We start from the raw sequence: 113,676 nt of genomic DNA, 5'->3' as shown, positions 1-113,676 counted from the left end.
TATTGAATCGATTGCGATCCCCTGCGGATCACGGTTGGTCACAACCACACCTGCAATGTCAGCGCCATTGCCTGACCGAAGAAAGCCAACAGAGCTTTCCCCGATTGGCTGAACAGGGATGTGTTCCAGCGCCACACCATCACGGCGCAGAAAGAGAATATCGGCCCGCCCGCGTTCGCCGCCGCGAAAATCGATGCTTATGGCTGCTTGGTCTTGGTCAAACAAGATTGCTATGGCGCCTTCGCCTTGGGCGTCGCGCTTTGGGAACCCTTTGGGGCCATAGCCGTTTAGGACTTTGACACCCCTAAAGCTGACGACAGATAGGTTCTGGCCTTTTTCTCCGGCAAGGATTGTCAGGGGCGAAAGCGCCGCGCCCGTCACCACATCATGAGCCCCAGCCGCATTCACTGTCTGCCCAGCAAATCGTTCGCCAAAACGGGCGCCCCTTAAAACCAGAACGTCGTCCACCACAAACCCAGGACCAGCGCCCGCGCGTGTTTCTTGGAAAGTGATATGTTCGGGCAGGCTAAGGCCATCAGGGTTCACGATGCAAACGGCGTCACCGCAGGCAAAAGCGTCAACAGGCAGGATCATAAACAAAAGGGCGGCCAGATGTTTCATCCCGCCACCCTAGCATATTTTAGCCGTCATAGCCTTCAATAATTATCAGGTTGCCGTCCGACACCGTCATTCGGATGTCTTTGGCCGCCTGATAGGCTGGGCTTTCATAACAGGCGACTGCATCTGCATAGCTTGGAAATTCGATGACAACAGTGCGGCTATGGGCGTTGCCCTCGCGGATTTGCTGTGTCCCGCCGCGCGCAAGGAATTTCGCGTTATAATCGGCAAAGGGTTTGGCATTTGCTGCGCGGTACTTGTCATAAACTTCGGCGTCTCGGACATCTACATTCCCGATCCAGTACCCTTTTTTTGGCATCGCTATCGTCTCCCGATTGTTTGAGGGCTGCTTAACGCAGTTTTGCAAATTTGGCGGCGAGGGTTTTCGCTTCTTCCGCTAACCCATAGGGCGGGTTTAGCACAAACATGCCAGAGCCGACCATCCCGTGACCAGGGCGCGCGGGCGGGAAGCGCACCTCATGGCGCAGCGCGTCTTTGTGTTGGCTGCTGAGGGCGTTCAACATCGGCTCATGCGCTTTGTTGGTTAGGATCGGATACCAAAGCGCGATGATCCCAACATTCCATGCTTTGTGCAACTTTGCGATATGGCGAAAAATCGTTTCGTAGTCGGTTTTGATCTCGTAACTGGGATCGATCAGCAACATACCGCGGCGCGGTGTCGGCGGACACAGGGCAAAAGCGGTTTCGAACCCATCGCGCAAATGACATTTCGCATTGGTTGGTGACATGGCCAGCTCTAGGGCGGCGTGTTCTCTGGGGTGTAGTTCGGCCAGATGGATTTTATCCTCGGGGCGCAACAAATGGGCCGCGATCATGGGAGATCCAGGATAGGCGCGCGGGCCGTCTTCGGCGGCTATTTTATCCAGTACCTTTGAATAGGGGTGATCAACATCGAACCATCCGCGCGCTTGCTCGATCCCTGCTTTGGCCTCGCCCGTTTTCAGGGCTTCTTCCGCGCCCAGATCATATAATGCGCGCCCCGCGTGGGTTTCCACATAGGTGAGCGGCTTTTCCTTGCGGGTAAGATAGGCCAGCATCCATGAGAGAAGGCTGTGTTTGTGGACATCCGCAAGATTTCCGGCGTGATAGATATGTTGATAACTAAGCATACACGCGGTTTAGAGCATCAAAGCCCATGTGCAACTCAAATCCGTATCTTGAAAAGCGCCCTGTAGAGGCCCAAATCACCCAAAACGCAGTGAGGTCTGAGTGATTGCCCGAGGTGCCAAAACTGGCAGAATTTGAACTTTGTTAGCAAATGCGTCATACTGCGTTGGATAAGAACAAAAAAACTCGAGTGGTTGTCGAAAATGAATGCCTCCCTTCACAGGGTCTGGGACATGTTCCTTGGCCCGATGTTGCAACGCCCCAAAAAGCTGCAGGTTGCGGCGCTTTGCCATCGTGGCGATGAACAGGACCGTGAATACCTGCTGATCACCAGCCGCGATACGGGGCGTTGGATCATCCCGAAAGGCTGGCCCATTCGGGGATTGAAGTCGTGGGAAACAGCCTTGCAAGAAGCATGGGAAGAAGCAGGGGTGCAAAACAGCCCCGCTTCCAAGGCGCCAGTCGGGCGGTATACCTACAAAAAACGCGCGGCCTCTGGTCTGGAGGTGCCGGTCGAAACTTTGGTGTATTCGGTTGATGTGCAAGCTTTGGCAAAGACCTTTCCCGAAGCCCATGAAAGAACCCTAAAATGGGTCAAGGCAGAGGAAGCGGCCGAAATGGTCAACGAACCAGAGCTGCAATCGCTTTTCAGGGACCGGCAATAGCGATCTGTTAAAGAATGGCTTCCTTGCCCTTTAGGGCATTTTAACGATAAGCCCTCTTTAATTAGGGGACATATTCACATGGCACATAAAAACCAAGACGGGCGCCACCTTGAGACGCTCGACCGCGATCTGGCACGGTTTTCCACGTTAGAACTGGCGGCAACCTATGTTGCGCGCCCGATGGTGGGGCCAGGTATTGCGTTGGTCTTTATTCTGTTGGCTGGCATCGCGGCGATGGTGTTTTTTGGGCAAACGTCCAATTCGATGATTGTCGTCATTGCTGCGTGTTTGGGTGCTTATATGGCGCTGAACATCGGGGCAAACGATGTGGCGAATAATATGGGGCCAGCCGTTGGGGCCAATGCGTTGTCTATGGGCGGCGCGATCGCCATTGCTGTTGTGTTTGAAAGCGCGGGTGCGCTGATTGCGGGCGGTGATGTGGTTTCAACCATCGCCAAGGGGATCATCGCCCCCGAAAGCATGGGAACAGCATCGACGTTTATTTGGGCGATGATGGCAGCCCTTTTGTCTGCTGCCCTATGGGTGAACCTTGCTACTTGGGTTGGCGCGCCTGTGTCCACAACCCATTCGGTTGTTGGCGGTGTCATGGGGGCGGGGATCGCGGCGGCGGGGTTTGCTGCGGTGAACTGGCCCACAATGGCGGGCATTGCTGCCAGCTGGGTGATTTCGCCGATGCTGGGCGGTTTGATCGCGGCCATGTTCCTGTGGTTGATCAAATCCCGCATCGTTTATCGTGATGACAAAATCGCAGCGGCCCGCACATGGGTCCCCGTTTTGGTTGGCATTATGGGCGGGGCGTTTTCGGCCTATCTGGCGTTGAAAGGCCTCAAAAAGATCATCAAGATTGATATGCCAACGGCTTTGCTAATCGGTGCCATCGTTGGCGTGGTCATCTGGGTTCTGATGATCCCCGTGATCCGCAAACAATCCCAAGGATTGGAGAACCGAAACAAATCGCTGAAGGTATTGTTCGGCATTCCTCTGGTTGTCTCGGCTGCTTTGCTTAGCTTTGCGCATGGGGCAAATGACGTAGCGAATGCGGTGGCGCCTTTGGCGGCGATCGTTCAGGCCTCGCAATCCGAAAACTTTACCGATGCGGTGAGCATCCCGTTTTGGGTGATGATTATTGGCGCATTTGGGATTTCCTTTGGCTTGTTTCTGTTCGGGCCGAAACTGATCCGTATGGTTGGGGGGCAAATCACCAAACTAAACCCGATGCGCGCCTATTGCGTGGCCTTGTCTGCGGCGTTGACGGTGATCATCGCAAGCTGGCTGGGCCTGCCTGTTAGCTCGACCCATATCGCCGTTGGCGGGGTGTTTGGTGTTGGGTTCTTCCGCGAATGGGATGCCGAGCGCCGTTTGCGCCAGCAACGCCTTGCCGTGCCAGAGCGCGCCGCATTTGCACCCGAAGAACGCCGCCGCCGCAAGCTGGTGCGCCGCTCTCACTTTCTGACAATCCTTGCGGCTTGGGTCATCACAGTGCCCGCAGCGGCGATGCTATCTGGTTTGATCTTTGTGCTGATCAATTTGGCTGTTTCGGCATAGAAAAACGCGGCACCCGTAAGGCGTGCCGCGTTAAAAACCTTCAAACGTCATCTGGGTTATTAGACGAGGCGCGAGTTATCCTTGGCCGCTTTCACAAACCCCGAGAAAAGCGGGTGGGGCTGGAAAGGTTTCGATTTCAGCTCAGGGTGGAACTGAACGCCGATAAACCACGGATGATCCGACCATTCCACAATCTCTGGCAGTTTCCCATCGGGTGACATCCCCGAGAAGGTAAGCCCAGCTTTTTCCAGCTGCTCGCGGTATGCGATATCAACCTCATAGCGGTGGCGGTGGCGTTCATCGATAGATGTAGCGCCATAGACCTCGGCGACCTTTGACCCCTCTTTGAGGGTCGCGTCATAGGCGCCCAGACGCATTGTGCCGCCTTTGTCATCACCAACTTTGCGTTCGACCTTGTGGTTGCCCTGCACCCATTCTTTGAGGTGATAAACAACGGGCTCAAAACGCTTTCTGCCCGCTTCATGGTCAAACTCTTCCGAGCCGGCTGTTTTTAGGCCAGCCACATTGCGCGCCGCCTCGATCACGGCCATTTGCATGCCCAAACAGATGCCTAGGTAGGGAACGTTATGTTCGCGCGCATATTGCGCTGCTTTGATTTTACCTTCGGTGCCGCGTTCGCCAAACCCGCCTGGAACGAGGATCGCGTGATACCCCTCTAGGTGAGGCGCGACATCATCGGATTTATCAAAGACCTCGGCATCGACCCATTCCACATTGACGCGCACACGGTTGGCCATGCCCCCATGGGTCAGCGCCTCGGCGATGGATTTATAGGCGTCACCCAGTTGGGTGTATTTGCCGACAATGGCGACTTTTACTTCGCCATCCGTGTTGTGGATGCGATCGTAAACATCATGCCAAACCGCCAAATCAGGGCGCGGAGCAGGGGAGATGTCAAAGGCGTCCAGCACAGCCTGATCAAGACCTTGGTCGTGATAGGCCAGCGGCGCCTCGTAAATGGATTTCAGATCATAGGCCGCGACAACAGATTCTTTGCGCACGTTACAGAACAGGGCGATCTTTTCGCGCTCTTTCTCTGGGATCGGCTGTTCGGAGCGGCAGACAAGGATGTCAGGCGCGATGCCGATGCTTTGCAACTCTTTGACCGAGTGTTGTGTCGGTTTTGTTTTCAGCTCGCCCGAGGCCGCCAGATAGGGCAGCAGCGTGAGGTGCATGAAAATACACTGGCCGCGCGGCTTGTCGTGGCTGAACTGGCGGATCGCCTCGAAAAAGGGCAGGCCTTCGATGTCGCCGACCGTGCCGCCGATTTCACACAGCATAAAATCGACTTCGTCTTCGCCGACGGCGAGGAAATCTTTGATCTCGTTGGTGACGTGGGGGATGACCTGAATGGTTTTGCCCAAATAATCGCCACGGCGCTCTTTTTCCAGAACGGTGGAATAGACGCGGCCTGATGATACGGAATCAGTTTTGCGCGCGGCAACGCCTGTGAAACGCTCATAATGGCCCAGATCCAGATCGGTCTCGGCGCCATCATCGGTGACAAAAACCTCACCGTGTTCAAACGGGCTCATCGTGCCGGGATCGACGTTGAGGTAGGGGTCAAGCTTGCGCAGGCGAACCGAAAAGCCACGCGCCTGCAACAAAGCACCCAAAGCAGCCGAGGCAAGACCCTTGCCAAGAGAAGAAACAACACCGCCGGTGATGAAAATATAGCGTGCCATGTAAAAATACTCTCCCGTGAGCGACTGGTAAATATGTCTGTTGAGCCTGCTGAACAGTGCCCAAAAGGGTGCGAAAACCGCACCACCACGGGACCTCAGTCTAACAGGATTCGGAGCAGTAAGGCAAGGCGATGGACGCAACATAGTGTTGCGTTTTGGCGCTTTGCCTCAACTTATTGAGTTTAGTGTGTTAGTCTAGCGTTGGAACCAGCGGCGCGTTATCGCCCTCTGCTGGGGGCAGCAGATTGTCTAATGCAGGTGCAGTAAGATCTTCACCTTGGTTCAAAGCCGGGGGTGATGCGCTGAGACGGTCCAGAACCGAAACGCCAGCGGATTTTTGTGCAGAAACAATGGTCAGTGTGATCGAGGTCACAACAAATGCAGCGCCCAAGATCCAAGTTACCTTGCTCATCGGGGTTGCTGGTGGGCGACCAGAGTTTGCGCCACCGCCGCCGCCGATCCCAAGGCCTCCGCCTTCGGAACGTTGCAGCAGCACCACGCCAATCAGGCCAAGCGCAAGAATGAGGTGGATGATCAGGACGACATTTTCCATGGGGTGCAGGCTGCTCTTTTCTGGGTCGGTTTGGGGGTATCTAGGCACATTTGCATTGAGGGGCAAGGGAGGATGCGCCCAAGTGGGCGGCATTTGTCATAGACAAGGCGTTTTACGCGGGGCAGTCTGCCAATATGCCCCATGATAGTCACGACCATGATCACCCGCACGCCCTTTTGCCGCCTGACCCTGCTTTGCGGGTTAAAGCACTGGAAACGATCCTAACGCAAAAGGGTTTGATTGATCCGGCCGCGCTGGATGAGATTATCGATACTTATGAAAACAAGGTCGGGCCGCGAAACGGGGCGCGTGTTGTTGCCAAAGCGTGGCGGGAGCCAGAGTTTTTAGAGGAATTGCGAAAGGATGCGACCTCTGTGCTGGCTGATCTGGGGTATTACGGACGGCAGGGCGAACATATGGTTGTCGTCGAAAATACACCCGAGGTGCATAACATCGTCGTTTGTACGCTTTGCAGTTGCTACCCTTGGCCGTTACTGGGGATTCCGCCTGCTTGGTATAAATCGGACGCCTATCGCGCGCGTGTTGTACGCGAACCGCGCAAGGTGTTGGCCGATTTCGGCGTGGCATTGGAAGATGAGACAGCGGTTCGGGTTTGGGATTCGACGGCTGAGGTTCGCTATTTAGTGATTCCCATGCGGCCTGAAGGGACTGAGGGCTGGAGCGAAGAGGCGTTGGCAGACATCGTATCTCGCGACAGCATGGTAGGCACGGCTTTGGCGGCGGTGCAGCCGTGAGCCGCGTTCACGATATGGGTGGCAGATTTGGGGATGGCGCCGTTGTGCCAGAGCCAGAGGGCGAGGTATTTCACACCGACTGGCATGGACGCGCTTTGGCGCTGACCTTGGCTGCGGGAAGTTTGGGTAAGTGGAACATTGATGTATCCCGCCATGCGCGGGAATGTTTAGCCCCCAAGGATTACACAGCCTTCAGTTACTATGAGAAATGGATCGGTGGGCTGGCGGCACTGCTTGTCGATACGGGCGTTTTGGATCGGGATGAATTGGCAGGCCAAACGCAGGCGCAGATCAGCGCGCTGGCGGTAAAGAAATTGTCGGCGGATCAAGTCGCAGCTGTATTGGCGCGTGGCGGGCCTGCGGATCGCCAAAGTGACATTGCGCAAGCCTTTCAGGTCGGTGATGCGGTCGTTACGCGGCGGATTGCCGAGAACGCTTTGGTGTCAGGAGGGCACACACGTCTGCCAACATATGCGGCAGGCGCGCGGGGAACGATCCTGAGATATCATGGCACTCATATTCTGCCCGATAGCAACGCGCACGGATTGGGCGAGGCACCAGAACCCCTGTATGCGGTTGTTTTCCCAGCATCAGAGCTGTGGCAACATCCTGAGCACCCAAAAGATGAGGTCGTGCTGGACCTATGGCAAAGCTATCTGGCGCCAGTATGACAAACGCTCCCGATCCTGTCTTTGAGGCGCCATGGCATGCGCAAGTGTTTGCTTTAACTGTTCACCTGAATGAGGAAGGCCATTTTGTTTGGGCAGATTGGGCGCAAAGGTTTGGCGCAACGCTGAAAAAACACGGGGTGGAAAAAGAGTTGAACGGTGGCGAGGATTATTTTGTCGCGTGGTTGGAGACCTTGGAAGGGGTTTTGGCCGATAGCAGCCTTGCCGATCCTGCGAAGGTAGACGCCACGAAAGCGGCATGGGAGCGGGCCTATTTAACCACGGCGCATGGGGATCCTGTCACGTTGGATGGCGCTGTTAAGCCCTGACGGGCTAAAGGCGCCCCACCCACCGTCCCGTTTCAGGCATCGACATCATCAACATCGGCCTGTCCTGACAGGGAGCGGCGCACGATGCTCCAACTTAGGCCGATCGCCAGAACAAAGCTGAGCGCGCCGAGGCCGATCCAGACATTCATGCTAGGGTCTTGGAGGCGCAGAACGCCGAGATCGTAAAGCACCCAAAGGCCAGCGCCAACAAGGGCCAGAACCAGCACCATACCAAAGCCACCAATGCTGCGCAGGGTTGCGCGAAGGTAAATGATGTAACCGATCAGTAGAACCAGACCAGCAAGCACGGAAATGGAGACATTCATGCCGCCGTAGCTGCGCACCCATTGAATATAGTTATACTCGGTTGGGTTAAACGTTGCTGCCAGCAAGAGAAACGCGAAGACCCAGCGCAGTAGAAAGCCCATGTTTGATTGTCCTTTGACCTGTAATTCGCGCCAATATCAAAGGCTCGGATACAAAAGTCTATGGCCAAGGGGCAGTTTGCGGTTCCCTGTGCCTGCACAGACCGCTATACGGACGCGGGTTTGGATTCTGCATGTGGCGGATCCACCGCTGCTTTGAGAGGAATATCATGGCCAATGTTGTTGTCGTAGGCGCCCAATGGGGTGACGAAGGTAAAGGCAAGATTGTGGACTGGTTGTCCGAACGCGCTGATGTGATCGCGCGTTTTCAGGGCGGTCATAACGCCGGCCACACGCTGGTTATCGACGGAGAAGTGTTCAAGCTAAGCTTGCTTCCCTCTGGCATTGTGCGGGGTGGAAAACTGTCGGTGATCGGGAATGGTGTGGTTCTTGACCCGTGGCATCTGGAAAAAGAAATCGCTCAGCTGCGTGGGCAGGGCGTAACGATTACGCCTGAAACCTTGATGATCGCCGAGAACACCCCGCTGATCCTGCCGATCCACGGCGAGCTGGATCGCGCACGTGAAGAGCAAACAGCAGTTGCCAAAATTGGTACAACAGGCCGCGGCATTGGCCCTGCTTATGAAGATAAGGTTGGCCGTCGCTCGGTTCGTGTGGCGGATTTGGCTGATGACGCGACGCTAGAGCTGCGCGTGGATCGCGCCTTAGTGCACCATGATGCGCTGCGCCGTGGTTTGGGGCTTGAGCCCGTTGACCGTGAAAAGCTGCTGGCCGACCTGCGCGCGATTGCGCCATCTGTGCTGGAATATGCGGCACCAGTTTGGAAAATTCTGAATGAAAAACGCCGCGCGGGTAAGCGCATCTTGTTTGAAGGGGCGCAAGGCGCGCTTTTGGATATTGATTTCGGAACCTACCCGTTTGTGACCTCTTCCAACGTGATTGCGGGGCAGGCGGCAACGGGTACAGGCATTGGCCCTGGATCAATTGATTTCGTTCTGGGCATCGTAAAAGCCTATACAACGCGCGTGGGCGAAGGCCCGTTTCCAGCAGAGCTCGACGATGCGGATGGTCAGCGTTTGGGTGAGCGGGGCCATGAATTTGGCACGGTTACGGGGCGCAAACGCCGCTGTGGATGGTTTGATGCGGTGCTGGTGCGCCAGACCTGCGCCACATCAGGGGTGAGCGGTATTTCCTTCACCAAGCTTGACGTGTTGGACGGCTTTGAAACGCTGAAAATCTGCGTTGCCTATGAGCTGGATGGTAAACGACTGGATTACCTTCCAACGGCTGCGGACCAACAGGCGCGTTGCAAACCCATCTACGAAGAAATGCCAGGGTGGTCTCAATCCACTGAGGGCGCACGTTCGTGGGCGGATCTGCCTGCAGAGGCGATCAAATACGTTCGCCGCGTTGAAGAGCTGATCGAATGCCCTGTTGCGCTTCTTTCCACGTCACCTGAGCGTGAAGACACGATTCTGGTAACCGACCCCTTCGCGGATTGATGTGACGCAGTGAAATTGCAGCGGGCAGCCCCCGCTGCAAACCAAAGGAAACCACATGGCTCTTAGCTATAAATCCCGCCGTCGGTTATCGCTATTTGTACTGCTGGTGGCGTTGCCAGTGTATATTGTGGCTTTGGTCTATGTCATTTCTTTGTTTGAGCGCCCGCCTTTCTGGGTCGAGCTGTTGTTTTACGTCGGATCAGGCGTGATTTGGGCTTTCCCCTTAAAGGCTGTCTTTAAAGGCGTTGGTCAGGCGGATCCGGATGGGCCTGAAGACCCCTTAAATTAAAGCGCCCCTAAAACGAAAAAAGGCGGACCGTTTGGCCCGCCTTTTCTTTGTCTTTGCTTTCAAACTTAGCTCGCGGCGCGTGCTTCGGGTTGGAAGGCGATCTGGTCAGAGGCCTGAAAACGGCCACCTTTCAGCTTTTCAATCTTACCTTCGCGCAGCAACTTTCCAAAGGAACGCAGGCTGTCTTCGCGTGTGAAGTCTTCTTTCTCTACCTGACGGACCTTTGTCATCAGTTGTGGGCGCGAGAATTGATCAAGGCCTTCCACAAAGGATAGGTAAGCCGCCGCCGCTTCCAAAATGTCAGGCAGTTTGGTTGCCCCGACTTCAGCAGCAAAATCGACAAAGCTGGTCGCACCAGGTGCCGTTTCCGCGGCCTGCGTTTTGACAACTTTGGCAACTCGGCGCGGGCGAACGGGTTTTACGATGATCTTTTCTTTAACATCGATGCGCTGCTCTGCGACCAGCTTTAAAGGCGCGGGGCGTTTTTCGCTAGGACGTTCCGTCCGTACACGCGAACCCGATCCCGAAGCCGGACGGCGTGGGCGAACAACGCTTGCCAAATCATCGCGATAGGCTTCGTCTGTTCCTTGCTCATCCAATGAGCCACCTACCGCTTCGTCCGCTTTTTTGGCGGCAACGGCTGCACGTAGATGTGCAAAAGCATCCCGACGGTTTGCGCCTTCAGGTTCGTCCATCTGGCTGTCTGTTTCCGCCATCAAGCGCGACAGATCGTCGTCTGCATCGCCGTGGATATCTGACATGATGTCGATTTGGTCATCAACAGGTTTTGCAACGTCTTCAGGGGCTTCTGGCTCAACCTCTTGAACAGCTTCCGAGATTTCCTCGGCCTTCATATCCGCTTCGAGTTCAGCAAGCTCGCGGGCCAGCTCTTCTTCGGCTTGATCGCTCAAAGTCGACTTTTTCGCCAGAGGTGCCTTGCGAATAGGTTCGGCCTCTACATTGCCTTCTTCGTCATCATATTCCTCAAGTTGACCCGCACGAATGGCCGCTTCCAAGGTTGCGCGTTTCACTTTCAAAACACGGGCGCGAGGGGCAACAGGGGCGGCTTCTTCAACTTCTTCGATGTCGGCAATGTCTTCGATGTCATCGCCACCGTCAAACAGGCTGCCGTCATCCAAATCATCCAGATCTTCGCCCTCTGGCGCTGCAACAAGGCTATCCATCGCGGCAAGGATGTCGTCATCCATATCCGCATCGTCCACTTCTACGGGCGCTTCGCTGGTGTGGTCTGCTTCTTGTTCAAGGCGGTTCAGAATTGCGGTGATGTCGTCATCTTCGCTTTCCAAATCCTCAGCGGGCGTATTTTGTGCCTCAGCAGCGTCATCCGCGTCCAAAGCATCTTCCAGATCGCGCAGCGTATCTGCGATTACATCGCTTTCCTCGTCCGCGCCCAGCTCAGCCGCTTCTTCCTCTAGTGTCGCGAGCGGCGTCATCGCAGCGGCGGCTTTCAAAGCGGTCGCGTCAGCATGCTGGTCTTCGGAATAGGCGGGATCTGCGTCAGCTTCGGACTGCTGCGAGACGACCGCGCGAATACGCTTGAGTTTGTCTGCGATGCTGTCTGCTTTGGCTTTTTCTTGTGCTGGTTCTGCCGCAGCAATAACCGCTGGCTGCTCTTCTTCCTGCTCGGCGTCATCAGCATCAAGGCTTGCTGCAAAGAAGGCTTCAACATCAGCGTCAGGCAGGCTTGGAACGATGTCAGGTTCATCCACCTCGATCAGCTCTTCAACCTCTTCGGCAACGACTGCTTCGGCTTCGATCTCAACGGGTGTGTCGTCCAGCGCGGTTTCGCGTTCGGCTTCGGCTGCTACAACCTCTTCGATCTGCGGCTCTGATTCGGCAAGGGCTGCGGCCTTTGCCTTTGGTGCCGTTGTTTCGATCTCGACTTCCTCAGCGGCGTCGCCCAGCAGTTTTTCTGCTTGTTGCGCTTCCTGAGCAGAAAGAACGATGCGGCCTTCATCCTCGCGCGCTTCAACATGGCGTGAAATTTCGCGCTGGGCGATGCGCGCCAACATTTGTGCGTCAGGTTGGGCCGGTTCGGCACCAAAATACCTGTCATCGGCGGATAGATCGCGAAAATATTCCGCAATAGCCTTCATCGTGCCAAAGGAATCATCGAATCCTTCGAGCGTGCACGAGAATGTGCCATAGGAAACAGTAAGAATCTTGTTGTTGTTAATCATCGGATGCTCGTCCTCTGCGTCTTTGTGATGATTTGTTTACCATGATACCCAAGGCTAAAGCGGCCCGAAACTGTGCCGGCCTCGGTGCCATTGTGTGACGAATTTGTGGCCCATTCACTATTTAGACGCGAAAGAAGTATGTCCAAACCCATTATCATCAGTACCGATCCCGTTACATTAGTTGGTGGGGGGGATGTTAAATCACAAGACCTTGCTGAGGCATTAACCATAGCCCCCCGCCTGATTGCGGTCGATGGCGGCTTGGTTGCGGCGCAAGCGGCGGGCGCGGCGGTTGAGGCCGTTATCGGAGATCTGGACAGCGCCCCCCCAGAGGCATTGGCCCAGCTCGCCAAAGAACGCCAGCATCGCATAAGTGAACAACAATCCACTGATTTCGACAAGGCACTTCGCCATGTCGAGGCCCCGCTGGTGATTGGCATTGGCTTTGGCGGTAAACGGATCGACCACCAATTGGCGGCTTTTCACACGTTATTGGTGCGGGCAGAACGCCCCTGCATTCTTGTTGGGGAAGAGGAAGTCATTGTGATGGCGCCGCCTAGCCTGTCATTGGATATGGAGGCAGGGGAGGTGGTGTCTCTTTACCCGATCATGCGCACAACAGGCCGCAGTACAGGCCTGAAATGGCCAATCGACGGTTTGGTATTTGGGCCAATGCAAACCATTGGCACGTCGAATATGGCAACCGGCAAGATCAGTATTGAAATAGACGAGGCGGGGATGTTGTTGTTCCTGCCGCGCAAATATCTCAGGCCGCTGGTGGCGCAATTTTTGCAAGGCGGCGCGCGTTGGCCTGTTCGCGAAAGATAACATAAACGCCTGCCATAACAGTGATGACAATGCCGATCGCGGCCATCCTGTTTGGTAATTCGCTAAACAGCCAAAACCCGACAACGGTCGCCATTGGAATTTCCAGATACTGCATCGGCGCCAGTGTCGCACTCGGCGCAAAGCGCAAAGACCACGTCATCACCAGATGGGCCAATGTGCCCAAAATGCCAATCGCGGCCAGCAGCAGCCATTCGGTTGGGTTCGGGGTGACCACGCTCAGCGGTGCAAAATCTATCGCGCAGCCAATCGCGAGGAATGGTAACAATATGACGGTTGCGATGCACCCGCTGACCCCTTGAAGGGCGATGGGGTCAACCTTTTTTGCGATTTGACGGGTGGTCAGCATAAACAGGGCAAAGATCACCGCAACAGCAACAGGCAGCAGCGCAACCCACCCCACCGCCAGAAAGTTGGGTTGGATCACCAAAAGCGTGCCGATAAACCCAACAGCGCAAGCGATGAGCCGATGCATGCCGACTTCCTCGTTCAAAACGAACCGCCCCAGCAAAAGCATAATAAACGGCATCACAAACGCGATTGCGACCGCATCTGCCAAGGGCAGGTATAAGAGAGAGGTGAACATGAAGCCAATCCCGAGGATGTGCAGCACAGTCCGCAAGGTTGCCAATGCCAGAACATCAGGGGGCAGGCGCCATTTCAGACCTGCAAACATAATAACAGGGATAAGCAAGGCAGCCTGAACCGCAAATCGCGTCAGCACCAATTGCCCCAGCGGGATGGTCGCGCCCAGTATTTTTGCAATTGAATCGCCAAGAGGTGCAAGGATGCAAAATCCCAACATCAACAGAATACCCAGAACTGGCCGATCATCATTCATGGTTCAGCCGTAGGGGGTAGGGGCACACCTTGCAAGCTCATTGGCGATTGACTGGTCTGAAAAATCTTCAGCAGTTCGGGATGTTAACGGCCAGACCGCCCAGCGACGTCTCTTTGTATTTTTCGCTCATATCCGCGCCCGTCTGGCGCATGGTTTCGATACATGCATCCAGTGGAACCAAATGGGTGCCATCGCCGCGCAGGGCCAATGACGCGGCAGAGACGGCTTTGATCGCGCCCAATCCGTTACGTTCGATACAAGGAACCTGAACAAGGCCGCGCACGGGATCGCATGTCATGCCTAGATGATGCTCTAGTGCGATTTCCGCAGCGTTTTCGACCTGTTCCGGCGTGCCGCCCATCACGGCGCATAGCCCCGCCGCTGACATCGCCGCGGCCGAGCCGACCTCGGCCTGACAGCCTGCCTCGGCTCCCGAGATAGAGGCGTTGAATTTGACCAGTCCGCCAATCGCAGCAGCGGTGAGCAAGAAATCCTCGATATGGCTTTCCGAAGCGCCGGGCACATGGTCAAGGTAATAGCGTAGCGTAGCAGGCATGACCCCCGCCGCACCGTTTGTCGGCGCGGTGACAACTTGGCCGCCAGCCGCGTTTTCTTCGTTCACGGCCATGGCATAGACGCTCATCCAGTCGTTGATCGTATGGGGGGCAGATAGGTTCATGCCGCGCTCAGCCATCAGCGCGTCGTGAATGCCTTTGGCGCGGCGTTTTACATTCAGGCCACCGGGTAGGGTGCCTTCGGTTTCCAGCCCGCGATCAATGCAATCGCTCATCACTTGCCAAAGCCGCTTTGTTCCCCGCACCAGATGATCCGCGCCGCCACGGGATTCCTCATTGGCGCGTTTCATCCCAGCAATCGTTTTGCCCGAGGTCTTTGCCATCTCCAACATCTCGGCCGCTGATTTGAACGGATAGGGGACAGCCGCACCTTCCTCGGTGTCCTTGCCCGCCGAAAGCTCCTCTTCGGTCATGACAAAGCCACCGCCAATCGAATAGTAAACCTGCCGCATGGTTACATCGCCTTGGGCGTCTGTTGCCATCAGGATCATGCCATTTGCATGCCCCTCAAGCTGTGTGTCGTAATCAAAGACCAGATCCGTTTTGGGCGCAAATTTGAGGGGGGGCAGATCGGGCACGTGGATCATACGGGTTTGCGCAATCTCCTTTAGCACCTTTTCGGCCTGCTCGGCGTCATAGGTTTCGGGGGTGAACCCCGCAAGGCCAAGGATCGTGGCGCGGTCAGTTGCGTGCCCCACACCTGTAAAGGCCAAACTGCCGTGCAGCGATGCGCGCAGCCCTGCAAAATGAAACGGAGAGGCGCGCATTTGCTCTAGAAACCGTGCCGCAGCCACCATCGGCCCCATCGTATGCGAAGAAGAGGGGCCAATGCCGACTTTGAACATTTCGAAAACAGATAGGAACATCAGGTTGCACTCCCTTGGGGCGGGTTCGCATAGGACGGCGCGGTGAAAGGGGTTTCGCCCAACCCTTCGGCCTTTTGTAACGCAATCGTACAGGGCAGTGTTTCAAGATTGGAACACATCCGCGCGAGGGCGGGTGTCTGATTAAGGTCAAACCAGTCCCGCGAGACATCCTGCGGGTACAATGCGCACCACCGCAGACAGCAGGCAATATAGAAATCCAATGCCCCCGGGTTTGCCCCCCCCAGCCAGCTGGGTTCTGAGGCGGCAATTTGGTCCAGTTTTTCCAGCGCGGCCTTCAGTTGCCCCTGCAGACCCAGCCGCAGAGCATCTTGATGGGCGGTGTCTTCTCCGATGTATTTGTCAGCGTAAAAAATCATCCGCAGGGCGGGGTGCAGGGTGTTTGCGGTGTAAAACAGCCATTTGAGGTAATCGGCGCGCGCGTCGTCTTCGGGCATTGGCGCAAGGCCTTTATGTGTATCCCCCAGCCATAGCAAAATAGCCCCTGTTTCAAACAAAACCCCTGCAGGCGTTTGCAACGACGGGATCAACCCGTTTGGATTGATGGCAAGATAATCCGGCGCATTTTGCGCATTAACCGAGCGGTCAACAAGCTGCGCGCGGTAGGGCAGGCCCAGATGTTCGAGGGCAAGCCGTATAATCATCGACGCGTTATCTGGGGCATAATGTAGCACATAAGTCATGGATTATTCCTGTGCCAGCGCGCGCCTTCCCACTTGTCTGAAAGCGACCGGATGGGGCCTGTTTCGGGCAGAGATGTTTTGCAACAAAAGAAAATCGCATGCGGCTGCTGTTTTGCGCTGTCTAGGTGGTCCGTTGCAATTTCAGGTTTATTTGGCGGGTATCATAGGGGAATGTATCAAAAACCCTGTTTTGGCCCCTCGCACACGGGCGCGTTTCGGCCTATAGGTTTGCATAGTTATTATTCCCGTGGAGCTGCCCCCATGTCCGGCGAACTTTCCCCAATTGATAAAGCCAAGTTTGTTTCGGCTAAGCGCGCGGTAGAATTTGTGGAAAATGGCATGCGGGTCGGGTTGGGGTCGGGCTCGACCGCGGCATGGCTGGTGCGCTGTCTGGGTGAGATGGTGCGCGATGAGGGGCTAAAGATCAAAGGCGTGCCAACATCGTCGCGCACAGCGCAATTGGCGCGTGAAGTCGGGATTGATGTGATCAGTCTGGATGAGGCCAAATGGCTGGACTTGACGATTGATGGCGCAGATGAATTCGACGGTGACCTGAACCTGATCAAAGGCGGCGGCGGTTCGCTGTTGCAAGAGAAAATCGTGGCGACAGCCAGCGACCAGATGGTGGTGATTGCCGATATCGGCAAAGAGGTTGAACACCTCGGGTCCTTTCCCCTGCCGATCGAAGTGATCCCCTTTGGCTGGCAGACCACTCAGGCATTGGTTGAAGAAACGCTGATCTCGATGGATGTGCTGGGGCGCACGAGCACGTTGCGCATGAATGGGGACCGCCCCTTTGTGACAGATGAGGGCAACCACATCCTTGACCTGCATCTGGGGCGTATTGGCAACCCGCGTCAGCTGGCGCTGGTGGTGAACCAAATGCCCGGCGTTGTTGAAAACGGCCTGTTCATTGATATCTGTGACACAGTTGTGATCGGCTATGGGGATGGCAAGGTTGAAGTGCGCGACATAAATGAAGGCACAGTCGCCACCGAGCGGCTGGATTTTGTAGAGAGCGATAACCTCTTTTCCGACCTGAACGATTGAAAGGCTCCGATATGAGCGATTTTGACTATGATCTTTTTGTAATTGGTGGCGGTTCGGGCGGCGTACGTGCTGCGCGTGTCGCCGCAGGTGAATATGGCGCCAAGGTCGGCCTCGCCGAAGAAGACCGTTATGGCGGTACCTGCGTTATTCGCGGATGTGTTCCGAAAAAGCTGATGGTTTTTGCTTCGGGCTATGGTGACGCGATGCAAGATGCCCGCGACTATGGCTGGGACGTCAAAGACGGCACGTTTGATTGGCACAATTTCGGCGGCAAAATGCGCGCCGAGCTGGATCGCCTCGAAGGGGTGTACCGCAATCTGTTGGACGGTTCGGGCGTAGAGAAATTCGATGCGCGCGCAACCTTGAAGGATGCACATACCGTCACGCTTTCAACGGGCGAAGAAAAGACAGCCAAACATATCCTCATTGCTACGGGGGGGCGCCCTGTGCGCCTGAACGTGCCAAACGCCGAATTGGGGATCGTTTCGGATGACATTTTCCACATGGACGAACTGCCCCGTTCGATGCTGATCATCGGCGGCGGATATATCGCCTGTGAATTTGCCTGCATTTTGCATGGGCTGGGCGTGGACGTGACGCTATATTATCGCGGCGCGCAAATTCTGAACGGTTTTGATGATGAGGCACGCGGATTGGTCGCAGACCAGATGCGCGCGCGCGGGATCGAGATGCACTCGGGTGCAAGCGTTCTGGAGATGGAAGAGCGCGAAGGCGGCGTGTTTGTAAAATCCTCCACCGGTCAGGAAAAGATTTTCGAAAAAGTATTCTGGGGCACAGGCCGCAGACCAAACTCGGATGAGATGGGCCTCGAGGCGCTGGGCATCGGTATGGCGCGCAATGGCGCGATCGAGGTGAACGAATACAGCCAGACGGCCGTGCCTTCGGTCTATGCGATTGGCGATGTCACCGACCGTGTGAACCTGACTCCTGTTGCGATCCGCGAAGGGATGGCGTTCGTCAAAACCGTCTTTGGTGGCGAGCCAACCCCCGTCGACCATGAATTGATCGCTTCGGCAGTGTTTACCCAGCCCGAAATGGGCACCGTGGGCCTGTCCGAAGAAGAGGCAGCGGCGCAAGAGCCGATCGAAGTCTATTCGACCTCCTTCAAACCCATGCAGACTGCGTTTGCGGGGCGTGATGACAGGGTGATGATGAAGCTGGTGGTCTCTCAGGCGACCCGCGTTGTTTTGGGCTGCCATATCGTCGCACCAAATGCGGGTGAAATGATCCAGCTGGCGGGTATCGCGATCAAAATGGGCGCCACAAAAGAGCAGTTTGACCAAACCTGCGCTGTGCACCCAACCATGTCCGAAGAACTGGTAACCATGCGAAACCCAGTGCGGACATCTTGAATTCATGGTGTAAACGCACAGTTTACACTACACATACGACAAGCCTGCCTCCGAGCGGGGCGACTTTTAGAGGGAAACAAATATGGCTGGCAACACGGGCGGTCCTTGGGGCGGCGGCGGCAATTCAGGCGGCGGCAATCAGGGTGGCAACAATGGCGGCGGCAACCGTGGAAACAACGGCGGCGGCAATCAGGGCGGAGGGGACGGTGATCGTCCACCGATCCCCGAAATCGACGAGCTGGTGAAAAAAGGCCAAGAGCAACTGCGCGTCCTGATGGGCGGCGGTGGTCGCACCAATGGCGGTAGCGGTGGTTCGCGTAATGGCGGCGGTGGTCCTGCGCTCACGCGTGGTACGGTTGGCCTTGGCGTTTTGGCTGCTGCGGCGGCTTGGCTGTTTGCCTCAACCTATACGGTGCGTCCTGAACAGCAGTCGATCGAGCTGTTCTTGGGTGAATTCTCGGGCATTGGTACCGAGGGTCTGAACTTTGCGCCATGGCCGCTGGTCACTGCCGAAGTATTTGACGTTACAACCAACCGCACCGAAACGCTGGGCGTGAGCCGCGGCGGCAACGGTGACGAAGGCCTGATGCTGACGACCGATGAAAACATCGTCGACATTGATTTTCAGGTTGTTTGGAACATCAAAGACGCGGAGCAATTCAAATTCTCGCTGCGCGATCCTGACGCGTCGGTTCGGGCGATTTCTGAATCCGCGATGCGCGAGGTTATCGCACAATCCGAGCTTGCTCCGATCCTGAACCGTGACCGTGGTCTGGTTGAAGAAACCGTAAAAAGCCTGATCCAAGGAACATTGGATAACCGTGAAACGGGGATCAGAGTGTTGCGTGTCAACGTAAACAAGGTCGACCCACCACAAGAAACGGTTATGGTCACTGATGCGCAGGGCAACACGGAAAACGTATCCGTTGTGGATGCCTTCCGCGATGTTCAGGCCGCAGAACAGGAACGCGACCGCCTAGAACGTCAGGCGGACGCTTATGCCAACCAGAAAACAGCCGAAGCACGTGGTGAAAGCGCCAAGCTGCTGGAAGCTGCCGAAGGCTACCGCGCGCGCGAAGTAAACGGCGCCATCGGTGAAGCGAGCCGTTTCGAAGCCGTTTTGACCGAATACAAAGCAGCGCCAGACGTAACACGCAAACGTCTGTATCTGGAAATGATGGAAAAAGTTCTGGGTGACGTCGACAAGATCATCCTTGAAAACAAAGGTGAGGGAGGCGGACAAGGCATTGTTCCGTATCTGCCACTCAACGAGCTGCGCCGCAGCGGAGGGAATAACTGATGAATAAGTCCAGCTTTTTGCTTCCGATTATTGCAATCGTCGCGGCCGTCATCCTGTCATCTGTCTTTGTCGTAGATGAGCGTGAAAAGGCGCTGGTTCTGCGTTTTGGTCAGATCAAACAGGTTCGCACCGAACCTGGTCTGGGTTTCAAAGTACCTTTGGTTGACGAGATCGCCCGCTTTGAAGACCGTATCCTGTCTTTGGAAACGCCTGTTATCGAAGTGACCCCTGCGGATGATCGTCGTCTGCGTGTGGATGCTTTTGTTTTGTACCGCATTGATGACGTTGTTCAGTACCGCCAAGCGGTTGGTTCCGGCGGTGAATCCCGCGCTGCAAACGACCTGAGCGGTATTCTCGAATCCCAGATCCGCGCGGTTCTGGGTTCGCAGGGTGTGACATCGAACACGATCTTGTCGCCAGAGCGTTCCGCGCTGATGGACCAGATCAAAACCCGTTCTGACGTGCGTGCAAATGCCTTGGGCCTTGAGGTTGTGGATGTGCGCCTGCGCCAGACAAACCTGCCCGAGCAGAACTTTGACGCGACCCTGCGCCGCATGATCGCGGAACGTGATCGCGAAGCAACGGACGAACGCGCGCGTGGTCGCGAGGCTGCGGCGCGTGTGACCGCTCTGGCGGATCGTACCTACGAAGAGATCCTTTCCGAAGCCAACCGTGATGCGCGTATCATTGAAGGTGAAGCAGATGCTGAACGGAACCGTATCTTTGCTGAATCCTATTCCAAGGATGCAGAGTTCTTTGAATTCTACCGTTCATTGGCAGCCTATGAGGCGGCGCTAAAGGGGGAAAATTCGACGATGGTTCTTTCCCCGGAAAGCGAATTCTTTAACTACCTGCGTTCAGACAAAGGCGAAGCCGCAGCTGAGTAAGCTGGGCATCACAGAAATATAGAAAAGGGGCCGCACATCAGTGTCGGCCCCTTTTTGTTACTGCGCTAGCTTGCTGTATCGGCTCTGGTTAGGTGGTTGCCTGATCAATCGCATTGGCTAAGGCGTCGACAATGATGTCGATCTCTTCCGGCGATGAGGTAAAGCAGGGCGCGAGCAGAATATGATCCCCCGCCGTGCCATCCGCACATCCCTGCGCAGGGTAACAGATCATACCTGCTGACAGGGCAGCCTGCTGAACCTTGCCAGCGATGTTGCGCGATACATCAAAGGGTTCTTTGGTGGCGCGGTCTGCCACGATCTCGGCTGTCCAAAACAGGCCGCGGCCCCGAATGTCACCCACATGGGCATGCTGTCCCAAACGCGCGCGCAACCCTTCTTCTAGCTGGGTTCCCAGCGTTTTGACGGCTGAAAGCAGATCGTTGCTTTGGATTTCTTTCATCACCGCCAGCGCGCCAGCGGTTGCTACGGCGTGGCTCATATAAGTGTGGCCATTCCACAGCTTGCCAGAGCCAGCCGTGATTGCATCACAAACCTTTTGCGAGGCCATAACAGCCGCGATGGGCTGGTACCCAGCACCCAACCCTTTGGCCATGGTGGTAATATCCGCGCAAATACCTTCTTGTTCGAGGGCAAACAGGGACCCCGTGCGGCCCATGCCACACATCACCTCATCCGCAATATAAAGCACGCCGTAGCTGTCACAGATTTCGCGGATGCGTGTGAAATACCCCTTTGGCGCTGGCTGCGTTCCCAAAGAGGCACCTACAACTGGTTCAGCCACAAAGGCACAGACGCTATCCTTGCCCAGATCAAGGATCTTTTGTTCCAATTGGTTGGCCATACGCAGGCCGAATGCTTCTTCGGTTTCGCCATCTTCGCGCAGGCGGTAGCCATAGGTGGCATCGATATGGTGCGTCTGGATCAGCAGCGGATCAAAGGGCGCGCGTCTGCCTGCATGTCCGCTAACGGCCAAGGCGCCAAGTGTATTCCCGTGATAAGAGGGCGCACGCGCGATGATATGGGCGCGCTGGGGTTCGCCGCGCTCGACATGGTATTGGCGCGCCAGTTTCAGGGCGGCCTCCATCGCCTCTGACCCACTGCCCAGATACATCACCCGACCTTCACCCGTGCCCTTGGGGGCATGAGCCACAAGGAAGTCCGACAATTCTTCGGCCCATTGGTTCGTGAAAAGCCCAGTATGGGCAAAGGCAAGCGTGTTGACCTGATCGCAAATCGCTTTGCGCACGGCCGGATTGTCATGCCCCAGCGAGGAAACCGCCGCGCCGCCACAGGCATCAAGGTAACGGTTTCCCGCGTCATCAATCAGATATGCACCTTCGCCGCCCACGATACTGGGTTGGCTGGCCATCAAATTTCGGTGAAGGACATGGCTCATGATCTGCTCCTGAAATGATCGTGATCTGTTTCCCGTAGCATGTGACAGCCAGAAACGTAGTTCAATTAATAGTTTGCGCGAAATCATTTCACAGCTTTGTCATGCTAGGTTGAAAACAATAGCTAAAGGCCCATGTTTCATATTGCGATCCAGCCAAGCAGCATGCAGTCTGGTCGCCAAGAATACGCCCGTCCTTGGGCAATATTTCGATCAGGAGACGATTTATGCAGCCCAAAGCGGTCGCCAAAGTACAAACTAATTCCTTTTCAACGGCCACAAAGGCCGCTCTTGTCGGGCTCATGGCGCTGACATTGGTCGTTTTGCAGACGGTCATGGCCTATGCCAAACCTGAGAGCCTTGCGCCGCTGGCTGAAAAAATCAGCCCCTCAGTTGTGAACATCACCACCTCGACTTTGGTCGAAGGGCGCACAGGCCCCCGCGGGATTGTGCCCGAAGGGTCTCCTTTTGAGGATTTTTTCCGCGAGTTCCAAGATCGCAACCGTGAGAATGACGATTCCCAAACGCCCCGCCGCTCTTCGGCGTTGGGATCGGGGTTTGTGATTTCCGAGGATGGTTTTGTGGTGACAAATAACCACGTGATCGAAGGCGCTGATGAAATCACGATCGAATTCTTCTCAGGAGAAGAGCTGGTTGCAAAGGTTATCGGCACCGATCCGAACACCGACATCGCCTTGCTGAAAGTCGAAGCAGATGGTCCGCTGCCTTTTGTGAGCTTTGGGGATAGCGATATGTCGCGTGTTGGCGATTGGGTGATCGCCATGGGTAACCCGCTAGGGCAGGGATTTTCGGTTTCTGCAGGCATCGTGAGCGCGCGTAACCGTGCGCTGTCAGGTACCTATGACGACTACATCCAGACGGATGCCGCGATTAACCGTGGTAACTCTGGCGGGCCGCTGTTCAACATGGACGGTGATGTGATCGGCGTGAACACGGCAATCCTGTCGCCCAATGGTGGGTCCATCGGGATCGGTTTTTCAATGGCGGCAAATGTTGTCACCCGCGTTGTGGATCAGTTGAAAGAGTTTGGCGAAACCCGCCGCGGTTGGTTGGGTGTTCGCATTCAGGACGTGACCGAGGATGTGGCCGATGCCATGGGGCTGGAAAACGCAACTGGCGCCTTGATTACTGATGTGCCAGACGGTCCGGCAAAAGACGCGGGTCTGGAAACAGGCGATGTGATCCTGTCCTTTGACGGTGCCGAGGTTGAAGACACCCGAGGTCTGGTGCGTCAGGTTGGCAACAGCCCCGTTGGTGCAACGGTCCGTGTGACGGTTCTGCGTGAAGGTAAAAGCCAGACAATCGCCGTGGTTCTAGGCCGCCGCGAAGACGCCAATGGTGAAGCCCAGCCAGCCCAAGAAGAGGAACCAGAAACCAGCGAAGCCCCTGAGGTTTCTTCGTTGCTGGGCCTCACCGTGACGCCTTTGACGGATGAAATGCGCGAAGAGCTGGGCGCATCTGCTCAGATGGAAGGTCTGGCGGTTACAAATGTCGAAGAGGGATCGGAAGCCTTTGAAAAAGGTCTTCGGGCTGGTGACATCGTGACCGAAGCTGGACAGCAAAAGGTCAAAACAATCGCTGATCTGAACAGCCGTGTGGATGCCGCACGCGAAGCAGGGCGTAAATCCTTGTTGCTGTTGGTGCGCCGTGCAGGTGACCCGCGCTTTGTGGCGCTGACCCTCGAAGAGCAGTAAGCCTGCCCAGATAAATTGAAAAAGGCGCCTTTGATAAAGGGCGCCTTTTTTGTTGCGGTAACCAGAGTTTTAGTCGGCCGACTATTGAGAGCGCGGAACCGCAACAAGGCCAAGCTCACGTGCCGTTTCGATGGATAAAACATCACTGGGCAAACCATCGGCGCTTTGAACGGCTAGAACAGCGCGGCGTGTGGCCGCATCCATGTTTCCGGTGATCTGGCCAGCGTAAAGGCCCCGCGCAAGCAATGCGCGTTGAAGGGTTGAAACGAACTCAACCGTAAAGGCCGGAGGGCAGGGGATTTCAAACCACCGATCTGTGCGGGGCGTGACAATCTGTTGCCGGCTTTCTTCGCGGTAAACTGGCAAAGACGCGACTGTTCCATCCGCGTTGATCTTGGCTGGTGTGACAAGCACCTGTTCCGTCACCGTCTCAATAACGGCTGGCGTTGGTATTTTACCCCAACAGGTGCCAGAAGGCGCCCCGGGAGGGGCCAATCCATTTCCCTGAATAACGCCGCTTTCCGAGGTGGTTTCGGATTGCAGGCAAGCGGCCAAAACCGCCATGCCCAAAAGGGCCGCGACCGTCCGCGCCTTGCGCTGAATGTTTGTTGCCTGTGCCATGGCCCAATGCCTTTGGGTCTGTTTGTATTGGCGCACCCTAGCCGCTTTTTTATGCGCTGCCTAGAACCCAGAATACTCTTAGCAGAATGCAGCGCAAAAGAGGGCTGGCGTAGGGGCATGAGCTTGCGTAGAAAAGGAAGAAATCATCTGCAAGAGGGCACCTTTGATGGCCAAGATTACCTATGTTGAACACAACGGCACCGAGCATGTTGTAGAAGTAGCCAATGGCATGACTGTCATGGAAGGTGCGCGCGACAACAATATTCCTGGAATTGAGGCCGATTGCGGCGGCGCTTGCGCCTGTTCAACCTGCCATGTCTATGTTGATCCTGCTTGGGTAGAAAAAGTGCCTGCAAAGGACGACATGGAAGAAGACATGCTTGATTTCGCTTATGAGCCAGACGCGGCGACCTCGCGACTGACGTGCCAAATTAAAGTGACCGATGATCTGGACGGTTTGCGCGTAAAAATGCCAGAGAAGCAAATCTGATGGTTTCGGGGGCGCGGCGTCTGTTGTTGCGCTGCCAGCTCGGGCATGTGCGCCGCGGGCTGAAAGCTGCTTGCGCGGGGCTGGCGTTGCTGGCGCCTGTGGCAACCGATGCGCAAACGGCGCAACCTTTGGTCTCGGCCACATACGCGGAACCAACGACGCGGTATCCGCATGGTGTTTTGGGCGATACGATCGAACATGGGGCGCTGGAACTACGTTTTAGAGGTAGTAACAAACGCCATGTTATCCGACTGCCTGAAAGCCGTGTTTTCGAAGATACCGCGCCGCGCCTTGTAGATGTCGATGGTGACGGCTTGCCAGAAGTTGTTGTTGTGGAAAGCCATCAAGACAAAGGCGCACGCCTTGCGGTTTACACAAGCGAAGGCCTTTTGGCCGCGACCCCCTATATCGGCACACGAAACCGTTGGCTGGCCCCGATCGCCATTGCCGACATGGATGGGGATGGCGCAGTAGAGCTTGCCTATATCGACCGCCCCCACCTTGCCAAGACCTTGCGCATTTGGCGCTATGTCGATGGGGCGCTGGTTTCTCTGGATTCGCTGGGAGGTTTAACAAATCACCGGATTGGCGAGACAGATATCGCTGGTGGCCTCAGAGAGTGTGGCAATGGCCCCGAGATGATCGTCGCAAGCGCGAATTGGGCGCGCCTGATCGCGGTGACATTTGATGGATCGACTTTGACTGCCAAAGATATTGGCCCCCACAAAGGACGGGCCAGCTTTGCAAAAGCGCTTTCATGCGATTGAAGGCGCTTTTCATAGCGGTTTTGCTTTCCACACTGGCGGTGCCTGCGCAGGCACAGGATCAACTCACCCCCGACGGGTTTTTAGATATTGCGGTCAACCGGACGCTTAGCTTTTCCAGCGTGCTGTCAGGGCAGTTGATCGGCGAGGAGCAGTTCCTGCGCCGTGATCTATCTGTCTGGGCGGATAAAACGGGCCGCTGCACCTATGGGCGGATCGAAATCCGCGGGCCGCTTTTGTGCTTTTTATACGAAGACGCGCCAGACCCTGAAAACTGTTGGATCCCGTTTATAGATGAGGGCACGCTTTTGGTGCTGGCCACGGATTCAGGGGAAACCCAGCGTATCACTGATATCAGTGATACGCCGATCACCTGCGAAGGGGCGCCGACCTCGTAAGAGGAAAGCGGGGGGCTTAGCCCAAGGCGCGCCAGCCGATATCGCGGCGGCAGAACCCTTCAGGCCAATCAATCGCATCAACCATTGCATAGGCTTTCTGCTGCGCCTGTTCCAACGTGTCACCGCGCGCAGTGACGTTCAAAACACGCCCCCCAACAGCGAGGATATCCCCATCAGGGTTTGCTGTGCCCGCGTGGAACACCATGTTGCTGCTGTCTTCGGGCAGCTTATCCAATCCGTTGATCTTGGAGCCTTTTTCATAAGCGCCTGGATAGCCTTTTGCCGCCAGAACAACGGTGAGGGCGTGGTCATCCGCCCAGTGGACCTCGGTCTCGGCCAAACGGCCTTCGGCGGCGGCATGCATTAGATCAAAGGCTTGCGCGCCGAGGCGCATCATCAAAACCTGACACTCAGGATCGCCAAAGCGCACGTTGTATTCAACAAGACGTGGTGCGCCGTTTTCGATCATCAGACCCGCATAAAGAACACCCTGATAAGGCATCCCGCGTTTTGCCATTTCCGCCATGGTAGGGCGAATGATCTCGGCCAAGGCGCGTTCGGCAATTTCATCGGTCAAAACCGGAGCAGGGGAGTAGGCGCCCATGCCGCCCGTGTTTGGCCCTGTGTCGCCATCGCCGACGCGCTTGTGGTCTTGGGCGGTGCCAATGGGCAGCACGTTTTCACCATCGCAAAGGATAAAGAACGAGGCTTCCTCGCCTTGCATAAATTCTTCGATGACCACTTCTGCGCCCGCTTCGCCGAACTCGCCGCCGAACATGTCGTCTAGGGCGGCTTCGGCTTGGGCTACGGTTTCGGCGATGATCACACCTTTGCCAGCGGCCAATCCGTCAGCTTTTACAACGATGGGTGCGCCTTGTGCCTGAACATAGGCTTTTGCCGCTTCAACATCGGTGAAATGGCCATAGGCAGCCGTTGGCGCGTCGCAGGCATCGCAGATTTCTTTGGTAAAGGCTTTGGACGCCTCAAGGGCGGCTGCCGCTTTGGAGGGGCCAAAGACCAGAATGCCAGCTTCGCGCAAGCGATCAGCTACACCAGCGGCCAGAGGGGCCTCGGGGCCAATGATGACAAAATCAACGTTGTTGCGGGCTACAAATTCGACAACCGTGCCACCATCATTAATATCAATGCTGGCGCAATCGGCGATCTGGGCGATCCCTGCATTGCCAGGGGCTACAATCAGTTTGTCGCATTTCGGGTTCTGCATCACAGCCCAAGCAAGGCTATGTTCGCGTCCGCCGCTGCCCAAGATTAGAATATTCATCACGTGCGCTCCCTTGGCCTTCGTTGCTGGGCGTTTTATGCTGCACGCGACCCATACACAAGGACGCAGAGATGGATCTGTTCGACGATCGCCCTGATGACGGCCCAGAACGCAGCAATAGCCCTGAATACACGGTTGGCGAGCTGTCAGGCGCGATCAAAAAGGTCATAGAAAACGAATTTGGCCATGTGTGTGTCCGCGCTGAGGTGGGGCGCGTTAGCCTGCCGCGTTCAGGGCACATGTATCTCGACCTGAAAGACGACAAAGCCGTCATGGCGGGAATCATCTGGAAAGGTGTCGCCGCAAAGCTGACGACACTGCCAGAGGAGGGGATGGAGGTGATCGCTACAGGCCGCATCACCACATTCCCCGGTCAGTCGAAATACCAAATCATCATCGAAGATATCAAACCCGCCGGCATGGGCGCGCTGATGGCGGTGTTGGAGAAACGCAAAGCCGCCCTAGCGGCCGAGGGCCTGTTTGACGCCTCGCGGAAAAAGCCGCTGCCCTATCTGCCCGAAATCATCGGGGTTGTGACTTCGCCCTCTGGCGCGGTCATCCGTGATATCCTCCACCGTTTGCGCGATCGTTTCCCGCGCAAGGTGCTGATCTGGCCTGTTGCCGTGCAAGGGGCGCGAAGCGCGCCAGAGGTTGCGCGCGGGATTGAGGGGTTTAACCGCCTCACACCAGGGGGGGCGCTGCCGCGGCCTGATCTGTTGATTGTCGCGCGGGGTGGTGGCTCGGTCGAGGATCTGTGGGGGTTTAACGAAGAAGCGGTTGTGCGCGCGGCTGCGGCCTCTGACATCCCGCTCATCTCGGCCGTGGGGCACGAGACGGATACAACGCTGATCGACTTTGTCTCGGACAAACGTGCGCCAACGCCAACAGCGGCTGCTGAACTGGCGGTTCCTGTGCGCGTTGAACTCATGGCCTATCTGGATCAGCAACACGCGCGGATGAGCCGCGCCTTGAGCCAAGGTTTGGTGCAACGCGGCCAGCGCCTGCGCGATATGGCCCGCGCACTACCGCGCGCCGATAGCCTGCTGGACAACCCGCGCCAAAGGCTGGATCGCGCCAGCGACCGTCTGGCGCGCGCAAAGACATTGACCGAGGCCCCAAAGCTGCGCCTTGAACGCGCTGCCGCGCGGCTTGACCCTGCATTGATGGCGGGTGTTCAGCAGCGCAAAATCCGCTTGTCAGATCTGAGTGGTGGATTACGCCCTGCAACGCTGCACCGCAGGTTACAGCAAGATAAACAGCGCGCCGCGAGCCTGTCCAAGCGCCTTGCGCCTGCGTTAGAACGCGAACGTCTGCTGCAATCGGCGCGATATGCAAGGGCGGCGCGGGGGTTGTCTGATGTGGGGCAGCGCCAGCTTGTCAATTGGCGCAACCAGATCACGGCCGCAGAACGCCTGCGCAAAACGCTAGGCTATGAGGCGACGCTAGAGCGTGGATTTGCCGTTGTCCGAAACGGCGCAGAGATCGTGACGTCAGGTGCTGAGGCACAGCAAAAGCCAAGGCTGGAAATTCAATTCGCTGACGGTAAGGTCGCGGTTAAGCCTGAATAGCTCTAAACGCCGATTTTTGGCCCGAGGCATAACAGCTCTTCGGTGCTTTCATTGGCTTCATACAGCGGCGTCACGGCGGGATCGTTTTCGAACCGTGCGATCAGGCCTTTTGGGCCTTTCTCAAAGCTCCAGCATTGTGGTTCTGGGCGATCATCATAGGTGAAACAGATCAGGCCGTCTGCTTCGTACCATTGGCCGTCCTTGCATTCCCCATCCAGAAACGACCATTTCACACGGCGGTTGGGCAGGTAAATCTCGGCGCCATAGGGTTGCGTGCCGTTGCCATAATAGAGGGTTTTCCCCTTGGTATAGGCGTCAAACTCCTCTGCGCTCATCAAGGATTGAGCGGCAGCAGGCAGGGTGGTGAACATCAAAAGGATCAGCAGAATATATCTCATCCTTGCAAGATGGCAGATGTCCACAGCAGGTTCTAGGGCGTAGCTGTGTTTCCGATCCGCGTCAGCGCCAGACCGCCACCGCGCAAAGGGGGGCTGAATTGTCGTTTTTCGCCTCAATGCGCTGGCTGGCCTTTGCTAAACCAGCCGAAAGAACAAGGGGATTGTGGCGATGGCGCTGGATACAAAAGACAACGGACCAGACAAAGGCGTTTGGAAATCGGGTAAGGGCAAGGGCCGCCGCCATACCAAGGGCCGTCAATTGGAAGACACGGCATGGGCCGAGATTCGCACCCTGCTAGAGTCCGAACCCCGTGACCGTGATCTGTTGATCGAATATCTGCACCTTATTCAGGATAAATACGGCTGCCTTTCTGCGGCGCACCTGCGCGCCTTGGCCGAGGAAATGCGGATCAGCATGGCAGAGGTCTATGAGGTCGCCACCTTCTATGCGCATTTTGATGTGGTGAAAGAGGGCGAGACACCGCCGCCTTCGCTGACCATCCGCGTTTGCGACTCGCTCAGCTGCGAATTGGCAGGGGCCGAGGCGCTAAAGGCGGCATTGGAAGACGGGCTAGACCCCGCCGAGGTCCGCGTGTTGCGCGCGCCTTGCATGGGGCGCTGTGATACCGCGCCTGTTCTAGAGCTGGGTCATAACCACATCGACCACGCGACACCTGAAAAAGTACTAGTCGCGATCAAGGCGGGGGATACCCACGCCAAGATCCCAGAGTATGAGACCTATGAAGACTACGTCGCAAAGGGCGGTTATGCCAAGCTGGCTGAGCTGCGCGAAAAAGGCGATTGGGAGGCGGTTCAAACCGAGGTTCGTTCGTCAGGGCTGCGCGGTCTTGGTGGGGCTGGGTTCCCTTCGGGTACGAAATGGGGCTTTGTGCGCGCCAATGAAGGGCCGCGCTATCTGGCCGTGAACGGTGATGAAGGCGAGCCAGGGACGTTCAAAGACCGCTTTCACCTAGAGCGTGAGCCGCATTACTTCCTTGAAGGGATGCTGATCGCTGCGTGGGCTGTCGAAGCCGAGCGTGCCTTTATCTACATGCGGGATGAATACCCAGCAGTGCTGGAAATTCTGGCGCGCGAGATTGCAGCGTTGGAAGACGCCGGCGTTGTCGAGGCTGGCTATATCGATCTGCGCCGCGGGGCTGGCGCCTATATCTGCGGGGAAGAATCCGCAATGATCGAAAGCATCGAGGGCAAACGCGGCATGCCCCGCCACCGCCCGCCATTTGTGGCGCAGGTTGGCATTTTTGGCCGCCCAACCTTGGTTCATAACGTCGAAACATTGCACTGGGTGGCGCGTATTTGCCGCGAGGGCCACCAAGTCATGTCAGCCCATGAACATAACGGGCGCAACGGGCTGCGGAACTATTCGGTCTCGGGGCGTGTGAAAAACGCTGGTGTCTATCTGCTGCCAGCAGGGTCTACGATCACCGATGTCATTGCAGCCGCTGGCGGCATGGCTGAGGGTCACAAGCTGAAAGCCTATCAACCGGGTGGCCCGTCTTCTGGCCTGTTGCCTGCGTCGATGGACGATATCCCGCTGGATTTCGACACGCTGCAACCGCACGGCACCTTTATCGGATCGGCTGCTGTGGTGGTCCTGTCTGACCAAGATAGCGCACGCGATGCGGCGCTGAACATGCTGCGCTTCTTTGAGGATGAAAGCTGTGGGCAGTGCACGCCGTGCCGTGTTGGCTGTGGCAAAGCGGTCAAGCTGATGCAGCAGGGCAAGTGGGATCAGGGCCTGTTGGAAGAGCTGTCATCGGCCATGGTCGATGCCTCGATCTGCGGTTTAGGGCAGGCCGCGCCAAACCCGATCCGCATGGTGATGAAGCACTTCCCTGACGAGATTTAAGGGGTGGGCCGCGCTTTATTCTTTTGATGAGACGTGGCCTGCAACCAGCTGAAATTACTTCTTATTGTTCACAGTGAGGCAGCGGCATCCCTGCCGCTTTAGGCTGTTGCACAGCTTTTGCGCGCCCTCTCTGGTGTTGCGGCCAATACGGCCAAAGTAATAGCCCTTTTTGCCCGACACGCGGTTCTTTACAAACACCAGATCCAGCTTTTCACGTTTGACTTGTGCACGGCAGCTACGGGTTAGGGTCTGCACCTTGGCGCGTGCGCTTTTCTTGGACGTCCCGAAACCCAGCTGAACCCCCCAAGGTTTGAGCGGCGGCACAGGCGGCTTGGCCCGTTTCAGGGGCGATAGCTTGCGCTTTCGGGCCATTTCGGAACAGGCGGCATAAAACGGTTTGTCTTTGGCCAATCTGAAATCGTGGTTCTTGGGCGGGGCATCGCGCCATTGCTCGGCTGTTAGGCCGGTGATGATCGGCACATAGTTGATCGTTTCAGAGGCAAGGCCCTTACCCGCCAGAAACCCTTCGGCGCGGCGTTCACCACCGTTATAACCGATCGCGGCCATGCCTTCGTTGCCGTAACGGCGCGCCATTTCAGCAAGGTATTGTGCAGAATGTTCCAGCGCATCGGCGGGGTTGTACGGGTCTTTGAGGCCGCGCAAACGGGCGGTAGAGGGGATGAATTGCGCAATGCCACGGGCGTTGGCGTGGCTTAACGCGTTGGGGTCAAAGCGGCTCTCCTGCCAGATCAGACGCGCAAAGAACCCAGAATCGAGCCCGTGGCGTTTGGAGAATAATTCGATGGCATTGCAAGTATCATAGACGAAATGTTCGTTTCGAATGCAGTGCACATGCCCCCATTTTCCCGTGCTACATTGCGGCGCACGCGGATCGGCATGGGCCGAACCCGCCAAAAACAGCCAGAAAGTGATGATTAACATGCGCATAGGCTGTTGGTGACCCGCTTGTCGGGGCTTGTCAATCGCACACCCTTCCATCCAGTGCCTCGAGGGGTTAGATCAGTATGACATTCCAAACCGGAGACCTGCCGCGTGGCGTTTTTCAAAAAGCTAAAAGACCGCATGTTCAAATCCTCGTCCAAGATCGACGAGGGGCTAGAGGCTATTGTCAGCGATGGCGGTGAGGTCGAAGACGCAGCAGTGGCAGAACAAGAGGCGCTAGAGGCGCAAGCGAAGGCGAAAGCCGCAGAAGAGGCGCGTGAAGCCGAACGTGCCCAAGCCGAACGTGCCCAAGCCGAGCAAGAGCGACTGGACGCCGAAGCAAAAGAACGCGCGGCTGCTGACGAGGCGGCCAAGCGAGAGGCCGCCGCCCAAGAAGAAGCGCGCCGCGTAGAGGCCGAGGCCGCAGCCCTAGCCGCAGAAAAAGCCGAGGCGGCAGCGCGTGCCGCAAAAGAAGACGAAAAGCGCCAAGCAGAACAGGCCGCCGCAGAGGCGAAAGCCGCAGCTCTTGCTGCAAAGCAAGCGCAAGAAAAGCAGGCTGAGGAAGCCGCTGAAGCTGAGCGCCAGCGCGTAGAAGTGGCGGCCCGCGCCGAAGAGCAAGCGAAGAAGGAGGCAGAGGAACGCAAGGCCGCAGAACAGGCCACCGCGACCGAGCCCTTGCGCACAACGCTAACGCCTGTCGCGCCAATGTTGGATGCAGAACCAGATGAGCCAGCGCCCAAGCGTGGCATTCTGGGCCGTTTGATGGGGCGGGGCGGGGCGGCTCCGGTGGCGCGCCGCGTGCTGGATGACGCCATGCTGGAGCAGCTCGAAGAGCTGCTGATCACCGCGGATATGGGCGTAGATACCGCCCTGCGGGTGACGGCCAATATGGCCGAAGGGCGTCTGGGCAAGAAACTGTCGGTCACCGAAATCAAAACTCTGATGAGCGACGAAATCGCGCGCATCATGGAACCCGTTGCCAAACCATTGCCGATCTATGCCAAGAAACCTCAGGTGGTTTTGGTGGTCGGGGTGAATGGTTCGGGTAAGACGACAACAATTGGGAAACTGGCCAGCCAGTTCTGCGCCGCTGGCAAAAAGGTTGTGATTGCGGCGGGCGATACGTTCCGCGCTGCGGCTGTTGAGCAATTGCAGGTCTGGGGCGAACGTGCTGGCGTGCCTGTTCTGACGGCTGCGCATGGCAGCGACCCTGCAAGCCTTGCCTTTGATGCGATGGTAAAGGCCGAAGAAGATGGCGCAGACCTGTTGATGATCGACACGGCAGGGCGTTTGCAAAACCGTGGGGACCTGATGGAGGAACTGGCCAAAATCGTGCGCGTCATTCGCAAGAAAGACCCCGATGCGCCGCATAACACGTTGTTGGTTCTGGATGCGACCACTGGCCAGAACGCGGTGAACCAAGTGAAGGTTTTTCAGGATATCTCGGATGTATCTGGCCTTGTGATGACCAAACTGGACGGCACCGCCAAAGGTGGTGTGCTGGTGGCGCTGGCGGATAAATTCGGCCTTCCGATCCACGCAATTGGCGTGGGCGAGCAGATCGACGATCTGCAGGCCTTTGACCCGCAGGACTTTGCTGATGCGTTGACGGGGCTGGACCGCTAGGGGCGGTATCATGACCAACTGGCTCATCTCGATTGAGGGCACCGCAACAGGGCATAGTGTTGCGCTTGCTCTGGCTCTGCTGGCGGCTTTCCTTCATGCGGTGTTCGGCGCATTGCAAAAGGGCCGCCATGATCCGTGGCTAACCCGTGGGGCGATTGACGCGGCCTATTGCCTGATGGCCGCGCCCTTTGCCTTGTTTGTTGTGCCATGGCCCGAACCGCATATGTGGGCGATCTTTGCGCTCGTCTGGGTGATCCATATTTTTTACAAGGTCTTGCAGGCGGCGGCCTATACCAAAGGGGCCTATACGGTGGTCTATCCCGTTGTGCGCGGGACGGGACCATTGTTCACGGTCATCGGGGCTTATCTGATCTTTGATGAGAGCTTTAGCGGGATGCAGTGGTTTGGCGTGGCTGTTCTGCTGGCGGGTATCTTTGGCTTGGCGCTGTACAACCTGATCTTTTTACAGGCCGAGCGGGACACATTACATGTTGCGCTGGGGCTGGCCTTTGTGACGGGGCTGTTTGTGGCGCTATACACCACCTTGGATGCCTACGGCATTCGCGCCACGGCCGATCCGTTTACCTTTTTGGCGTGGTTTTTCATGATCGACGGGTTCTTCTTTCCGATCCTCGCCTATCGCCGCTGGAACGCGATGGAAAATCCGCCACAGGTGGGGCCGCTGCTCAGGCGTGGCTTTTTCGGCGGCATCGTCGCTTTCCTTAGCTTTGGTTCAATAATGTTGGCCACACGCCTTGATAAGGTCGGCGAAGCGGCAATATTGAGAGAGACTTCAACGGTGTTTGCTGCCCTGATCGGCTGGCTGGTGCTCAAAGAAACGGTCGGCCCGCGCCGGATCATGCTGATGGCATTGATCGCAGCAGGGGCGGTTATTGTAGAATTCGGAGGCTAGCCCCAAGAATGGCTGAAACACGCGAAATCAACCCGATCCTGAAACAGGTTCTTGAGCTGGGGCCAACGCTGGCGTTCTTTGTCCTCTATGTGCGGATCAAAGACCAGATGTTCACATTTGGCGGCACGGAATACACTGGGTTTATCGTTGCTGCAGTTGTCTTTGTGCCGATCCTGCTGATCGCGATGGGCATCCTTTGGGCACTGACAGGGCAGCTGAGCCGGATGCAGGTGTTCACGGCCTTTATGGTGATCTTTTTCGGCGGTCTCACCGCATGGTTCAATGATGAGCGGTTTTTCAAGATGAAAACCACCATCGTCTACGGCTTCCTTGCGCTGATCCTGACCATCGGCCTACTGCGTGGCCGTTCGTGGCTGGAATATGTGATGTCGGATATGATGCCGATGCGTCACGACGGCTGGATCATCCTGACCAAACGCCTGACCATGGCCTTTGTTACCTTAGCTGTTGTGAATGAGATCGTCTGGCGCACCATGTCCACGGACGCGTGGGTAAAGATCGAAACCTTCGGCTTTCCCATCGCCCTCATGGTTTTCCTGTTCTGGCAATTTGCGCGGCTACAGCCCTATTTGATCGAAGAAGATGAGGGGGCCGAATGAAGGCGCAGACATAGTGCAGAATGGTTTTTACTAAGGATGCAGAACTTTTTTGCACTTAGTTAGTATCAGCTATGCGGACAAAGCTGCCGTTCCTCGCAGTTGCATGAATGTCTCCTGTGTCGGGTCTCAGGACTCCCGCAGATGGAACAACGTCTCGCCAAGCAGTTCGCCAATGCCTCCCCTGCATGCAGCTTTGCGGCTTCCTTATTGTTTCACTCAATCACTGCCTTTACCCGTGTTTGCTTTTCGTTGAATATCCCTAAACAATTGACAGATTTAGGATATCTGAGATGGCACCGGCATTGAGGCTTCTACGCATTCTAGCGACCACTGCTTTTTGCATCATTCTGTTCGCAGTATTCACCGAATATGCCATTGGATTGAGGCATCGAATGCCTTCCGATCCGGTTGGCCCATGGCTATATTTTGGCTGGGCCATTGTGTTTCGAGCGCCAGCTTATGTGTTTCTTGGCACACTTCCGATCGCGGCAATCCTTTTTGCTTTGGATCGGTTTCGTGTCCAGTCGTGGTGGTCGGCTTTTTTACCGTGGATTTTAGCCGGATTGCTGACCAGCGGAGTATTGGGTCTTCTTTTTGTCGGCCCAATAACAGGCGGGATTTATTGGTTGATTAACGGACGCGTGAGCGGAAGAGCGGACCCAAAATTTGCCCTGTTGAACGACGAGCTAATGACCGATGGTGCAGAACCAAAACCTGAGCCATCAATTGACGAAAGTACGATCAAGAGCACTGGCCTGAAAAGTTTTCTACCGAGAAGCAATGCGCGGTGGGCCCTGAATTTCGCAGGCTATGCCGTGGTGGCCTATTTCCTTTTTATCATAGCAGGGGGGCTCTTCTACGGCGCAAGACTGGCTTGGGTCTCAGTTTTTGAGCCCTCGAGGGGCACACCAGAATTCACTACGCAATTTGAACGTGAGATGACGGCTCGAGTGAAAGTTGCGATGTTGGATTTTCCAAACCCTGATACCTGCCTGAAAAAAGAGGCGTTCAGCGACGTAGGAATTGATCTCACGCAAATGGATTGGGATCGAATCGACAATTCCGAGGAAGCCGAAGTTTGTATGTTCCGGCTGCTCGCAAGTCTGGGTGGTATGGACAATTCAGAGGACTGGCTTGAAGCGCAAGGGTTCAGAGTGTCTCCAAATAGTTCCAATGCCCGAAACCCGTATGAGGAGCGCGATGGAACACTTCGAGTAGTGGCATATTGGTCAATCCGGGACAACGGACCAAAATTCCCGACACGCAAGTCGATGAGACGACTAATTTCATCGATATCATATGTAATGTCGATCAATACTGCGTGGAGCTCGGACCGTTCGAAATTGCTGTATGTCGGGTTGGGCTTTATCACACTGTGATTAAAGCGTATCGCGCTATCAGATTTGACGCATTTGCTCTGGGCCCAAATAGAAAATCATACCAACCTCACTCCAGGGAATTTTCGCAGAGAACGCCTGAATGATTTTTGACTATCGACCTCTGCTGTAGAGGAGCGGACATACGTGCAGCCCGCAGCATTCGTCAAAATGGGCTCTTTGCCGCCATTCGCGGCCAATGCCCCAAATCACAGTACCCGCCCAACCACAGAACTTAGCCTCTTAAATCAGCATGCAGCGCGCGGCCCGCTTGGACGCCTTTGCGCGCGCCCATCAAGTCTAGCCAGCGGGCCATATGGGGTTTGTCCTCCAGCGTTTGTTGCTGGCCTTCCCACAGGCTGGCCCATCCCCAGATTGAAAAATCGGCGATGGAGAGGAAATCACCGGCTACAAATTCGTTTTTGGCCAGCTGACGGTCAAGCACGCCATAAAGGCGTCCGGTTTCAGCGCGGTAGCGGTCTTTGGCATAGGGGATGTCCTGTGGCGGGGTTGCCTTGGGCGCGTATTTTAGAAAGTGGTGCGCTTGGCCAGCCATAGGGCCAAGGCCACCCATTTGCCACATCAGCCATTGATCAACGCTTACGCGGTCGCGGTCGGTGTTTCCATAAAACTGCCCCGTCTTGCGGGCCAGATATTGCAGGATTGCGCCGCTTTCAAAGATCGAAATGGCCTCACCATCGGGGCCGTTGTGATCCACAATCGCGGGCATCCGGTTGTTGGGGGCGATTTTCAGGAACTCGGGGGCAAATTGATCGCCTTTGCCGATGTTGATGAGGTGGGTTTCATAAGGAAGGCCCATTTCCTCAAGGCAAATCGAAATTTTCCAACCATTTGGCGTGGGCCAGAAATATAGATCAATAGGCGTGTTCATGGGGCTGTTCCTTGGCTTTTCTATACCACGCTATGATGCGACTATTTTGAAGAGAGACAAGCGAATTTGCGCGATCTCCAAGGCAGGGCCTAGGCGGGACTGCTTCCTTGAGGAAGTGAAGAGGCAAAGCGCCGCTAAGCAGGGCCGCATTCAAAGCCATCACACCGGGGCGGGTGTAGCTGGACCAATGGCAGATGCGCCGCTGAGGTGGGGCCAGTTGATAGCCAAGCGTTTCCAACATCCCAAGGGTTCTTGGGCAATCAATCCGAACGCTAATTGCTTGGGGTAAATCAAGGCCGCGCCCGATTGCGCCAGTATCGGGGATCATGTGCTCAAATGCATGATCGAATAGGGCGTTCTCTCGGCTGGTGACATGGAATAGCTCGCATGTTTTCCCTGCGGGAGTTCGAAGCGCGTGATGGGCCAAGCCAAGGTGGGCCGCCCCACTAAGCAAGACAATCCGCCCAACATCCCCGTCATGTAAATAGGGAAGGGCAGCAAGGACCAGCGTTGCGCCCAAGGAATGAGCGATCAGATGAACGGGACGATTGCCTGTGAAGGTTTTGATCAGTTGGGCCAGCTGCCCCGCCTGTTCATGCGCTGTGCAATAGGCGTGCCGCAAACCGCCGCGCCCGTTCCAGCCAAAGGCAATCCCCAGCGTGTTCTCCTGCGCCAGATCTAGGGCATGTGGCCAATGGTCGGCATGAAATATCCGCTCATGCGGGCAGTGGTTTTCATCAAAGGGTGAGTATTTGAAACCGTGGACCATAATCACCACTGGCCCTTGCCCATTTGCGGCTCTTGATAATACCGCCTTTGCTGATTGGACAGAGCCATGCAGGGCAAGCCCTTGGGCGGTTGCGTTGATGCGCAAAAGCGGCATGGCTGATCCTTCTGATCATGCGCGAGGATTTGCGCGCTCATTGTTTTGGGTATGGGATGAGCGTGTTACAGCGGTATGAATATCGTGTTACAGCTTCGCACGGTCGGTTGACCAAGCAGGCTGGCTGGCTTAAATGATCGGCGTGGCGATTTGTTACCGGATTGCGGGCCACGTAAAATATGCCGCTAAAAGGTCAGGATGAAAGCCCCCTTTCGCTTGGCCGCGTTTGGGGTTTTTTTGTGCCCGTCCCCTTATTACGGGTGTGCAGAGGAATAGAGAATGAGCGACAATTGGAAGTCAGGCACCAAAGCGGTGCACACAGGTACAAGACGCAGCCAATATGGCGAAGTTTCCGAGGCCATTTTTATGACCCAAGGCTTCGTTTACGAAAGCGCTGAACATGCAGAACAGCGGTTTATTTCTACGGGCGATGATGAATTCATTTACGCGCGTTATGGCAATCCTACTGTCAAAATGTTCGAAGAACGTATTGCCGCGCTGGAAGGGGCCGAAGATGCCTTTGCCACGGCCTCTGGTATGGCGGCGGTATCTGGTGCGCTGACATCAATGCTAAAGGCAGGCGATCACGTGGTATCGTCGCGCGCGCTGTTTGGGTCCTGTTTGTATATCCTCGAAGAGGTCCTTGCGCGCTTTGGCGTTGAGGTGACTTTTGTAGATGGAACCGATCTGTCGCAGTGGCAGGCAGCCATTCGCGAGGGCACAAAGGCGGTGTTCTTTGAATCCGTCTCAAACCCGACTTTGGAAGCGATTGATATCAAAGCGGTTGCCGATTTGGCCCATGCTAAAGGCGCGCTGGTTCTGATCGATAACGTTTTTGCCACGCCTGTCTTCTCCCGCGCGTTTGAGCTGGGCGCGGATGTGGTGATCTATTCCACGACCAAACACATTGATGGGCAGGGCCGTGCGCTGGGCGGTGTGATCCTTGGCAGCCGTGATTTCATCCGTGGCACGGTTGAACCCTATATGAAGCATACGGGCGGTTCGATGTCGCCGTTCACGGCGTGGATTATGCTCAAAGGTCTGGAAACGATGCGTTTGCGTGTGCGTGCGCAGGCAAGCGCCGCGTTGGAGGTGGCCAAAGCGTTGCAAGGTCACGCTGCAATTGATCAGGTGATCTACCCCGGCTTGGAGCAGCACCCGCAATATGATCTGGTCCAGCGCCAGATGGGGGCAGGGGGCACTGTGGTGTCTTTGATTGTGAAGGGCGGCAAGGAAGGGGCGTTCAAATTCCTGAATGCGGTCCAGATCGGCGTGATCTCAAACAACCTTGGTGATGCGAAAACCATCATGACCCATCCCGCAACCACAACCCACCAAAGGCTGCCCGAAGACCAAAAAGCCAGCCTTGGCATTGCTGATGGGTTGGTCCGTGTCAGCATCGGTTTGGAAGATGAAACCGATTTGATCGCAGACTTCCTTCAAGCGCTGGATGGCGTAAACTAAACCAAAACTGGCGTTATTCCCCCGCCATATCCAATTAATTTTTGGTAATATGGCGGGGAACACCTACATATGGTCCTGACAGACAAGGGGCTGCCAATGAATATCTCCACTCCGATCTCGCCAAAACCAAACCGCACCGAGGCCGAACAGGCGCTTGAGACGCTGCGCGCATGGGCTGCGGATGTTGATGCCTCCGAGCTGGCCGCGTTGGACCCTGCCATTGCGCAGGTTTTGACAGGGGGCAAAGCCTATCCACTGTTTGATCGCGAATACCCCGCCGATTTTGAGATCGAGGCAGAGTATAAGGCAAGCCTGCCTGACCTTCAAAATGGCCCCTCCAGCCTGATCAAAGGTGCAAACCAGCAAATCCAGCATGTAGGCATTTCCAATTTTCGCCTACCAGTGCAGTTTGAAACCCGTTCGGGTGGGCCAATTACGCTTGAAACATCGGTGACAGGCTCGGTCAGCCTTGAGGCGGATAAAAAGGGCATCAACATGTCCCGTATCATGCGCAGTTTCTACAAACATGCTGAGCAGACGTTTAGTTTCAAGGTCATTGAGGCGGCGCTAGACGACTATATCACGGATTTAGAAAGCTTTGATGCGCGCATCCAGATGCGGTTTTCCTTTCCGATGAAAATCACCAGCCTGCGTTCTGGGCTGGAGGGGTACCAGTATTACGATGTCGCGCTAGAGCTGGTCGAACAAGACGGTGTGCGCCAACAGATCATCCACCTTGATTATGTCTACTCCAGCACGTGCCCTTGCTCGCTAGAGCTGAGCGAACATGCGCGCGCCACCCGCAACCAATTGGCCACACCGCATTCGCAACGATCTGTCGCGCGGATTTCGGTGCTGGTGAAAGACGGGGCAGAGTGCCTGTGGTTCGAAAACCTGATCGAGGCCTGCCGCCGCGCCGTGCCAACAGAAACACAAGTGATGGTAAAGCGCGAAGACGAACAAGCCTTTGCCGAGCTGAATGCGGCCAATCCGATTTTTGTGGAAGACGCGGCGCGGCTGTTTTGTGAACAGCTGTTGGAAGATGAACGCGTTTCAGACTTCAGGATCATTGCCAGCCATCAAGAAAGCCTGCACAGCCATGATGCGGTCAGCGTACTGACCGAAGGACCAACCTTTGCTCAGGCCAGCTTTGATCCCAAGCTGTTCAACACGTTGTTCCACGTCGGGTAACAGCGGCTTAGCTGCTAAATCCACGCGATAGCGCGCGCCAGCCTGCTATGCCCAAAACAGCGGCCCCTATTGCCGAGGCCCAGAATGGCACGCCAAGGGCCAGCTGCCGCCCCAAAAACGCTTCGGTGTTTTGCACCAACAGGCCTGACAGGATCAGGCCCACGGGCATCATCCCCCATGCCATCATGCGATAGATGCTGTTGACCCGCCCCAGCAGGGCATCAGGGATCATGCGCTGGCGATAGGAAACAGAAACCGTGTTCCAAACCAGCCCCGTAAAGCTGAAGGCGGCCAAAACCAAGGCCAACCCGATCGGCCCTTTGGCCAGCACCATTCCGGCAAAGGCTGGCGCAGACAGCGCCAGCATGACTTGGGCGGTGCGTTTCTGCCCCATCCGCCCGATGATCCATGGTCCGCACCACCCACCAAGAATGCCGCCCAAAGCTCCCGCCGCAAGGATCAGCCCATAGCTGCGCGCGCCAAGGTTCAGGTTCTCTTGGACGTGTAGAACCAATGCGATGGCAGACATTTCATAGAGCAGGTTCCAAAATCCAGTGATCCATGCAAGTTGGCGCAGCAATTTGTGCTGACCTAGAAAGGCAAAGCCTTCTTTTAGTTCCGCTTTCCAATTCCGCTCGCGGCGGGCAGGGGGCGCGCTATTGGGGAGCGCGCGCAGCAACCACATGGCCGCCAAACAAGCCAGTGCATTGACGGCAAAAGGCGTGAACAACATCGCGGCGATCAAAAACGCCCCCAAAGCAGGCCCCAGCAAAGCATTCCCAACCAGCTCAACACTCCAAAGGCGCCCATTTGCCTGCTCTAAGCGATCTGAGGGGACCAAAGCGGGAAGCATGGTTTGGGCGGCATTATCGCGAAAGACCTCGGCAACGCCGACGCAGGCAGCCGCCAACAAAAGGGTGGCGTACAAGAAGGGATGTGCCAGACCCGTCTGGGGCGTTTGATCCAATGGGCCATTGAGCAGCAAAGCGACAGTCAGCCCAAAATAAGACGCCGCGCGAAGGCCATCCATCGCACGGATCAGCCCAAGGCGCGAGACGCGGTCAGTAACAACCCCAGCGGGCAATGCGCATAAAAACCACGGCGCGCGCAAAACAACCGGCACCAAAGCAACCAGCAACGCATCCCGTGTGAGCAACGAGGCCAGCCACGCCCAAGCAACCGCAGAAATTCCGTCAGCCAGATTGCTAAGGCCTGCTGAGGCAGCAAATTTGGTGAAGTTATTCATGAACGAAATCTATCCTTTGCCTGCATGGAGTGCTCTGGGTGGGATGCTGCTATGCAGAATGAATGGTGGTGCTGCAGTGCAGCGATGGCTAGGCTGGATGAAATAGGGCGGATCGCCGCCCCTCACAATGCAACCGATGTTAGAAGGAAAATGCAATGGCCGATCTAAACACTTACGCGCATAACAACGCTGTTTCGACAACGCTTGGCGGTTTTAGCAATCCGTTTGCAAAAATCGGGAATTTCTTTTCGTCTTTTGGCAAAATGGTGCTTCAAGCTACCCAAGTTCAAGTATCTGCGCGCATTGAGAAAATGGAAGCCCTGAACGCAAAAACGGACGCTGAATTGGCTGAAATGGGCATTCAGCGCGAGGCTATCGCCTACCATGTTTTTAAAGATCTCCAGCACTGCTAGATTTTTAATCCGTCAAAACCAGCCCGCTGCGGGTGTCGAAAACGGCACCGCTGCGGGTTTTTTACATTTTAACGGTGTGAGCAGGCTGCGGTCTGCTTGACACTGGCGCGCGAGAGCGCCAACCCTTTGCCCATGGACCTGCGCCCTGTTGGATATGTAATTGGCCTTTTGGTGGCTGTGCTGGGGGTAGCCATGCTGGTTCCCCTGTTGGTCGATCTTGCCGAAGGCAAGGGGCAATGGCCGGTCTTTCTTCAAAGTGCGATCATCACGCTGATGGGCGGTATCGCTATCGCTTTGGCTTGTGCCAGTGGCGTGAAGGAAGGGCTGACAATCCAGCAGACCTTTTTGTTGACCTCTTCGGTGTGGCTGGCGCTGCCGCTATTCGGCGCGATCCCTTTTGTGCTGGGACAGACAGACGCCAGCATTGTGGATGCGGTATTTGAGGCGATGTCTGGTCTGACAACGACGGGTGCAACCGTCTTTTCTGGGCTGGATGACCTGCCCAAAGGTCTGCTGATCTGGCGGTCGATCCTGCAATGGTTGGGCGGGATTGGTATCATTGTTGTTGCGATGGTGTTCCTGCCAGAACTTCGCGTTGGTGGGATGCAGATCTTTAAATCCGAAGGGTTTGATACCTTTGGTAAAATCCTACCACGAGCTGGTCAGATCGCAACCCAGATATCGGGCCTATACGTGGCCTTCACGCTGATCTGCGCGATGGTCTATCTGTATTTCGGAATGGATATCTTTGACGCAACAGCCCATGCAATGACGACAATTTCGACGGGCGGTTTTTCGAATTACGATGCCTCATTCGGAACGTTCTCTGGGCCGCTCGAATATGTTGCGACGGTGTTTATGATCCTCGCGGCCTTGCCGTTTGTTCGATACGTGCAGCTGATCAATGGTAACCCAACCGCCCTGCACCGCGACCCGCAGGTGCGTGGCTTTGTGATGACGATCATTGTGTTGATCGTTTTGCTGGTTCTGTTTCTGGAAGAGGGCATTCACCTCGGGAATGAGCAAGCCTTCCGTGAGACCTTGTTTAACGTGACCTCGATCATTTCGGGGACGGGGTATGCCTCGGTTGATTATATGCTTTGGGGTGGTTTCGCCGTTGCTCTGTTCTTTTTCATGGGGCTAATCGGGGGCTGTGCGGGATCAACGGCCTGTTCGGTCAAGATTTTCCGCTATCAGCTGCTCTTTGCCTCGATCCGTGCCCAGCTACAGCGTATCCGCTCGCCTCATGGTGTTTTCACGCCGCGTTATGATGGCCGCCTTGTCAGCGAAGAAGTCCTCGCCTCTGTGATGTCATTCTTCATGTTTTTTATTGTGACCTTGGGAGTGGTGGCGGTTGCGCTCTCTATGACGGGGCTCGATTTTGTGACCTCGGTCTCAGGGGCGGCGGCTGCGCTTGCCAATATCGGGCCGGGGTTGGGTGATATCATTGGCCCTGCGGGCAATTTCGCAAGCCTGAACGACACCGCCAAATGGATTCTCACAATTGCAATGTTGCTAGGGCGGCTAGAGCTGATGGTCGTCTACGTTATCTTTACTGTCAAATTCTGGAGGGCATAATGTCCCAACCTGTTACCCGCCCTTTGGGTGCACAAATTTCGCATATGCTAAAAGCACGTGGCGTCGATGTGATTTTTGGCATTCCAGGTGTTCATAACCAAGAGATGTATCGTGGCATCGAAGAAGCAGGGATCACCCATGTTTTGGCCCGTCACGAACAAGGGGCCGGATTTATGGCCGATGGCTATGCCCGTGCCTCTGGCAAACCGGGGGTGGCCTATGTGATTACGGGGCCGGGCCTGTGTAATGTCATGACGCCAATGGGGCAGGCCTATAGCGATAGTGTGCCGATTTTGGTGATTTCTTCCTGTCTGGATGAAACGGCGGCACGCCGTGGGCAGCTGCATCAAATGAACGATCAGGAAATCGCAGCGGGAACGGTTACGGATTGGTCGCACACGGCGCTGTCCGCGGATGCGGCCTATGGTCTGGTGGATCGCGCGATGCAAGAGTTCGAAACAGCGCGCCCGCGCAGCAAGCACATTCAGGTTCCCATTTCTCAGCTCGAGGCGCATGCCGCGCCAGCACCAGCGCCCGTTACAACTGCAAAAATCGGGCAGGGGCTAAACGGGGATGTATCCGCCTTGGCTGATCAGATCAAAGCGGCAAAGAAACCTTTGTTTATCTTTGGTGGTGGTGCGTCTGCTGCCAGTGCGCAGGCCCGTCAGGTCGTCGCCGCCTTAAACGCGGCCAGCTTTGTATCCTACGCCGGACGCGGGATCATGGCGCCGGATGATCCGCTGTTTTTTGGCGCGGCGCTGGCTCGTCCCGATAGCGCAAATGTTGTCGCGCAGGCTGATTTGGTCATCGCTGTGGGGACCGAATTTGCCGAAGTTGATATCTGGCGGCCGCATTTGGGCCATAAGGCCCCGATGATCCGCGTGGACATTGATGACGAAAGCCTCAGCGACCCACAGCGCGCGGAAATGCCAGTGAAAATGGATGCAGGCGTGTTTCTGGATGCATTGGGGGATGCGCTGGGTGGACATGTTGCGGCGACCGATTGGTCAGCAGAGGAAGTCGCCAAGTTGCGGGCCCATTGGCGCGCAGAGGTTGATCTGGAACGCCCCGGCATTGTGCCAGTGGTCGAAGCATTACGCACCAGCCTTCCTGACGATACGATGATCTATTCCGATATGACCCAATTTGCCTATGTCGCAAAAGAGGTCTGGGACATGGAGCAACCTAGCCATTGGCACCACCCCTATGGCTTTGGCACGCTGGGCTATGCCACGCCGGCTGCCATTGGCGGGGCCATTGCGCGCCAAGGAAAACCAACGCTGGCGGTTATCGGTGACTACGGGTTCCACTACACCTGCCAAGAACTCGGTGTTGCGGTTGAGCTGGGTCTGACCCTACCCATTATTCTGTGGGACAATGCCAAGCTGGGCGAGATCGAAGACAGCATGGTACGTGCGCAGATCGCGCCAAACGCCGTCATCGCGCGCAACCCTGATTTCTGCAAACTGGCCGAGGCTTTTGGCGCGCGCTCAGCGCATCCAAAGACGCTGGATGAGTTTCAAACCGCTGTGCGCGAGGCCTTTTCAGCAGACGGACCAACGCTCATCTACGCGACGCCTGAACTGACGGCCTAATCGAAAAACGGGGGCTGGAATGAACCAGCCCCCGTTTTCAATTGTCACTCAAAGGGCGTAACGCCCAAGAGTTATTCCCAGCACCCGACCAATACGGTCATGCCGCTGGCTTTTTGCGAAAGCTGATAGGCGGTAAGGCTAGGCGCGCCATCGGCTGCGGCAGGGATCAAGGAAACACCCGCATCGCTGGCCGCTGTTGCGATTGTGACAGTATCAATAGCAAAGCTGACATCATCGGGCAGCTGTGGCCCATCAGCGGGAGCTGCTGTGAGCATGCCAATAACCGCGCCTGTGCGATCCAGAACCGGACCACCAGAATCCCCCGCACGGGATTTCAACGCCAAGCGGTTGATGTTTTCTTCGCCCTGTAGGCCGCGCACATCTGCCAAGGCTCCAAAGCTCATGGAAGGCGCGCTCAGCACGCCCTCGAACGAATACCCAGCCGAGGCAACTTCGCTATGCAGGCGCGGTGTTTGCGTCACAAAGCTGGCAACCGCCTGCGGTGAAAGCGACGCTTTTGGCTTGAGGAAGGCAACGCCGTTTTCAGCATCATCACGGATGATCTCGGCATCGGTATCACCATCCAATGTGATCCGTGTGCAGCTTTGAACAGCGGCGGAAGCCGTGGCAACCACACCTGCGTTTGTCACAAAGAAACCGGAGCGTGCGGTTTTTGGTTTGCGAATTTGCAGCCCAGAAATCAGGTCGATAGATTGCTGCGACGCATCCCCCGCTGACGCGCTAAGCGCACCAGGCATACGGGTAAAGCTGCTGCGCATTTCTGACAATAAACGGCGGCGGCGTTCTTCGTCACCTGCTGGCCAGATCAGGGTAAAGCCTTTGATCTCGCCATTTTCCAATTTCGCCTCGGTATAGCTGATGGTGCGCGCGTTTTCACCAACCAGTGTGAAGCTAGATTTGCCGCGCTCACGCGGACCGTCCAAGGGCACGATTTCGAGCGTCTGCATGATTTCGTAGAGGCCAAACAATGTATCCTGATCACCTGGCTGGCTGATCAGCAGAACGCGGGCATCAACATCGCCGCTTGGGGAGTATTGTGCAAAAGGCGGCTCATAACGGTCAAAAGAAACAACACCCATCGGCAGAGTCATTTCGATACCCGCTTGTGTATCGCGAACGGTCTCTAGGCCTAGCCCCTCTAGAACGGCGTTATACTGTTTTTTCAGTTCCCCGCGTTGCAGGGTGGTCAGGATACCGGTTTTGTCAAAGTTGTTCGCCTCTTGCCATGCAGCCATGGAATTGCGGGTGCCACGCCCGAACGAGCCATCAATGGCAGCCGAGTAGAAGCCCGCCCATTGCAGCATAACCTGCAGGTGTTTCTTTTCATCGCGGCTTAGCTGGCGCTCTGAACGCTGTGCCTCGGCAGGTGTTTCATCTGCGGGCTCGGGTTCTGGCTCGGGCTCCGGTGTCACTTCGGCAACTTCTGGCTCTTGCGTCTCTTCGGCTTCTGGCGCTGGGGCCTCGGGGGTTGGAGTTGGGGTTGTGCCATCTGGCGCGTCAACGGCGCCATCACCCAAGATATTTGCCCCCACTGGCCAGAACTGCTGGCGCAGGCGGTTTGAGGTTTGAATAAAGCTGTCACGCGGGATCAGACCATCGCGGCGGTACTGACGTAAAACCAGTTCCGCATCAGCGCGGCGGTAGGGGCCAACAACAATCGCATACCACGATCCGCCAACCGAAAACCCGTTCACGTCTTCTAGCAGAGTTGTATAGGCCGTTGCGCGATCGGTCGCGCGCGCAAGGGATTGTTGCGCTTCGATCTGGACCCAGACGACCTCGTCGGGGTTGTTTGACTGTGCTTGCGCAGAGCTGGCGATGCCAAAAGAAAGGGCAGTCAGACAGATAAGTAAAATTCGCAACATTGGCGTAAAAACTCTCAAATATTAACTTTCGGGCACATAATCAGTATTTTCGACTGATTCCCATATGTGAACTATTTGTTGCATAAAGAATTTATTAACATTGCGCTGCAGTTGCACCACTGATTGACCCTTGCGCCAACGCGCCCTAGTAAGAGCGCCAACTGGCAAAGGACTTTTGACATGGCCGACACGCCCCGATCGTTTCAAGAAATTATTCTGCGTTTGCAGAGCTACTGGGCACGCCACGGCTGTGCCATTTTGCAACCCTATGACATGGAGGTTGGGGCAGGGACGTTTCACCCCGCAACAACCCTTCGCAGCCTTGGCAATCAGCCATGGGCCGCGGCCTATGTTCAGCCATCGCGCCGTCCAACTGATGGCCGCTATGGTGAAAACCCCAACCGTTTGCAGCACTACTACCAGTTCCAAGCGCTGATCAAACCCAGCCCGCCCAACCTGCAAGAGCTGTATCTGGGATCGCTTGAGGCGATTGGCGTGGATATGGCCCTGCATGATATCCGTTTTGTTGAGGATGACTGGGAAAGCCCGACCTTGGGCGCGTGGGGCCTTGGCTGGGAGGTCTGGTGTGACGGTATGGAAGTCAGCCAGTTCACCTATTTCCAACAGGTCGGCGGCCATGACTGTCACCCTGTCTCGGGTGAGTTGACCTATGGTTTGGAACGTCTGGCGATGTATATCCTTGGCGTGGATCACGTGATGGACATGCCGTTTAACGATCCAGACGCGCCAATTCCGCTTAGCTATGGCGACGTGTTCAAACAGACCGAAGAAGAATATGCGCGCTGGAACTTTGATGTGGCTAATACCGACGTCTTGCTGCGCCACTTTGAAGAGGCCGAGGCCGAGTGCAAGAACATCATTGCACAAGAGCATGTCGACCCAAAGACAGGCAAGCGCATCGTCATGGCGCACCCCGCCTATGATCAGGCGATCAAGGCGAGCCATATGTTCAACCTGCTGGATGCACGCGGCGTTATCTCGGTCACCGAACGTCAGGCCTATATCGGGCGTGTGCGCGCGCTGACTAAAATTTGCGCTGATGCTTTTGTTCAAACCCGCGCAGGCGGCTGGTCTGAGGACGCAGTATGATCTGTGTCACAGGAGCCTGTTCATGAACGGCAAAATAATAGGGATCGTTATTGTGGTTTCTTCTCTGATCGCCGGTGCGGCGCTGTATTACCTTCAGATCTACGGCTTTTACCAAGAGGTGGATGCCCCTGCCGAAGGGATCGAACTGATGGCGCTCTCCAGTGGTGAAGGCGAAGTGATCCCGCTGGAAGGGTTCCGCGCCATTGATGCTGAAAGCTCGCCCATCCGTTACCGCGCCTGTTTCACAACGCCCTATAGCCTTGCACTGCTGACCGAGACATTTCAGATGGTCGAAGGCGTTGAGCCGCGCAATGCGCCGGGTTGGTTTGATTGTTTCGATGCAGCCGCAATCGCGGATGAACTAAAGGCAGGCACCGCCCTGACATTCCTCAGCGAAAAGAACGTGCACTACGGCGTCGACCGCATTGTCGCCATCACCGACGATGGCCGCGGCTATGTCTGGCACGAGCTGAACGATTGCGGTGAAAAAGCATATGACGGCACGGTTGTGGGCGAAGAATGCCCTGCGCTGCCAACGGCGCCTGCGCCAACAGAATAACGCCTGACATAGGCAAACACGAGGTATCCCAGTGGCTGATCTGCTGATTGAACTGTTCTCCGAAGAAATCCCAGCGCGCATGCAAACGCGCGCCGCGGATGATTTGAAAAAGCTGATGACCAACGCTTTGGTTGACGCAGGGCTCACCTATGCCTCTGCCGCCGCCTTTGCGACACCGCGCCGCTTGTGTCTGACCATCGAGGGTCTGCTAGACGCCAGCCCGCGCACCGTAGAAGAACGCAAAGGCCCCAAAGCCGACGCCCCTGAAAAAGCCATCGAAGGCTTTCTGCGTGGCGCTGGCCTCACCCGCGATGATCTGGAAGAGCGCGATACGCCCAAGGGCAAAATCCTGTTCGCCAAGATCACCAAAGAGGGACGCCCCGCCGCCGAGATCATTTCCGAGACACTGGAACAAACCATCCGCAACTTCCCATGGCCCAAATCCATGCGCTGGGGGGCAGGGACGCTGAAATGGGTCCGCCCGTTGCATTCCATCCTGTGCCTTCTTAGCCGTGAAGACGGTTCTGAGGTGGTGCCGCTGGAGGTTGACGGGATCACGTCTGGCAACACCACACGCGGGCACCGCTTCCTTGCGCCTGATGAAATCACAGTGACTGGGTTTGAGGATTACACAACCAAACTCAAACGCGCCTTTGTCGTTCTGGACAGCGCCGAGCGGCGCGATGCGATCTGGCATGATGCCACCAACACCGCCTTTGCCAGCGGTCTGGAGGTTGTCGAAGACGCAGGCCTGCTGGCCGAAGTCGCGGGATTGGTCGAATGGCCTGTCGTCCTGATGGGGCGCATCGGCGATGACTTCCTCGACCTGCCGCCAGAGGTTTTGCAAACCTCGATGAAAGAGCACCAAAAGTTCTTTTCCGTGCGCAACCCCAAGACAGGCCGCATCGAGAAATTCATCACCGTGGCCAACCGCACCACTGCGGATAATGGCGCGACGATCCTTGCAGGCAACGAAAAGGTTTTGAGCGCGCGTTTGGCCGATGCCAAATTCTTCTGGGACAATGATCTGCGCATTGCCAAATCTGATGTGGGCATGGCCGCATGGGTTGAGAACCTCAAAAACGTGACCTTCCACAATAAACTCGGCACACAGGCCGAGCTGATCGAGCGTATGGCCGTTTTGGCCCGCGAACTGGCCCCGATGGTTGGTGCGGATGCAGACGCGGCCGAGAAAGCCGCCCGCATTGCCAAGGCTGATCTCTCCTCCGAAATGGTCTATGAGTTCCCCGAACTCCAAGGTCTGATGGGCCGTTACTATGCCGCCGCCGCTGGCATGAGCGCCGAAATCGCCGCCGCCGCCGAAGAACACTATGCGCCGCTGGGGCCATCAGATGATGTGCCAACCGCGCCAGTGTCCATCGCCGTGTCCTTGGCCGAAAAGATCGACAAGCTGACAGGGTTCTGGGCGATTGATGAAAAGCCTACAGGTAGCAAAGATCCCTTTGCCCTGCGCCGCGCGGCGCTGGGGGTTATTCGGATTTTGGTCGAGAATGATCTGAGTTTGCAGTTGTTGCCGCCGCTTAGCAAGCAGGCAGCGACCTTAGCTGCAAGTCAAAATTGGAAAAGTTATATTTCCGATCAGGAAAGTGTTGAGGAGATCGGGGAAAAGCTAGGTGTTGGCGAGGAGAGTATGGCTGCTTTGCAAAATGATGTCGTCTCACGGGCCGCCGAAGATGGTAGAATTGTTACAAGGGAAAGCCACCCAGAAGAGACTGAAAATTGGCCTGATTTTCTTTTAGCAATTCCTAATGCTAGAGCAGATGTAGATAACCTCATCTCCTTCTTCCACGATCGCCTCAAAGTCTACCTCAAAGACCAAGGCATTCGTCACGACATCATCGACGCCTGCATAGCCATGGACGGTAATGACGACCTCGCCCTGCTGGTCAAACGGGCCCGCGCCCTGAATGAGACGTTGAAAACCGATGACGGTGTGAACCTGATCCAAGCCTTCAAACGCGCCAATAACATCCTGTCCCAAGCGGAAGAAGCTGACGGCGTTGAATACTCCTACGGCGCAGAAGTGAAATACGCCGAGACGGATGAGGAAACGGCCGTGTTTGCCGCGCTGGATGCAGCAGAGGCGAAAATCGCTCCAGCGATGGCGGCCCAAGATTTCACTGCAGCGATGTCAGCCATGGCTGCGCTGCGGGGGCCGCTGGATGCGTTTTTTGAGACGGTTCAGATCAACACGGACAACGCCACTGTGCGCCGCAACCGTCTAAACCTGCTCAGCCGCATTCGCAGCTTGGGCACGTCAGTTGCGGATCTAACCCGCGTTGAAGGGTAATTAACGCAACGGCGCGTAGGGTGAGCAAAGGCTTGCTCTGCGCGCTGTTCTGCCTATGCTGCGTCGGAACATAAAGGATGCTGCAGTGCAGAGTGACCCCAACACAACCTATGTGACACAAACCGCGCCGATCGCCACGGAAACACATGGCGGGCGCGCGAAATGCTTGCAGCGCCTTGTGCGCCTTGATCTGCCTGTGCCGGCCACGGTCGCCTTATCCTTCACCACCGTTGGAAACATCGCGAACGGTGAGCTTCCCGATGTCGATGCGGTTGTCGATCAGTTCCCCAAAGACGCGCTGCTATGTGTGCGCCCCTCCAGCCAAGACCCCGATTGGGGCGGACCGGGTGCTGTGCTGAACATTGGTATGAACGACGCGCGGTTCGAAAATTTTAGCAAGGTGATGGGCGAAGACGCCGCCGCCGCGCTTTATACCCGTTTCATCCAATCCTACGCGATCAACGTGGCGCGTTTGGACCCTGACATGTTTGACGACGTGCAGGGCGAAGGCCGCCGTGCATTGGAAGAAACGATTTCTGCCTATGAGCATGAAACAGAAGAGAAATTCCCCCAATCCCGCCGCACCCAATTGGCTGCAGTCCTGCGGTCTATGGCGCGGGCGTGGAACGGAACCTCTGCGCGCCTGCTGCGGCAGGCCAAAGGCGCGCCAGCGGATGCGGGGCTGGGCCTAGTTGTGCAACAGATGATCTTTGGTCTGGGGGCAGGGCAATGTGGCTCGGGCGTTTTGCAGCTGGTCAACAGCGAAACAGGCGCGCCTCAGGTCACGGGCCGCTATCTGAGCCAGAGCCAAGGCCGTGATGCGCTGGGCGGAAATGCCGAGGCGCTGTATCTGACCCGCGATCCACGGGGTCCCTCGCTGGAAGAAAAGATGCCCGAGGCGTTTGAGACGCTCAAAACCTATGCCAGCCTGATGCGCAAACGTCTGCGTGCCGAGATGCACGTTGAATTTGCGATTGAAGATGGCGTTGTGCACATCCTTGACGGTGTGCGTGTATCGCGCTCGTCCCGTGCGGCGGTTCGGATCGCGGTGACATTGGCCGAAGACGGGATCATCAGCCGCGAAGAGGCCCTGATGCGGGTGCAACCACGGCTGTTGACCGAATTGTTGCACCGCCAGATCGACCCTGCTGCACAACGCGATATCATCGGAACGGGTATTGCCGCCAGCCCCGGCGCGGCCACGGGCCGTCTGGTTTTTGATTCCGCCGAGGCACAGGCCAGTGCAGCGCGGGATGAGCCCTGTATTCTGGTGCGCCGCGAAACCACTTCCGAAGACGTGCGCGGGATGCATGCGGCAAACGCTATCCTGACGGAAAAGGGCGGCATCACCAGCCACGCCGCAGTGATTGGCCGCGGGATCGGCCTGCCTTGTGTGGTCGGCGCGTCGAGTATCGAGTTCAACCCAAGAGATAAAACCATTACCTCCGAGGACGGTAGGGTGTTTCGTGAGGGGGATCAGATTACGGTCGATGGGTCGACGGGGCAGATCCTTGTGGGCGCTGCAAAGATGCAAGAAGCCGCATTAGATGAATACTTCCAAAAGCTTATGCTTTGGGCGACAGATAGCGCCGACATCAAGGTGCGCGCAAATGCGGATACCCCTGCGGATGCGCAAACGGCGCGCAACTTTAACGCCGAGGGCATCGGCCTGTGCCGGACCGAGCATATGTTTTTTGATGCGGGTCGCCTGACCGTGATGCGCGAGATGATCTTTGCCGATACTTCGGATGGGCGCCGTGCGGTTTTGGAACGCCTATTGCCGATGCAACGCGAAGATTTCACGCAGCTGTTCGGTATTATGCGTGGCCAACCAGTGTGCATTCGCCTGTTTGACCCGCCTTTGCACGAATTCCTGCCCATGGACGCCAGTGGCCAACGGGAACTGGCCGAGGCATTGGGCCTGCCGCGTTCGGATGTGACCCGCCGTATTGAGGCGATGCGCGAATATAACCCTATGCTGGGGCTACGGGGTGTTCGACTAGGGATTACTGTGCCTGAGATTTACGAAATGCAGGCGCGGGCGATCTTTGAGGCAATTGTAGATGCCAGTGAGGATGGCGATGCGGTGATTGCCGAGATCATGATCCCGCTTGTCTCGGCGCGCCGCGAGGTCGAACTGGTTCGTTCCGCGATCGACGCAGTTGCCCATGCGGTTAGCCAAGAACGCGGTGTCGAATTTGAATACCGTCTGGGGGTTATGGTTGAAACGCCACGCGCTGCCTTGCGCACCAGTGAAATCGCGCCCAATTGCGCCTTCCTCAGCTTTGGCACAAACGATCTGACGCAGATGACCTATGGTTTGTCCCGCGACGATGCGGGGCGGTTTATGTCAGATTATGTGCAGCAAGGTGTCTTTGACGAAGATCCGTTTCACACGCTGGATTATGATGGCGTAGGGGAGTTGCTGACGCTGGGTGCCCAGCGTGGTCGCGCCTCTCAACCAGACATCACTTTGTCGGTTTGCGGAGAGCATGGCGGCAACCCCGAATCGATAGCATTTTGCCGCGAAGCGGGTTTTGACTATGTTTCTTGCTCTCCTTTTCGCGTTCCGGTTGCGCGATTGGCGGCGGCACAACTGGCAATTGCGGACAAGATCGGGTGATTTTTCCTAATCTTACCCACTAGATGCGGTAGGTTCGTGCCTTGAAACGCTGGCATTTGTTGCTCTGGGTTGTTGTGAAGCCTCTTTCAGGCTAGGCCAACTCCCTGTGAAACAACGCCGGAGAGATGAATGATACGGTTTGGAACCAGTTTTAGCGGAATGCGGCTTGCCTTGGTGGCGGCTGTTGCATTGGCTTTGCCGACTGGTGCCATGGCAAATTCCGTTGCAAAAAAATTGGCGAAAATCGAGGCTCAAGGGCTCGCGAACCTTTCCCAAGACCGTATCAATTTGCTTGTAAAGCCAGCGCCAATTGCGGCAGCGGCGGCTTCGTCTAGTGGTAACGCAACAAATGCTGTGTTTTCGCGTGAATGGTTGGCAAGCCAGCCAAAACCCAAAAGCTCGGCCGAGTTCAAATGCCTCGCCGAGGCGCTTTACTTTGAGGCGCGGGGCGAAACCGTCAAAGGCCAGTTTGCTGTGGCCGAGGTGATCCGCAACCGCGTTAAATCCAGCCGCTTTCCGAACACATATTGTGGTGTGATCAATCAGGGCACAGGCAAAAAGTACCAGTGCCAGTTTACCTACACTTGTGATGGCCGCCCCGAAGTTGTTTCGGAACATGCGGCCTATGCGCAGGTTTCCAAAGTTGCCCGCGCAACGATTGACGGAAAATCACCCGACATCACAAAAGGCGCGACCTTTTACCATACCACCGCCGTTAGCCCCAGCTGGTCCCGTAAATTCACCAGAACGGCCCGTTTTGGCGTCCATCTGTTTTACCGCCGCGGTTCCTGAACTTTATCTCCCTGACGCAAAGCGCCCCTTTGAGGCCGTTTGTCGCCCTCGACCTCTGCGGTGGTGCAGTATAAACGCGCCATGACCAGACCAGTTGGGAGTCTTCCATGTCCTCTGAAACGCGCCTTGCTTTTGCCCACCCGTCCGAACGGGCGGCGGCAACCTCTACCATCGACGCGTTAGATCGCATTTCGGTCCGCGATCACACTGTCGAGGTTGAGATCGGCGCATTTCAGGCTGAACGCGGTGTTCAGCAACGGATATGTTTTAACATCGTTGTCGAGGTTCAGCCGCTTACGGGGCCGATTGATGACGATGTAGATCGCATCCTGTCCTATGATCGCGTTACCGAAGCGATTTCTGCGGAGCTTGCCGTGGAACGTCTGGCGCTGCTGGAAACATTGGCTGAACGCGTGGCCGAACGCATTCTGCTAGAGCCTCAGGCCATGCGGGTTTTTGTACGCATAGAAAAGCTGGACCGCGGTCCGGGGGCATTGGGCGTTGAAATTGTTCGGGCACGTGATGGTGCCCCGCCCGCCGAAATCGCAGCCGAGCCAGCACCGCATCCCGAATTGGTATTTCTGAGCAACGAGGCGATTGAATCAGATTTTCTAAAGGCGTGGTTGGATCAGTTGCATGAACAGGGCCGCCCGCTGATCTTATGCGTTGGGGCTGCGGATATTGCGGCGCCACAGGTTGCCCATAAGATGGCCCAGCGGCGCATTGACCTTTTGGCGATTGAGCAAAACGCATGGGTCTTGGCCTCGAAAGACGACCGTTGCGTGGTTGTTCAAACGCGAACAGAACTGGATTGGGCCATGAAGAACGGCCAGACCAGCGTTTGGGCGCCCTCCAAGATTGTGTTGGATAGCGTGGATACCCCCTCGGCCCAGACGGCGGATGCTGTTGCGCTGGCAGCTTGGTTCGCCTCAACCTTTGAGGCGCGCGAAATGCTGGTGATTGGCGCGGACCTGCCAGAAGGGGCATCTGTGCCATTGCGTAAGGTGTCAGCAAAACAAGAGACGCTGTAAGATGTCGCGCGCTTATTACCGCCCGATTGTTCAATGCGATGTTGCCCGCCCACGGCAGGCAATAACCCTTGCGCAGGGGTGGGGGTGGTTCACCCATGTCGAGGTGTTGCACCGTGGCGCACCGCCAAAGATCGCGGAAATTGACCAGATCCCGCCAGAGGCGTTGCCCCCCCTCAGGGGACGACCTGCGCAATTTGGGGAGCGCCCCCATATCATGGGGATTTTAAACGCCACACCAGACAGCTTTTCTGACGGAGGTCTGCACGCTGCGGCTCAGGATGCTGTGTCAGCGGGCCTTGCGATGGCGGCGGCTGGGGCTGATATCTTGGATGTCGGTGGTGAGTCCACGCGCCCTGGCGCCGAGACAGTCGCAATAGACACGGAAATCCGCCGTATTGTTCCCGTGGTTTCGGGCCTGCGCGCGAGAGGATATGATGGGGTTATCTCGCTGGATACGCGCAAGGCGGAAGTGGCCCGTGCGGGGATCGCCGCTGGCGCTGACCTGATCAACGATGTGTCAGGTTTTACCTATGACCCCGCTTTGGCAGGCGTCGCAGCGCAGGCGGCTCTTCCTGTTTGCGTCATGCATGGGCCATTGGACCCTGCAATAATGCAGAATGACCCCCGATATGATGATGTCATCCTTGATGTGTATGATTTTCTGGAAGACCGCATTGCCGCGCTAGAGGCGCAAGGGATCGCACGCGAAAAGATCATTGCCGACCCCGGGATCGGGTTTGGAAAGACGCAAGAGCATAACCTGCAACTGCTTGCGCGGCTGAGCCTGTTTCACAGCCTTGGAGTGCCGATCCTTTTAGGTGCTTCGCGCAAGCGGTTTATTGGCACAATAGGGGGGGCTGAGGGTGCCGCTGATCGGGCGCCGGGGTCTATTGCTGTTGGTCTGGCGGGGCTCGCACAAGGTGTGCAAATTTTACGTGTGCATGATGTCGCCGAAACCGCGCAAGCCATTGCACTTTGGCGGGCCTGCGTGGCACAATAGCGGTATGACAAAACTATTTGGTACCGACGGCGTGCGCGGCACGGCAAACATTCACCCTATGACCGCTGAAATGGCGCTGCGTATTGGCGCGGCGGTTGGTCGCTACTTCCGCAGGGAGAGCGCAAATTCGGCCCACCGCGTGGTGATTGGCAAGGATACGCGCCTATCTGGCTATATGTTTGAGAACGCTCTCACGGCGGGGTTGACCTCAACTGGGATGAACGTGCTGCTGCTGGGGCCAGTGCCAACACCAGCTGTCGGGCTTTTGACGCGGTCGATGCGGGCTGATTTGGGGGTTATGATCTCGGCCAGCCACAACCCTGCGCAGGACAATGGGATCAAGTTTTTTGGCCCAGACGGTTTCAAACTGTCTGACAAGGTTGAAGCAGAGATTGAAGCGCTTGTCGCGGAAGGGGTGGAGCCAACCACCGCGCCGGAGATCGGGCGTGCGAAACGTATCGATGACAGCCGTTTCCGCTATATCGAGCGGGTGAAATCCAGCTTTCCACGGCAGATGCGTTTGGATGGCCTAAAGGTGGTCATTGATTGCGCAAATGGCGCGGCGCACCACGTGGCGCCGATGGCCTTGTGGGAGCTAGGCGCAACGGTCATTCCCGTTGGCGTTTCGCCCAACGGTCACAACATCAACGCCAGCTGTGGCTCAACCCACCCGCAAGTAGCGGCGGAAACGGTTGTGGCGCATGGGGCAGATGTGGGGATTTGTCTGGATGGTGACGCGGATCGCGTGATCCTGTTGGATGAAAAGGGCCGCGTTGGGGATGGGGATCAGTTCATGGCGCTGATGGCCGCGCGCTGGAAGGCCGAGGAGCGCCTGAAGGGGGACGCGCTGGTCGCGACGGTGATGAGCAACCTCGGGCTTGAACACTTCCTGTCGGATCGCGGCGTGAAATTGGAACGAACCAGCGTCGGCGATCGCTATGTTGTTGAGCGGATGCGCCAAGGGGGCTTTAACCTTGGTGGTGAGCAATCAGGTCATATCGTCATGACAGATTATGCCACCACGGGCGATGGCCTGATGGCTGGGATGCAATTTCTGGCAGAAATGCTGCGCGCAGAAAAACCAGCCTCCGAGCTGATGCACCAGTTTGATCCCGTTCCCCAACTTCTTGAGAACGTGCGTTTTGAAGCTGGGCAGACACCACTGGAAGATCAGCACGTGAAAGCAGCAATTGCGCAGGCCGAGGCTGATCTGGCGGGCGGTGGACGTCTGTTGATCCGCAAATCGGGCACCGAACCTTTGGTGCGGGTCATGGCAGAGCATGAAGATGCCAAGCTGATGTCGCAAGCCGTTATGAGCGTTGTTGCGGCTGTTGAGGACGCCGTAAAGGCCTGATCCCGATGAGCAGGCAAAGCCTGCACAATATGCTTTTGGTAGCGCGTGCCTTGATGGTGCGCGCCGGACGGGTCCTTAGCCTGCAAAGAGGCGCCGAAGGGCTCCGTATTGGCTGAGGGCGACACCGATGAGGATCAGGGCCAGAGCGTAGAGCAGCGAGCTGGGGAGCGCTTCTTCCAAGATCAAGGCGCCTAACACCACCGACCAAACCGGCACTTGATAATTCACAAGTGACATAAAGACAGGGCCTGCGCTGCGGACCACTAAAACCCTCAGCAGATTTGCAGCGGCAGTTGGAATAAGCCCTAGAAAGGCAAGTACCGCCAGCAGTTTTGGCGTTGGCACGGGCGGTAGCCCAAGCAAGAGGGATAATCATCACAGCCCCGATGATCAGCAAAACTGTTGCAAGGCCGATGGGGTGGACTGGTGGTAGGCGTCGCATGATGATCGAGCCGATTGCATAGCAGCTAGCGGCAAGAACACAGGCGATGCGCCCAGGTGTTTCGTAGGTATTACCAGAACTTTCAAAGGCTTGGCTGCCGATCAGAATGACCACTCCGCCGAAACCAATGAGGAACCCCAACGCCCTGCGCGGGGTCATGCGTTCCCCAGGGATAAAGACATGCGCAAGCGGCAACACGATAAGGGCAATGGAGGCCATGGAGACGCCAGCAAACCCTGCGGTTACAAATTGCTGCCCCCATGCAATCAAAGCAAAGGGGATTGTCGAGCTGATCCCACCCAAAATAAAAACATCGCGTTTTACCGCCGCTGATGGTCGCCCTTCAAACAACGGCAAGCCAAGGAATAACCAAACCACCCCCATCAAAATGGCGGCAAATGAAATACGTGAGGCCGCCAGCCAAAAGGGGGGCATCCCCTCTGCCAGTGCGATTTCGGTCACCAAAAAGGTGCCGCCCCACGTAAAGCCAAGGGTCGCAATGGCAAGCCAGTTCAAAGGTGAGATTTGGGGGGTGTTTTCCATTGCAACACTTAGGGCGAGTTTGCCGTGCTGGGCAAGGCGGGAACGCAAAAAGGGCCCGAGATTTCTCTCGGGCCCTTTTCGGGAATATTCAGAACTGGCTAGGCCTTAGTTCTTGGATTTGTCGACCATTTTGCCAGCAGAGATCCAAGGCATCATGCCGCGCAGTTTTGCGCCTGTTTCTTCGATCATGTGCTCGTCGTTTGCGCGACGTGCCGCTTTGATTGTTGGCTGGCCAACGGCGTTTTCAAGCATGAAGTCACGTACGAATTTACCTTGCTGGATGTCAGACAGAACGTCTTTCATGCGGGCTTTGGTTTCGTCGTAGTTCAGGATGCGTGGACCGGTGACGTACTGGCCGTACTCAGCTGTGTTGGAGATCGAGTAATCCATGTTGGCGATACCACCTTCATAGATCAGGTCAACGATCAGCTTCACTTCGTGCAAGCACTCGAAATAGGCCATTTCTGGTGCGTAACCAGCTTCGACCAATGTTTCAAAGCCACAGCGGATCAGCTCAACCAAGCCGCCACACAGAACAGCCTGCTCGCCGAACAGGTCGGTTTCACACTCTTCGCGGAAGTTGGTTTCGATAATGCCCGAGCGGCCGCCACCGATGGCGGAGCAATAGGACAGGCCGATTTCCAGCGCTTTGCCAGAAGCGTTTTGGTCAACAGCAACAAGGCAAGGCACGCCGCCGCCTTTGGTGTATTCGCCGCGTACGGTGTGACCTGGGCCTTTTGGCGCCATCATGATCACGTCAACGCCTTCTTTAGGCTCAATCAGGCCAAAGTGTACGTTCAGGCCGTGGGCGAATGCGATGGCAGCGCCTTCACGGATGTTGTCGTGAACGTATTTTTTGTAGGTTTCGGCCTGCAATTCGTCGGGCATGGTGAACATGATCACGTCAGCCCATGCTGCGGCTTCTGCGATGCCCATAACTTTCAGGCCTTCGCCTTCGGCTTTTGCGATGGATGCGGAACCTTCGCGAAGAGCAACAACGAGGTTTTTCGCGCCTGAGTCACGTAGGTTCAACGCGTGGGCGTGGCCCTGTGAGCCATAGCCGAGGATCGCCACTTTGGCATCTTTGATGAGGTTAACGTCGCAATCACGGTCATAATAAACGCGCATGTTCTTTTCCTTCCGAGGGTTGATTTGGCCGCACATTATCTGATGTTGATCTTGATTTAAGTGTTGAATGGCGGGTTTTTTCGTGAAAAATAAATGAAGTTATTCGCCCATTTCTAAATTTGTGGAAAAATCATGCTTGATGATGAGGATCGACGCCTATTACGCTATTGGCAGGCCGAGCCGAGCCTCTCTCAGGGGGAGCTTGCAGAGCGTGCGGGCATGACCACAGGCCGTGTCACGCGGCGCATCGCGCGCTTGCAAGAGCTGGGTATCGTGAACGGTATCGGCGCGGTGATCGATTGGGCGGCGCTGGGATATGCGGTAGAGGTCTCTTTGCGCATTACCTTGGACAAAACCCAAGGCAACGCATTTGATGCCTTTATGGCCGAGGCGCGTCTGGTTCCCGAGGTCATCGAATTGCAGACCTTCCTAGGGCGCGTTGACGTTCGCCTTTCCATCATCGCCCGCGATATGGCGCATTATCAGGAAATCTATCGCAGCCGCATTCTAACGCTGCCTCATATCTCTGAGATCGAAGCCCTAATGCATGTGGCGCGGATCAAAAGCAGTGAGGGCCTGCCGTTATGATCGAGCTTGACGAGATTGACGCAAAGATTTTGCGTGCTTTGGCCCGTGATGCCACGCAATCGGCGGGGGCGATGGGGCGGCGGCTGGGGCTAAGCCAACCCGCCACATGGCGGCGCATTCGCCGTTTGGAAGAGGCGGGGGTGATCCGTGGGCGTCATCTAAAGTTGAATGCGGAAAAGCTGGGCTTTGGTGTGACGGTTTTTCTGGGGGTCAAACTGGCCCTGCGTGGCCGCGTCAGTCTAGAGGATTTTGAACGCGCGGTTACCGCCATTCCAGAGGTGCAAAGCGTCGAGCATGTGCTGGGGTTGTATGATTACCGTCTGCGGGTTGTTGCCCGTGACCTACCAGATTTTGAACGGGTTTTGCGCCGCCGTATCATGACCCTGCCAGGCGCAGGGGAGGTCGAGGCAAATGTTTTGTTGAGCGAAGAGCGCCTCGCGGGGCCTTTATAAGGGGGCACAGGGGCGGCTTTGGTCGGCTTAAGATAGACTTTGCCAAGAGGCGCTGCACTGCGTAAGCAGAGTGTAACATTGGGATAGGAGAAAACAGATGGCGTTACTTGATACCGTAGATCCACACGGTCTAGAGGAATTTTCGGTTGTATTCACGGACCGGTCGCTCAATTCCATGAGCGCGGCCTTTCAGGAGGTCATGCGTGATATCCACACGATGCTGTGTGACGTGTACAATGCGCAATCTGCCGTGGTTATTCCTGGTGGTGGGTCATACGCGATGGAGGCGGTTGCGCGTCAGTTTGCTCGTGACCGTGATGTGTTGGTTGTGCGCAATGGCTGGTTTTCCTACCGCTGGAGTCAGATCATCGAAACAGGCGGCCTAACCGCAAACGCCACCGTGATGAAAGCCCGCGCGCAGGGTAACGAAGCACCAGCGCCCTTTGCACCCGCCCCGATAGAAGATGTCATCGAGGCAATCAAAACTCAAAAGCCGCAGGTTGTGTTTGCCCCTCATGTGGAAACCTCGGCGGGGGTGATCCTGCCAGATGCTTATATCGCCGCAATGGCACAGGCTGCCCATGATGTCGGCGCGTTGATGGTGCTGGATTGTATCGCCTCTGGCTGTGCTTGGGTGGATATGGAGGCGCTTGGCGTCGATGTTCTGATTTCGGCACCGCAAAAAGGGTGGAGCGCGCAGCCCTGTGCGGGGCTTGTAATGTTGTCTGATCGCGGCATTGCGCAGCTGGGGGAAACCCAATCAGACAGCTTTGCGATTGATCTGGGGAAATGGCACGCGATCATGCAGGCCTATCTAGACGGCGGACACGCCTATCACGCGACAATGCCAACGGATGCGTTGCGGGTATTTCGCGACACAATGCAAGAAACCAAAGACTACGGGTTTGACCGCCTGAAAGAGGCCCAGTGGCGTCTGGGCGACGGTGTGCGTGCGATGATGGCTGCTAAAGGTATCCAATCCGTTGCCGCCGATGGTTTCGGCGCCCCCGGTGTGGTCGTGAGCTATACAGATGACCCAGACATTAAATCGGGCAAGGCATTCGCTGCCGAAGGCATGCAGATCGCGGCAGGGGTCCCGTTGCAGGTGGGAGAGCCTGACGGCTTTAGCACCTTCCGATTGGGGCTGTTCGGGTTGGATAAACTCTATGATGTCGATGCCACATTGGGCCGTTTGAAGGCCGTGGTTGATAAGGTTCTGTAACCTTAGATATTTAGCGTAAAAAGGGGCGCGGCAGATGATTTGCCGCGCCCCTTTTTCAATTTGTTTCGCAAATTACCGCCAGCAGGCAGTCGCATCTTCCCAGCTGACTTCTTGTTTGGAGCGGGCATAGATTTTCATCGCCTTCGCTTCGTTGTTCTTTGCCTTGATCATCGCCAATGCCGACAGGCCAGCGGGGCTTTCGTTTACGTCTGATCCGCGCTTTGAATAGCCTTCGGTAATATCCTTCTTCGCTTGGGAAATCGCGGCGGCGCGCGAGTATTCCTTGCCGCTTATTTGCGCCTTTTGGCCCTTTGGTGGGATGGATTTAACCCAATTTCCCAACCACTTATCTCGATCAGGGATCGAGTTGTAACAAGTGCCCGCATGCACAGGTGCAGCAAGGGCGATTGCGGCAATTGCAACGGCTGCGACAGAGGGTAGCTTTGAAAAAATAGACATAGAAACTCCGGTTTTGAATTGAAAAAAGGGGCGCTCAACGCGCCCCCAAAAGCTGTTTACGTGACCGCGTCCAATATGCGGGCCCATGATCGCATCCCTTTGTGAAAACTCTCCATGTCGTATTTTTCATTGGGAGAGTGGATTTGATCGTCGTCCTTACCAAAACCGATCAGCATCGGCGTGGTGTCCAGAATGTTCTGGAAGTGCCCCGCAATCGGGATCGACCCGCCACAGCCGATATAGGCGGCGGGGACGTTCCATTCGTCGGTGAGCGCCTTTAACGCCTGTCCAAATGCGGGGGCGTCTGTTGCGGTCCCCGAGGCGCGGCTGGCGCCGTGGTCTGCCCACTCGGCCGAGCAATCCGCAGGCAGCATGTCTTCAACCATCTTGCGGAAATTCTCGCGGATGGCGAGGGGGTCCTGATCGCCGACAAGGCGGAATGAAATCTTGGCGCTGGCTTGGGAGGGGAGCACGGTTTTGAAGCCGTCACCTTGATAACCGCCCCCAATACCGTTCACTTCGCAGGTCGGGCGCGACCAGATCATCTCAAGCGGGGTGCGGTCCTGTTCACCCGCTGGGTCGGATAGGCCCACATCCCCCAAAAAGGCCGAATGATCAAAGGCAAGGCCCTGCCACTGGGCTTCCAATTCATCGCTCAGCTCTGGAACACCATCGTAAAAGCCAGGAACTGTAATGCGGCCCTGATCATCGTGAAGGGAGGCAATGATTTTAGACAACACGCGCACGGGGTTCATGGCGATGCCGCCAAACATACCCGAGTGGAGGTCCTTGTCAGGGGCGGTGATGGTCAGCTCTTCGCCCAGTAACCCCCGCAGCATGGTCACAATCGAGGGCGTTTTGCTTTCGAACATGCCAGTGTCGCAGATCATGGCGTAATCGGCGCGCAACTCATCCGCATTTTCCTCCATAAAGGGCACCAGCGAAGGCGAACCTGATTCCTCTTCGCCCTCAAAAAAGAAGGTGATCCGGCAAGGCCAGTCGCCCTTTACCTCTTTCCACGCGCGAAAAGCTTCGACAAATGTCATCAACTGGCCTTTGTCATCCGCCGCGCCGCGCCCGCGGATTACGGGGCCTGCATCGGTTTCTTCTACGGCGGGATCAAACGGGTCACGATCCCACAGGTTTAGCGGATCAACCGGTTGCACATCATAGTGACCGTAGAACAGCAAATGCGGCTTGCCCGTCTCTGGCCCAATATGGCCGACAACCATCGGATGCCCTGGTGTTTCACGCTTTTCCGCTGGGATACCAATGCTTTGCAGGTCTTTCACCAGCCAGTCGGCGGCCTCTTGGCAGTCCTCTTTAAAGGCAGGGTCCGTTGAGATGGATTTGATGCGCAGCAGCTCTAATAAACGTTCGGTAGCGGCAGGTAGGTCTTTGTCGATTTGGGCGAGGACAGCGTCGAGCGACATGAAGGTAAGCTCCTGATAAGGGGGATTTTGTCCGACCCTAACAGGCGCTAATGTGATGTCCAGTGGTTGAATTTTCCGATGGGAAACAACCCTGCGACACTAAGCGCCTGATTGTGTATTGATGCACTTGGAACCATTCTATATCTGATCGACAAGCATCACGAGGCCTATGTGTATCGTGTGACGATTTTGGAGAGACTTCATGAGCTATTCGGAACAGCTTGATAATGCGCTAAACCGTCTTCACGAAGAAGGCCGTTACCGCACGTTTATCGACATCGAACGCCGCAACGGGAACTTTCCACATGCAGTCTGGAACAAGCCAGATGGTACGTCGCAGGATATCACTGTTTGGTGCGGAAATGACTATTTAGGCATGGGGCAAAACCCCGTTGTTCTAGAGGCGATGCACGAAGCGATCAACGCAACCGGAGCGGGATCAGGCGGCACACGCAACATTTCCGGCACAACCGTCTATCACAAGCGCCTCGAGGAAGAGCTGTCCGATTTGCACGGAAAAGAGGCAGCTTTGCTGTTCACCTCGGCCTATATCGCAAATGATGCGACGCTCAGCACGCTGCCAAAGCTGTTTCCGGGGCTGATCATTTATTCGGATGCGCTGAACCACGCCTCCATGATCGAAGGGGTGCGCCGCAACGGCGGTGCCAAACGTATTTTCCGCCACAACGACGTGGCCCACCTGCGTGAGCTGCTTGAGGCTGATGACAGCGACGCCCCAAAGTTGATCGCCTTTGAATCCATCTATTCGATGGATGGTGATTTTGGCCCGATCGAAGAAATCTGTGACCTAGCCGATGAATTCGGCGCGTTGACCTATATCGACGAGGTGCACGCGGTGGGCATGTACGGCCCGCGCGGGGCAGGGGTGGCCGAACGGGATCGCCTGATGCATCGCCTTGATATCATTAACGGAACCCTTGCCAAAGCCTATGGCGTGATGGGCGGTTATATCGCGGCATCAGCCAAGATGTGCGATGCGATCCGCTCATATGCGCCCGGTTTCATTTTCACCACGTCACTGCCGCCAGCGGTAGCGGCAGGTGCGGCGGCATCGGTTGCCTTTCTAAAGCGCTCTCCTGAATTGCGTGAAAAGCACCAGCAACAGGCAAAAGCGCTCAAGCTGCGTCTCAAAGGATTGGGGCTGCCGATCATCGATCACGGAAGCCATATCGTTCCTGTGATGGTTGGCAATCCAGTCCATACCAAACTGCTGTCGGACATGTTGTTGGATGAACATGGCATTTACGTGCAGCCGATCAATTTCCCAACGGTCCCGCGCGGGACCGAAAGGCTGCGATTCACACCCTCGCCAGTACACGGTCCGCGGGAAATGGATGCGCTTGTGAGTGCAATGGACGGGCTTTGGGCCCATTGTGCGCTGAATCGTGCCGAACAAGCTGGTTAACAAGCCAATTACTCGCTAATATCTTTGCACTATGCTAACATTAGCCTAACAAGACGCGTGACGAATCAAGATATTTGGTTGTCAAAGGCGCGGCAGGCACAAAAACTAGACTAGGGCATTTGTATGATAGGGCGTTGGGCCTCCAAGAAAGTAGAAGCCGAGGATGTCAAACCATCAGGTTTTGACGCCTTTGAATTACGTCTTGGTGATCTAATGCGCGGCGAGCGTGCAACGCTTGGGAAATCTCTGTTGGATGTCCAACGCGAGTTGCGGATCAAAGCTTCCTATATCGCGGCGATCGAAAATGCCGATCCAGATGCCTTTGACACACCTGGGTTTATTGCTGGCTACGTGCGATCATATGCGCGCTATCTTGATATGGACCCTGACAAGGCGTTCGATGCGTTTTGTAACGAAAGCGGGTTTAGCGTTGCCCATGGTATGTCTGCCGAAGCCTCTGTGGTTAACAAACCCACACGCGAAGAGCGGCTGAGCAAAACAAACGAACATGATATTTTCTCGCGCCCTGCGATGCCTTTCGCGCCAACTGGCGATGGTGTGTTCGCACGGATTGAACCTGCGGCGATTGGCTCTTCTTTGGTGCTGGTCGCCTTGATCGCAGCCATCGGTTTTGGCGGGTGGAGCGTTTTGAAGGAAGTTCAGCGCGTACAGGTTTCCCCTGTGGATCAAACGCCTGTTGTCCTTTCTGATTTGGACCCGTTGCAAGCAAGCCTTCCGTCTCAACCAACGCTCGATAATGGCGTGGCGCCAAATACGGCTGTTCTAGCTGATGCACCACGGGTTGAGGCGCTGGATCGTCTGTATCGGCCTGCGGCGCTTGACGTGCCTGTTCTTGTTGCGCGTGACGCGCCCATCGCCTCACTTGATCCGCGCACTGGCGGCTTGTTTGAGACGCCGGTTGGCCCGAACGCAACAACAAGCCCAGATCGGTTGGCCGCTGCTGTGGATGGCGCGATTAGCGATGTTTTGGCAGAAGGTTCGGCAGCGACAGGGGGGCTTACTGTTCCTCAGGTTCTTGAAGGTCCAGCACCAGCCGTTCAAGTTGTCGCAACCAGTGAAACATGGGTGCGTGTGACAGCTGCCGATGGCACCAACATCTATGAAAAAGTAATGCAAAAGGGCGATACGTTCGACGTTCCTGCCCTTGAAGAGGCGCCTTTGCTGCGCACGGGCCAAAGCGGCGCGGTTTACTTTGTGATGAATGGCGAATTCTTCGGCCCTGTCGGCGGGCGCGGCAGCGTTACCTCTAACGTGCCTTTGCACCAGCAAGCATTGGCCGAGCTGTATGAACCCGCACAACCGGGTGAAGACAGTGCCTTGGAAGTCATGGTCGCCGAAATGCGCGCGGCAGCAGAAGCACCAGCGGAAACAACGGACCAAGACCAGTAAACGTTTGGCCGTTTCGCCGTAATCCTTCCCCTTTGACCCAGCTTACCATTGCAGCCACCTTCCTGCGAAGTTAGGTGATGTATGTCTGAACTGTTTCGTGAGGCTGACATGTCGCTTAATCACATCCGTCCGTGGCGCAATATTTACCGTCGAAAATCCCGCCAGATTATGGTGGGGAATGTCCCTGTAGGTGGGGATGCGCCGATCTCGGTGCAGACGATGACCAATACGCTCACCACTGATGCGCGTGCGACCATCGCGCAGGTGCAGGCCGCAGCCGAGGCGGGTGCAGATATTGTGCGGGTTTCTGTCCCCGATGTAGAAAGCTCAACCGCGTTGAAAGAGATCATACGCGAAAGCCCTGTGCCAATCGTTGCGGATATCCATTTCCACTATAAACGCGGGATCGAAGCCGCCGAAGCGGGCGCCGCTTGCCTGCGCATTAATCCCGGAAATATCGGTGACGAAAAGCGCGTGAAAGAAGTAATCAAAGCTGCACGCGACAACAATTGCTCGATCCGCATTGGCGTAAACGCAGGGAGCTTGGAAAAGCACCTGCTAGAAAAATACGGTGAGCCATGCCCCGACGCGATGGTCGAAAGCGGCTTGGATCATATCAAGATCCTACAAGATAACGATTTTCACGAATTTAAAATCAGCTGCAAAGCCTCGGATGTCTTTATGGCCGCTGCCGCCTATCAGCAATTGGCCGAAGCCACGGATGCGCCCATCCACCTCGGCATTACCGAAGCGGGTGGCCTGATCTCTGGCACGGTGAAATCGGCCATCGGTATGGGGAACCTGCTGTGGAACGGTATTGGCGATACAATCCGTGTCTCGCTATCGGCTGATCCTGTTGAAGAAGTGAAAATGGGTTTTGAGATTCTCAAATCCCTAGGCCTGCGCCACCGCGGCGTGAACATTATTTCCTGCCCTTCCTGCGCGCGTCAGGGGTTTGACGTGATCAAAACCGTTGAAGAGCTTGAGAAACGTCTGGAGCACATTAAAACCCCGATGAGCCTGTCGATCATCGGTTGTGTTGTGAATGGCCCGGGTGAGGCGCTGATGACGGATGTCGGCTTTACCGGAGGCGGTGCGGGTTCGGGGATGGTGTATCTGGCGGGCAAGCAAAGCCATAAACAGGACAACGCCCAAATGGTCGATCACATCGTCGAGCAGGTAGAAGCCCGCGCAGAGGCGATAGAGGCGGAAAAAGCCAAAGAGGCCTAACGCATCCCAAGGCCCATCTGCATCAGCATCTTGCGAACAGGGGCCGCGCCATACAGCGCGCTCAGGCCAGCGGCACGTGCATCTCTGGCTAGGGTTCCGGCGGCTTGGCTTGTGCGGTTGAGCAGATCAATGCCACGCACACGCAGGGTAATATCGCCATAGCGCGCCTTGTGATAAGCTTCGAGCATCGCAGCATCGCCCAAGCCTTCTGGCCGCTGCTCAGCGAGGTCCAGCAGGGTTGCGATATCATTCAATGACATGTTCAGCCCCTGCGCGCCGATAGGCGGGATCACATGGGCGGCTTCTGCAATCAAGGCAACGCGCTCACCACTAAGGCGTTGTGCGTGCTGCGTGATGATTGGCCACACCTGACGGGGGCTTACCAGCGTGAGGGGGCCAAAATGGTTGCAGGAGCGCGCCGAGGCAAGTTCCTCGAAGGTGCTGGTGTCCATTTCCATGCGCTCATTCGCAAGGCGGCCATCGTCCATCCAAACAATCGCTGAACAGGGCTTTCCCTCATGATCTGGCAGGGGGACCAAGGTGAAAGGCCCGCCGGTGCGGTGCACTTCGGTTGAAACATTCTGATGGGGAAAAGGGTGCGTGGCTGCAAAGACAATCGCCTTTTGCCCATACCGCTGCGTATGGACGCCAATCCCCGCCGCCGACCGCATGGCTGAATTTCGCCCGTCTGCTGCGATGACCAGTTTCGCCTCAACGCGGGAACCGTCACTAAGGGTCACCTTGGCGCCCCCTTCACGGGTGAACAAACGCGCCGTGCCAATACCCGATCGGAAATCGACCGTATCCAGCCCGTCTAAACGGGCCAGCATTTCACGGCGCAGCAGCCAGTTGGGAAAATTCCAACCGAACGGGGCGTCTGAAATTTCTGAGGCATCAAATTCGCGGCTGACACGTGGCTCGGCCTCTAGACCGCCTGCATCAATGATCCGCATGACCTGCAACGCCGCAGCATGTGGGGCCAAGGCATCCCATAGGCCTGCGCGCTCTAACAAAGCCTTGGCGGGTTGCAGCATCGCGGTAGAGCGCAGATCGGCACCCTGTGCCGCGGCGTTTGTTACAGGTGGAGTTGGCTCAACACAGATCACGCTGAACCCAGCGTTGCCAAAGGCAGCAGCAGCCGTAAGCCCCGCAATGCCGCCACCGGATATCAGTATGTCACAGGTGTTTGTCATAGCCGGTTCTCTTTTTAAGTCAGCTGATCCAAGAATGTAGATAGGTTGTCTGTGTGGAATTGAACATGCGGCGCGTCGGCGCGGGTAGGGGCCACATGCACAGTGCGCATGCCGATTTCATGGGGGACAGCCAGATTGCGGGGATCATCCTCAAACATTGCTGCAACTTGGGGTTCGAGCTGATCCAATTCAAACACCGCGTCAAAGGCCTCCCTCTCGGGTTTGGGCAGAAACCCTGCATGCTCAACACCGTATACAGCATCAAAAATGCCAGACAAACCGCGCGCACTCAGAACACGTTCGGCATAGGGGGCCGAACCATTGGTATAGACGATCCGCCGACCGGGAAGGGCACGGATACGGGCGGCAAGCGTGGGGTCGGGGGTGAGGCTGTCCATGGATATATCGTGGACGTCCACAAGATACGGTTCGGGGTCGACGTCGTGTTCGCGCATCAATCCGGCCAATGTGGTGCCATGCGTCCTCCAATAATGCTTGCGCAACCGATCCGCTTCGGCGTGATCGACACCTAATGTATCCATCACCCAAGAGGTCATGCGGACTTCGATCTGATCAAACAGGCGCGCCTGTGGTGGATAAAGCGTGTTATCCAGATCAAAGACCCAAGTGGAGACATGTGAGAAAGCATCGCGAGGCATAACCTGTCGTAGGCTGCGCGACCATTGCGCGCAAGGGGTAGGCGTAGCGAAATGCAACGGTTAAGGTGCCGAGAAACTTCATGAAAGGGCTGCCGATGCCCCCCGCCACAGTAAACAGCCGCTCGGGTAACACCGATGCTTATTCGATGATCCTAGATGCGATTGACACAGGCAGCTACCGCCCCGGTGACCGTCTGGTCGAAAGCGAGCTGGCCGAACGTTTTGGCGTGTCACGGACACCTATCCGCGAGGCGCTTCAGCGGTTAGAGACGCAATCCTTATTGGTTCGGGATGGCCGCAGCCTGATCGTTGCATCCTTGGATCACAATCAAATGGCAGAGCTATATGTGGTGCGCGGTGAGTTGGAAGGCCTTGCTGCGCGTCTGGCTGCACGGAACGCAACGGAAGAAGAGGTGAAACTGCTTCGCGAGATGGTCGAAGCTGATAACGCGTTGATGGATCACCCCGCCGCGCTGGCCCGCGCGAACAGGCGCTTTCATAAGCAAATCCATTTGGCCTCTCACAACAGGTTTTTGGTTCAGCAATTGGACCTTGTCCACCGTTCAATGGCCTTGATGGCAACGACATCCTTGGCGGTTGTCGGGCGCGGCGCCATAGCGCAAAGCGAGCATGACCAAATCGTTTCAGCCATTGAGGCACGCGATGGTGATGCAGCGGATGCAGCCCTGCGCGCTCATATCTCGGTCGCGTTCACAACGCGCCTGAAACAAGAAGCGGAAAAGCGCGAAGCCGAAAGTTAACCGCCCGATCGGGTTACGCCGTGCTGGGTTTTGTCCCAGTAAAAGGGGGCAACCACCATTTCTTTTAGCGCTTTATAGGATGAAATTGCGGCCATCGGGAAATATAGCGGGATGGTAAAGACATAGGGCATCAAATGGCGATGCTCTTTGCGCGAGACTGCCGCCATCGAGATGGCAAGGTTAACCACCGCGGCCCCCAAGAAAAACCAAGCCATCCCAACCGCAACAGGTTCACCCATGGTTGTTGCAACAGGGTGTTCAAACCCTGCAAGTGTGATCCAGAATGGCCACAACAGTGGCGCGCAGGCGAATTGGACAAATGTCGCAAACAAAAGCGTCTGAACGCCAAGAAAACGGATGAAACCCAGTTCACGGAGCAGGGCACGGGGGCGGCGCATGTGCACCAACCACGTCACCAGAAAACCCTTGAGCCAACGAGAGCGCTGTTTCACCCACGGCCACGCACGGCAATTTGCCTCTTCGTAGGTGACGGTCGGGATCAGTTCGGTCACGTAACCATGCCGCGCCAGCCTGATCCCCAGATCCGCATCTTCGGTTACGTTATGCGCGTCCCATCCCCCTAATTTTTCCAAAATGTCGCGCCGGAAAAACAATGTCGTTCCACCCAAGGGGATAACCAACCCCAGCTGCGCAATACCCGGCAGGATCATCCGCCACCACGTGGCGTATTCAATGGAAAAACACCGCGCGAGCCAATTTGCGCGGGGGTTGTAATAGTCAAGCATCCCTTGAACGCAGGCGACATTCTCTGGTGCTTCGTGGAAACGGGTGACAACTTTTTCAATCTGATCCGGCTCTGGGGCGTCTTCTGCATCCCAGACCCCGATGATCGAACCCTGACAAAAGTCGAGCGCGTAATTCAAAGCGCGGGGTTTGGTGGTTAGCTTCCCCTCTGTAGGCACTTCGACAACACTTATCCAGTTGGGCATTTCAGTTCTGGCGATGGTTTCTTTTGTGATGGTGTCATGTGCCTCAAGGACCAAAACGACTTCTAGCAATGATTTTGGATAGGTGAGCCGAGAGAGGCGTTGAATCAGCTTTCCGGCGATCTCTTCCTCTTTGAGAAGGGGTACCAACACCGAAACTTTGGGAGATCGAAACGCGCGCCCCTCACCACGCGCCAATGGGGGAGTAGGTTGCGAAATCTTGGACATCTGGGCCAAAAAGGCCGCTGTCTTTAGCACGATGCTCATCACGAGGGTGGTGAAGGCAAATAACATGCCAACCGTGATCGTCCATGCCGGAGCAAATAGGAGGGCTAAAAGCAGAGAGGCAAGAACAAGACCTGCAAGGGGTTTGCGCCATGTTGAATCAAGCTCCCAGTTTCGGCAGCTTTCAATGGCGGGCACCCGTGTTGAGGCCCGCGCCGCCAATTCGCCACCAAAAATGACCGTGATCTGGTCGCGGATTTGTTTGTTACTGACCAGCACCGGCAACATGTGCCGCCCGTGCTCTCCCATACATTTTTTCAGGGCCTCGAAATGATCGGGATGATTGGTGCCAACCATCAAAACATCGCCTATCTTACACCACGGGACGCAACGGTGTTTCAGGCACAATCCAGAGGGGAGCGCACTGCCCAATGACGGGTCGGGAAGGGAGGCTGAATGCTCGGCGAGGGGAATATTGCTTTGTCTGGAAACAGATTGCATGACCTCTTGGGGGGAGGCTAACCCCTCGGCCACCAAGATTTCACCCAAGGGCGCGTCAATGTGGCGTTGTAACTCCAACGCGTGAACCAGATCATTCTGGGTTATGGTGCCCGCATTTACCAACAACCGCCCCAACGGCAACCTTTCCACGGGTGGGGTTGCTGCCTGCGGAAATGGCAACCGCAGGAGTAGGTCGCTCATCGCGCTACCGCCTGAAATTACATTGAACCGGATCAATGAATCTCAAACGGACCTTAACAATTGATTAATTTGTTAAGGGGGGGGCGCTAGGGCATTCAGTTTTCTTAGGCTTTGGCGGCCATCGCTTCGGCAAACCGCTCAAACAGATAAAAGCTGTCTTGTGGGCCTGGGGAGGCTTCGGGGTGGTGCTGAACCGAATAAACCGGACGGTTTTCTAGGCGGATACCACAATTGGAACCATCAAACAGCGAGCGGTGGGTCTCGACCACACCTTCTGGTAACGACTGGCTGTCCACGGCAAAGCCGTGGTTCATCGAGGTGATCTCGACCTTGCCTGTATCCATGTCTTTCACTGGGTGGTTTGCGCCGTGGTGGCCGTGGCTCATCTTGATCGTGCGCGCGCCCAAGGCAAGGGCCAGCATCTGGTGGCCAAGGCAGATCCCGAAAACAGGAAGCTCTGTCTTATCAAGGACATCGTTGATCATCGGCACGGCATAGGCACCTGTCGCGGCCGGATCACCCGGGCCGTTAGACAAGAAGACGCCGTCAGGGTTATGCGCCATCACATCGTCATATGTGGCGGTCGCTGGCAAAACGGTGACGTCACAGCCTGCAGAGGCAAGGCAGCGCAGGATGTTGCGCTTTGCGCCATAGTCGATTGCGACGACTTTGTGCTTTGGCTCGGTCTGGGGGGCGTAACCGTCGGGCCACGCCCAACGCATCTCGTTCCAGCGATAGGATTGGGCGCAAGTCACGTCTTTGGCCAGATCCATACCCTCAAGCCCAGCAAAGTCGCGCGCGGCCGCGACAAGGGCCTCAACATCAAAGTTACCATCAGGATCATGAGCAAGAGCAGCATGCGGCGCACCCTGTTGGCGGATCGCACGTGTAAGGCGGCGTGTATCAATGCCGCCAATCGCGATACGCCCACGGGCGGTCAGCCAAGCAGACAGATCTTGGGCCGCACGCCAGTTGCTTGGCTCGGTCGGCATCCATTTCACAACCATTCCCGCAGCAACCGGATCAGCGGTTTCATCGTCTTCGGGTGTTGTGCCCGTGTTGCCGATGTGGGGGAAGGTAAAGGTAACGATCTGCCCCGCATAAGATGGGTCAGTCATGATTTCCTGATAACCGGTCATCGCAGTGTTAAAGCACATCTCGGCAACGGTCTGGCCAGTGGCGCCAAAGCCGATGCCGTAAAATACGGATCCGTCAGCGAGGGCAAGGCAAGCGGTTGGGTGTGCAGGAGCAGCGGTGGCCATGGTAGGATCCTTTGCGGGTGGGGCCAGCAGACGGCCCAAACATGTATGAAGTGCCTGCCAGCTGATTTGGCAAACGAATGCAACCTATAGCGCTGCCGTGACAGGGTCAAGATTGCGTGTAAAATGAAAGATTGTTTATTAACAGTGTCTTAGCGGGTCTAGCCTGCATTGCATGTAAAGAGTGAATTCGCTAGTGTCTGCGCTCTTGTTCTGACCACAAATAAAGGCGCCCCATGGACCTTCGTAACCGTATTGGTACTTCTCTTAAACAAGCCATGAAAGACAAAGCCGCTGAACGGCTGTCTACCCTAAGGCTGGTAAATGCCGCGATAAAAGACAAAGACATCGCCGCACGCGCCGAAGGCAATGACGATGGTGTGGGTGAAGCCGAAGTTCTGGCGATTCTTGGCAAGATGGCCAAGCAACGTGTAGAATCAGCGCGCGCCTATGAAGAAGGCGGCCGCCTTGACCTTGCAGAGCGTGAGCGCTCCGAGATCGAAGTGATCGAAGAATTCCTGCCCCGCCAGCTGGACGAAGATGAAACCAAAGCGGCCGTTGACGCCGCTGTTGCCGAAGTCGAAGCCAGCTCGATCCGTGACATGGGTAAAGTCATGGGCGTGCTCAAGGCGAAATACACAGGCCAGATGGATTTTGGCCGCGTTGGGCCGATGCTAAAAGAGCGCCTGTCGAACTGATCAGCGCCGCAAAGCTCTTTGCAGATCGTCGAACAGGGCGATCCGCTCTTCCTCACTTAGAAATGCACCAATCTCAACTTCGCGGCCTTTGCCGCGAAGGGTGACGTAATGGGGAACCGGCCCTTCGCTGTCGTATTTTGTGACTTGGGTCCAATAGCGGTCACAATCCCATTCCTGAACATCGCCATTTGGATTGGTCCGCCTCAGGTGGGCCATCGTGTCATCCAGCACCAGCTCTTCGTTGATCTGGCGGGATTTGTGGTTGCGCTGTAGCGCCCAGTACATGCCCCAAACCGCAGCAAGCGTAAAAGGCAGCATCCCCCAAAGGATCGGCGACCCCAGCAACCCCAGCACTGGAATGGTGATCATCGTGAATGTCGCCAAGACGAAGGATGCCATCCCGCGTGCAGGCAGGGAGTTATGCGGCCATAGCACCATCGTCTGCGGTGTGTCTTGGGGGGGAGAGGTCCATTTATACGGCATAAGGCCTTTGTACTGGAGCGGGGGGTTAGATCAATGCGACAAACAGGAGCGTGCTCAGGTTTGGTTGTGGCGCGGAAAGAGCAGCCAGATAGCTCGGATAAACATCACAGTCACAAGGCCAAGCGACAGAGACTCGACCAGCTGAAAACGCGTTGCGGTGAGGGTTGCTGCAGTGGAGGCGGTAACAGTCAACGCAAGCGCCAAAGCCAAAGTCGTGTCGATGCGGTGATCTACAATGTTGCTTTGGCTCTCAACCACCCAATATAGCGGGGTGAGCATGGTCAGGCCGATCATGGAATACCCCATGAGATTGATTTCGAACACGAGCTCAAATGTCTCGAAGTCTTTGTTGCTTTGGGCGAGAAGGCCCAGCGTGGCTGAGATCAACACAGCCGTGACAAAACAAATACTGAAAAGCAGCAAGGTGAGGTGGCCTGCGGGGCCAAGATTGCGCTGGGTGGCGATCATCTGGGGCAGCAACATGCCTGTGATAACAAATAGTATCGTCATTTCGATCCGCGCGTCCTTGTCGGGGTGGGGGGCTGATACACTGCAACCAGCGAAGATACCAAAAGAAAAGGGCCCCAACCGCCGTTGGAGCCCTTTGTATTTTACTGCATCAAGCGCTTAGTGGCTTGGCGCTTTGTCCCAGTCAGACTGCACTGGCAGCTGCTCGAATGTGTGCTCTGGTGGTGGGGATGGAAGGGTCCATTCCAACGTGTCAGCAAATTCGTTCCATGGGTTGGCTGCGGCGCTGCGTGCACCACGTGTTAACGTCCAGATCATTACGCCAAAGAAGAAGACGAATGAACCAAAGGACAGGAACGCACCAAGGCTAGACCACCAGTTCCAGTATGCAAATGCATCAGGATAGTCGATGTAGCGACGCGGCATGCCCTGACGACCCAAGAAGTGCTGTGGGAAGAAGGTCAGGTTTGCACCGATGAACATTGCCCAGAAGTGAACCTTACCAGCCCATTCAGGATACATGCGGCCAGACATCTTTGGCAGGTAGAAGTAGATACCAGCGAAGATGGCAAAGATCGCACCCAAGGACATAACGTAGTGGAAGTGTGCAACCACATAGTAGGTGTCATGGTAGTAACGGTCGACCGCGGCCTGTGACAGAACAATGCCTGTAACGCCACCAACGGTGAACAGGAACAAGAAACCGAAGGCCCAAAGCATAGGTGTTTTGAATTCAATCGAACCACCCCACATTGTGGCGATCCAAGAGAAAACCTTTACCCCTGTTGGAACCGCAATAACCATCGTAGCCAGCATAAAGTAGGCCTGTTGGTTCAGCGTCATACCGACGGTGTACATGTGGTGTGCCCAAACAACAAAGCCCAAGACGCCGATCGCGATGATCGCCCAAACCATTGGCAGGTAGCCAAAGATAGGCTTGCGAGAGAATGTTGCGATCACGTGGCTGATGATACCAAAGCCAGGCATGATGATGATGTACACTTCTGGGTGTCCGAAGAACCACAAAATGTGCTGGTACAGAACCGGATCACCGCCGCCAGCTGGGTCGAAGAAGGCGAAACCAAAGTTGCGATCCATCAGCAACATGGTGATCGCGCCAGCCAGAACAGGCAAGGACAACAGAATCAACCAGCTTGTGACAAAGATCGACCATGAGAACAGCGGCACTTTGAACAGGGTCATGCCAGGGGCACGCATGTTCAGGAATGTCGTGATCATGTTGATCGCGCCAAGAATAGAGGACGCACCCGATACGTGAACCGCAAAGATCGCAAAGTCCATCGACATGCCACCTTCTTTAACCGACAGCGGCGGGTAAAGAACCCAGCCAACACCGGAACCGGCCTGACCGTTACCGCCTGGCATGATGACGGAACATACAGCCAAAGAAGTACCAGCAACATACAGCCAGAAAGACAGGTTGTTCATACGTGGGAACGCCATGTCAGGCGCGCCGATCTGCAACGGCATCAGATAGTTGCCGAAACCACCAAAGAGGGCAGGAATAACAACAAAGAACATCATCAGAATACCGTGACCGGTAATCAGAACGTTCCAGAGGTGCCCGTTAGGGGTACAGGTTGCCGCGGAATCAGCGACGAAACGCGCGCCTTCCAGACACATGTATTGAACACCAGGGTTCATCAGTTCCAAACGCATGTACACTGTAAATGCGACAGAAATGAATCCGACCAATGCGGAGACGATCAGGTACAGAATACCGATGTCTTTGTGGTTAGTGGACAAGAACCAGCGCGTGAAAAATCCACGCTCGTCTTCATGGTCGTGCCCGTGAATGGCTGCGTCTGCCATGCGGTGCCTCCTCAAGTAATATTAAAATGCAGACACACTTGTTGATAAAGTGGTCTGCGGACTTCCAGCCCTTCTAAAAGCAACAGGCCCACAGGGCAATGGGCGCGATGGTCGCAGGGACAAGTATTTTCAAGTATTCCAACACATATTTTTCACAGATTGACGCCTTGGTGATGTTTGATTGCGGGGTGAGGGTTTTGTCGGTCAAAGCAGTAAACAAAAGGAAAATTAAGCAAAAGATAGCTCGCGCGGCCCATGGCTGCTAAAAATATGCGGCTTTTTGAATGTGAAAAGAGGGATTTCCCCGAACGGGCGCGCTTTCTTAGGTGCCCAAACCTGCCGGAAAAAGCGGGTTTTGGAAAACTTCAGATATTTGATCGATCTGGGATTCGGTGCCGTTTTTTGGGGCGTGCGCCGAACCGAAGGCTCTGGATTTCGAGCGAATCAATTTTTGCGGCCATTGGGCGCTGTTCTGGGCGAAAATCCTTCCCAAGACCTAGGATGTCGCCTCGATCGTGACAGGCTGCTCGCCAAAAATCTGGGCAAAGCTGCTGCGCAGGGCAAGGTCCGCATCTTCCATCGTCACAGGAAGCCCCAGATCAACAAGGCTAGTCACACCGTGATCTGTAATGCCGCAAGGTACGATTCCGTCGAAATGCCCCAGATCGGGTTCGACGTTCAGGGATATACCGTGAAAGCTGATCCACTTGCGCAAGCGAATGCCAATCGCGGCAATCTTATCCTCTGCGGGTTGGCCAGCGGCGGTCAGGGGCTTTTCAGGGCGCGTGACCCAGACACCAACGCGCCCGTCGCGGATTTCGCCAGTTACATTGAATTGGGCCAAGCTCGAGATTACCCAATTTTCCAGCTGCTGCACGAAAAGACGCACATCATGCCCGCGCGCGCCGACATTTAGCAAAACATACGCAACCCGTTGCCCCGGACCATGATAAGTATACTGCCCACCTCGTTTTGTTGGAAAAACGTCAAAGCGGTCAGGGTCGGTCAAATCTGTGGGCTTTGCTGAGGTTCCCGCCGTATACAGTGGCGGGTGTTCGACCAGCCAGATACATTCGTTTGCAGTGCCAGCATGAATGGCCGCAACGCGGGCCTCCATCCAAACTTCAGCGGTTTTATAGTCGGTGAGACCGGAAGACGTGATCCATTCTATCATGCACGATACTTACCCCGCGCCCCGCGCATTCACCAGCATCAGTTTGCACCGGTTTTTGAAATATGGAGCGATCGTAAGGGCAGGCCACGTAAATCTGGGGCGGGAAGCTTCGAACGCCATTTTGCCTCTTGAGGTATAGTGCAACCCGCGCTATTGGGTGCCTCACCATCCATGGCGTGCGGTCGTGGCGGAATGGTAGACGCGCAGCGTTGAGGTCGCTGTGGGGTAACACCCGTGAGAGTTCGAGTCTCTCCGACCGCACCAAATCTTCCTTAAGAAATACAGGCTGGCGCGGTTAGAGTTTTCTCAAATCGCTCGATGAATTCCAGAAAAATGGCCAATTCTTCTGCTGTGAACGCAGCCTTTATGTTGTCCCGACGGGCCTTCATCGCGGGCGCGGCCTGATCAAATGCCGCATGCCCCGTTGGGGTCAACGCGACGAGCGTTTGGCGTTTGTCTGTTGTGTCTTGGGATAAATCAACAAAACCCTTTGCCTGCATTTGCGGTAACGCGCGGCTGACCAAGGAATGATCGCACCGCTGGATTGCTGCAATGTCTCTGACGGTGAGGGGGCCTGCCTCGTTTAGATCCCATAAAACGCGCCATTCGACGACGGATAAAGAGCCGGAGGTTTTTAAACATTTATGGGCGTGCGCCCGAGAGTTGGCTGTCGCGGCGGATAAGCGGCTAAATAGGTTGGTATCCTGGTTGCGCTTTTGCGCTGCGACACGGTCCTGACGCGTCAATCTTGTATTTTTGGTCATGTCGTCCTCCCACCGAAAGTAGAGCAGTAAATTTTTTTAGTGACAAGTCATATAATTTTTGCAACCGTGATCCCGTAGCCGTGCGGAGGCGGCTGCGTATATTGGGAGGAAAACATGTTTAAAAACATGATCGCGAAATCTGTCATGGCGGCGGGGATCGTTTTGTCGCCGGTCGCTGCATTTGCGCAGGCGACACTTACTGCTGAAACCACCACACCGGGCTCAACGCCTCATTATATTGACACGACATTGGCTGCGGTATTGGAAAGCGCAGGGGTTGCCACGCTGCAGATCACCGAGGGCGCGACACTGACCAATTCGGTGCAGGCCGTCGCGGAGGGGCAGCTTGATATGGCCCCAGCGCCTTTGATTCTGCCATTTTTGCTTTCCAAAGGCATTGGGCCTTACAGCGGCATTGGAGCTGAAAAAGGGGCCGAGCTTGCTGGTGGTTTGCGTGCGATTTTCTTTACCGCAGCATCGGCGCAGATTTTTGGCCATTACAACAGCGGCGCGATTACAGATATTCGCAATCTGGAAGGGATGCGTATCTGGAACGGACCACCACGTGGTGCTGCGCTGAACTCTGGTCGTGCAACAGTACAGCTGTTGTCGGGCCTAAAGGACAATGGCGAGGGCTATGAAAGTGTTCAAAGCCCATGGCCTGACACGGTTTCGACCATTACCGGCGGTGGCGCAGATGGGTGGACAATTCCCGAAGGGTTGCCATCGGGGCGCCAAATCGCGCTTGCCGCGGCTGGTGCAACGACGATCTATGACATCCCTTCTGATCTGTTGAACAGCGAGTTGGGCCAGCAGATTGCTTCTGCACCCGGACATGCACCTTACTCAATTCCAGTTGAGGAATACCGTGCGGCCTATGCTGGCAATGACATCACCATCGTAACCGATGATGACACATTCGACAGCTATGCCACTGCTTTTGCTCAGATTGTGCCAGCAAGTTTGGACGAAGAACTCGTTTACAAGATCACAGCGGCCTACCTTGCTGGCCAAGAGCGGTTTGAAACAGGTTCGCCTCGTGGTCCTTACTTATTCATGAGTTTCGGTGACCTTGACGGTACCAGCCAAGGTGTATGCGGCGCGGTGCAATTGCCGCTGCATGCTGGTGCTGTGCGGGCCTATGAAGATGCAGGCCACACGGTGGCAGATTGTCTTCGCCCCTAACCCATAAATAGAGGGCCGCGATCGTGTCGCGGTCCTCCAAGGGATTCTAAAAATGACAAATCCGATTGAACCCCGACGTTTTGGTCAACGTCTGGCGCTTGTTCTTGCTTTTATCCTTGTGGTGGTTGGGATGCTTAACACCATGCCGGAAATCGCAGGGCTGCAAGATTGGGCGCGCGAGGTGACTGGCCGCCGCTTTTTCCGTGTCTCGGGGTTTCCACCAGAATACCTGTACCCGCCGATCTTTGTTCTGATGATGCTGATCGTTGCGCTGGATGCCAGTATCTATCGCGCTTGGCGAAAAACGCGGCCATCTTTGGCATGGCTGGGGGGGCTTTTGGATTTCGGGTTGGTCTTTGCCGCGGTTCTGGCCGCTGTCGGGTTCTGGGTTGAGATCGACTCGGTTTGTTTGATTGACCAGATCACAGGTGAACGGGCGCGGCTGATTCAAGACGCGGCAGAACGGTCGGCCAATGTCATTCCAGGGATGAGCTTTGACGCTGAGGTTCCCGCCTGCCAAGCGCGGTTTGGCGTGTGGATTATTCCACTGCTTTTCACCATCATCACACTGTTTTTCATGTATAATATCCGCGTTTGGGGGGCGCCATTGGTGGCCGTGGCCAGCGTGGTTGTCATCTATACCGTCGCGACCGCATTGATTTGGGTCTTCGACCTTAGCTCAAACAGCTTTTTCCTGACCAAACTGGGCGCTGAAGGCGGCGACCCTCTGGCCGCTGCGGTCCAGAAAACCACAAATGTCTTCATCACGCCGGACGGCTTTATGGGCCGTTTTATGGATATCATCGTGAACCAAGTCTTTCCCTATGTCATCCTTGGCGCTTTGTTTGGCACCTCGGCTGGGGGGACCTCGCTGATCAAACTTGCGGTGCGAATGACGCGAAACTTTCGCGGTGGTCCAGCACATGCTGCGATTGTGTCCTCTGCAATGTTTGGAACGATCACCGGAGGACCCGTTACCAATGTCTTGTCCACGGGGCGCCTAACCATCCCGATGATGCGTCGCAACGGATTTAGCCCCCAGTTCGCTGGCGGAGTTGAGGCAGCTGCATCTTCGGGTGGGCAGATCATGCCACCGGTAATGGGGGTTGCGGCGTTTGTCTTGGTGGCTTTGACGGCTGTTCCTTATACCAAAGTGATCACAGCAGCGTTTTTACCTGCTATGTGTTTCTTCTTTTCGATCTTCTTGGCGGTCATGTTTCAGGCGCGGCGCGAAAACGTGGAGGCCATGCGCGAAGTACCTGAGGACCTCATCATGGACCGTCAAGATTGGCTAAATCTGGTCATCATCGGGCTTCCTATTTTGACGATCCTTTTCCTGCTTTTGGGAAATAAGGACGCTTTTGGCGCTAGCTATATCGCCGGAATTCTTCCCTCTGGGGTGAGGCAAACAATCGTAAACGGGACAGGGGATGCTGTGTCGGCTGGCTGGTGGGCGGTTGCCGTTTTGGTGCCGCTGTTGTTTCTTGATCCTCAAACCCGCGCCAAACCTTCCAAAGTGCTTGTGTCTTTGGCAGAGGGCGGGGTTTTGATCTCGCGGTTGTTTTTGCTGCTTTTTGCGGTTTCCATCATCTCGGCATTTCTAAACGAAAGCGGTTTGACGGGGGAGCTGACGCGCTCGGTTACCGCATGGTTGGAGAATGCAAACCAGATCACCCTTTTCGGGTTTGAAATACAGATCGTGGGTGGCGTTTATCTGATGCTTGCCCTGATCTGTGCCATGCTATGTTCGATCCTGTTGGGGATGGGGATGCCTACCGTCCCTGCCTATGTGAACGTGGCGCTCCTGCTGGGGCCAATGTTGGCCAATCTGGGGGTCAGCTTTTTCACAGCGAATATGTTTGTGTTTTATTTCGCGGTGGCCTCTGCCATCACGCCGCCCGTTGCCATCGCCGCCTTTGCGGCGGCTTCGATCACCCGCACCGAGCCGATGCGCACCAGTATCGCGGCGCTGCGGGTTGGGGTTGTTATGTTCACGATCCCCTTTGTTTTCGCATGGTACCCCGAATTATTGCTGATCGAAGAAGCAGTGACCATCACCGACCCGTCAGGGCGGCGGACCCTTATTGAAGGGTATACAGGCGTTGTTGATTGGCCCGCACTCGGGTTCCTTGGCGCCCGCCTTGTTCTTGCGCTGTATCTGCTGGCATCAGCATTGGCACGGTTTGACCTTGTTCCAGTCAGCCGTTTCGAAAGCGGGGTTCGGATTGCCGTCGCTTTGTTGATCTTGTGGAAAACACCCGTTGCTATGGCGGTGGGGATTGCCCTTGCCATCGTGATCATTGCACGACAGGTCATCCTGTCGCGCGGCAGGTCTGCTCGGCCTGCCTAAGGGCGGCGGCCTTGGGCGGCTCGGTACGCGCGGTGTTGCGATCCTGAAAGGTTTTGATCAGGCTGGGGGGTATGAAGCCCTCAATGCCTTTACTCGTTTTCACAGATTTGGATGGCACGCTGTTGTCGCATAGCGATTATCGGTGGGACGCAGCACTTCCAGCGCTAAAACAGTTGGAAAAGATAGGTGCAGGGGTCATTTTAGCCAGCAGCAAGACCGCGCCGGAAATACATCAGTTGCGCGAAGATATGGGTTTGCACCACTGGCCCGCGATCGTTGAAAACGGTTCGGGGCGCCTTGAGGCGCAGGCAAACGCAGGGAAAACCGATTCCATTTATGCGCGATTATGCAGCGTTGCGCGCAAAATTTCAGCAAACACTGGTGGCGGGTTTCGTGGGTTTGGCGATATGGACGCGCGCGAAGTCTCGGATATCACGGGCTTACCTGTGCCCTCGGCGGCTCTCGCAAAACAGCGAAGCTTCTCTGAGCCAGGGGTGTGGTCGGGCACCGCGCAAGAAAAGGAAAACTTCCTGCTGGCCTTGGCGAAAGAGGGCATTTCAGGTCGCGAAGGGGGGCGATTTTTGACGCTTTCCTTTGGCGGGACCAAGGCGGATCAAATGGAACGGATCATTGCCGAATTTGCCCCCCATCACACCTTGGCCCTTGGCGATGCGCCAAATGATGTGGAAATGCTAGAGGCCGCGGATTTCGGGGTCATCATTGCAAACCCGAACAGAACGCCACTACCCTTACTCAAAGGCGAAACTTCGGGCCGTATCCAGCGCACAACGCTTGTCGGACCGGAGGGGTGGAATGCAGCAGTATTGGCCCATATCGAGCGTATGAAGTTGTAAAGAGGACACCTGCTGATGGCTGATTTTCACCAAAACGGAAACATCACGACGCTTCATAATTTGCGAACGCGCTCAGTAGAAGAACTCACTGCTGATCTTCAGAACTTTGCCCAAACACGCAAAATGTCCCTCATCCTGCCGTGCCTGTATTCCGAGCTGGAGACAGATGCGATGCCGCGCATTTTGGACGAGCTTTCCAAGGTGCCCTATCTGCACCGCATTATCATTGGGTTAGACCGCGCCGATGCTGATCAATACCGGCACGCCAAAGAGTTCTTTAAGGGGTTAAACCAAAACCACATTGTCATCTGGAACGACAGCCCAAGGATGAAAGCCCTTGGGAATAAATTGGTGTCCATGGGGCTGGCCCCGTCTGAACCTGGAAAAGGGCAGAATGTCTGGACGTCGATCGGCTATCTTATCGGGTGTCAGGACAGTGCCGTTGTAGCGATCCATGATTGCGATATCTTGACCTATACGAACGAGTTGCTGGCGCGGCTGATTTATCCCGTCGCCAACGTGAATTTCCCCTATCAGCTTGCCAAAGGGTATTATGCGCGCGTTGGGCAAGACCGGTTAAACGGGCGCGTTTCGCGGTTGCTTGTCAGCCCCTTGTTGATTGCGCTCAAGAAGGTAATCGGAGATCGCGATTATCTCGATTACCTGCGCAGCTTTCGCTATCCTTTGTCGGGCGAGTTTGCGATGCGCACCACGATGTTGCCCGATCTGCGGATCCCCTCGGATTGGGGGCTAGAGATAGGCATCCTGTCAGAGGCATGGCGCAATCTGGCGCCGCAAGCGGTCTGTCAGGTCGAAATCGCAGACCAATATGACCACAAACACCAAGTGCTGAGCGAAGATGACGCCAACGCGGGCCTCAGCCGCATGTCGACAGATATTTGCAAGGCTGTGTTCCGAAAACTGGCCGCTGATGGCACTGTGTTCACGCCAAATGTCTTTCGCACGCTCAAGGCAACCTATTACCGTCGCGCCCTAGACCTGATGGAGGCCTATTATAACGACGCAAAGATGAATGGCCTCAGCATCGACCGCCACCAAGAAGAGCGCGCGATCGAGTTATTTGCCGAAAACATCATGCGGGCTGGCCAGTTGTTTTTGGACAACCCGAACGACACACCCTTTATCCCGACATGGAACCGCATCCATTCGGCTGACCCTGACTTCCTTGCCGATCTCCACAGCGCGGCTGCGGCGGATGAAGCGGAATATGTTTAGAACCTATTGGTAATCCACATGCACTGATAGGGGGCGACAATCACTTCGGGCGCCTCCATGTCGATGGGCAAACCACTCAGCAAGTCGATCCAATCCTGATCCTCAATGAGGTTCAGGGCAGAGGCGGGAACCTTTACAGCTGTATCGCTCACGTTGTGCAGCGCAAAAATGGATTGATGGCGATCTAGGCTTTGACGCCAGACCGCGAACACACGTTCATCGCCCATGTTCACAGTGAATTGCGTGGCATTGGGGTGAAACGCCGGTTGCTTTTTGCGGATTTTCAACCGCTCTGACAGGTCCGACAGAACACGGGCATTCGGTGTGTCTGCATCATCGAGCAGCGCGCGCAAGCTGGGGTAATCCCACCGGTGGCGATTGATTGCACGATTCATACCGCGATAGGCGACGCCTTTGTGGTCATTTTCCGTTGCCAGCATCGCGTGGATATAAAACGCAGGAATGCCCTCTAGCGACATAACGATGGTCTGCGAACAGATAAACCGTGCGTGGTGATATGCATCCGCCCCCGAAAAGGTCCGTGACATCGCGTCATAGAAGGTTGTGTTCAGCTCGTAGGGGCTTTCGCTGCCGTCGGGCAGGGTGCGCATGGATACCAACCCGCCAATGTCTTTGATGGTGTCGATGACCTGTTGCTTTTCGTCTTCGGGCAGCAATCCCTCGGCGGGGCGCATGCCAATGCCGTCATGGCTGGCGGTAAAGTTCAGATAGGCGCATCCCATAGGGGCAGGGGGCATCCCGCGTTGCCATTGCCTGAGGTATTGGGCGTTGCCCGACATCATCGCATGTAAAATGAGAGGAGGCAGCGGGAAATTATAGATCGCATGTGCTTCATCGCGATCCCCGAAATAGCTGAGGTTCTCGGCCTTTGGCACATTGGTTTCCGTCAACAGGATGATCTTCTCTGAGGCGTAATCACACAAAAGCCGCATCAGTTTGATGACGGCATGTGTTTGGGGCAGGTGGATCGAAGGGGAGCCGATCTGCTTCCACAAAAACGCAACAGCATCCAAGCGAATGATCTTTACGCCATTGTCCACATGCAGCCGTATAATCCGCAAAAACTCCAGCAGGACTTCGGGGTTGCGGAAATCCAGATCAACCTGATCGTGGCTAAAGGTACACCAGACGTGGCGGGTGCCGTTGCTGGTCTCGACCTCGCGCAAAAGCGGCGTCGTACGGGGGCGCACGACCTCTGTCAGGTCATCATCTGGTGAGGCTTCAAAGAAAAAACCGTTATAGGGTTCTTGGTCTTGGAGATAGGCGTTGAACCAGTTGCTTTGGCTCGACACGTGGTTCAGCACCAGATCCGACATCAGGGTAAAATTGTCAGCGATGCGGTTGATATCGGCCCAATCCCCTAGCTGGGGGTTTACGCTTTTGAAATCCGAAACAGCGAACCCGTCATCGGATGTATATGGAAAAAACGGCAGGATATGTACGGCGTTTAACGCGCCGTCCAAATAGGTGGCCAAAAAGTCGGACAAAAGATCAAGCGGCTTATGCGCCCCATCAATGATCGAATTCCCGTAAGTGATGAGCAAAGCATCCCTTTGAGACCAAAGCGTATTTCCAGGTACCCGGCCACGTTGGCGTTTCGGTGTCGCGTCTGGCCAAAAAGCCGTGACAACCTTGTTCGATAAATCGGCGCAATCAAGGTCGGGGTAAATTTGGCCTAAAAGGGCTTCTATCTTCTGCTCAATCGAACGCGCGGTTTTCTTCATGGAGGTTCAACTCATCTCTCTTGGCTGTATCACCTTTGCTAACATGCAGATTTATCTTGAGCGAGAATGAGCGTTCTTTGAGCCTTTTCTAATCTGCGGCATTCGCATTCATCCCAAAAAATAGGCGGCCAGCTGCCTGATTGCCTAGCTGTTGGGCGAATTCTCTCTCGCGGTGTGGGGGCATTCGGTGGCGCGCGCGCAAATGGCCCCTAGCGGGTTGGCGGCTAAAGCCTCACCAGACGTAGATTTCCATCTTGTCAGCTGTCAGGGCATAGCCTGTATCGGCAACCTCTGTCGCCTGCAGCTCATGCGTCATCTTGCCGGTCACCCATACTGCCTCCCAAAGGTCCTGACTGGGCCATGGTTTTCGAGGTGTCACAAACACCAGCTGGTTTGCTGGCGGAGGAGGCGTGTGCAAACAGGCCCCGACATAAGGCACCAGAACAAAGCTGGTGACGCCAGCGGTTGTAATGTCAAAGGGCAAAATGAAACCCGGCATTTTGATATAGGCACCGTCCAGTGCTGGGTTCAGCTTGGTCGCGTTTTCGTCAAAGACGGGCCGCCATGTGTCGGCGGCTTCGTCCATTTCGCCTTCGCCGATGATTTGGGAATAGGGCACGCCCGGCGGAATGAGGTCATTCCACGTGATTTCTTTTGCGCTTTTTGCAAGGGCCGCTTGGGGGAGCGTAGCAGCAGCCAGTGCAGATGCGACGAAGTGGCGGCGCGGCAATTCCATGATACAGATCCCCTATCCTTAGATTTTCACCATCATACCATCTGCAAGGGACATGCGGTAGGCTCTCGTGGCGGGGACCATGCTCACAATTGCGCCAGCGATGACAACCGCGCCTAAAACGCCTGCTTCGCGTAGGGTTGGCGGTTCAATCGGTATCCAGAGGCCAAAGGCGTTGTCGATCAGCGGCTGGCCAATCATCAGCCCGACATAAAGCAGGGCAAGACCCAACAGCGCCCCAATGGCCGAGATCACAATGGCCTCTAAAATCAGCAGCCCCCAAATAACCCGAGGCCGCGCGCCCATTGCGCGAAAGATAGCCATTTCGCGGCGGCGTTCGTTCAGCCCCGAAAACAGCGTTGCCATCATCCCGATCAATGCTGTGATAACCACCATGGCAGACACAGCAATCAGCGCGGTTTCCGCGATGCCCACGATTTGCCACAGCTCTTGCAGCGCAACCCCTGGCAAAATCGCCATAAGGGGCTCTTTGGGGTATTCGTTGATGTCGCGTTGCAATCCAAATACCCGCAGTCGGCTTTTTGCGCCGATCAGGGCGGCTGTGACGGCTTTGGGCTCTAGCTTCATTTGGCGGATCACCTCTGCGGGTGTGGATTGGCCTGGGATTTGCGCGCCGCTTTTCCAATCCACATGGATGGCCTCAATCGCCTCAAGGCTGACAATCACCGTCCGATCAACAGGTGTTCCGGTTTTTTCAAGAATGCCAGATACGCGAAAGGGCTGGTCCTTGTGCTCGGTGAACGAGGCCAAGCCATGGGCCACGACAATCGGGTCACCGACCTTGTAGTTGAGCGTTGCAGCCACATCCGCCCCGATCACAGCGTCAAAAAGGTCCGACATGATCAAACCGTCTTGCACGGCCAGCGATTGCCCCGATCGGTATTTGTAGTGCTCAAAAAAGGCCGGCGTCGTTCCCATTACCCGAAATTGTCGGTGGCTATCCCCCAGCGAGATTGGCACCATCCAATCTACTTCGGGGCGGTTTTGGATATCTTGATAGCTTTCCCACGTCATGTTGTTTGTTGCGTTGCCAATTCGAAATACCGAATACAGCAGCAGCTGAACCGAGCCAGAGCGCGCGCCGACAATCAGATCGGTTCCGGAAATCGTATCGGCAAAGCTGGCCTTCGCTCCGGTGCGGACCTTTTCCACCCCCAGAAACAGGGCAACAGACAAAGCAATGGCAAGGATCGTCATCGCAACGGTTAACCCCCGCGCGAGTAAGGATGCAAAGGCGAGGCGCAGGATCATAGGGCCTCCGGCAGCGGCATCGCGATTTTGTCCATATGGATAACCCTATCGAATTGATCGATAAGTCTGGCGTCATGGCTCACCATCAAAATCGCGGTACCATGGGTGCGCGATTGCTCAAAGAGCAAGTCAAGAAAGCCAGCTTGGGTGGTGGCGTCCAATGACGAGGTCGGCTCATCCGCGATGATCAAAGGTGGCGCACCGATAAGGGCGCGCGCGGCTGCGACCCGCTGCTGTTGTCCAACGCTCAGCGATCCGGCGCGTGATGCCAGCACATCTTCTGGTAATCCCAATGCTCGGCACAGCCGCGCAGCTTCGGTGGTTGCGTTGGGAACCCTTTTGCGCCGTTTGGGGGCGAATTGTAGCGGTAGCAGGATATTGTCCAGAACCGTTGCAAAGGGCAGCAGATTAAACTGCTGAAAGATGAGCCCGATTTGTTCGGCCCTAAATTGGTCCCGCTGGCTGGCGGATAGGGCGGCGATGTCAGACCCTGCGACGCCTATGCGGCCCGATTCAGCCATGACCGTTCCACAGATCAGCGATAATAGCGTCGATTTCCCCGCGCCGCTTTCCCCCAAAAGCAAAACCGTTTCGGCAGGTGCCATTGTTAGGTTCGGGATATGTAGCCCAAAGGACGCCCGCCCTGGCCAGCGAAAACTGACATCATCAAGCTGCAGGATCGGCGTGGCATCAGGCACGAGCAGCAAAGACCTTAAAACAGGGCGCTAAGGTCTAGCAAAGGCTCATCGCGCCCAACCTCAAAGGCGGTTGCGCCTTTATCCGTGATGACCTGCACCTCGACTTCCAGCGCATTTGGGAATGCTTCGAAATAGGGGAATGCAATTTTGGTTGCGGCCTGTGGCGTGGAGCAGCCCAGCAGGTATTGCGCGTGAAACTCGGTATGGTCTGCCTGTTCGGTATGATCCGCATGATCTGCGTGATCATCCTGTTTCTTTTTGTGCTTCTTTCCGTGGTCATAAGAGTGGTTGTGACCTGAATGATCGCTGTCATTGTGGCCGCTATGATCCGCATGACTGTCTTCTTCGCTTTCCAACTCTGCAGCGATTTTAACGGCGTTACAGCCAGCCTTGGCTGGGAAGGCAAAGAGGTCTAGCGGTTTGGCAAGTGTCGCCAGCGCGCGTTCTATGGCTGCGTGATCCTCGTCTGATGTGGCCTGATATTCAAACCCGACGATATCGGCCCCCGGAGCATGGAGCTCCAGTGCAATTTGGTCACCGTCAAATGCGATGTTCAGCTTGCCAACACCATGTTCATGCGCGTCAAGCTGCCGTGTCTCTTGTCCCAATACGGGCGTCGCGACAAAAGCTGCAAACACAAAAAACGGGGCGAATTTCATTGGTTTGGTCCTTTAAGGTTAGGCCTTGGTTGGTGAACGCGGCTGGATGCGGTTACCGATCCATTTATGTAAGTGGCCGCGTTATCTTATGTCTATCGAGGAGAGGGGGGAAGGGCCCGCATTGTTGAACTTTCTTTAGGTCTCCACCTCAGGCGGGCTCAAATCGTGCGCCCTTGGCGATGATGGGGGGGCGGTTGTTGGTTTCTTCAATGCCATAACCTGCTGCGCGTTTATAAGTTGCGGCATGTTCAGCCATCTCATCATGGGGGATGACATCGTGGATGTCGTCAAACTGTCCGCCGCAGCGTTTCTCGACAACGTCCAGAATTTTGTCTGGGCCAGCCGTGCGGTTCATCAGGATGATCTTTGACGTGATCGGCAGCATTTCGTCTTGGTAAACATGCAGCGCTTTTTCCGTGAGCCCATGGGCCAGAAACGCGGCAACCAGTTTGCGCGCATCAGTGATCCCCGCGCCTGCGCCGTTTGAGCCGACTGGATAGGCCGCATGGGCCGCATCGCCCATGAGGGTCGCACGGCCAACTGTCCAGCTATCTAAGGGGTCGCGGTCCACCATTGGGTATTCAAACACCTCTTTGGCGCCGCGGATGAGGGCGGGGGCGTCGAGCCAGTCAAATGAAATGGGTTCGAAGGCAGGGAGGAAATCCTGCAGGTTCGCCGCGCGGCTGTAATCCTCCTTGCGAAATTTTTGGGCGGGATCGAATTGGAGGTTACAAATCCAATTGATGGTCGCCAATCCCGTGGTCGGATCAGGCTGTGAGATCGGGTAGGCGACAAACCTCAAGCCGTCATGCCCCACCAAAACCATCGAAGCGCCAGACAAAAAGGGCTTTGCCTGCGTTGTTCCACGCCACAGCATCGCGCCGCCCCATTGGGGGTCGCTCTCATGCGGCTGCATCTGGCTGCGAAGGGTTGAATGTATCCCGTCAGCGCCGATGACCACTGCGCCGTTTTCAACGCGGCTGTTACCTTGGCGATCTTCCAGCATCAGCTGGGCGCGATCACCCTGCGTGTCAAAACCGGTGGCGCGCCAGCCCGTTTCGACAGCCTCAGGGCCAGCCCTTTTTACGAGCTCATGATACAGCATCATATGCAGACGCCCCCGATGCACCGAGAAGGCAGGCCAGTCATATCCGGCATCCAGCCCGCGCGGCTCGGTCCAGACATGCAGGCCTTTTTTGGTGTAAAACCCGTAGTCCTTTAGCCGGATGCCCACGGTGTCCAGTTGATCTTCGAGCCCTAGGTCAAACAATTCACGCACTGCCGAGGGTTGCAGATTAATCCCAACGCCAAGAGGGCGCATGTGGGCTGTGGCCTCAAAAACCTTGAAGGGAATGCCAACCTGATGGCAGCTCAGCGCCAAACTCAGGCCGGAAATGCCACCACCAGCAATTAGGACGGTCATACTTCAACTAGGACAGTCATATTTGTCTCCTCTGGATGGAACACGGCGCGCATTCCCACCGCTCAGTTTTGTAGAGCGGGCGGGCAGGGTCAACAGCACAAATTCGGCGCGTTCTCGCCTATTGGGCGCTGGGCGGCGGGTTGAGCGACAAAAAGAAGTGATCGAAGGACAAAGCCGTTTGCGCCTTCCTGTCCACATCAGGTAGTCATAAACGAAAATATGTGTGTCAAAGCCGTTGGTTCAAGAGTCTTCAAAAAGCAGACCGGAACGCAGCGGCAAAAGTTCGAGGGAAAGAGCGTGGAACAAACTGCTCTGGCAGGGGTGCGTCATGTCGTGACGGGAGCAGCAATGCTGTGTCTCACCACGTTGGCAGCGCAGGCTGCGGATGTAACGTTTAATGACATCGCGGATGAGGGGCTGGCCAGTGCATTGCGCGGCGGCTCTTTGTTGCAAGAGCAAACACTCAGCGATGAAAACCAGCCCTCTCCCTCCGAAGTGCTGGCTGCCGCGCAGGCCGATTACAAACGCCTGTTGGCGGTTCTTTATGATAACGGCTATTTCGGTGGTTCAATCAACATCACCTTGGATGGGCGCGAGGCGGCCTCGATCCCGCCCGTTCAGCCCCCTTCCGCGATTTCACGCGCTGTCATACGGATCGAACCGGGGCCAAAGTTTACCTTTGGCCGCGCGCGGATTTCGCCGCTGCCCGAAGGGGGGCAAGCCCCCAGCGAATTTGCAACCGATGAAACCGCCAGCCTTGGTGCGATGCAGCGATCCATCACAGCGGGTGTGGACGGGTGGCGCGCGCAAGGCCACGCCAAGGCCGCCCTTGCAAACCAGCAGGTGAGCGCCGATCACCCAGCGCGACGTGTTCACGCCGAGCTTGCGCTCGACCCTGGTCCTTTGTTGCGCTTTGGTCCCTTGCTGGTTGAGGGCGAAAGCGATGTGCGCCGCGCGCGGATCATCGAAATCGCAGGCCTGCCCGAAGGCGAGGTCTTCTCGCCCGAAGAAATCCGCCTCTCGCGCGAGCGGTTGCGCAGAACGGGGGCGTTTAGCGTTGTGGCGCTGCATGAAGGCGAACACGTCCTCGACGGCGACCTCCTTCCGATTGAGGCACAGATCGGCGACGCCCCAAAGCGGCGCATCGGATTTGGGGCGGAACTATCCACGCTAGAGGGGCTGACGCTCAGCGCTTATTGGTTGCACCGCAACCTTTTGGGCGGCGCCGAACGGCTGCGTCTGGATGCCGAGGTCAGCGGCATTGGGGGCGGAACAGGTGGCACCGACTATCTGCTTGAGGCGCGGTTTGAACGTCCGGCAACCTTTAACGAGGATACCGATTTCTATGCCTTGGCCTTGTTTGAGCAATTGGACGAGGTTTCCTATTTCTCACGCCAGTTGGATCTGGAGGCGGGGATCGAAAGGATCGCATCGCCAGAGCGGACCTATACCCTTGGGCTTGGGCTGCGCACCGCGAAAACCCGCGATGTGTTTGGCGAAGACACCTATACGCTGCTCACCTTGCCGCTCTCGGCCGAGTTTGATTATCGCGACAATCCGCTGAACGCCAAGGACGGCTATTTTATCAAGGCCGAAGCAACGCCGTTTCTGGCATTGTCCGGATCAGACGATGGTATTCGCACATTTGTTGATGCGCGCGGCTATAAAACATTTGGCACCGCGCGCCCTGTGACCTTGGCCTTGCGCGGGCAATTCGGGTCGGTTTATGGGCCAGCCCTTGAGGATGCGCCAGCAGACTATTTGTTCTATTCAGGTGGCGGTGGCACCGTCAGAGGGCAAGAGTACCAATCCCTTGGCGTTGCGGTTGGATCAGATACCGCTGGCGGGCGCAGCTTTGTTGGGCTTTCAGCCGAGGTTCGTGTGGATGTGACCGAAACGATTGGTGTCGTTGGGTTTGCAGACGCAGGATATGTGGGCGAAGAAGAGTTTTACGATGGCTCTGGCACATGGCATTCGGGCGCAGGGTTTGGTTTGCGATATAACACCGCGATTGGGCCGATCCGCTTGGATGTGGCTGTGCCAACATCTGGCCCAGAGGTCGAGGATGAGTTTCAAGTTTACATTGGCATAGGGCAGTCATTCTAATGCGCATTCTTCGCCTATGTTTGATCGTTTTATCGTTGTTGTGGGGGCATGCCGCCTCTGCCCAAGACGAAGACAAAAGCTATCTCACCCTGAAAATTCAGGAGCTGCTCAGCGGCGCTGGGCGGCAGGTTGATATCGTCGGATTTCGCGGGGCGCTCAGCTCTCAGGCCTCGTTTGATCGCATGACAATTGCCGATGACCTTGGTGTTTGGCTCACCATGGATGATGTGGTCCTTAGCTGGAACCGTTCGGCCCTTTTGGGCGGGCGGCTTGTGGTGCAGGAGCTGAGCGCCCAGAATATCGACATCCCCCGTCTGCCCGCCAGCGAAGAAGCCACGCTGCCAGATGCCCAAGCGACGCCTTTCACGATCCCGCAATTGCCCGATCTGCCTGTCTCGATCGACATTGACGCGTTAAACATCGCCAAGCTGCGCCTCGGCGCGCCGTTTATGGGCGAACAGGTTGACCTGCAAATGAACGCGCGTGCCACGTTGAATGATGATGGTTTGGATGTCGCATTTCAATCCGCACGTATTGACGGCAAACGCGGCAGCTTTGATCTGGTGGCAACTCTGGCCCGTGAGGACGATATCCTTGATCTTCTGCTCACCCTGAGTGAGCAAGAAAACGGGCTGTCCTCAAACCTGCTGGATATTCCAGGCAAGCCATCGGTGGATTTGAACGTCAAAGCAAACGGGCCGATCAATGATCTGGTGACCGAGTTGGAGTTGGCAACTGACGGGCAAGAGCGCCTCGCCGGAGAGGTGAGTGTGGTCACAACGGGCGATGCGGGCGACCCTGACCGACGCATCCTTGCGGATATCGGCGGCGACATTACCGCAATCTTGCTGCCAGAATACCGTGATTTCTTTGGCGAGGATGTTAGCCTGAAAGCCGAAGCTCTCATGCAAGCAGGCGGGGCAATCTCGGTGAATGCCTTTGCCTTGAAAGCTGCGCAGATGGATCTGCAAGGCCGTGTTCATCTAAACGCGGATAAATGGCCGTCTATCATTGATGTGACGGGCACAATTGCCCATGCAAAGGGCGATCCTGTCATCTTGCCCGGTGGCGGTGGGGCGGCAACGGTCGAACGGGTCGAGCTGCGCGTTGATTATGATGCATTTAAGGGCGACGCCTATGAGGCACAGTTTGATATCTCGGGGTTGGAAACCTCGGAGGGTGAAATTGCACAGACGACTTTACGCTCAACAGGAACGTTGACAGGCGCGCTGGGCGGGATTGGCCAACTAGACGGAAATATCCAATTCGCCTCCCAAGGGATTGCCTTGCTGAACACCGCCTTGGCCGAAGCACTGGGCGCCGAGCTGAACGGCAGCACGCAGATCAGTTACCTAAGGGACCAGCCCTTGCGCTTTTCACAGCTTGATCTTCAGGGGGCTGATTATGGGCTAACGGGGAATGTTGCGCTGGATGCGATTGCGTCGGGTCTGCCGACCCGTCTGGATGCAAGGCTGACCTCCTCTGACATCAGCCGCTTTTCGGCACTGGCTGGGCAAGAGCTGGATGGCGCGACGTCCTTGGCGCTAGAGGGGGAGGTGGGCGTGCTCAGCGGGGCGTTTGACCTCGATATCACGGGCACGGCGGATGATATCCGCACAGGTATCGCGCAGGCAGATGCGTTGATGCAAGGTCACACTGCTCTACAGCTCAAAGCGATCAGGAATGTGAACGGCACCTTTCTGCGCGGCCTAGAGTTGAACAACGCCGCCATGCTGTTTTCAGGCGGCGCCGAGTTTTATGCCAATGCCAGCCGCATCGAAGCGGATGCAGTGCTGCGCGACATCGCAACCGTTTTGCCGCAGTATAGCGGCCGCGTGGCGATAAACGCGCATGCTACAGAAGATGACGACGGGTGGTTTGTCGATGTGGATGGGGATGGCCCATATCAATCCAAAATCCGGCTGAGCGGTCTTGCCACGGGGGCAAACCCCGCATTTGATTTTTCCGCCAGCGCGCCAGAGGTATCGGCCTTTGTCGCAGGGGTGAACGGGCCGTTTGCGGCCAATGGGCAGGTTCAACAGACCGAGCAGGGCTGGATGCTCAGCACGGATGTGTCGGGGCCATACCGCAGCGCGGTTTCGTTAAACGGCGCTGTAACACCTGTTGTCGATATGCAGTTTGATGTCTCGCTGCCTGATATTTCCCCGCTAGCGCCACAGATCAGCGGCCCGCTACGCGCGCAGGGGCAGCTGCGCCAATCGGGCGAAGACTATAGCGTCCAAGCAAAGGCTACTGGCCCGTATAGCAGCAGTGGCACAGTGGCGGGGATCGTCACAGGGCCAAACGCCAAGGTCGATTTCACCTTTGGCATGCCCAACACGGCAGCCATTGTGCCCAATCTGAACGGGCCGCTAGCCGTGCAAGGGTCAGCTGCAAAAGCGGCACAAGGCTGGCAGGTCAACACCGACATGTCAGGCCCCTCTGGCACGCAAGGTGTCGTGGCGGGTGTGGTTTCGGATGACGGGACACTCGCCTTAAAGGTCAACGGCACTGCGCCTTTGGGCTTGGCAGGGCCCTTTATCTCGCCGCGCAGCCTACAAGGGGTGGCGCGGTTTGATCTGGACGTGAACGGCCCTGCGGGACTGGATGCTGTCAGCGGCACCATACAAACCTCGGGCGCAACCCTTACCTTGCCCAACTTGCGGGTCGCCTTTGAGGATGTGAACGGCGACATCCGTCTGGCGAATGGCCGTGCTGGCCTGAACATATCCGCCAATGCCACAGGAGGTGGCGGCCTGAGCATTACAGGGGGTGTTGGGCTGGGGGATGGATTGCCCGCAGATGTAAATATCGTTTTGGACGGTGTTGTTTTGGTTGATCCACGCCTCTATCGCACGTCGATCAGTGGCGCGATGCGTTTGTCAGGGCCGATCAGCGGCGGGGCAGGGATCAGCGGAACGCTGAATGTTGGCGAAACCAATGTCACGGTGCCCTCTACGGGTCTTACCAGCATCGGCGAGATCCCTTTGATTGACCATGTGGGCGCCAGCTCGGCCAACCTTGCGACGCGCCGACGTGCGGGCCTATTGGAAGAAAGCGCGAGCGGCGATGGAACACAGTCCGCCTCACAGGCTGCAGGGTTCGGGCTGGACGTTTTGGTCAACGCACCGGGGCGGATTTTTGTGCGCGGTCGGGGATTGGACGCAGAGCTGGGCGGGAACCTGAAGCTTTCTGGAGATACCAATAACATCCTCTCTGCGGGTAAATTTGAACTAGAGCGGGGGCGTTTGGATATCTTGGGTAAGCGCTTTGAGCTGGAAGAGGGCTCGGCCGAGTTTCAGGGCGACTTTATCCCCTACATCCGCTTTGTCACAACCACGACGACCGACGCAGGCACAGCCAGCATTATCGTCGAAGGGCCTGCGGATGCGCCTGTTGTGTCCTTTGAAAGCACACCAGAAGGGCCCGAGGATGAAGTGCTATCCCAGCTTTTGTTCGGGCGGAACCTGTCCGAAATCTCAGCGTTTCAGGCGCTGCAACTGGCCAATGCGGTTGCCATCCTTGCGGGGAAGGGCGGTACGGATGTGGTTGGAAACCTGCGCGACCAATTTGGGTTGGATGACCTGAACGTCAGCACAACAGACAGCGGTGAAACCGCGATCAGCGCGGGGAAATACCTGTCCGAGAATGTTTATACCGACGTAACTGCCGCGTCAGATGGAACTGGCGAAGTGTCGTTGAACATTGATCTAACGCCAAACCTAAAGGGCAAGGCGACCCTTGGCTCGGACGGTAATTCGTCGATCGGTGTGTTCTTTGAAAAAGACTATTAGCGACGTCAGAAATGCGCGGGGTTAGTCTTCGGCCGAAAATCGGCCGAACTTGCCGCGCTTGAACAACAGGCCGTCGACATCTTGGGCTTGGGTCGCAACTGACGTGATCTGCCCCAAAATGATCGAATGATCACCTGCTGGATGCACAGCGTAGCGTTCGCAATGAAAAGTGGCCAAACAATCGGGCAGGGTGGGCGCGCCATTTGGGCCTTCCTCCCACGGATAGGGTGAAAAATCATCCCCCCGCTTTGCGAAATGTTTCGCGATGCCCATCTGATCAGCGCTAAGGACGTGAATGCAAAAGGCCTGCGTTTGCGTGAACGCGTCATGGCGTTTCGAGCTGCATGCAGCTGACCACAACACCAGCGGCGGGTCGAGCGAGACCGAAGAAAAGGAATTGGCCGTCATGCCCAGCGGTCCGATTTCTGACTGGGTCGTGATCAGCGCAACTCCCGTGCCAAACTGACCTAACGCATGGCGCAGGTCAGTTGAACGTTCCGCATCGGGGACAAAGCTATTCATCTTACTTTTCATAAGGACAAGCGGTGCCATGGGGCTGTTGGATTGTCCAGTGGGTTCCTTACCTGAGGATCAAGCGCCTTTGCGTTGGCTGTTCAGGGATAAAACCCCAGCCAAGGCCACCACAAAGGACAGGCCAGAGGCGATGGTCCGTGTGATGTTCCAGAACTGCCAGCGTGGGGAGTAGTCATTCCAAATCTGTTGGGCATCTTCCACGGTTTGGAGGACTTCGACAGTGGCCAGTGCTTCGTTCATGGGAACATTGATTGCCATGGTCAGGAAAAGCCCAAACAGCAGGTAAATTACAGCGCTAAGCCCGAACAAACCACTGGCCCGCGCAAAACCACCGCGCATTGCCAGAATTGCAGTTAGGGCCAAGGCGACAGGCGTCAGGAAAAACGCGGGAAAAAAGACACCGTTGCGCACAGAGGCATTCATTGCCTGCATCGCCTTTATCGCGACACGCGGATCGGCGGCATCCAACCCCCACATGGTTGAGCAAACCCAAGCATAGAAAAAACCGAAAATCGCAGCGCTTAGCACAAGTGAAGCGAAAATTGAGGTGAGGATAAATTTGTTTGGCATGGTACCTCCTGAAATGCGTATAGATGTGTACGGTTGTATGTATCCGTAATCAAGTGTACGATTCCAATCAACAGAAAATTTGGACCCGAACATGCGCGAAGAAACAAAAAAGCTCCGTCACGAGGCCATAGCAATTGCCGCTTATGCGCTGCTGGAGGAGAAGGGCTATGATGGTGCGTCGATGCTCAGCATTGCCAAGGCGGCAAAAGCATCGAATGAAACATTGTACCGTTGGTACGGGGACAAGCAGGGGCTTTTTACTGCTTTGGTTCGCGATAACGCCGCGCTTACTGCGCAAACGCTGGATGATGCGGTGACGGAAGGGGCGGATCCAAGGGAAACGCTCCGAAACGTTGCGCCTGTGTTTTTGAAAATGCTGCTCAGCGACCGCGCGGTGCTGTTGAACCGAGCCGCCGCAGCTGAACCAACAGGAGAGCTGGGCAAAGCGCTATCTTTAGGAGGGCGTGAGGCTGTTTTTCCGCGGTTTCAAGCGTTGATGCAGCGGCTGGTGAGCTGCGATGCAGAACAGGCGGGGCAGTTGACGGGAACGTTCTTGGGGCTCTTGGTGGGGGACCTGCAAATGCGCAGGGTCATAGGCGTGCAACCTGTTTTGAACGATGCACAGATCGCGGCACGTTGTGATCTGGCCTTGCAGCAATTTGCAAAAATCATCGCCTAAAGAAGAGTTGGAGAAGGCAAAACGGGCGCCCCGATAGGGACGCCCGCATTGTCATTACCCGATGAGGCCGCTTAGCGGTTCATGCGGTTTTCGATCAGGTCATCCACAACCGACGGATCGGCAAGGGTGGATGTATCGCCCAGCGTGCTGTGATCGTTTTCAGCGATCTTGCGCAGGATACGGCGCATGATTTTGCCCGAACGGGTCTTTGGCAAACCTGGAGCCCATTGGATCAGGTCAGGCGAGGCAATCGGGCCGATTTCTGTGCGGACCCAGTTGCGCAGCTCTAGGCGCAGCTCGTCTGTTGGCTCTTCGCCGCCCATCAAAGTGACATAGCAATAGATGCCTTGGCCTTTGATCTCATGCGGGTAGCCAACAACAGCGGCTTCGGCGACCTTTGCGTGGGCAACAAGGGCGGATTCGACCTCGGCCGTGCCCATACGGTGGCCAGATACGTTGATCACGTCATCAACGCGGCCTGTGATCCAATAATCGCCGTCTTCGTCGCGCTTACAGCCGTCACCGGTAAAATAGTAACCTGGGTAGTCGGAGAAATAGGTCTTCTCGAAACGCTCGTGATCGCCCCAAATGGTGCGCATCTGACCGGGCCAGCTATCTGCAATACACAGAACGCCTTCCACGGGGTTGCCTTCCAGCTGCTCGGCAGATGTTGGTTCTAGTACAACAGGCTGGATGCCAAAGAAGGGTTTCATCGCCGAACCGGGCTTCATCGCATGGGCGCCTGGCAGTGGGGTCATCAAGTGGCCGCCTGTCTCGGTCTGCCACCATGTGTCAACGATCGGGCAGCGACCGCCACCGACAACGTCATTGTACCAGTTCCATGCCTCTGGGTTGATCGGCTCACCAACGGTGCCCAAAACGCGCAGGCTGCTCAGGTCGGCCTTTTTCACAAAGTCGTCGCCTTTGCCCATCAGGGCGCGGATGGCTGTCGGCGCTGTGTAGAACTGGTTTACCTTGTGCTTTTCACACACCTGCCAGAAACGCGACGCGTCTGGGAAGGTTGGAACACCCTCAAACATGATCGTGGTCGCGCCGTTCGCCAGTGGGCCATAAACGATATAGCTGTGGCCAGTGACCCAACCCACATCTGCCGTACACCAGAAGACGTCGCCGTCCTTATAATCAAACGTGATCTCATGCGTCATCGAGGCATAGACCATGTAGCCGCCCGTGGTGTGCACAACACCCTTTGGCTGACCTGTGGAGCCAGAGGTGTAAAGGATGAACAGCGGATCTTCGGCGCCCATTGCTTCGGGGGCGCAATCAGCCGATGCGCCTTCTACCAATGCGTTATAGTCAAAGTCACGGCCATCGACCCAAGTTGTCTGGCCGCCAGTGCGCTTGACCACAAGGCATTTAACGCTGTCGTCACAGTGCAGCAGCGCCTGATCGGCGTTAGTTTTGAGAGGGGTCGAGCGGCCACCGCGTGGCGCGTGATCAGCGGTGATCACAACCTTTGCCTCACTACCGTTCACACGTGCCGCCAAAGCGTCGGGTGAGAAGCCCGCGAACACGATAGAGTGGATCGCACCAATGCGCGCACAGGCCAGCATGGCATAGGCGGCTTCGGGGATCATCGGCAGATAGATAACAACACGGTCACCGCGTGTGACGCCCAGATCCTTTAGGATGTTCGCCATTTTGCAGGTTTTTGCGTGCAGCTCTTTGTAGGTGATGTGCTGCGCGTCTTCTTCTGGGTTGTCGGGTTCAAAGATAATCGCGGTTTGATCGCCGCGTTTTTCCAGATGACGGTCGATGCAGTTTGCCGACGCGTTCAGCGTGCCGTCTGCGTACCAGTTGATCTTGACCGATCCCAATGTGTAATCGACATCTTTCACCTGCGTGAAGGGCGTCATCCAATCAACGCGCGCGCCTTGCTCTTTCCAGAACGCATCTGGATCAGCAATTGAGGCAGCATACATCGCGTCATATTTCGCGGCATCCACATGGGCGGATGCAGCCATTTCAGCGCTTGGCGGATAGGTTTTCGCAGTTTGCGACATTGGGTGGGTCTCCTCCTAGGGGTGGCTTACGTCTCTAAATTGCGCAGTCTCACCAGTGTTTCGGCGCAGCTTAGGCGTTGAAAGGAGGTAAGGGAATGATCAAGCTATGGGGCGGGGTGTGCTTCTGTAAAGTTATTTCCGAGAAACGGTAAATGTTGTAAATAATGCGGCGGTATGCCTTGGCACTTTGTGGATCACCCGTTAATCTGCCGCCAAGCGGGCCACGTAAGGCGCGTATCAATCGGGAGAAACCAATGAATAAATTTTTGAGCGGCGCGGCCGTATGCGCCCTGAGTTTTGCGTTTGTATCACAAGCAGCTGCAACCGAATGGAACGTATCCGTTTGGGGTAAGCGCCGTGCCTTTACCGAGCACGTTGAGAAGCTGGCAGAGCTGGTTTCTGAAAAAACCAACGGTGAATTTACAATGAACGTCAGCTATGGCGGTCTGTCAAAAAACCGCGAAAACCTTGACGGGATTTCCATCGGTGCGTTTGAAATGGCGCAGTTCTGCGCGGGCTACCACCGTGACAAAAACCGTGTTGTGACGGTTCTGGAGCTGCCATTCCTTGGTGTTGAGAATCTAGAGCAGGAAGTTGCGATTTCCAAAGCGGTCTATGGCCACCCTGCCGCCACCGAAGAGATGGCGCAGTGGAACGCCAAGCTGTTGATGACGTCACCAATGCCTCAGTACAACCTTGTTGGCACGGGCGAGCCTCGCGCGGCACTGGACGATTTTAAAGGTATGCGCGTTCGTGCAACCGGCGGTATCGGGCAAGCATTTGAAGCGGTTGGTGGTGTTCCAACATCCGTAACCGCAACCGAAGCGTTTCAGGCTATGGACTCAGGTGTTGTTGATACAGTGGCCTTTGCCCAGCACGCACACCTGTCCTTTGGTACCATCAACGAAGCCGACTGGTGGACAGCAAACCTGAACCCCGGCACCGTGAACTGCCCAGTGGTTGTAAACATCGACGCCTACGAAAGCCTGTCTGATTCCGAGCGCGAAGCGCTGGACTCATCTGTTGATGAGGCACTGGATCACTATCTGGCAAACTACGGCGAGCTGCTGACCCGCTGGGATTCGGTTCTGGAAGAAAAAGGTGTGAAAAAAGTCGAGATTTCACCAGAAGTCATCGCCGAGTTCCGCGCCAAAGCCGCGGACCCGATCCGTGACAAGTGGATCGCAGACATGGAAGCACAAGGCGTTCCAGGTCAGGAACTGTATGACCTCGTTGTCAAAACACTGGCTGACGCCAAGAACGGCGGCTGATCCATTGGTCGCTGCAACAGCAGCGGCCCTTAAATAATTCAAGGCTGCGCGGATCACGCGCAGCCTTTTTAGTCTCAGAAGTATTAGGAGAGTAGATCATGGCAGGTTCCGCCGCGGTGCTGGAAGATTCCAGCGTGCTCAGTAAACTAGACCGCATGTTGCTGCCGTTAGAGCGTTTTTGCGCTTTGTTAAGCGGCCTTGCGATCTTTTCTTTGATGTTTCTTGCGGCCTATTCGGTCACGGGGCGCAAATTTTTTGGCAGCCCATTGTTGGGCTACGTCGATTATATCGAGGCCGCGATGCCCGTGATTGCGATCATGGGGATTTCTTACGTTCAGCGGGACGGTTCGCACATCCGTATGGATATGTTGGTCAATGCGCTCAAGGGGCGCATGCTGTGGCTGTTTGAGCTGATCTCGGTTCTGTTGATGCTGTTGTTGATCGTCGGCCTGACCTATGGCGCATGGGAGCATTTCGACCGCTCGTTTGATTGCGCACGGCCTTTCTGTTCGCGCGACAGCTCGATTGATATCAGCCTGCCGATCTGGCCCAGCAAACTGGTGGTGCCGATTGCCTTTGTTATTTTGACCCTCCGCTTGTTGTTGCAAGTCTGGGGCTACGGGCGCGCCTTGATCCTTGGGCTGGAAAACCCTGTCGCTGTGCCGTTGTCATTAACAATAGAAGAACAGGCCTTGGCCGAAGCAAAATCTTTGGAAGGGGCCGACTGATGGAACCTATTGAAATCGGAATTTACGTATCTGCGGGTATGCTTTTGATGGTCGTGCTGGGCATGCGGGTGGCTTTTGCTGCTGGTCTGGCGGGCTACATCGGGTTGGTTTGGCTGCGCTGGAACGGGTTTGACTATGATCCCGAACGCTTTTGGAAAGCGGTGGAAATCAGCACGAAAATCGCAGGGTTGACCCCACACTCCAAAGTCAGCTCACAAGTGCTGAGCCTGATCCCCGTCTTTATCATGATTGGCTATTTGGCCTATCACGCGCAATTGACGACGGCCTTGTTTGAGGCGTGCAAACGCTGGTTTGCTTGGGTGCCAGGTGGTTTGGCGGTCTCTACTGTTTTTGCGACAGCGGGTTTTGCGGCTGTATCTGGGGCTTCGGTGGCGACGGCTGCGGTTTTTGCACGTATCGCGATCCCAGAAATGTTGAAGGTTGGCTATAACAAACAATTTGCGGCTGGTGTGGTTGCTGCGGGGGGGACGCTTGCCTCGCTGATCCCGCCTTCGGCGATTTTGGTGATCTATGCGATCATCGTTGAGCAAGACGTGGGAATGTTGCTGCTAGCGGGCTTTGTCCCTGGTGTGTTTTCGGCGGTTGTTTATGCGGGCCTTATCATCGGCATTGCCGTGATCTGGAAAAATGTCGGGCCTCCGGTAACGGGGTTCACGTGGAAAGAGCGGTTTGCAAGCCTGCCGCCTGCGCTGCCGATTGTGGCCGTTGTCGTGATTATCATCTTCTTTGTTTACAACCCGTTTGGCGATGCATGGGGCACACCAACCGAAGGCGGAGCCGTAGGGGCGTTCATTGTCTTTCTTATGGCGCTATATCGCGGCATGCGTTGGGCCAAGCTGAAGGAAGCTTTGCTGGAAACTGCCAAGCTGACTGTGATGATCTTTAGCATCATTTGGGGCGTGTTGATTTATGTGCGCTTCCTTGGGTTTGCCGAATTGCCCGATGCCTTCGCTGCATGGATCACCTCATTGGAAATGGCGCCGATCGTAATTCTGATCTGCATCCTGCTGGCCTATGCGGTTTTGGGTATGTTTATGGATGCCATTGGCATGCTGCTGTTGACCCTGCCTGTGGTTTATCCTGCGATCATGGCGCTTAATGGCGGCGAAACCGTTGCCGCAGCCGATAGCGCCTTTGGCATGTCAGGGCCGATGTGTGCGATCTGGTTTGGTATCTTGGTGGTGAAAATGGCCGAGTTCTGCCTGATCACACCGCCGATTGGTCTCAACTGTTTTGTTGTGGCTGGCGTACGTGATGACCTGACCGTTCAGGACGTGTTCAAAGGCGTGACGCCTTTCTTCATTGCTGACGCGGTTACCATTGCGCTGCTGGTTGCCTTTCCGGCGATTGTGCTTTGGCTGCCTTCACTGGCCAGCTGACGCGGTATTCGGTGCTTGACCACGCCGCCAAATGCTGGCCTGATCAAGCACCGTAACACCCAGAACGAAAGCATAAATGTTCCGCTTTTTGCACAGCTCGGATCTTCACCTTGGCAAGCCGTTTGGCCGCCATGACGAAGATGTGCGCGGCAGGCTTAGACAGGCGCGTCATGGCGCTATTGCGCGGCTGGCACAGGCGGCCCGCGCCAGCGGCGCCGATCTGGTGCTGCTGGCCGGTGATACCTTTGATCAGGAAACGCCAGCGCCCTCGATTACCCGTCAGGCCCTGAACGCAATGGGGCAAGAGGCCGACATCAGATGGGTCTTGATGCCGGGAAACCATGACAGCATCGCCGCCAGCGAGCTGTGGCAGACGATCACGCGGGACAAGCCGCCAAATGTCATCTTGGCCCTGACACCAGAGCCTATTGACCTAAACGGTGCGCATCTGCTGCCCGCCCCCTGTACCACCCGCAATCCCGGGCGCGACCTGACAATAGATATGGCCCAAGCCACCCCCGAAGGCGCAATTCGGCTCGGGTTGGGGCACGGTGGCATCCACGATTTCGCCAGCCTCGGCTCGGTCGCGGCGGAAGGGCCAAGCGGCACAATCACCCCAGACCGCGCAAAGCTGGCAGGGCTTGATTATCTTGGTCTGGGCGATTGGCACGGGCAGATCAAAGTCACGGAAAACACGTGGTATTCCGGCACGCCCGAAGCGGATAGTTTTAAGCATGTGAGCAACGGCACCGCCTTGGCTGTTGCTCTTGCAGGGGCGGGGCAGCCGCCCGAGGTAACGCCCGTCAAAACCGGCGAAATCCTATGGCAGCGCAATCGGGTTGAGCTGACCCCTCAGGAGGACGCAGCCGCCTTGATCCAGTCTGTCTTGCCAGCGCTGGCCGAGCGCAGAGACACTTTGCTGAACGTGATCGTTGGGGGGCGTGCAGGTGTGCAGCAAATGCAACAGCTCCAACGCGTGATCGCCGCGGTAACGCCTGATTTTCTAAACCTTACCAGCGATCTTGACGAGGTGAAGCTGGCGCATGAGGCGGCGGACCTTGATGCGATTGATCCCTCTGGCGGGGCATTGCGCCAAGCAGCCGAAGCGCTGTCCACGCAGGCGCAAGATGGCGATCTTTCGGCGGCGGATCGGCGCATCGCGGCAACGGCTCTTTCGCAGCTGTTTTCATTTGTGGCAGAGCAACCCTGATGAAACTGCGCAGCCTCACCCTTAGCAATGTTCGTAAATTCGCAGGCCAAACCGCGCAGATCAGCGGCATAGGCGATGGTGTAACAGTCGTTTCCGAGGCGAATGAGTTTGGTAAATCCACGTTCTTTGACGCCATTCATGCGCTGTTCTTTTTGAAATACGGAGCCGCAACGCGCGAGGTGAAATCGCTACAGCCGCGTTCTGGCGGTGCGGTGCGGATCAAGGCCGATGTCGAATTGCCCGAGGGCCTGTTCACCATTGAGAAATCCTTTTTGGCGCAAAAACGGGCCTCGGTTCATGATGGCTCGGGGGCGCTGGTTGCGCTGGACGACGAAGCCGAAAGCTGGATCGCAAAGCTGATGGGCAGCGGGCTGGACGGGCCGGCGGGATTGCTGTGGGTGCGTCAGGGTGTGACGGCACTGGAACCTGTCGGGAATACGGGCGCGGATAAAACCGAAAAGGAACGCCTGTTGGGCGCGCGCCGTGATCTGTTGTCATCCGTGGCGGGTGAAATCGATATGGTCACGGGCGGTCGGCGCATGGACCGCGTGATCGAAGCGGCGCAACAAGCCTTTGCGCGTTTGGCAACCGCCACAGGTCAACCCAAGGCGAATGGCCCGTGGAAGGAGGCCGAGCAAGAGGCCCAAAACCACGAACAGCGCCACGGCGAACTAGAGGCACGCTGCCGCGAACTATCCAACGCGCTGCACCAGCGCCGTGAGGTCTCTGCGCGGCTGGATGTTCTAGAACAACCTGGCGCGGAAGAGGCGCTGCAGCAGGCGCTGGATACCGCGCAAAACACCTATAACGCCGCGCGCACCCATGCCGATAAACTGGCCCAAGCGCAGGCACAGGCGGAACTGCGCAAGCTGGAATTGACAACCCTTCAGGCCAAGCTGGACGGGCTAATCGGCGCACAAGAAAGTTTCGAAAAATCCGCGCGGCAATTGGAAGACGCCAATAAAACCATTGGTGAAACCCGCGCAGCCCTTGAAGAGGCGGAAACCACCACGACCAACGCCCAAGCGGAATGGGATCAAGCCACCCAAACGCTAGCTGATGCGATGAAAGAAAAAGACCGTTTGCAGCAGGGCGTTCTAAAGGTGAATGCGGTTGAAAAACTGTCTCGTCTCATCGCGCAGCTGGACCAGATCACCGAAAAACGTGCAACTCTGGAAGAGGTCCGCGCCGCATTGGCCGTGATGCCTGTGACCGATCAGGTCCTGCGCCAAATCCAAGACTGCGAAATGCGCCTTTTGCAAAAACAGGCCGAGGTTTCATCAAACGGCGTTCAGATGCATCTAAGCTATACTGGCGAGGGGCGTCTGGCCAAAGATGGCGCAGCTATCCCTGAAGGCGTTCATCAACTAGTTGAAAAACAACGATTTGATATCCCCGGAGTTGGTCAGATGACCCTCGATCCTGGTGGGGCGGCTGCCGATCTCAGCGGCGTTGAAGCTGCAAAAGCGCAGTTGGCCAAAGCGTTGAGCGATGTCGGTCTTTCGCAGGTGAGTGAAGCACGTGCTGCGGCTGTGCTGAGAAAAGAAAAAGCGGATCAGGCCAGCATGTTAGCCAATGTTCTGGAAACGTTGGCTCCGGAAGGGATTGAGCAGATGCAGGCGCAAGCCGCGCAGGCTCAGGCCGCTGTTGATGCTTTTGACGATCCTGAGGGTGCCGCCTCTGAGGGGCTGACGGCAGAGCAGATGGAAGAGCAGATCGCGACCGCACGAGCCTCCGAGCAATCCTTGCGCCAGAAATATGATCATAGCCGCGATAAACGTGACGCCGCGCGCAGCAGCAATGCGCGCGCGCAGGTGACGCGGGACGCTGTTCAGGCAAGCTTTGATTCCGCGGCAGCCATCGTTGGGGATGAGGCAAGCTTTGCCGAGCGTAAGGCCGATGCGGCGCGTGCACAGTCCACCGCCGAGGTTGCTGCCAAAGATGCGGAAGCGGCGGCAAAGACATTGCTGGAAGGCGCCCCCGACCTTGCCATGGCGCAAGCAGACCTAAACCGTGCAAAATCCGCCGCCGACAATGCGCGGCAAGAACGATCAGACCTGCAAACCCGCAAGGCGGATTTGAGCGCGACCATACGCGCGCGCGCCGAAGACGGCGTGGAAGAGGCGCGGGATGAGGCAAAGGGCCTGATGGAACGGGCCCAAGCCCGCGCCGCTCGTTTTGCCCATGAGGTCGCGGGTCTCAAGCTGTTGATCGAAGCCTTGCGCGCAAAACGCGGCGCGGCCCAAGAGGCCTATTTCGGACCCGTTCAGCAAGAACTAGCGCCCTTGCTGGCGCTGCTGCATGCAGATGCGGCCCTAAGCTTTGATCCGAGCTCCCTTTTGCCGCAGGGGATTGAACGGGGCGGTGCCAATGAAACGATGGATATGCTCAGCGGTGGCACGCAAGAGCAGATTGCCATTCTGACGCGGCTAGCCTTTGCAAGGTTGTTTGCAAAACAGGGCAAACCGATGCCCGTTATTCTGGATGATGCTTTGGTTTATTCGGATGATAGTCGGATATCTGCGATGTTCACGGCGCTGCACCGGATTGCGACCGATCAGCAGGTGATCGTTTTTTCCTGCCGCCAGATGGCATTTACGGGGCTGGGCGGCACAAGGCCGAAGGTCCAGATTTCACAAGATAGTTGATAAAAACGAACCATTCTCAGAAGGGATGTTTGAAAAGTGAAGCTAGAATTAAAAGTATTCGGTATGAGCGCAAAACAGGCCAAAAGCCCAAACCGTCAGGGGCTTTGGCTGTTTCTTGTTGGGGTTTTGCCTGTGGCGGCCGCTTTTGCATTTGCCGCGCCCCACGCAGCCCCTGCACAAACCGCAGCGGATTGTATTGAACCCCAATCGCAATCCCTGATTAATGCCTGTGCCGCAAAGGAATTTGAGGCGGCTGATGCCGCATTGAATGCTGCTTGGAAACAGGCCAAATCATTTGGTGATGCTATCGGGAAAGGCAAAGAGCTGTTGAAGGCGCAGCGGGCGTGGCTGGCCTATCGGGATGCCGCGTGCCTTGTCCATGCCAGCCCGTTTGAAGGGGGCACGATCCAGCCGCTCATTCATTCGACCTGTCTAAGCGAATTGACGGCCGAGCGAACGCGAATGCTGTTGGAATTTCACGCGTATTAATCAGCATGGCCCGAAGGGGCGGCATGGGCGTGCCTATTCCAGCCCCTCAATGATCGCAATGTCAGCCTCACAGGCGCTGCTGCGCGCGTCACGGGCGGCGCGGTACGCGGGCGAGTTATAGCAGGCCTTGGCGTCTTTTAGGCTCGCAAATTCAATCACAACACGACGCTGCCAGTCGCGCCCTTCTAGTGTCTCGGCCTCACCACGGGCCAAAAAACGCGCGCCGAATTCTGCAAAGGCAGCAGGAGCAAGGGCCTGATACCCTTGATAGGCGTCTGGGTCGGTGACGGTCACGTTTGCAATCCAATAGGCCTTTGGCATGTCAGGCGTTTCCCTCATGTTCGGCCAAAAGCCGTTCGGCAATGGCGGCTGTATCATTCAGGTGCCGCGCCACAGCCGCTTCGGCGGCGTTTGGATCACCAGAAATGATCGCCTCGTAAATGGCCTGCATGTGATCGGGGCCGGGGCGTTCACGATCTGTGGTCGACAGGGTCATCATCCGCAAACGGCTGATCCTGCCGTTTAGGCGTTGCACGATTTCCCACGCGACATGGTGGCCCGCGCCGTTAAAGATTTCCGCATAAAACGCTGATGTGGCGCGAAACAGGGTGCCGGGTGCTTTGCTGGAAAGGTGTTTTTTCAGATCCGAGAAGGTGTCGCGCAGGCTTGCGGTGCGGGTGGCGTCAATCTGTTCGGCGCATTTGCGTGCGGCAGCCGTTTCTAACATGCGCCGGATATCATAGATTTGGGCCGCATCGGTCCAGTTCATCTGTGCCACGATGGGGCCGTGCCCGGGTAGGATTTCAACCAGCCCTTCCGCTTCGAGATAGCGGATCGTTTCGCGCACCACCGTTCGACTAACCCCCAGCTGATCGCAAAGAGGCCGTTCCACCAGCCGTTCGCCGGGTTTGAAATGGCCCTCAATAATAGCGTCACGCATACGTTCCTGAACCATATCCCGCAGGGTTACGGGGGGCTGTTCGATTTTGGAAAGGGAGGCAATTGTCATCCCCTTAGCATAACCATTCGAAGATTTGAGAGCAATGCTATTGACTGATCGTATGATGGTATACCAAGATTGGCGCAGAGAATCCCCTATAGAGGTACCGCTATGCCAGCCCTTATCCGCAAAACACTCCTGCACGTCGAAGAAACGCTGATTGAAGGGGGCAAAGCCGCTGAAACGCCGCTCAAGCTGATTGCGGCCGTGGCTGTGATCAAAAATCCATGGGCGGGGCAGGGGTTTGTTGAGGATCTGCGCCCAGAAATTCAGGATTGTGCACCGGGTCTGGGGGCGCTTCTGACGGGGATGATCCTTGAGGCGGCTGGTGGCGGTGACAAGGTCGAAGGCTATGGGAAGTCAGCGATCGTGGGCGTGAACGGCGAGATCGAACATGCCTCGGGCCTGATCCACACGCTGAGGTTCGGCAACCATTACCGCGAGGCCGTTGGCGCAAAATCCTATCTGGCATTTACCAACACGCGCGGCCCCGCCAACGCACCGTTGCAGATCCCGCTGATGGATAAAAATGATGGCGGGCGGCGCAGCCATTACCTGACGATCCAGTTGCAAGTTGCTGACGCGCCAGCACCGGATGAGATCGTGGTCGCCTTGGGGGCCTCTATCGGCGGGCGGCCGCATCACCGCATTGGCGACCGTTATCAGGACCTAAAGGAACTTGGCCATGACGTTGATAACCCAGCCTCTGTCTGAGGCCTATGGCACGCTGTCCTACCGCGAGGTCGGGCAGGGGGCGCCAATTGTTTTGATCCATGGGGTGGGCATGCAATCAGCGGCATGGGCGCCGCAGGTTGAGACGCTGTCGCAACAGTATCGTGTCATCGCGGTTGATATGCCTGGGCATGGCGGGTCTTCGCCTTTGCCGCCCGATACGCCTTTGCCCGCGTTTGTCGATTGGTTGCAGGCTGTGATGCAGGCGTTACAGCTGCGCCACGTCTACCTCGCGGGGCATTCCATGGGGGCGCTGATTGCCGCGGGATATGCGGTGACTTACCCCAAAGAGCTTAAAGGCGTGGCTTTGTTGAACGGGGTTTTCAAGCGAAGCAATGATGCGCGTGCCGCTGTGGTTGCCCGTGCCCAGCAAATTCGCTCGGGCGGGTTTGATTTGGAAACACCGCTGGCGCGATGGTTTGGCGATACAGCGATAGAGCAATCCGCCCGCGATAACGTGGCCCAATGGCTGAGCGCTGTTGATCTGGAGGGCTATGCAACGGCCTATAACGCCTTTGCCAAGGGCGATGATACATATGCGGATCGCTTTTCTGAAATCGCTTGCCCTTTCTTGGCCTTAACAGGGGATGGCGATCAAAACTCGACCCCCGAGATGTCCCAAGCCATGGCCGACGCCGTGCCAAATGGTGTGGCCAAGGTGATCAAAGGGCACCGCCACATGGTGAACCTGACTGCGCCAGATGAGGTGAGCTCAGCCTTGCTCAACTGGGTGCAATCAACGCGAAAGGAGCCGCAATCATGAGCGATTTTGACCCACGCGCGCTGCGCAATGCCTTTGGCGCGTTTATGACGGGGGTGACCGTAGTGACCGCCTATGATGAGGCAGGGGAACCTATTGGTTTTACGGCAAATTCCTTTAGCTCGGTTTCCCTTGATCCGCCTTTGGTTCTGGTCTGCCTTGCCAATAGTTCGCGAAACTATGAGGCGTTGACAAAGGCCAAGGGTTTTGCGGTCAATATCCTGTCAGAGACCCAGAAAGACATCTCAAACACCTTTGCACGCCCTGTCGAGGACCGCTTTGCAGGGATAAGCTGGCGCAAGGGCCCTTATGGCGCTCCGGTGATTGAAGGGACTTCTGCATGGTTTGATTGTTCCAGTTTCAATGTTGTTGAGGCGGGGGATCATGTCATCCTGATTGGCCAAGTCGAGGCCTTTGAGGACAGCACCAAGCCTGGATTGGGGTATGTCAGGGGCGCCTATGTGACCCCTGCTGCGGAAATGGAGGCCTTGGCCAATCGCACCCATTTGGTGGTGTCAGCCCTGATCCAATTTCAAGGCAAGGTTTTGTTGTTGGGCAATGAGAATGGTCAGCTTGTGCTGCCTGAAATGAAGGTGGGTAAGGGCGGGGCAACCGCGGCGCTGGACAAATTGATCGCTGCCAGTGGCACCAACGCCGAGCGCGGATTTATCTATTCTGTCTACGAAGACGCGGCGCGTGAAACCCAGCATATATCCTTTTTATGCCAAGCCAGCACAGAAACCGCCAGTGCAGGGATGTTTACAGAGCTAAGCCCCTCAACCTTTGGCGATGTGGCTGACCCAGCTGTTTGCACGATGCTGGAACGCTTTTCTACCGAAAGCCGTATCGGGGATTTCGGTGTGTATTATGGAAACCAAGTCGCGGGTGAAGTTCGCCCCATGACATCAGGGAGTTGAGAGATGAAGTTTTCTCTTTTTGCGCATATGGAGCGGATTTCCTCGGAAGAGGACCAAAAACAGCTTTATGAAGAGTTCATCGAGCTGTGCAAAATCGCGGATAAAGGCGGTATGCACGCGGTTTGGACCGGCGAACACCATGGGATGAACTTTACCATCACGCCGAACCCGATGCTCAACCTTGTTGATATTGCCCGCCAAACCGAAAACGTCCGTTTGGGAACAGGGACGGTGATCGCGCCGTTCTGGCACCCGATCCGATTGGCGGGTGAGGCGGCGATGACAGATATCATCACCGACGGGCGGCTGGATCTGGGCATCGCACGCGGCGCCTATTCCTATGAATATGAACGCATGATGCCTGGTATGGACGCTTGGGAAGCAGGCCAGCGCATGCGTGAACTGGTCCCCGCGGTAAAGGCGCTGTGGA

Annotated in this window: 102 protein-coding genes, 1 tRNA gene, 1 pseudogene and 1 riboswitch (2 of these 105 cut by a window edge); of the genes and pseudogenes, 61 read left to right on the top strand and 43 right to left on the bottom strand. The window is 56.1% G+C overall.

The features are described from left to right. The 3 genes in view from Z948_RS0102870 to Z948_RS0102860 are tightly spaced (at most 31 nt apart) and all read right to left on the bottom strand, a layout consistent with a single transcriptional unit that may run on beyond the window. Positions 1–621, bottom strand: partial view of a hypothetical protein gene (locus Z948_RS0102870; RefSeq protein ID WP_025058069.1) — the 5' portion only. 30 nt of this gene lie to the left of the window's left edge; 621 of the gene's 651 nt are visible here — the first part of the coding sequence; its start codon is at positions 619–621; its stop codon lies off the left edge, out of view. Positions 622–640: 19 nt separating this feature from the next. Beyond that, a complete protein-coding gene (locus Z948_RS0102865) occupies positions 641–937 on the bottom strand; it encodes a DUF1330 domain-containing protein (protein WP_025058068.1) in 297 nt (98 codons plus the stop codon). Between the two features lie 31 nt (positions 938–968). Next, complete coding sequence (locus Z948_RS0102860; RefSeq protein ID WP_025058067.1) at positions 969–1,748, bottom strand: 23S rRNA (adenine(2030)-N(6))-methyltransferase RlmJ; 780 nt, start codon at positions 1,746–1,748, stop codon at positions 969–971. 201 nt (positions 1,749–1,949) lie between these two features. On the opposite strand from Z948_RS0102860, the gene Z948_RS0102855 reads away from it, so the two are divergent. Then, positions 1,950–2,411 carry an NUDIX hydrolase gene (locus Z948_RS0102855; RefSeq protein ID WP_025058066.1) on the top strand — a complete coding sequence of 154 codons (462 nt, stop codon included), beginning with the start codon at positions 1,950–1,952 and terminating at the stop codon, positions 2,409–2,411. Positions 2,412–2,489: 78 nt separating this feature from the next. Further along, positions 2,490–3,977 (top strand): inorganic phosphate transporter, encoded by a 1,488-nt coding sequence (locus tag Z948_RS0102850; RefSeq protein WP_025058065.1) that lies wholly within the window; start codon positions 2,490–2,492, stop codon positions 3,975–3,977. Between the two features lie 59 nt (positions 3,978–4,036). On the opposite strand, the gene Z948_RS0102845 is transcribed toward Z948_RS0102850, so the two are convergent. Both Z948_RS0102845 and secG read right to left on the bottom strand, forming a co-directional pair. Beyond that, on the bottom strand, positions 4,037–5,683 hold the full coding sequence (locus Z948_RS0102845) for a CTP synthase (RefSeq protein WP_025058064.1): 1,647 nt from the start codon (positions 5,681–5,683) through the stop codon (positions 4,037–4,039). Between the two features lie 190 nt (positions 5,684–5,873). Continuing rightward, entirely contained in the window at positions 5,874–6,236 is a 363-nt protein-coding gene (gene secG, locus Z948_RS0102840) for a preprotein translocase subunit SecG (protein WP_025058063.1), read from the bottom strand. Positions 6,237–6,370: 134 nt separating this feature from the next. On the opposite strand from secG, the gene nthA reads away from it, so the two are divergent. Genes nthA through Z948_RS0102825 form a run of 3 tightly spaced genes read left to right on the top strand, consistent with a single transcriptional unit; the run spans position 6,371 to position 7,988 of the window. Next, positions 6,371–6,991 carry a nitrile hydratase subunit alpha gene (gene nthA / locus Z948_RS0102835; protein WP_025058062.1) on the top strand — a complete coding sequence of 207 codons (621 nt, stop codon included), beginning with the start codon at positions 6,371–6,373 and terminating at the stop codon, positions 6,989–6,991. Next, positions 6,988–7,662: a nitrile hydratase subunit beta gene (gene nthB / locus Z948_RS0102830; protein WP_025058061.1), complete on the top strand. Its 675-nt coding sequence runs from the start codon at positions 6,988–6,990 to the stop codon at positions 7,660–7,662. Before nthA ends, nthB begins: the two co-directional genes overlap by 4 nt. Continuing rightward, positions 7,659–7,988 carry a nitrile hydratase accessory protein gene (locus Z948_RS0102825; protein WP_025058060.1) on the top strand — a complete coding sequence of 110 codons (330 nt, stop codon included), beginning with the start codon at positions 7,659–7,661 and terminating at the stop codon, positions 7,986–7,988. Before nthB ends, Z948_RS0102825 begins: the two co-directional genes overlap by 4 nt. 32 nt (positions 7,989–8,020) lie before the next feature. Here the strand turns inward: Z948_RS0102825 and Z948_RS0102820 are convergent, their stop codons facing one another. Beyond that, on the bottom strand, positions 8,021–8,416 hold the full coding sequence (locus tag Z948_RS0102820) for a DUF6524 family protein (protein WP_025058059.1): 396 nt from the start codon (positions 8,414–8,416) through the stop codon (positions 8,021–8,023). Between the two features lie 167 nt (positions 8,417–8,583). On the opposite strand from Z948_RS0102820, the gene Z948_RS0102815 reads away from it, so the two are divergent. Continuing rightward, positions 8,584–9,876, top strand: coding sequence for an adenylosuccinate synthase (locus Z948_RS0102815; RefSeq protein WP_025058058.1), 1,293 nt, complete (start codon positions 8,584–8,586; stop codon positions 9,874–9,876). 55 nt (positions 9,877–9,931) lie between these two features. Beyond that, positions 9,932–10,165, top strand: coding sequence for a DUF2842 domain-containing protein (locus Z948_RS0102810; protein ID WP_025058057.1), 234 nt, complete (start codon positions 9,932–9,934; stop codon positions 10,163–10,165). 65 nt (positions 10,166–10,230) lie between these two features. Here Z948_RS0102810 and Z948_RS0102805 read toward each other — a convergent pair whose 3' ends face one another. Next, on the bottom strand, positions 10,231–12,366 hold the full coding sequence (locus Z948_RS0102805; protein ID WP_025058056.1) for a hypothetical protein: 2,136 nt from the start codon (positions 12,364–12,366) through the stop codon (positions 10,231–10,233). Between the two features lie 138 nt (positions 12,367–12,504). Between Z948_RS0102805 and Z948_RS0102800 the strand changes: the two genes are divergently transcribed. Further along, positions 12,505–13,194 (top strand): thiamine diphosphokinase, encoded by a 690-nt coding sequence (locus tag Z948_RS0102800; RefSeq protein WP_025058055.1) that lies wholly within the window; start codon positions 12,505–12,507, stop codon positions 13,192–13,194. Here the strand turns inward: Z948_RS0102800 and Z948_RS0102795 are convergent. The 3 genes from Z948_RS0102795 to Z948_RS0102785 form a co-directional block, all read right to left on the bottom strand. Beyond that, a complete protein-coding gene (locus Z948_RS0102795) occupies positions 13,133–14,053 on the bottom strand; it encodes a DMT family transporter (RefSeq protein WP_025058054.1) in 921 nt (306 codons plus the stop codon). The two genes, Z948_RS0102800 and Z948_RS0102795, sit on opposite strands and share 62 nt — an antisense overlap. Positions 14,054–14,120: 67 nt before the next feature. Continuing rightward, positions 14,121–15,494: an L-serine ammonia-lyase gene (locus Z948_RS0102790; RefSeq protein ID WP_025058053.1), complete on the bottom strand. Its 1,374-nt coding sequence runs from the start codon at positions 15,492–15,494 to the stop codon at positions 14,121–14,123. Continuing rightward, entirely contained in the window at positions 15,494–16,195 is a 702-nt protein-coding gene (locus Z948_RS0102785) for a glutathione S-transferase family protein (protein WP_025058052.1), read from the bottom strand. The genes Z948_RS0102790 and Z948_RS0102785 overlap by 1 nt, the downstream gene beginning before the upstream one ends. A 261-nt stretch (positions 16,196–16,456) precedes the next feature. Between Z948_RS0102785 and rpiA the strand changes: the two genes are divergently transcribed. From rpiA to hflC, 4 genes are all read left to right on the top strand, one after another. Beyond that, entirely contained in the window at positions 16,457–17,245 is a 789-nt protein-coding gene (gene rpiA / locus Z948_RS0102775) for a ribose-5-phosphate isomerase RpiA (RefSeq protein ID WP_025058050.1), read from the top strand. 11 nt (positions 17,246–17,256) lie between these two features. Continuing rightward, a complete protein-coding gene (gor, locus tag Z948_RS0102770; protein WP_025058049.1) occupies positions 17,257–18,618 on the top strand; it encodes a glutathione-disulfide reductase in 1,362 nt (453 codons plus the stop codon). An 82-nt stretch (positions 18,619–18,700) separates the two neighbouring features. Then, a complete protein-coding gene (gene hflK / locus Z948_RS0102765; RefSeq protein ID WP_025058048.1) occupies positions 18,701–19,918 on the top strand; it encodes an FtsH protease activity modulator HflK in 1,218 nt (405 codons plus the stop codon). Further along, positions 19,918–20,805, top strand: a complete 888-nt coding sequence (gene hflC, locus Z948_RS0102760) for a protease modulator HflC (protein ID WP_025058047.1) — start codon at positions 19,918–19,920, stop codon at positions 20,803–20,805. Before hflK ends, hflC begins: the two co-directional genes overlap by 1 nt. An 88-nt stretch (positions 20,806–20,893) precedes the next feature. Here hflC and Z948_RS0102755 read toward each other — a convergent pair whose 3' ends face one another. Next, positions 20,894–22,225: an aspartate aminotransferase family protein gene (locus Z948_RS0102755; RefSeq protein WP_425427146.1), complete on the bottom strand. Its 1,332-nt coding sequence runs from the start codon at positions 22,223–22,225 to the stop codon at positions 20,894–20,896. Between the two features lie 221 nt (positions 22,226–22,446). Between Z948_RS0102755 and Z948_RS0102750 the strand changes: the two genes are divergently transcribed. Beyond that, entirely contained in the window at positions 22,447–23,934 is a 1,488-nt protein-coding gene (locus tag Z948_RS0102750; RefSeq protein ID WP_025058045.1) for a DegQ family serine endoprotease, read from the top strand. Between the two features lie 81 nt (positions 23,935–24,015). Here the strand turns inward: Z948_RS0102750 and Z948_RS17770 are convergent, their stop codons facing one another. Then, a complete protein-coding gene (locus Z948_RS17770) occupies positions 24,016–24,555 on the bottom strand; it encodes a peptidoglycan-binding domain-containing protein (RefSeq protein WP_037951700.1) in 540 nt (179 codons plus the stop codon). Between the two features lie 166 nt (positions 24,556–24,721). Here Z948_RS17770 and Z948_RS0102735 point away from each other — a divergent pair, with 166 nt between their 5' ends. From Z948_RS0102735 to Z948_RS0102725, 3 genes are read left to right on the top strand one after another with little or no spacing between them, the layout of a single operon-like run. Further along, positions 24,722–25,045: a 2Fe-2S iron-sulfur cluster-binding protein gene (locus Z948_RS0102735; RefSeq protein ID WP_025058044.1), complete on the top strand. Its 324-nt coding sequence runs from the start codon at positions 24,722–24,724 to the stop codon at positions 25,043–25,045. Next, complete coding sequence (locus Z948_RS0102730) at positions 25,045–25,812, top strand: FG-GAP repeat domain-containing protein (protein WP_025058043.1); 768 nt, start codon at positions 25,045–25,047, stop codon at positions 25,810–25,812. The genes Z948_RS0102735 and Z948_RS0102730 overlap by 1 nt, the downstream gene beginning before the upstream one ends. Beyond that, complete coding sequence (locus tag Z948_RS0102725; RefSeq protein ID WP_025058042.1) at positions 25,803–26,207, top strand: hypothetical protein; 405 nt, start codon at positions 25,803–25,805, stop codon at positions 26,205–26,207. The genes Z948_RS0102730 and Z948_RS0102725 overlap by 10 nt, the downstream gene beginning before the upstream one ends. Before the next feature lie 16 nt (positions 26,208–26,223). Here the strand turns inward: Z948_RS0102725 and purD are convergent, their stop codons facing one another. Continuing rightward, on the bottom strand, positions 26,224–27,489 hold the full coding sequence (purD, locus tag Z948_RS0102720) for a phosphoribosylamine--glycine ligase (RefSeq protein ID WP_025058041.1): 1,266 nt from the start codon (positions 27,487–27,489) through the stop codon (positions 26,224–26,226). A gap of 71 nt (positions 27,490–27,560) precedes the next feature. Between purD and xseA the strand changes: the two genes are divergently transcribed. Beyond that, positions 27,561–29,057, top strand: a complete 1,497-nt coding sequence (gene xseA / locus Z948_RS0102715) for an exodeoxyribonuclease VII large subunit (protein ID WP_025058040.1) — start codon at positions 27,561–27,563, stop codon at positions 29,055–29,057. Positions 29,058–29,059: 2 nt separating this feature from the next. Here xseA and Z948_RS0102710 read toward each other — a convergent pair whose 3' ends face one another. Then, complete coding sequence (locus Z948_RS0102710; RefSeq protein ID WP_025058039.1) at positions 29,060–29,455, bottom strand: hypothetical protein; 396 nt, start codon at positions 29,453–29,455, stop codon at positions 29,060–29,062. Positions 29,456–29,624: 169 nt separating this feature from the next. On the opposite strand from Z948_RS0102710, the gene Z948_RS0102705 reads away from it, so the two are divergent. Further along, entirely contained in the window at positions 29,625–31,325 is a 1,701-nt protein-coding gene (locus Z948_RS0102705) for an NAD(P)H-dependent oxidoreductase subunit E (RefSeq protein WP_025058038.1), read from the top strand. Positions 31,326–31,379: 54 nt separating this feature from the next. On the opposite strand, the gene Z948_RS0102700 is transcribed toward Z948_RS0102705, so the two are convergent. Further along, positions 31,380–32,273: a lytic transglycosylase domain-containing protein gene (locus tag Z948_RS0102700; RefSeq protein WP_025058037.1), complete on the bottom strand. Its 894-nt coding sequence runs from the start codon at positions 32,271–32,273 to the stop codon at positions 31,380–31,382. 105 nt (positions 32,274–32,378) lie between these two features. Here Z948_RS0102700 and ftsY point away from each other — a divergent pair, with 105 nt between their 5' ends. From ftsY to Z948_RS0102680, 4 genes are all read left to right on the top strand, one after another. Next, entirely contained in the window at positions 32,379–33,893 is a 1,515-nt protein-coding gene (ftsY, locus tag Z948_RS0102695) for a signal recognition particle-docking protein FtsY (RefSeq protein ID WP_025058036.1), read from the top strand. A 10-nt stretch (positions 33,894–33,903) separates the two neighbouring features. Then, on the top strand, positions 33,904–34,806 hold the full coding sequence (locus Z948_RS0102690; protein ID WP_025058035.1) for a DMT family transporter: 903 nt from the start codon (positions 33,904–33,906) through the stop codon (positions 34,804–34,806). Positions 34,807–34,814: 8 nt separating this feature from the next. Continuing rightward, positions 34,815–35,426: an inner membrane-spanning protein YciB gene (locus Z948_RS0102685; RefSeq protein ID WP_025058034.1), complete on the top strand. Its 612-nt coding sequence runs from the start codon at positions 34,815–34,817 to the stop codon at positions 35,424–35,426. Positions 35,427–35,716: 290 nt separating this feature from the next. Beyond that, positions 35,717–36,805 (top strand): hypothetical protein, encoded by a 1,089-nt coding sequence (locus Z948_RS0102680; RefSeq protein WP_025058033.1) that lies wholly within the window; start codon positions 35,717–35,719, stop codon positions 36,803–36,805. A gap of 232 nt (positions 36,806–37,037) precedes the next feature. On the opposite strand, the gene Z948_RS0102675 is transcribed toward Z948_RS0102680, so the two are convergent. Together Z948_RS0102675 and Z948_RS0102670 are read right to left on the bottom strand one after the other, a co-directional pair. Continuing rightward, complete coding sequence (locus Z948_RS0102675; RefSeq protein ID WP_025058032.1) at positions 37,038–37,694, bottom strand: glutathione S-transferase N-terminal domain-containing protein; 657 nt, start codon at positions 37,692–37,694, stop codon at positions 37,038–37,040. Then, positions 37,678–38,577 (bottom strand): alpha/beta fold hydrolase, encoded by a 900-nt coding sequence (locus Z948_RS0102670; RefSeq protein WP_025058031.1) that lies wholly within the window; start codon positions 38,575–38,577, stop codon positions 37,678–37,680. Before Z948_RS0102670 ends, Z948_RS0102675 begins: the two co-directional genes overlap by 17 nt. A 132-nt stretch (positions 38,578–38,709) precedes the next feature. Beyond that, positions 38,710–38,786: riboswitch (SAM riboswitch) on the top strand. A gap of 70 nt (positions 38,787–38,856) precedes the next feature. Between Z948_RS0102670 and metZ the strand changes: the two genes are divergently transcribed. Beyond that, a complete protein-coding gene (gene metZ / locus Z948_RS0102665; RefSeq protein WP_025058030.1) occupies positions 38,857–40,041 on the top strand; it encodes an O-succinylhomoserine sulfhydrylase in 1,185 nt (394 codons plus the stop codon). A gap of 96 nt (positions 40,042–40,137) precedes the next feature. After that, positions 40,138–41,232: a GTP cyclohydrolase FolE2 gene (folE2, locus tag Z948_RS0102660; protein WP_025058029.1), complete on the top strand. Its 1,095-nt coding sequence runs from the start codon at positions 40,138–40,140 to the stop codon at positions 41,230–41,232. Positions 41,233–41,239: 7 nt separating this feature from the next. Here the strand turns inward: folE2 and Z948_RS0102655 are convergent, their stop codons facing one another. After that, positions 41,240–42,478 (bottom strand): MFS transporter, encoded by a 1,239-nt coding sequence (locus Z948_RS0102655; protein WP_025058028.1) that lies wholly within the window; start codon positions 42,476–42,478, stop codon positions 41,240–41,242. Between the two features lie 155 nt (positions 42,479–42,633). Between Z948_RS0102655 and Z948_RS17765 the strand changes: the two genes are divergently transcribed. The 3 genes from Z948_RS17765 to Z948_RS0102640 all read left to right on the top strand — a co-directional run bounded on the left by Z948_RS17765 (position 42,634) and on the right by Z948_RS0102640 (position 46,064). Continuing rightward, on the top strand, positions 42,634–42,891 hold the full coding sequence (locus tag Z948_RS17765) for a hypothetical protein (RefSeq protein ID WP_025058027.1): 258 nt from the start codon (positions 42,634–42,636) through the stop codon (positions 42,889–42,891). Between the two features lie 132 nt (positions 42,892–43,023). Then, positions 43,024–44,469 (top strand): TrkH family potassium uptake protein, encoded by a 1,446-nt coding sequence (locus tag Z948_RS0102645; RefSeq protein ID WP_025058026.1) that lies wholly within the window; start codon positions 43,024–43,026, stop codon positions 44,467–44,469. After that, positions 44,469–46,064 carry a 5-guanidino-2-oxopentanoate decarboxylase gene (locus Z948_RS0102640; protein ID WP_081784020.1) on the top strand — a complete coding sequence of 532 codons (1,596 nt, stop codon included), beginning with the start codon at positions 44,469–44,471 and terminating at the stop codon, positions 46,062–46,064. Before Z948_RS0102645 ends, Z948_RS0102640 begins: the two co-directional genes overlap by 1 nt. Before the next feature lie 71 nt (positions 46,065–46,135). Here the strand turns inward: Z948_RS0102640 and Z948_RS0102635 are convergent, their stop codons facing one another. Beyond that, complete coding sequence (locus Z948_RS0102635; RefSeq protein WP_025058024.1) at positions 46,136–47,950, bottom strand: serine protease; 1,815 nt, start codon at positions 47,948–47,950, stop codon at positions 46,136–46,138. 180 nt (positions 47,951–48,130) lie between these two features. Between Z948_RS0102635 and Z948_RS0102630 the strand changes: the two genes are divergently transcribed. From Z948_RS0102630 to glmM, 8 genes are all read left to right on the top strand, one after another. Next, the gene (locus Z948_RS0102630) at positions 48,131–49,060 is read left to right on the top strand and encodes a glycine--tRNA ligase subunit alpha (RefSeq protein ID WP_025058023.1); all 930 of its coding nucleotides are present in this window, start codon (positions 48,131–48,133) and stop codon (positions 49,058–49,060) included. A 22-nt stretch (positions 49,061–49,082) separates the two neighbouring features. Further along, positions 49,083–49,619: a DUF6446 family protein gene (locus tag Z948_RS0102625; RefSeq protein WP_025058022.1), complete on the top strand. Its 537-nt coding sequence runs from the start codon at positions 49,083–49,085 to the stop codon at positions 49,617–49,619. Positions 49,620–49,650: 31 nt separating this feature from the next. Then, positions 49,651–51,930, top strand: coding sequence for a glycine--tRNA ligase subunit beta (glyS, locus tag Z948_RS0102620; protein ID WP_025058021.1), 2,280 nt, complete (start codon positions 49,651–49,653; stop codon positions 51,928–51,930). Positions 51,931–51,985: 55 nt separating this feature from the next. Then, positions 51,986–54,553, top strand: coding sequence for a putative PEP-binding protein (locus Z948_RS0102615; protein ID WP_156023488.1), 2,568 nt, complete (start codon positions 51,986–51,988; stop codon positions 54,551–54,553). Positions 54,554–54,682: 129 nt separating this feature from the next. Beyond that, on the top strand, positions 54,683–55,345 hold the full coding sequence (locus Z948_RS0102610; RefSeq protein ID WP_025058019.1) for a cell wall hydrolase: 663 nt from the start codon (positions 54,683–54,685) through the stop codon (positions 55,343–55,345). A 107-nt stretch (positions 55,346–55,452) separates the two neighbouring features. After that, positions 55,453–56,376, top strand: coding sequence for a dihydroneopterin aldolase (locus Z948_RS0102605; protein WP_025058018.1), 924 nt, complete (start codon positions 55,453–55,455; stop codon positions 56,374–56,376). Position 56,377: 1 nt separating this feature from the next. Beyond that, positions 56,378–57,376: a dihydropteroate synthase gene (gene folP / locus Z948_RS0102600; protein WP_025058017.1), complete on the top strand. Its 999-nt coding sequence runs from the start codon at positions 56,378–56,380 to the stop codon at positions 57,374–57,376. A gap of 4 nt (positions 57,377–57,380) precedes the next feature. Continuing rightward, complete coding sequence (gene glmM / locus Z948_RS0102595) at positions 57,381–58,730, top strand: phosphoglucosamine mutase (RefSeq protein ID WP_025058016.1); 1,350 nt, start codon at positions 57,381–57,383, stop codon at positions 58,728–58,730. Positions 58,731–58,805: 75 nt separating this feature from the next. On the opposite strand, the pseudogene Z948_RS0102590 reads toward glmM, so the two are convergent. Together Z948_RS0102590 and ilvC are read right to left on the bottom strand one after the other, a co-directional pair. Continuing rightward, positions 58,806–59,715, bottom strand: a pseudogene (locus Z948_RS0102590) (DMT family transporter). Positions 59,716–59,820: 105 nt separating this feature from the next. Then, positions 59,821–60,843: a ketol-acid reductoisomerase gene (ilvC, locus tag Z948_RS0102585; RefSeq protein ID WP_025058014.1), complete on the bottom strand. Its 1,023-nt coding sequence runs from the start codon at positions 60,841–60,843 to the stop codon at positions 59,821–59,823. A 132-nt stretch (positions 60,844–60,975) separates the two neighbouring features. Between ilvC and Z948_RS0102580 the strand changes: the two genes are divergently transcribed. From Z948_RS0102580 to Z948_RS0102570, 3 genes are all read left to right on the top strand, one after another. After that, positions 60,976–61,431, top strand: a complete 456-nt coding sequence (locus Z948_RS0102580; RefSeq protein ID WP_025058013.1) for an Lrp/AsnC family transcriptional regulator — start codon at positions 60,976–60,978, stop codon at positions 61,429–61,431. After that, positions 61,428–61,883, top strand: a complete 456-nt coding sequence (locus tag Z948_RS0102575) for an Lrp/AsnC family transcriptional regulator (RefSeq protein WP_025058012.1) — start codon at positions 61,428–61,430, stop codon at positions 61,881–61,883. Before Z948_RS0102580 ends, Z948_RS0102575 begins: the two co-directional genes overlap by 4 nt. Positions 61,884–61,980: 97 nt before the next feature. Beyond that, positions 61,981–63,105, top strand: a complete 1,125-nt coding sequence (locus Z948_RS0102570; protein WP_025058011.1) for an aminotransferase class V-fold PLP-dependent enzyme — start codon at positions 61,981–61,983, stop codon at positions 63,103–63,105. Between the two features lie 72 nt (positions 63,106–63,177). Here the strand turns inward: Z948_RS0102570 and Z948_RS0102565 are convergent, their stop codons facing one another. Both Z948_RS0102565 and Z948_RS0102560 read right to left on the bottom strand, forming a co-directional pair. Further along, positions 63,178–63,564 (bottom strand): hypothetical protein, encoded by a 387-nt coding sequence (locus Z948_RS0102565; protein WP_156023489.1) that lies wholly within the window; start codon positions 63,562–63,564, stop codon positions 63,178–63,180. A gap of 56 nt (positions 63,565–63,620) precedes the next feature. Then, the gene (locus Z948_RS0102560) at positions 63,621–64,997 is read right to left on the bottom strand and encodes a M20/M25/M40 family metallo-hydrolase (RefSeq protein ID WP_025058009.1); all 1,377 of its coding nucleotides are present in this window, start codon (positions 64,995–64,997) and stop codon (positions 63,621–63,623) included. A 202-nt stretch (positions 64,998–65,199) separates the two neighbouring features. Here Z948_RS0102560 and hemA point away from each other — a divergent pair, with 202 nt between their 5' ends. From hemA to ispG, 3 genes are all read left to right on the top strand, one after another. Next, the gene (gene hemA / locus Z948_RS0102555) at positions 65,200–66,423 is read left to right on the top strand and encodes a 5-aminolevulinate synthase (RefSeq protein ID WP_025058008.1); all 1,224 of its coding nucleotides are present in this window, start codon (positions 65,200–65,202) and stop codon (positions 66,421–66,423) included. Between the two features lie 123 nt (positions 66,424–66,546). Then, on the top strand, positions 66,547–67,833 hold the full coding sequence (locus tag Z948_RS0102550; RefSeq protein ID WP_025058007.1) for a helix-turn-helix domain-containing protein: 1,287 nt from the start codon (positions 66,547–66,549) through the stop codon (positions 67,831–67,833). A 108-nt stretch (positions 67,834–67,941) separates the two neighbouring features. Then, a complete protein-coding gene (gene ispG / locus Z948_RS0102545) occupies positions 67,942–69,063 on the top strand; it encodes a flavodoxin-dependent (E)-4-hydroxy-3-methylbut-2-enyl-diphosphate synthase (RefSeq protein WP_025058006.1) in 1,122 nt (373 codons plus the stop codon). Here ispG and Z948_RS0102540 read toward each other — a convergent pair. Continuing rightward, positions 69,060–70,256: a UbiH/UbiF family hydroxylase gene (locus Z948_RS0102540; protein WP_025058005.1), complete on the bottom strand. Its 1,197-nt coding sequence runs from the start codon at positions 70,254–70,256 to the stop codon at positions 69,060–69,062. The two genes, ispG and Z948_RS0102540, sit on opposite strands and share 4 nt — an antisense overlap. A 14-nt stretch (positions 70,257–70,270) precedes the next feature. Then, positions 70,271–70,915, bottom strand: a complete 645-nt coding sequence (locus Z948_RS0102535; protein ID WP_025058004.1) for a pyrimidine 5'-nucleotidase — start codon at positions 70,913–70,915, stop codon at positions 70,271–70,273. Between the two features lie 95 nt (positions 70,916–71,010). Here Z948_RS0102535 and Z948_RS0102530 point away from each other — a divergent pair, with 95 nt between their 5' ends. Continuing rightward, a complete protein-coding gene (locus Z948_RS0102530; RefSeq protein WP_025058003.1) occupies positions 71,011–71,676 on the top strand; it encodes a GntR family transcriptional regulator in 666 nt (221 codons plus the stop codon). On the opposite strand, the gene Z948_RS0102525 is transcribed toward Z948_RS0102530, so the two are convergent. Together Z948_RS0102525 and carA are read right to left on the bottom strand one after the other, a co-directional pair. After that, entirely contained in the window at positions 71,673–73,550 is a 1,878-nt protein-coding gene (locus Z948_RS0102525; protein WP_025058002.1) for a glycosyltransferase, read from the bottom strand. The genes Z948_RS0102530 and Z948_RS0102525 overlap by 4 nt on opposite strands. A gap of 104 nt (positions 73,551–73,654) precedes the next feature. After that, entirely contained in the window at positions 73,655–74,812 is a 1,158-nt protein-coding gene (gene carA, locus Z948_RS0102520) for a glutamine-hydrolyzing carbamoyl-phosphate synthase small subunit (protein ID WP_025058001.1), read from the bottom strand. Positions 74,813–75,045: 233 nt separating this feature from the next. Here carA and Z948_RS0102515 point away from each other — a divergent pair, with 233 nt between their 5' ends. Then, positions 75,046–75,507 (top strand): GatB/YqeY domain-containing protein, encoded by a 462-nt coding sequence (locus Z948_RS0102515; RefSeq protein WP_025058000.1) that lies wholly within the window; start codon positions 75,046–75,048, stop codon positions 75,505–75,507. On the opposite strand, the gene Z948_RS0102510 is transcribed toward Z948_RS0102515, so the two are convergent. The 4 genes from Z948_RS0102510 to lipB all read right to left on the bottom strand — a co-directional run bounded on the left by Z948_RS0102510 (position 75,508) and on the right by lipB (position 79,465). Then, positions 75,508–75,990: a DUF2244 domain-containing protein gene (locus Z948_RS0102510; RefSeq protein ID WP_025057999.1), complete on the bottom strand. Its 483-nt coding sequence runs from the start codon at positions 75,988–75,990 to the stop codon at positions 75,508–75,510. 54 nt (positions 75,991–76,044) lie between these two features. Beyond that, the gene (locus tag Z948_RS0102505; protein ID WP_156023490.1) at positions 76,045–76,500 is read right to left on the bottom strand and encodes a hypothetical protein; all 456 of its coding nucleotides are present in this window, start codon (positions 76,498–76,500) and stop codon (positions 76,045–76,047) included. Positions 76,501–76,617: 117 nt separating this feature from the next. Continuing rightward, a complete protein-coding gene (ctaD, locus tag Z948_RS0102500) occupies positions 76,618–78,291 on the bottom strand; it encodes a cytochrome c oxidase subunit I (protein ID WP_025057997.1) in 1,674 nt (557 codons plus the stop codon). Positions 78,292–78,787: 496 nt separating this feature from the next. Beyond that, a complete protein-coding gene (lipB, locus tag Z948_RS0102485) occupies positions 78,788–79,465 on the bottom strand; it encodes a lipoyl(octanoyl) transferase LipB (protein WP_025057996.1) in 678 nt (225 codons plus the stop codon). Between the two features lie 178 nt (positions 79,466–79,643). Between lipB and Z948_RS0102480 the strand changes: the two genes are divergently transcribed. Beyond that, a tRNA-Leu gene (locus Z948_RS0102480) sits at positions 79,644–79,729 on the top strand. Positions 79,730–79,737: 8 nt separating this feature from the next. Here Z948_RS0102480 and Z948_RS18370 read toward each other — a convergent pair. Further along, a complete protein-coding gene (locus tag Z948_RS18370) occupies positions 79,738–80,229 on the bottom strand; it encodes a MarR family winged helix-turn-helix transcriptional regulator (RefSeq protein ID WP_025057995.1) in 492 nt (163 codons plus the stop codon). A gap of 114 nt (positions 80,230–80,343) precedes the next feature. On the opposite strand from Z948_RS18370, the gene Z948_RS0102470 reads away from it, so the two are divergent. The 4 genes from Z948_RS0102470 to Z948_RS0102455 all read left to right on the top strand — a co-directional run bounded on the left by Z948_RS0102470 (position 80,344) and on the right by Z948_RS0102455 (position 85,854). After that, on the top strand, positions 80,344–81,414 hold the full coding sequence (locus Z948_RS0102470; protein ID WP_025057994.1) for a TAXI family TRAP transporter solute-binding subunit: 1,071 nt from the start codon (positions 80,344–80,346) through the stop codon (positions 81,412–81,414). Between the two features lie 52 nt (positions 81,415–81,466). Then, on the top strand, positions 81,467–83,764 hold the full coding sequence (locus tag Z948_RS0102465; protein ID WP_025057993.1) for a TRAP transporter permease: 2,298 nt from the start codon (positions 81,467–81,469) through the stop codon (positions 83,762–83,764). An 83-nt stretch (positions 83,765–83,847) separates the two neighbouring features. Next, positions 83,848–84,618, top strand: a complete 771-nt coding sequence (locus Z948_RS0102460) for an HAD-IIB family hydrolase (RefSeq protein WP_245604541.1) — start codon at positions 83,848–83,850, stop codon at positions 84,616–84,618. 15 nt (positions 84,619–84,633) lie between these two features. After that, the gene (locus tag Z948_RS0102455) at positions 84,634–85,854 is read left to right on the top strand and encodes a glycosyltransferase family protein (protein WP_025057991.1); all 1,221 of its coding nucleotides are present in this window, start codon (positions 84,634–84,636) and stop codon (positions 85,852–85,854) included. Here Z948_RS0102455 and Z948_RS0102450 read toward each other — a convergent pair. The 6 genes from Z948_RS0102450 to Z948_RS0102425 all read right to left on the bottom strand — a co-directional run bounded on the left by Z948_RS0102450 (position 85,851) and on the right by Z948_RS0102425 (position 92,384). Next, positions 85,851–87,599, bottom strand: coding sequence for a sugar phosphorylase (locus tag Z948_RS0102450; protein ID WP_025057990.1), 1,749 nt, complete (start codon positions 87,597–87,599; stop codon positions 85,851–85,853). The two genes, Z948_RS0102455 and Z948_RS0102450, sit on opposite strands and share 4 nt — an antisense overlap. A gap of 232 nt (positions 87,600–87,831) precedes the next feature. Further along, positions 87,832–88,335: a DUF3299 domain-containing protein gene (locus Z948_RS0102445; protein WP_025057989.1), complete on the bottom strand. Its 504-nt coding sequence runs from the start codon at positions 88,333–88,335 to the stop codon at positions 87,832–87,834. Between the two features lie 18 nt (positions 88,336–88,353). Beyond that, positions 88,354–89,604, bottom strand: coding sequence for an ABC transporter permease (locus Z948_RS0102440; RefSeq protein ID WP_025057988.1), 1,251 nt, complete (start codon positions 89,602–89,604; stop codon positions 88,354–88,356). Beyond that, entirely contained in the window at positions 89,601–90,302 is a 702-nt protein-coding gene (locus Z948_RS0102435) for an ABC transporter ATP-binding protein (RefSeq protein ID WP_025057987.1), read from the bottom strand. The genes Z948_RS0102440 and Z948_RS0102435 overlap by 4 nt, the downstream gene beginning before the upstream one ends. A gap of 14 nt (positions 90,303–90,316) precedes the next feature. Further along, positions 90,317–90,961 carry a zinc uptake protein ZrgA gene (gene zrgA, locus Z948_RS0102430; RefSeq protein WP_025057986.1) on the bottom strand — a complete coding sequence of 215 codons (645 nt, stop codon included), beginning with the start codon at positions 90,959–90,961 and terminating at the stop codon, positions 90,317–90,319. A gap of 148 nt (positions 90,962–91,109) precedes the next feature. After that, the gene (locus Z948_RS0102425; RefSeq protein ID WP_025057985.1) at positions 91,110–92,384 is read right to left on the bottom strand and encodes a flavin-dependent oxidoreductase; all 1,275 of its coding nucleotides are present in this window, start codon (positions 92,382–92,384) and stop codon (positions 91,110–91,112) included. Between the two features lie 297 nt (positions 92,385–92,681). Here Z948_RS0102425 and Z948_RS0102420 point away from each other — a divergent pair, with 297 nt between their 5' ends. Together Z948_RS0102420 and Z948_RS0102415 are read left to right on the top strand one after the other, a co-directional pair. Then, the gene (locus Z948_RS0102420; RefSeq protein ID WP_052033084.1) at positions 92,682–94,490 is read left to right on the top strand and encodes an autotransporter assembly complex protein TamA; all 1,809 of its coding nucleotides are present in this window, start codon (positions 92,682–92,684) and stop codon (positions 94,488–94,490) included. Then, positions 94,490–98,284 (top strand): translocation/assembly module TamB domain-containing protein, encoded by a 3,795-nt coding sequence (locus Z948_RS0102415; protein WP_025057983.1) that lies wholly within the window; start codon positions 94,490–94,492, stop codon positions 98,282–98,284. Before Z948_RS0102420 ends, Z948_RS0102415 begins: the two co-directional genes overlap by 1 nt. A 21-nt stretch (positions 98,285–98,305) precedes the next feature. Here the strand turns inward: Z948_RS0102415 and Z948_RS0102410 are convergent, their stop codons facing one another. Both Z948_RS0102410 and Z948_RS0102405 read right to left on the bottom strand, forming a co-directional pair. Continuing rightward, on the bottom strand, positions 98,306–98,806 hold the full coding sequence (locus tag Z948_RS0102410) for a flavin reductase family protein (protein WP_245604540.1): 501 nt from the start codon (positions 98,804–98,806) through the stop codon (positions 98,306–98,308). 69 nt (positions 98,807–98,875) lie between these two features. Continuing rightward, a complete protein-coding gene (locus Z948_RS0102405; RefSeq protein ID WP_025057981.1) occupies positions 98,876–99,388 on the bottom strand; it encodes an anthrone oxygenase family protein in 513 nt (170 codons plus the stop codon). 91 nt (positions 99,389–99,479) lie between these two features. Between Z948_RS0102405 and Z948_RS0102400 the strand changes: the two genes are divergently transcribed. Then, complete coding sequence (locus tag Z948_RS0102400) at positions 99,480–100,067, top strand: TetR/AcrR family transcriptional regulator (RefSeq protein ID WP_025057980.1); 588 nt, start codon at positions 99,480–99,482, stop codon at positions 100,065–100,067. A 71-nt stretch (positions 100,068–100,138) separates the two neighbouring features. Here Z948_RS0102400 and acs read toward each other — a convergent pair whose 3' ends face one another. Next, on the bottom strand, positions 100,139–102,091 hold the full coding sequence (gene acs / locus Z948_RS0102395) for an acetate--CoA ligase (RefSeq protein ID WP_025057979.1): 1,953 nt from the start codon (positions 102,089–102,091) through the stop codon (positions 100,139–100,141). 254 nt (positions 102,092–102,345) lie between these two features. Here acs and Z948_RS0102390 point away from each other — a divergent pair, with 254 nt between their 5' ends. The 6 genes from Z948_RS0102390 (at position 102,346) to Z948_RS0102365 (ending at position 109,837) form a co-directional block, all read left to right on the top strand. Continuing rightward, positions 102,346–103,362, top strand: coding sequence for a C4-dicarboxylate TRAP transporter substrate-binding protein (locus Z948_RS0102390; RefSeq protein WP_025057978.1), 1,017 nt, complete (start codon positions 102,346–102,348; stop codon positions 103,360–103,362). A gap of 98 nt (positions 103,363–103,460) precedes the next feature. Further along, positions 103,461–104,090 carry a TRAP transporter small permease subunit gene (locus Z948_RS0102385; protein ID WP_025057977.1) on the top strand — a complete coding sequence of 210 codons (630 nt, stop codon included), beginning with the start codon at positions 103,461–103,463 and terminating at the stop codon, positions 104,088–104,090. After that, positions 104,090–105,490, top strand: a complete 1,401-nt coding sequence (locus tag Z948_RS0102380) for a TRAP transporter large permease (protein ID WP_025057976.1) — start codon at positions 104,090–104,092, stop codon at positions 105,488–105,490. The genes Z948_RS0102385 and Z948_RS0102380 overlap by 1 nt, the downstream gene beginning before the upstream one ends. A 76-nt stretch (positions 105,491–105,566) precedes the next feature. Beyond that, the gene (locus Z948_RS0102375) at positions 105,567–106,700 is read left to right on the top strand and encodes a metallophosphoesterase family protein (protein ID WP_025057975.1); all 1,134 of its coding nucleotides are present in this window, start codon (positions 105,567–105,569) and stop codon (positions 106,698–106,700) included. Beyond that, complete coding sequence (locus Z948_RS0102370) at positions 106,700–109,348, top strand: AAA family ATPase (protein ID WP_025057974.1); 2,649 nt, start codon at positions 106,700–106,702, stop codon at positions 109,346–109,348. The genes Z948_RS0102375 and Z948_RS0102370 overlap by 1 nt, the downstream gene beginning before the upstream one ends. A 63-nt stretch (positions 109,349–109,411) precedes the next feature. Then, a complete protein-coding gene (locus Z948_RS0102365) occupies positions 109,412–109,837 on the top strand; it encodes a lysozyme inhibitor LprI family protein (protein ID WP_052033086.1) in 426 nt (141 codons plus the stop codon). A gap of 33 nt (positions 109,838–109,870) precedes the next feature. On the opposite strand, the gene Z948_RS0102360 is transcribed toward Z948_RS0102365, so the two are convergent. Further along, a complete protein-coding gene (locus Z948_RS0102360; protein ID WP_025057972.1) occupies positions 109,871–110,158 on the bottom strand; it encodes a DUF1330 domain-containing protein in 288 nt (95 codons plus the stop codon). A 1-nt stretch (position 110,159) separates the two neighbouring features. Further along, positions 110,160–110,846, bottom strand: coding sequence for a GntR family transcriptional regulator (locus Z948_RS0102355; RefSeq protein WP_025057971.1), 687 nt, complete (start codon positions 110,844–110,846; stop codon positions 110,160–110,162). Positions 110,847–110,948: 102 nt separating this feature from the next. Between Z948_RS0102355 and Z948_RS0102350 the strand changes: the two genes are divergently transcribed. The 4 genes in view from Z948_RS0102350 to Z948_RS0102335 are tightly spaced (at most 3 nt apart) and all read left to right on the top strand, a layout consistent with a single transcriptional unit that may run on beyond the window. Next, positions 110,949–111,551 carry an amino acid synthesis family protein gene (locus tag Z948_RS0102350; RefSeq protein WP_025057970.1) on the top strand — a complete coding sequence of 201 codons (603 nt, stop codon included), beginning with the start codon at positions 110,949–110,951 and terminating at the stop codon, positions 111,549–111,551. Further along, positions 111,523–112,332: an alpha/beta fold hydrolase gene (locus Z948_RS0102345; RefSeq protein ID WP_025057969.1), complete on the top strand. Its 810-nt coding sequence runs from the start codon at positions 111,523–111,525 to the stop codon at positions 112,330–112,332. Before Z948_RS0102350 ends, Z948_RS0102345 begins: the two co-directional genes overlap by 29 nt. After that, on the top strand, positions 112,329–113,246 hold the full coding sequence (locus Z948_RS19255; RefSeq protein WP_025057968.1) for a flavin reductase family protein: 918 nt from the start codon (positions 112,329–112,331) through the stop codon (positions 113,244–113,246). Before Z948_RS0102345 ends, Z948_RS19255 begins: the two co-directional genes overlap by 4 nt. 3 nt (positions 113,247–113,249) lie before the next feature. After that, a protein-coding gene (locus Z948_RS0102335) for an LLM class flavin-dependent oxidoreductase (RefSeq protein ID WP_025057967.1) crosses the window boundary here: on the top strand, positions 113,250–113,676 show its 5' portion. The gene runs 611 nt beyond the window's last position; 427 of the gene's 1,038 nt are visible here — the first part of the coding sequence; the start codon lies at positions 113,250–113,252; the stop codon falls past the right edge of the window.

This window comes from Sulfitobacter donghicola DSW-25 = KCTC 12864 = JCM 14565, assembly GCF_000622405.1.
GTDB classification, from domain to species: domain Bacteria; phylum Pseudomonadota; class Alphaproteobacteria; order Rhodobacterales; family Rhodobacteraceae; genus Sulfitobacter; species Sulfitobacter donghicola.
Note: the sequence above shows the minus strand (reverse complement) of the source record. Positions and strands in the feature narration are given on the sequence as shown.

Bases quoted from the DNA above. Each gene is read 5' to 3' on its own strand.
- Z948_RS0102865 (WP_025058068.1), bottom strand. From the start codon at position 937: ATGCCAAAAAAAGGGTACTGGATCGGGAATGTAGATGTCCGAGACGCC.
- Z948_RS0102860 (WP_025058067.1), bottom strand. From the start codon at position 1,748: ATGCTTAGTTATCAACATATCTATCACGCCGGAAATCTTGCGGATGTC.
- Z948_RS0102855 (WP_025058066.1), top strand. From the start codon at position 1,950: ATGAATGCCTCCCTTCACAGGGTCTGGGACATGTTCCTTGGCCCGATG.
- Z948_RS0102850 (WP_025058065.1), top strand. From the start codon at position 2,490: ATGGCACATAAAAACCAAGACGGGCGCCACCTTGAGACGCTCGACCGC.
- Z948_RS0102845 (WP_025058064.1), bottom strand. From the start codon at position 5,683: ATGGCACGCTATATTTTCATCACCGGCGGTGTTGTTTCTTCTCTTGGC.
- secG (WP_025058063.1), bottom strand. From the start codon at position 6,236: ATGGAAAATGTCGTCCTGATCATCCACCTCATTCTTGCGCTTGGCCTG.
- nthA (WP_025058062.1), top strand. From the start codon at position 6,371: ATGCCCCATGATAGTCACGACCATGATCACCCGCACGCCCTTTTGCCG.
- Z948_RS0102825 (WP_025058060.1), top strand. From the start codon at position 7,659: ATGACAAACGCTCCCGATCCTGTCTTTGAGGCGCCATGGCATGCGCAA.
- Z948_RS0102820 (WP_025058059.1), bottom strand. From the start codon at position 8,416: ATGGGCTTTCTACTGCGCTGGGTCTTCGCGTTTCTCTTGCTGGCAGCA.
- Z948_RS0102815 (WP_025058058.1), top strand. From the start codon at position 8,584: ATGGCCAATGTTGTTGTCGTAGGCGCCCAATGGGGTGACGAAGGTAAA.
- Z948_RS0102810 (WP_025058057.1), top strand. From the start codon at position 9,932: ATGGCTCTTAGCTATAAATCCCGCCGTCGGTTATCGCTATTTGTACTG.
- Z948_RS0102805 (WP_025058056.1), bottom strand. From the start codon at position 12,366: ATGATTAACAACAACAAGATTCTTACTGTTTCCTATGGCACATTCTCG.
- Z948_RS0102800 (WP_025058055.1), top strand. From the start codon at position 12,505: ATGTCCAAACCCATTATCATCAGTACCGATCCCGTTACATTAGTTGGT.
- Z948_RS0102795 (WP_025058054.1), bottom strand. From the start codon at position 14,053: ATGAATGATGATCGGCCAGTTCTGGGTATTCTGTTGATGTTGGGATTT.
- Z948_RS0102790 (WP_025058053.1), bottom strand. From the start codon at position 15,494: ATGTTCCTATCTGTTTTCGAAATGTTCAAAGTCGGCATTGGCCCCTCT.
- Z948_RS0102785 (WP_025058052.1), bottom strand. From the start codon at position 16,195: ATGACTTATGTGCTACATTATGCCCCAGATAACGCGTCGATGATTATA.
- rpiA (WP_025058050.1), top strand. From the start codon at position 16,457: ATGTCCGGCGAACTTTCCCCAATTGATAAAGCCAAGTTTGTTTCGGCT.
- gor (WP_025058049.1), top strand. From the start codon at position 17,257: ATGAGCGATTTTGACTATGATCTTTTTGTAATTGGTGGCGGTTCGGGC.
- hflK (WP_025058048.1), top strand. From the start codon at position 18,701: ATGGCTGGCAACACGGGCGGTCCTTGGGGCGGCGGCGGCAATTCAGGC.
- hflC (WP_025058047.1), top strand. From the start codon at position 19,918: ATGAATAAGTCCAGCTTTTTGCTTCCGATTATTGCAATCGTCGCGGCC.
- Z948_RS0102750 (WP_025058045.1), top strand. From the start codon at position 22,447: ATGCAGCCCAAAGCGGTCGCCAAAGTACAAACTAATTCCTTTTCAACG.
- Z948_RS17770 (WP_037951700.1), bottom strand. From the start codon at position 24,555: ATGGCACAGGCAACAAACATTCAGCGCAAGGCGCGGACGGTCGCGGCC.
- Z948_RS0102735 (WP_025058044.1), top strand. From the start codon at position 24,722: ATGGCCAAGATTACCTATGTTGAACACAACGGCACCGAGCATGTTGTA.
- Z948_RS0102730 (WP_025058043.1), top strand. From the start codon at position 25,045: ATGGTTTCGGGGGCGCGGCGTCTGTTGTTGCGCTGCCAGCTCGGGCAT.
- Z948_RS0102725 (WP_025058042.1), top strand. From the start codon at position 25,803: ATGCGATTGAAGGCGCTTTTCATAGCGGTTTTGCTTTCCACACTGGCG.
- purD (WP_025058041.1), bottom strand. From the start codon at position 27,489: ATGAATATTCTAATCTTGGGCAGCGGCGGACGCGAACATAGCCTTGCT.
- xseA (WP_025058040.1), top strand. From the start codon at position 27,561: ATGGATCTGTTCGACGATCGCCCTGATGACGGCCCAGAACGCAGCAAT.
- Z948_RS0102710 (WP_025058039.1), bottom strand. From the start codon at position 29,455: ATGAGATATATTCTGCTGATCCTTTTGATGTTCACCACCCTGCCTGCT.
- Z948_RS0102705 (WP_025058038.1), top strand. From the start codon at position 29,625: ATGGCGCTGGATACAAAAGACAACGGACCAGACAAAGGCGTTTGGAAA.
- Z948_RS0102700 (WP_025058037.1), bottom strand. From the start codon at position 32,273: ATGCGCATGTTAATCATCACTTTCTGGCTGTTTTTGGCGGGTTCGGCC.
- Z948_RS0102690 (WP_025058035.1), top strand. From the start codon at position 33,904: ATGACCAACTGGCTCATCTCGATTGAGGGCACCGCAACAGGGCATAGT.
- Z948_RS0102685 (WP_025058034.1), top strand. From the start codon at position 34,815: ATGGCTGAAACACGCGAAATCAACCCGATCCTGAAACAGGTTCTTGAG.
- Z948_RS0102680 (WP_025058033.1), top strand. From the start codon at position 35,717: ATGGCACCGGCATTGAGGCTTCTACGCATTCTAGCGACCACTGCTTTT.
- Z948_RS0102675 (WP_025058032.1), bottom strand. From the start codon at position 37,694: ATGAACACGCCTATTGATCTATATTTCTGGCCCACGCCAAATGGTTGG.
- Z948_RS0102670 (WP_025058031.1), bottom strand. From the start codon at position 38,577: ATGCCGCTTTTGCGCATCAACGCAACCGCCCAAGGGCTTGCCCTGCAT.
- metZ (WP_025058030.1), top strand. From the start codon at position 38,857: ATGAGCGACAATTGGAAGTCAGGCACCAAAGCGGTGCACACAGGTACA.
- folE2 (WP_025058029.1), top strand. From the start codon at position 40,138: ATGAATATCTCCACTCCGATCTCGCCAAAACCAAACCGCACCGAGGCC.
- Z948_RS0102655 (WP_025058028.1), bottom strand. From the start codon at position 42,478: ATGAATAACTTCACCAAATTTGCTGCCTCAGCAGGCCTTAGCAATCTG.
- Z948_RS17765 (WP_025058027.1), top strand. From the start codon at position 42,634: ATGGCCGATCTAAACACTTACGCGCATAACAACGCTGTTTCGACAACG.
- Z948_RS0102645 (WP_025058026.1), top strand. From the start codon at position 43,024: ATGGACCTGCGCCCTGTTGGATATGTAATTGGCCTTTTGGTGGCTGTG.
- Z948_RS0102640 (WP_081784020.1), top strand. From the start codon at position 44,469: ATGTCCCAACCTGTTACCCGCCCTTTGGGTGCACAAATTTCGCATATG.
- Z948_RS0102635 (WP_025058024.1), bottom strand. From the start codon at position 47,950: ATGTTGCGAATTTTACTTATCTGTCTGACTGCCCTTTCTTTTGGCATC.
- Z948_RS0102630 (WP_025058023.1), top strand. From the start codon at position 48,131: ATGGCCGACACGCCCCGATCGTTTCAAGAAATTATTCTGCGTTTGCAG.
- Z948_RS0102625 (WP_025058022.1), top strand. From the start codon at position 49,083: ATGAACGGCAAAATAATAGGGATCGTTATTGTGGTTTCTTCTCTGATC.
- Z948_RS0102615 (WP_156023488.1), top strand. From the start codon at position 51,986: ATGCTGCGTCGGAACATAAAGGATGCTGCAGTGCAGAGTGACCCCAAC.
- Z948_RS0102610 (WP_025058019.1), top strand. From the start codon at position 54,683: ATGATACGGTTTGGAACCAGTTTTAGCGGAATGCGGCTTGCCTTGGTG.
- Z948_RS0102605 (WP_025058018.1), top strand. From the start codon at position 55,453: ATGTCCTCTGAAACGCGCCTTGCTTTTGCCCACCCGTCCGAACGGGCG.
- folP (WP_025058017.1), top strand. From the start codon at position 56,378: ATGTCGCGCGCTTATTACCGCCCGATTGTTCAATGCGATGTTGCCCGC.
- glmM (WP_025058016.1), top strand. From the start codon at position 57,381: ATGACAAAACTATTTGGTACCGACGGCGTGCGCGGCACGGCAAACATT.
- ilvC (WP_025058014.1), bottom strand. From the start codon at position 60,843: ATGCGCGTTTATTATGACCGTGATTGCGACGTTAACCTCATCAAAGAT.
- Z948_RS0102580 (WP_025058013.1), top strand. From the start codon at position 60,976: ATGCTTGATGATGAGGATCGACGCCTATTACGCTATTGGCAGGCCGAG.
- Z948_RS0102575 (WP_025058012.1), top strand. From the start codon at position 61,428: ATGATCGAGCTTGACGAGATTGACGCAAAGATTTTGCGTGCTTTGGCC.
- Z948_RS0102570 (WP_025058011.1), top strand. From the start codon at position 61,981: ATGGCGTTACTTGATACCGTAGATCCACACGGTCTAGAGGAATTTTCG.
- Z948_RS0102565 (WP_156023489.1), bottom strand. From the start codon at position 63,564: ATGTCTATTTTTTCAAAGCTACCCTCTGTCGCAGCCGTTGCAATTGCC.
- Z948_RS0102560 (WP_025058009.1), bottom strand. From the start codon at position 64,997: ATGTCGCTCGACGCTGTCCTCGCCCAAATCGACAAAGACCTACCTGCC.
- hemA (WP_025058008.1), top strand. From the start codon at position 65,200: ATGAGCTATTCGGAACAGCTTGATAATGCGCTAAACCGTCTTCACGAA.
- Z948_RS0102550 (WP_025058007.1), top strand. From the start codon at position 66,547: ATGATAGGGCGTTGGGCCTCCAAGAAAGTAGAAGCCGAGGATGTCAAA.
- ispG (WP_025058006.1), top strand. From the start codon at position 67,942: ATGTCGCTTAATCACATCCGTCCGTGGCGCAATATTTACCGTCGAAAA.
- Z948_RS0102540 (WP_025058005.1), bottom strand. From the start codon at position 70,256: ATGACAAACACCTGTGACATACTGATATCCGGTGGCGGCATTGCGGGG.
- Z948_RS0102535 (WP_025058004.1), bottom strand. From the start codon at position 70,915: ATGCCTCGCGATGCTTTCTCACATGTCTCCACTTGGGTCTTTGATCTG.
- Z948_RS0102530 (WP_025058003.1), top strand. From the start codon at position 71,011: ATGCCCCCCGCCACAGTAAACAGCCGCTCGGGTAACACCGATGCTTAT.
- Z948_RS0102525 (WP_025058002.1), bottom strand. From the start codon at position 73,550: ATGAGCGACCTACTCCTGCGGTTGCCATTTCCGCAGGCAGCAACCCCA.
- carA (WP_025058001.1), bottom strand. From the start codon at position 74,812: ATGGCCACCGCTGCTCCTGCACACCCAACCGCTTGCCTTGCCCTCGCT.
- Z948_RS0102515 (WP_025058000.1), top strand. From the start codon at position 75,046: ATGGACCTTCGTAACCGTATTGGTACTTCTCTTAAACAAGCCATGAAA.
- Z948_RS0102510 (WP_025057999.1), bottom strand. From the start codon at position 75,990: ATGCCGTATAAATGGACCTCTCCCCCCCAAGACACACCGCAGACGATG.
- Z948_RS0102505 (WP_156023490.1), bottom strand. From the start codon at position 76,500: ATGACGATACTATTTGTTATCACAGGCATGTTGCTGCCCCAGATGATC.
- ctaD (WP_025057997.1), bottom strand. From the start codon at position 78,291: ATGGCAGACGCAGCCATTCACGGGCACGACCATGAAGACGAGCGTGGA.
- lipB (WP_025057996.1), bottom strand. From the start codon at position 79,465: ATGATAGAATGGATCACGTCTTCCGGTCTCACCGACTATAAAACCGCT.
- Z948_RS18370 (WP_025057995.1), bottom strand. From the start codon at position 80,229: ATGACCAAAAATACAAGATTGACGCGTCAGGACCGTGTCGCAGCGCAA.
- Z948_RS0102470 (WP_025057994.1), top strand. From the start codon at position 80,344: ATGTTTAAAAACATGATCGCGAAATCTGTCATGGCGGCGGGGATCGTT.
- Z948_RS0102465 (WP_025057993.1), top strand. From the start codon at position 81,467: ATGACAAATCCGATTGAACCCCGACGTTTTGGTCAACGTCTGGCGCTT.
- Z948_RS0102460 (WP_245604541.1), top strand. From the start codon at position 83,848: ATGCCTTTACTCGTTTTCACAGATTTGGATGGCACGCTGTTGTCGCAT.
- Z948_RS0102455 (WP_025057991.1), top strand. From the start codon at position 84,634: ATGGCTGATTTTCACCAAAACGGAAACATCACGACGCTTCATAATTTG.
- Z948_RS0102450 (WP_025057990.1), bottom strand. From the start codon at position 87,599: ATGAAGAAAACCGCGCGTTCGATTGAGCAGAAGATAGAAGCCCTTTTA.
- Z948_RS0102445 (WP_025057989.1), bottom strand. From the start codon at position 88,335: ATGGAATTGCCGCGCCGCCACTTCGTCGCATCTGCACTGGCTGCTGCT.
- Z948_RS0102440 (WP_025057988.1), bottom strand. From the start codon at position 89,604: ATGATCCTGCGCCTCGCCTTTGCATCCTTACTCGCGCGGGGGTTAACC.
- zrgA (WP_025057986.1), bottom strand. From the start codon at position 90,961: ATGAAATTCGCCCCGTTTTTTGTGTTTGCAGCTTTTGTCGCGACGCCC.
- Z948_RS0102425 (WP_025057985.1), bottom strand. From the start codon at position 92,384: ATGACCGTCCTAATTGCTGGTGGTGGCATTTCCGGCCTGAGTTTGGCG.
- Z948_RS0102415 (WP_025057983.1), top strand. From the start codon at position 94,490: ATGCGCATTCTTCGCCTATGTTTGATCGTTTTATCGTTGTTGTGGGGG.
- Z948_RS0102410 (WP_245604540.1), bottom strand. From the start codon at position 98,806: ATGAATAGCTTTGTCCCCGATGCGGAACGTTCAACTGACCTGCGCCAT.
- Z948_RS0102405 (WP_025057981.1), bottom strand. From the start codon at position 99,388: ATGCCAAACAAATTTATCCTCACCTCAATTTTCGCTTCACTTGTGCTA.
- Z948_RS0102400 (WP_025057980.1), top strand. From the start codon at position 99,480: ATGCGCGAAGAAACAAAAAAGCTCCGTCACGAGGCCATAGCAATTGCC.
- acs (WP_025057979.1), bottom strand. From the start codon at position 102,091: ATGTCGCAAACTGCGAAAACCTATCCGCCAAGCGCTGAAATGGCTGCA.
- Z948_RS0102390 (WP_025057978.1), top strand. From the start codon at position 102,346: ATGAATAAATTTTTGAGCGGCGCGGCCGTATGCGCCCTGAGTTTTGCG.
- Z948_RS0102385 (WP_025057977.1), top strand. From the start codon at position 103,461: ATGGCAGGTTCCGCCGCGGTGCTGGAAGATTCCAGCGTGCTCAGTAAA.
- Z948_RS0102380 (WP_025057976.1), top strand. From the start codon at position 104,090: ATGGAACCTATTGAAATCGGAATTTACGTATCTGCGGGTATGCTTTTG.
- Z948_RS0102375 (WP_025057975.1), top strand. From the start codon at position 105,567: ATGTTCCGCTTTTTGCACAGCTCGGATCTTCACCTTGGCAAGCCGTTT.
- Z948_RS0102370 (WP_025057974.1), top strand. From the start codon at position 106,700: ATGAAACTGCGCAGCCTCACCCTTAGCAATGTTCGTAAATTCGCAGGC.
- Z948_RS0102365 (WP_052033086.1), top strand. From the start codon at position 109,412: ATGAGCGCAAAACAGGCCAAAAGCCCAAACCGTCAGGGGCTTTGGCTG.
- Z948_RS0102360 (WP_025057972.1), bottom strand. From the start codon at position 110,158: ATGCCAAAGGCCTATTGGATTGCAAACGTGACCGTCACCGACCCAGAC.
- Z948_RS0102355 (WP_025057971.1), bottom strand. From the start codon at position 110,846: ATGACAATTGCCTCCCTTTCCAAAATCGAACAGCCCCCCGTAACCCTG.
- Z948_RS0102350 (WP_025057970.1), top strand. From the start codon at position 110,949: ATGCCAGCCCTTATCCGCAAAACACTCCTGCACGTCGAAGAAACGCTG.
- Z948_RS0102345 (WP_025057969.1), top strand. From the start codon at position 111,523: ATGACGTTGATAACCCAGCCTCTGTCTGAGGCCTATGGCACGCTGTCC.
- Z948_RS19255 (WP_025057968.1), top strand. From the start codon at position 112,329: ATGAGCGATTTTGACCCACGCGCGCTGCGCAATGCCTTTGGCGCGTTT.